Source organism: Gryllotalpicola reticulitermitis, assembly GCF_042651345.1.
GTDB classification, from domain to species: Bacteria; Actinomycetota; Actinomycetes; order Actinomycetales; family Microbacteriaceae; genus Gryllotalpicola; species Gryllotalpicola reticulitermitis.
Window position 1 is genome coordinate 1 of the sequence record NZ_JBHSCN010000002.1, and the last position, 112,293, is coordinate 112,293.

Annotated in this window: 112 protein-coding genes and 1 tRNA gene (1 of these 113 only partly in view); 64 read left to right on the forward strand and 49 right to left on the reverse strand. The window is 68.2% G+C overall.

Translation table 11 applies throughout. The annotated features are described in order from the left end of the window. Positions 1-184: 184 nt before the first annotated feature. Both mobF and ACFOYW_RS00460 read left to right on the forward strand, forming a co-directional pair. Positions 185-3,616 carry a MobF family relaxase gene (gene mobF / locus ACFOYW_RS00455; protein ID WP_390226576.1) on the forward strand — a complete coding sequence of 1,144 codons (3,432 nt, stop codon included), beginning with the start codon at positions 185-187 and terminating at the stop codon, positions 3,614-3,616. A gap of 18 nt (positions 3,617-3,634) precedes the next feature. Further along, a complete protein-coding gene (locus ACFOYW_RS00460; protein ID WP_390226577.1) occupies positions 3,635-4,186 on the forward strand; it encodes a PASTA domain-containing protein in 552 nt (183 codons plus the stop codon). Positions 4,187-4,201: 15 nt separating this feature from the next. Here ACFOYW_RS00460 and ACFOYW_RS00465 read toward each other — a convergent pair whose 3' ends face one another. Together ACFOYW_RS00465 and ACFOYW_RS00470 are read right to left on the reverse strand one after the other, a co-directional pair. Beyond that, positions 4,202-5,200, reverse strand: a complete 999-nt coding sequence (locus ACFOYW_RS00465; protein WP_390226578.1) for a hypothetical protein — start codon at positions 5,198-5,200, stop codon at positions 4,202-4,204. Beyond that, positions 5,197-5,547: a GntR family transcriptional regulator gene (locus tag ACFOYW_RS00470; protein WP_390226580.1), complete on the reverse strand. Its 351-nt coding sequence runs from the start codon at positions 5,545-5,547 to the stop codon at positions 5,197-5,199. Before ACFOYW_RS00470 ends, ACFOYW_RS00465 begins: the two co-directional genes overlap by 4 nt. 113 nt (positions 5,548-5,660) lie before the next feature. On the opposite strand from ACFOYW_RS00470, the gene ACFOYW_RS00475 reads away from it, so the two are divergent. From ACFOYW_RS00475 to ACFOYW_RS00485, 3 genes are all read left to right on the forward strand, one after another. Further along, a complete protein-coding gene (locus ACFOYW_RS00475; protein ID WP_390226581.1) occupies positions 5,661-6,134 on the forward strand; it encodes a hypothetical protein in 474 nt (157 codons plus the stop codon). Positions 6,135-6,374: 240 nt separating this feature from the next. Continuing rightward, the gene (locus ACFOYW_RS00480) at positions 6,375-6,866 is read left to right on the forward strand and encodes a hypothetical protein (protein WP_390226582.1); all 492 of its coding nucleotides are present in this window, start codon (positions 6,375-6,377) and stop codon (positions 6,864-6,866) included. Beyond that, entirely contained in the window at positions 6,863-7,534 is a 672-nt protein-coding gene (locus tag ACFOYW_RS00485) for a DUF6036 family nucleotidyltransferase (protein ID WP_390226584.1), read from the forward strand. The genes ACFOYW_RS00480 and ACFOYW_RS00485 overlap by 4 nt, the downstream gene beginning before the upstream one ends. A gap of 492 nt (positions 7,535-8,026) precedes the next feature. On the opposite strand, the gene ACFOYW_RS00490 is transcribed toward ACFOYW_RS00485, so the two are convergent. From ACFOYW_RS00490 to ACFOYW_RS00510, 5 genes are all read right to left on the reverse strand, one after another. After that, on the reverse strand, positions 8,027-9,076 hold the full coding sequence (locus ACFOYW_RS00490) for a hypothetical protein (RefSeq protein ID WP_390226585.1): 1,050 nt from the start codon (positions 9,074-9,076) through the stop codon (positions 8,027-8,029). A gap of 2 nt (positions 9,077-9,078) precedes the next feature. Next, positions 9,079-9,438, reverse strand: coding sequence for a PadR family transcriptional regulator (locus tag ACFOYW_RS00495; protein WP_390226587.1), 360 nt, complete (start codon positions 9,436-9,438; stop codon positions 9,079-9,081). A 140-nt stretch (positions 9,439-9,578) separates the two neighbouring features. Beyond that, entirely contained in the window at positions 9,579-9,791 is a 213-nt protein-coding gene (locus ACFOYW_RS00500) for a helix-turn-helix domain-containing protein (protein ID WP_390226588.1), read from the reverse strand. After that, positions 9,792-10,463 carry a hypothetical protein gene (locus ACFOYW_RS00505; RefSeq protein ID WP_390226589.1) on the reverse strand — a complete coding sequence of 224 codons (672 nt, stop codon included), beginning with the start codon at positions 10,461-10,463 and terminating at the stop codon, positions 9,792-9,794. Between the two features lie 287 nt (positions 10,464-10,750). Next, positions 10,751-10,972 (reverse strand): hypothetical protein, encoded by a 222-nt coding sequence (locus ACFOYW_RS00510; RefSeq protein WP_390226590.1) that lies wholly within the window; start codon positions 10,970-10,972, stop codon positions 10,751-10,753. 395 nt (positions 10,973-11,367) lie between these two features. On the opposite strand from ACFOYW_RS00510, the gene ACFOYW_RS00515 reads away from it, so the two are divergent. From ACFOYW_RS00515 to ACFOYW_RS00525, 3 genes are all read left to right on the forward strand, one after another. Further along, positions 11,368-11,880 carry an RNA polymerase sigma factor gene (locus ACFOYW_RS00515; protein ID WP_390226591.1) on the forward strand — a complete coding sequence of 171 codons (513 nt, stop codon included), beginning with the start codon at positions 11,368-11,370 and terminating at the stop codon, positions 11,878-11,880. An 18-nt stretch (positions 11,881-11,898) separates the two neighbouring features. After that, positions 11,899-12,645, forward strand: a complete 747-nt coding sequence (locus ACFOYW_RS00520; protein ID WP_390226592.1) for a hypothetical protein — start codon at positions 11,899-11,901, stop codon at positions 12,643-12,645. 67 nt (positions 12,646-12,712) lie between these two features. After that, positions 12,713-12,883, forward strand: coding sequence for a hypothetical protein (locus tag ACFOYW_RS00525; protein ID WP_390226593.1), 171 nt, complete (start codon positions 12,713-12,715; stop codon positions 12,881-12,883). A 65-nt stretch (positions 12,884-12,948) separates the two neighbouring features. On the opposite strand, the gene ACFOYW_RS00530 is transcribed toward ACFOYW_RS00525, so the two are convergent. The 5 genes from ACFOYW_RS00530 to ACFOYW_RS00550 all read right to left on the reverse strand — a co-directional run bounded on the left by ACFOYW_RS00530 (position 12,949) and on the right by ACFOYW_RS00550 (position 16,531). Then, positions 12,949-13,341: a hypothetical protein gene (locus ACFOYW_RS00530; RefSeq protein WP_390226594.1), complete on the reverse strand. Its 393-nt coding sequence runs from the start codon at positions 13,339-13,341 to the stop codon at positions 12,949-12,951. A gap of 390 nt (positions 13,342-13,731) precedes the next feature. After that, the gene (locus tag ACFOYW_RS00535) at positions 13,732-14,277 is read right to left on the reverse strand and encodes an RNA polymerase sigma factor (protein WP_390226595.1); all 546 of its coding nucleotides are present in this window, start codon (positions 14,275-14,277) and stop codon (positions 13,732-13,734) included. Beyond that, positions 14,274-14,936, reverse strand: coding sequence for a hypothetical protein (locus ACFOYW_RS00540; RefSeq protein ID WP_390226596.1), 663 nt, complete (start codon positions 14,934-14,936; stop codon positions 14,274-14,276). Before ACFOYW_RS00540 ends, ACFOYW_RS00535 begins: the two co-directional genes overlap by 4 nt. Positions 14,937-15,167: 231 nt before the next feature. After that, positions 15,168-16,184, reverse strand: coding sequence for a hypothetical protein (locus tag ACFOYW_RS00545; RefSeq protein ID WP_390226597.1), 1,017 nt, complete (start codon positions 16,182-16,184; stop codon positions 15,168-15,170). Then, positions 16,181-16,531: a PadR family transcriptional regulator gene (locus ACFOYW_RS00550; protein WP_390226598.1), complete on the reverse strand. Its 351-nt coding sequence runs from the start codon at positions 16,529-16,531 to the stop codon at positions 16,181-16,183. Before ACFOYW_RS00550 ends, ACFOYW_RS00545 begins: the two co-directional genes overlap by 4 nt. A 99-nt stretch (positions 16,532-16,630) precedes the next feature. Between ACFOYW_RS00550 and ACFOYW_RS00555 the strand changes: the two genes are divergently transcribed. The 9 genes from ACFOYW_RS00555 to ACFOYW_RS00595 all read left to right on the forward strand — a co-directional run bounded on the left by ACFOYW_RS00555 (position 16,631) and on the right by ACFOYW_RS00595 (position 22,723). Beyond that, on the forward strand, positions 16,631-16,933 hold the full coding sequence (locus ACFOYW_RS00555) for a hypothetical protein (protein ID WP_390226599.1): 303 nt from the start codon (positions 16,631-16,633) through the stop codon (positions 16,931-16,933). A gap of 1 nt (position 16,934) precedes the next feature. Beyond that, the gene (locus tag ACFOYW_RS00560) at positions 16,935-17,300 is read left to right on the forward strand and encodes a hypothetical protein (RefSeq protein ID WP_390226600.1); all 366 of its coding nucleotides are present in this window, start codon (positions 16,935-16,937) and stop codon (positions 17,298-17,300) included. Between the two features lie 46 nt (positions 17,301-17,346). Next, positions 17,347-17,955 (forward strand): RNA polymerase sigma factor, encoded by a 609-nt coding sequence (locus ACFOYW_RS00565; protein WP_390226601.1) that lies wholly within the window; start codon positions 17,347-17,349, stop codon positions 17,953-17,955. Then, the gene (locus ACFOYW_RS00570) at positions 17,918-19,093 is read left to right on the forward strand and encodes a hypothetical protein (RefSeq protein ID WP_390226602.1); all 1,176 of its coding nucleotides are present in this window, start codon (positions 17,918-17,920) and stop codon (positions 19,091-19,093) included. Before ACFOYW_RS00565 ends, ACFOYW_RS00570 begins: the two co-directional genes overlap by 38 nt. Beyond that, positions 19,090-19,278, forward strand: a complete 189-nt coding sequence (locus ACFOYW_RS00575) for a hypothetical protein (protein ID WP_390226603.1) — start codon at positions 19,090-19,092, stop codon at positions 19,276-19,278. Before ACFOYW_RS00570 ends, ACFOYW_RS00575 begins: the two co-directional genes overlap by 4 nt. 173 nt (positions 19,279-19,451) lie before the next feature. Next, the gene (locus ACFOYW_RS00580; RefSeq protein ID WP_390226605.1) at positions 19,452-20,093 is read left to right on the forward strand and encodes a DUF6226 family protein; all 642 of its coding nucleotides are present in this window, start codon (positions 19,452-19,454) and stop codon (positions 20,091-20,093) included. 314 nt (positions 20,094-20,407) lie between these two features. Next, positions 20,408-20,500: transfer RNA gene (locus ACFOYW_RS00585), tRNA-Ser, on the forward strand. A gap of 60 nt (positions 20,501-20,560) precedes the next feature. Beyond that, positions 20,561-21,748, forward strand: a complete 1,188-nt coding sequence (locus tag ACFOYW_RS00590; RefSeq protein WP_390226606.1) for a low temperature requirement protein A — start codon at positions 20,561-20,563, stop codon at positions 21,746-21,748. A gap of 9 nt (positions 21,749-21,757) precedes the next feature. Beyond that, positions 21,758-22,723: a squalene cyclase gene (locus ACFOYW_RS00595; RefSeq protein ID WP_390226607.1), complete on the forward strand. Its 966-nt coding sequence runs from the start codon at positions 21,758-21,760 to the stop codon at positions 22,721-22,723. A gap of 22 nt (positions 22,724-22,745) precedes the next feature. Here the strand turns inward: ACFOYW_RS00595 and ACFOYW_RS00600 are convergent, their stop codons facing one another. The 3 genes from ACFOYW_RS00600 to ACFOYW_RS00610 form a co-directional block, all read right to left on the reverse strand. Beyond that, positions 22,746-23,279, reverse strand: a complete 534-nt coding sequence (locus tag ACFOYW_RS00600; RefSeq protein WP_390226608.1) for an AAA family ATPase — start codon at positions 23,277-23,279, stop codon at positions 22,746-22,748. 82 nt (positions 23,280-23,361) lie between these two features. Beyond that, positions 23,362-23,928, reverse strand: coding sequence for an NADPH-dependent FMN reductase (locus ACFOYW_RS00605; protein WP_390226609.1), 567 nt, complete (start codon positions 23,926-23,928; stop codon positions 23,362-23,364). A gap of 75 nt (positions 23,929-24,003) precedes the next feature. Next, a complete protein-coding gene (locus ACFOYW_RS00610) occupies positions 24,004-24,819 on the reverse strand; it encodes an IclR family transcriptional regulator domain-containing protein (RefSeq protein WP_390226611.1) in 816 nt (271 codons plus the stop codon). Positions 24,820-24,910: 91 nt separating this feature from the next. Here ACFOYW_RS00610 and ACFOYW_RS00615 point away from each other — a divergent pair, with 91 nt between their 5' ends. The 6 genes from ACFOYW_RS00615 to ACFOYW_RS00640 are packed head-to-tail and all read left to right on the forward strand — an operon-like array spanning position 24,911 to position 29,993. Further along, the gene (locus ACFOYW_RS00615; protein ID WP_390226613.1) at positions 24,911-26,056 is read left to right on the forward strand and encodes a CaiB/BaiF CoA transferase family protein; all 1,146 of its coding nucleotides are present in this window, start codon (positions 24,911-24,913) and stop codon (positions 26,054-26,056) included. Then, entirely contained in the window at positions 26,053-26,874 is an 822-nt protein-coding gene (locus tag ACFOYW_RS00620; RefSeq protein WP_390226614.1) for a citryl-CoA lyase, read from the forward strand. The genes ACFOYW_RS00615 and ACFOYW_RS00620 overlap by 4 nt, the downstream gene beginning before the upstream one ends. Before the next feature lie 4 nt (positions 26,875-26,878). Further along, positions 26,879-27,745, forward strand: coding sequence for a DODA-type extradiol aromatic ring-opening family dioxygenase (locus ACFOYW_RS00625; RefSeq protein WP_390226615.1), 867 nt, complete (start codon positions 26,879-26,881; stop codon positions 27,743-27,745). Then, on the forward strand, positions 27,742-28,116 hold the full coding sequence (locus tag ACFOYW_RS00630; RefSeq protein ID WP_390226616.1) for a hypothetical protein: 375 nt from the start codon (positions 27,742-27,744) through the stop codon (positions 28,114-28,116). The genes ACFOYW_RS00625 and ACFOYW_RS00630 overlap by 4 nt, the downstream gene beginning before the upstream one ends. A 39-nt stretch (positions 28,117-28,155) precedes the next feature. Continuing rightward, on the forward strand, positions 28,156-29,628 hold the full coding sequence (locus ACFOYW_RS00635) for an amidohydrolase family protein (protein ID WP_390226617.1): 1,473 nt from the start codon (positions 28,156-28,158) through the stop codon (positions 29,626-29,628). Positions 29,629-29,672: 44 nt separating this feature from the next. Then, positions 29,673-29,993 (forward strand): hypothetical protein, encoded by a 321-nt coding sequence (locus ACFOYW_RS00640; RefSeq protein ID WP_390226619.1) that lies wholly within the window; start codon positions 29,673-29,675, stop codon positions 29,991-29,993. 23 nt (positions 29,994-30,016) lie between these two features. Here the strand turns inward: ACFOYW_RS00640 and ACFOYW_RS00645 are convergent, their stop codons facing one another. Together ACFOYW_RS00645 and ACFOYW_RS00650 are read right to left on the reverse strand one after the other, a co-directional pair. Then, a complete protein-coding gene (locus ACFOYW_RS00645; RefSeq protein ID WP_390226620.1) occupies positions 30,017-32,956 on the reverse strand; it encodes a UPF0182 family membrane protein in 2,940 nt (979 codons plus the stop codon). A gap of 9 nt (positions 32,957-32,965) precedes the next feature. Continuing rightward, positions 32,966-34,084, reverse strand: a complete 1,119-nt coding sequence (locus ACFOYW_RS00650; protein ID WP_390226621.1) for a YlbL family protein — start codon at positions 34,082-34,084, stop codon at positions 32,966-32,968. A gap of 72 nt (positions 34,085-34,156) precedes the next feature. On the opposite strand from ACFOYW_RS00650, the gene ACFOYW_RS00655 reads away from it, so the two are divergent. Beyond that, the gene (locus tag ACFOYW_RS00655) at positions 34,157-35,503 is read left to right on the forward strand and encodes a zinc-dependent metalloprotease (protein ID WP_390226622.1); all 1,347 of its coding nucleotides are present in this window, start codon (positions 34,157-34,159) and stop codon (positions 35,501-35,503) included. 863 nt (positions 35,504-36,366) lie between these two features. Here the strand turns inward: ACFOYW_RS00655 and ACFOYW_RS00660 are convergent. After that, positions 36,367-38,121, reverse strand: a complete 1,755-nt coding sequence (locus ACFOYW_RS00660) for an ATP-dependent helicase (RefSeq protein WP_390226623.1) — start codon at positions 38,119-38,121, stop codon at positions 36,367-36,369. Then, positions 38,118-39,074, reverse strand: a complete 957-nt coding sequence (gene nudC, locus ACFOYW_RS00665; protein WP_390226625.1) for an NAD(+) diphosphatase — start codon at positions 39,072-39,074, stop codon at positions 38,118-38,120. The genes ACFOYW_RS00660 and nudC overlap by 4 nt, the downstream gene beginning before the upstream one ends. 38 nt (positions 39,075-39,112) lie before the next feature. On the opposite strand from nudC, the gene ACFOYW_RS00670 reads away from it, so the two are divergent. After that, positions 39,113-40,189 (forward strand): phosphotransferase, encoded by a 1,077-nt coding sequence (locus tag ACFOYW_RS00670; RefSeq protein ID WP_390226626.1) that lies wholly within the window; start codon positions 39,113-39,115, stop codon positions 40,187-40,189. Here the strand turns inward: ACFOYW_RS00670 and ACFOYW_RS00675 are convergent. Together ACFOYW_RS00675 and ACFOYW_RS00680 are read right to left on the reverse strand one after the other, a co-directional pair. Further along, entirely contained in the window at positions 40,114-43,389 is a 3,276-nt protein-coding gene (locus ACFOYW_RS00675) for a UvrD-helicase domain-containing protein (RefSeq protein WP_390226627.1), read from the reverse strand. The two genes, ACFOYW_RS00670 and ACFOYW_RS00675, sit on opposite strands and share 76 nt — an antisense overlap. After that, positions 43,386-46,505: an ATP-dependent helicase gene (locus ACFOYW_RS00680; protein WP_390227349.1), complete on the reverse strand. Its 3,120-nt coding sequence runs from the start codon at positions 46,503-46,505 to the stop codon at positions 43,386-43,388. The genes ACFOYW_RS00675 and ACFOYW_RS00680 overlap by 4 nt, the downstream gene beginning before the upstream one ends. Before the next feature lie 128 nt (positions 46,506-46,633). Here ACFOYW_RS00680 and ACFOYW_RS00685 point away from each other — a divergent pair, with 128 nt between their 5' ends. After that, positions 46,634-46,858 (forward strand): DUF3107 domain-containing protein, encoded by a 225-nt coding sequence (locus tag ACFOYW_RS00685; RefSeq protein ID WP_390226628.1) that lies wholly within the window; start codon positions 46,634-46,636, stop codon positions 46,856-46,858. A 10-nt stretch (positions 46,859-46,868) separates the two neighbouring features. Further along, positions 46,869-47,171: a hypothetical protein gene (locus ACFOYW_RS00690; protein WP_390226629.1), complete on the forward strand. Its 303-nt coding sequence runs from the start codon at positions 46,869-46,871 to the stop codon at positions 47,169-47,171. 62 nt (positions 47,172-47,233) lie between these two features. Here ACFOYW_RS00690 and ACFOYW_RS00695 read toward each other — a convergent pair whose 3' ends face one another. Then, positions 47,234-47,956, reverse strand: coding sequence for a ferritin-like fold-containing protein (locus tag ACFOYW_RS00695; protein WP_390226630.1), 723 nt, complete (start codon positions 47,954-47,956; stop codon positions 47,234-47,236). An 89-nt stretch (positions 47,957-48,045) separates the two neighbouring features. Here ACFOYW_RS00695 and ACFOYW_RS00700 point away from each other — a divergent pair, with 89 nt between their 5' ends. Beyond that, positions 48,046-49,494, forward strand: coding sequence for a DEAD/DEAH box helicase (locus ACFOYW_RS00700; protein WP_390226631.1), 1,449 nt, complete (start codon positions 48,046-48,048; stop codon positions 49,492-49,494). A 28-nt stretch (positions 49,495-49,522) separates the two neighbouring features. Here ACFOYW_RS00700 and ACFOYW_RS00705 read toward each other — a convergent pair whose 3' ends face one another. Next, the gene (locus ACFOYW_RS00705) at positions 49,523-50,371 is read right to left on the reverse strand and encodes a cyclase family protein (protein ID WP_390226632.1); all 849 of its coding nucleotides are present in this window, start codon (positions 50,369-50,371) and stop codon (positions 49,523-49,525) included. A 374-nt stretch (positions 50,372-50,745) separates the two neighbouring features. On the opposite strand from ACFOYW_RS00705, the gene ACFOYW_RS00710 reads away from it, so the two are divergent. From ACFOYW_RS00710 to ACFOYW_RS00755, 10 genes are all read left to right on the forward strand, one after another. After that, complete coding sequence (locus ACFOYW_RS00710; protein WP_390226633.1) at positions 50,746-52,422, forward strand: extracellular solute-binding protein; 1,677 nt, start codon at positions 50,746-50,748, stop codon at positions 52,420-52,422. Positions 52,423-52,435: 13 nt separating this feature from the next. Continuing rightward, on the forward strand, positions 52,436-53,593 hold the full coding sequence (locus ACFOYW_RS00715; RefSeq protein WP_390226634.1) for a thiolase family protein: 1,158 nt from the start codon (positions 52,436-52,438) through the stop codon (positions 53,591-53,593). 15 nt (positions 53,594-53,608) lie between these two features. Beyond that, entirely contained in the window at positions 53,609-54,019 is a 411-nt protein-coding gene (locus ACFOYW_RS00720; RefSeq protein WP_390226635.1) for a Zn-ribbon domain-containing OB-fold protein, read from the forward strand. Next, on the forward strand, positions 54,016-54,867 hold the full coding sequence (locus tag ACFOYW_RS00725) for an enoyl-CoA hydratase/isomerase family protein (RefSeq protein ID WP_390226636.1): 852 nt from the start codon (positions 54,016-54,018) through the stop codon (positions 54,865-54,867). The genes ACFOYW_RS00720 and ACFOYW_RS00725 overlap by 4 nt, the downstream gene beginning before the upstream one ends. After that, positions 54,864-57,140, forward strand: a complete 2,277-nt coding sequence (locus tag ACFOYW_RS00730; protein WP_390226637.1) for a CaiB/BaiF CoA-transferase family protein — start codon at positions 54,864-54,866, stop codon at positions 57,138-57,140. Before ACFOYW_RS00725 ends, ACFOYW_RS00730 begins: the two co-directional genes overlap by 4 nt. Positions 57,141-57,174: 34 nt before the next feature. Further along, a complete protein-coding gene (locus tag ACFOYW_RS00735; protein ID WP_390226638.1) occupies positions 57,175-58,176 on the forward strand; it encodes an ABC transporter permease in 1,002 nt (333 codons plus the stop codon). After that, the gene (locus tag ACFOYW_RS00740) at positions 58,173-59,111 is read left to right on the forward strand and encodes a carbohydrate ABC transporter permease (protein WP_390226639.1); all 939 of its coding nucleotides are present in this window, start codon (positions 58,173-58,175) and stop codon (positions 59,109-59,111) included. Before ACFOYW_RS00735 ends, ACFOYW_RS00740 begins: the two co-directional genes overlap by 4 nt. A gap of 48 nt (positions 59,112-59,159) precedes the next feature. Beyond that, a complete protein-coding gene (locus ACFOYW_RS00745; RefSeq protein ID WP_390226640.1) occupies positions 59,160-60,074 on the forward strand; it encodes an LLM class flavin-dependent oxidoreductase in 915 nt (304 codons plus the stop codon). Positions 60,075-60,146: 72 nt separating this feature from the next. Continuing rightward, on the forward strand, positions 60,147-60,866 hold the full coding sequence (locus tag ACFOYW_RS00750; protein ID WP_390226641.1) for a GntR family transcriptional regulator: 720 nt from the start codon (positions 60,147-60,149) through the stop codon (positions 60,864-60,866). Positions 60,867-60,868: 2 nt separating this feature from the next. Further along, positions 60,869-61,699 carry an HpcH/HpaI aldolase/citrate lyase family protein gene (locus ACFOYW_RS00755; RefSeq protein ID WP_390226642.1) on the forward strand — a complete coding sequence of 277 codons (831 nt, stop codon included), beginning with the start codon at positions 60,869-60,871 and terminating at the stop codon, positions 61,697-61,699. Positions 61,700-61,726: 27 nt separating this feature from the next. On the opposite strand, the gene ACFOYW_RS00760 is transcribed toward ACFOYW_RS00755, so the two are convergent. Next, on the reverse strand, positions 61,727-62,584 hold the full coding sequence (locus tag ACFOYW_RS00760) for a PHP domain-containing protein (RefSeq protein WP_390226643.1): 858 nt from the start codon (positions 62,582-62,584) through the stop codon (positions 61,727-61,729). 69 nt (positions 62,585-62,653) lie between these two features. Between ACFOYW_RS00760 and ACFOYW_RS00765 the strand changes: the two genes are divergently transcribed. Further along, positions 62,654-64,162 (forward strand): aminopeptidase P family protein, encoded by a 1,509-nt coding sequence (locus ACFOYW_RS00765; RefSeq protein ID WP_390226645.1) that lies wholly within the window; start codon positions 62,654-62,656, stop codon positions 64,160-64,162. Between the two features lie 136 nt (positions 64,163-64,298). On the opposite strand, the gene ACFOYW_RS00770 is transcribed toward ACFOYW_RS00765, so the two are convergent. Continuing rightward, positions 64,299-64,811 carry a general stress protein gene (locus ACFOYW_RS00770; protein WP_390226646.1) on the reverse strand — a complete coding sequence of 171 codons (513 nt, stop codon included), beginning with the start codon at positions 64,809-64,811 and terminating at the stop codon, positions 64,299-64,301. 54 nt (positions 64,812-64,865) lie between these two features. Between ACFOYW_RS00770 and ACFOYW_RS00775 the strand changes: the two genes are divergently transcribed. From ACFOYW_RS00775 to ACFOYW_RS00785, 3 genes are read left to right on the forward strand one after another with little or no spacing between them, the layout of a single operon-like run. Next, a complete protein-coding gene (locus ACFOYW_RS00775; protein ID WP_390226647.1) occupies positions 64,866-66,203 on the forward strand; it encodes a magnesium transporter MgtE N-terminal domain-containing protein in 1,338 nt (445 codons plus the stop codon). Between the two features lie 3 nt (positions 66,204-66,206). Then, a complete protein-coding gene (locus tag ACFOYW_RS00780; RefSeq protein ID WP_390226648.1) occupies positions 66,207-66,743 on the forward strand; it encodes a DUF1003 domain-containing protein in 537 nt (178 codons plus the stop codon). Beyond that, positions 66,730-67,857 carry an Mrp/NBP35 family ATP-binding protein gene (locus ACFOYW_RS00785; protein WP_390226649.1) on the forward strand — a complete coding sequence of 376 codons (1,128 nt, stop codon included), beginning with the start codon at positions 66,730-66,732 and terminating at the stop codon, positions 67,855-67,857. Before ACFOYW_RS00780 ends, ACFOYW_RS00785 begins: the two co-directional genes overlap by 14 nt. Here the strand turns inward: ACFOYW_RS00785 and ACFOYW_RS00790 are convergent. Then, positions 67,854-68,216, reverse strand: coding sequence for a twin-arginine translocase TatA/TatE family subunit (locus tag ACFOYW_RS00790; RefSeq protein WP_390226650.1), 363 nt, complete (start codon positions 68,214-68,216; stop codon positions 67,854-67,856). The two genes, ACFOYW_RS00785 and ACFOYW_RS00790, sit on opposite strands and share 4 nt — an antisense overlap. An 87-nt stretch (positions 68,217-68,303) precedes the next feature. On the opposite strand from ACFOYW_RS00790, the gene ACFOYW_RS00795 reads away from it, so the two are divergent. Continuing rightward, positions 68,304-68,933, forward strand: coding sequence for an O-methyltransferase (locus ACFOYW_RS00795; RefSeq protein WP_390226651.1), 630 nt, complete (start codon positions 68,304-68,306; stop codon positions 68,931-68,933). 53 nt (positions 68,934-68,986) lie between these two features. On the opposite strand, the gene ACFOYW_RS00800 is transcribed toward ACFOYW_RS00795, so the two are convergent. From ACFOYW_RS00800 to dapE, 3 genes are all read right to left on the reverse strand, one after another. Further along, positions 68,987-69,160 (reverse strand): DUF3117 domain-containing protein, encoded by a 174-nt coding sequence (locus ACFOYW_RS00800; protein WP_390226652.1) that lies wholly within the window; start codon positions 69,158-69,160, stop codon positions 68,987-68,989. Positions 69,161-69,224: 64 nt separating this feature from the next. Next, positions 69,225-70,430 carry a hypothetical protein gene (locus ACFOYW_RS00805; RefSeq protein WP_390226653.1) on the reverse strand — a complete coding sequence of 402 codons (1,206 nt, stop codon included), beginning with the start codon at positions 70,428-70,430 and terminating at the stop codon, positions 69,225-69,227. Positions 70,431-70,443: 13 nt separating this feature from the next. Then, positions 70,444-71,514 carry a succinyl-diaminopimelate desuccinylase gene (gene dapE / locus ACFOYW_RS00810; RefSeq protein WP_390226654.1) on the reverse strand — a complete coding sequence of 357 codons (1,071 nt, stop codon included), beginning with the start codon at positions 71,512-71,514 and terminating at the stop codon, positions 70,444-70,446. Positions 71,515-71,586: 72 nt separating this feature from the next. On the opposite strand from dapE, the gene dapD reads away from it, so the two are divergent. Next, positions 71,587-72,534, forward strand: coding sequence for a 2,3,4,5-tetrahydropyridine-2,6-dicarboxylate N-succinyltransferase (gene dapD, locus ACFOYW_RS00815; RefSeq protein ID WP_390226655.1), 948 nt, complete (start codon positions 71,587-71,589; stop codon positions 72,532-72,534). A gap of 16 nt (positions 72,535-72,550) precedes the next feature. Here the strand turns inward: dapD and ACFOYW_RS00820 are convergent, their stop codons facing one another. Genes ACFOYW_RS00820 through ACFOYW_RS00835 form a run of 4 tightly spaced genes read right to left on the reverse strand, consistent with a single transcriptional unit; the run spans position 72,551 to position 75,742 of the window. Continuing rightward, positions 72,551-73,840: a citrate synthase gene (locus ACFOYW_RS00820; RefSeq protein ID WP_390226656.1), complete on the reverse strand. Its 1,290-nt coding sequence runs from the start codon at positions 73,838-73,840 to the stop codon at positions 72,551-72,553. A gap of 60 nt (positions 73,841-73,900) precedes the next feature. Continuing rightward, complete coding sequence (dapC, locus tag ACFOYW_RS00825) at positions 73,901-75,010, reverse strand: succinyldiaminopimelate transaminase (RefSeq protein ID WP_390226657.1); 1,110 nt, start codon at positions 75,008-75,010, stop codon at positions 73,901-73,903. A gap of 22 nt (positions 75,011-75,032) precedes the next feature. Further along, positions 75,033-75,353: a ferredoxin gene (gene fdxA / locus ACFOYW_RS00830; RefSeq protein WP_390226659.1), complete on the reverse strand. Its 321-nt coding sequence runs from the start codon at positions 75,351-75,353 to the stop codon at positions 75,033-75,035. Then, positions 75,350-75,742 (reverse strand): DUF6113 family protein, encoded by a 393-nt coding sequence (locus tag ACFOYW_RS00835; RefSeq protein ID WP_390226660.1) that lies wholly within the window; start codon positions 75,740-75,742, stop codon positions 75,350-75,352. The genes fdxA and ACFOYW_RS00835 overlap by 4 nt, the downstream gene beginning before the upstream one ends. A gap of 109 nt (positions 75,743-75,851) precedes the next feature. Between ACFOYW_RS00835 and efeU the strand changes: the two genes are divergently transcribed. The 4 genes from efeU (at position 75,852) to ACFOYW_RS00855 (ending at position 80,621) form a co-directional block, all read left to right on the forward strand. Further along, entirely contained in the window at positions 75,852-77,462 is a 1,611-nt protein-coding gene (gene efeU, locus ACFOYW_RS00840; protein WP_390226661.1) for an iron uptake transporter permease EfeU, read from the forward strand. Then, entirely contained in the window at positions 77,449-78,699 is a 1,251-nt protein-coding gene (efeO, locus tag ACFOYW_RS00845) for an iron uptake system protein EfeO (protein WP_390226662.1), read from the forward strand. The genes efeU and efeO overlap by 14 nt, the downstream gene beginning before the upstream one ends. Beyond that, positions 78,696-79,985 (forward strand): Dyp-type peroxidase, encoded by a 1,290-nt coding sequence (locus ACFOYW_RS00850; protein ID WP_390226664.1) that lies wholly within the window; start codon positions 78,696-78,698, stop codon positions 79,983-79,985. The genes efeO and ACFOYW_RS00850 overlap by 4 nt, the downstream gene beginning before the upstream one ends. A 141-nt stretch (positions 79,986-80,126) precedes the next feature. Further along, the gene (locus ACFOYW_RS00855; RefSeq protein WP_390226665.1) at positions 80,127-80,621 is read left to right on the forward strand and encodes a hypothetical protein; all 495 of its coding nucleotides are present in this window, start codon (positions 80,127-80,129) and stop codon (positions 80,619-80,621) included. A gap of 86 nt (positions 80,622-80,707) precedes the next feature. Here the strand turns inward: ACFOYW_RS00855 and typA are convergent, their stop codons facing one another. Together typA and ACFOYW_RS00865 are read right to left on the reverse strand one after the other, a co-directional pair. After that, the gene (gene typA / locus ACFOYW_RS00860) at positions 80,708-82,627 is read right to left on the reverse strand and encodes a translational GTPase TypA (RefSeq protein ID WP_390226666.1); all 1,920 of its coding nucleotides are present in this window, start codon (positions 82,625-82,627) and stop codon (positions 80,708-80,710) included. 295 nt (positions 82,628-82,922) lie between these two features. Then, positions 82,923-84,611, reverse strand: coding sequence for a dipeptide ABC transporter ATP-binding protein (locus ACFOYW_RS00865; RefSeq protein ID WP_390226667.1), 1,689 nt, complete (start codon positions 84,609-84,611; stop codon positions 82,923-82,925). 44 nt (positions 84,612-84,655) lie between these two features. Between ACFOYW_RS00865 and ACFOYW_RS00870 the strand changes: the two genes are divergently transcribed. Further along, positions 84,656-85,267, forward strand: coding sequence for a PH domain-containing protein (locus tag ACFOYW_RS00870; protein WP_390226668.1), 612 nt, complete (start codon positions 84,656-84,658; stop codon positions 85,265-85,267). Positions 85,268-85,302: 35 nt separating this feature from the next. Here ACFOYW_RS00870 and ACFOYW_RS00875 read toward each other — a convergent pair whose 3' ends face one another. The 3 genes from ACFOYW_RS00875 to ACFOYW_RS00885 all read right to left on the reverse strand — a co-directional run bounded on the left by ACFOYW_RS00875 (position 85,303) and on the right by ACFOYW_RS00885 (position 89,971). After that, positions 85,303-86,436 carry an ABC transporter permease gene (locus tag ACFOYW_RS00875; protein WP_390226670.1) on the reverse strand — a complete coding sequence of 378 codons (1,134 nt, stop codon included), beginning with the start codon at positions 86,434-86,436 and terminating at the stop codon, positions 85,303-85,305. Then, on the reverse strand, positions 86,436-87,965 hold the full coding sequence (locus ACFOYW_RS00880) for an ABC transporter permease (protein WP_390226672.1): 1,530 nt from the start codon (positions 87,963-87,965) through the stop codon (positions 86,436-86,438). Before ACFOYW_RS00880 ends, ACFOYW_RS00875 begins: the two co-directional genes overlap by 1 nt. A 203-nt stretch (positions 87,966-88,168) precedes the next feature. Beyond that, positions 88,169-89,971 (reverse strand): ABC transporter family substrate-binding protein, encoded by a 1,803-nt coding sequence (locus tag ACFOYW_RS00885; protein WP_390226673.1) that lies wholly within the window; start codon positions 89,969-89,971, stop codon positions 88,169-88,171. A gap of 169 nt (positions 89,972-90,140) precedes the next feature. On the opposite strand from ACFOYW_RS00885, the gene ACFOYW_RS00890 reads away from it, so the two are divergent. Further along, entirely contained in the window at positions 90,141-90,887 is a 747-nt protein-coding gene (locus ACFOYW_RS00890; protein WP_390226675.1) for a CPBP family intramembrane glutamic endopeptidase, read from the forward strand. Between the two features lie 6 nt (positions 90,888-90,893). Here ACFOYW_RS00890 and ACFOYW_RS00895 read toward each other — a convergent pair whose 3' ends face one another. Further along, positions 90,894-91,487 carry a DinB family protein gene (locus tag ACFOYW_RS00895; RefSeq protein WP_390226677.1) on the reverse strand — a complete coding sequence of 198 codons (594 nt, stop codon included), beginning with the start codon at positions 91,485-91,487 and terminating at the stop codon, positions 90,894-90,896. 38 nt (positions 91,488-91,525) lie between these two features. Then, positions 91,526-92,203, reverse strand: a complete 678-nt coding sequence (locus ACFOYW_RS00900) for a TetR/AcrR family transcriptional regulator (RefSeq protein ID WP_390226678.1) — start codon at positions 92,201-92,203, stop codon at positions 91,526-91,528. Positions 92,204-92,290: 87 nt separating this feature from the next. On the opposite strand from ACFOYW_RS00900, the gene ACFOYW_RS00905 reads away from it, so the two are divergent. Beyond that, entirely contained in the window at positions 92,291-93,208 is a 918-nt protein-coding gene (locus ACFOYW_RS00905; RefSeq protein ID WP_390226679.1) for an SDR family oxidoreductase, read from the forward strand. Here the strand turns inward: ACFOYW_RS00905 and ACFOYW_RS00910 are convergent. The 4 genes from ACFOYW_RS00910 to ACFOYW_RS00925 are packed head-to-tail and all read right to left on the reverse strand — an operon-like array spanning position 93,205 to position 95,914. Further along, the gene (locus ACFOYW_RS00910; RefSeq protein WP_390226680.1) at positions 93,205-93,945 is read right to left on the reverse strand and encodes a class I SAM-dependent methyltransferase; all 741 of its coding nucleotides are present in this window, start codon (positions 93,943-93,945) and stop codon (positions 93,205-93,207) included. The genes ACFOYW_RS00905 and ACFOYW_RS00910 overlap by 4 nt on opposite strands. Positions 93,946-93,994: 49 nt before the next feature. Next, entirely contained in the window at positions 93,995-94,849 is an 855-nt protein-coding gene (locus ACFOYW_RS00915; RefSeq protein ID WP_390226681.1) for a DUF929 family protein, read from the reverse strand. Between the two features lie 53 nt (positions 94,850-94,902). Further along, on the reverse strand, positions 94,903-95,580 hold the full coding sequence (locus ACFOYW_RS00920) for a CHAD domain-containing protein (RefSeq protein WP_390226682.1): 678 nt from the start codon (positions 95,578-95,580) through the stop codon (positions 94,903-94,905). Positions 95,581-95,626: 46 nt separating this feature from the next. After that, complete coding sequence (locus ACFOYW_RS00925) at positions 95,627-95,914, reverse strand: DUF1905 domain-containing protein (RefSeq protein WP_390226684.1); 288 nt, start codon at positions 95,912-95,914, stop codon at positions 95,627-95,629. Positions 95,915-96,009: 95 nt separating this feature from the next. Here ACFOYW_RS00925 and ACFOYW_RS00930 point away from each other — a divergent pair, with 95 nt between their 5' ends. The 5 genes from ACFOYW_RS00930 to ACFOYW_RS00950 all read left to right on the forward strand — a co-directional run bounded on the left by ACFOYW_RS00930 (position 96,010) and on the right by ACFOYW_RS00950 (position 101,741). Further along, positions 96,010-97,026, forward strand: coding sequence for a LacI family DNA-binding transcriptional regulator (locus tag ACFOYW_RS00930; protein WP_390226686.1), 1,017 nt, complete (start codon positions 96,010-96,012; stop codon positions 97,024-97,026). Between the two features lie 181 nt (positions 97,027-97,207). After that, positions 97,208-98,719 (forward strand): multiple monosaccharide ABC transporter ATP-binding protein, encoded by a 1,512-nt coding sequence (gene mmsA / locus ACFOYW_RS00935; RefSeq protein ID WP_390226688.1) that lies wholly within the window; start codon positions 97,208-97,210, stop codon positions 98,717-98,719. A 48-nt stretch (positions 98,720-98,767) separates the two neighbouring features. Then, entirely contained in the window at positions 98,768-100,069 is a 1,302-nt protein-coding gene (mmsB, locus tag ACFOYW_RS00940) for a multiple monosaccharide ABC transporter permease (RefSeq protein ID WP_390226689.1), read from the forward strand. A gap of 66 nt (positions 100,070-100,135) precedes the next feature. After that, positions 100,136-101,251 (forward strand): substrate-binding domain-containing protein, encoded by a 1,116-nt coding sequence (locus ACFOYW_RS00945; protein WP_390226690.1) that lies wholly within the window; start codon positions 100,136-100,138, stop codon positions 101,249-101,251. Between the two features lie 148 nt (positions 101,252-101,399). Then, positions 101,400-101,741 carry a YciI family protein gene (locus ACFOYW_RS00950; RefSeq protein ID WP_390226691.1) on the forward strand — a complete coding sequence of 114 codons (342 nt, stop codon included), beginning with the start codon at positions 101,400-101,402 and terminating at the stop codon, positions 101,739-101,741. Between the two features lie 157 nt (positions 101,742-101,898). Here the strand turns inward: ACFOYW_RS00950 and ychF are convergent, their stop codons facing one another. Both ychF and ACFOYW_RS00960 read right to left on the reverse strand, forming a co-directional pair. After that, complete coding sequence (gene ychF, locus ACFOYW_RS00955; protein WP_390226693.1) at positions 101,899-102,975, reverse strand: redox-regulated ATPase YchF; 1,077 nt, start codon at positions 102,973-102,975, stop codon at positions 101,899-101,901. Between the two features lie 54 nt (positions 102,976-103,029). After that, positions 103,030-103,782, reverse strand: coding sequence for a class I SAM-dependent methyltransferase (locus ACFOYW_RS00960; protein WP_390226694.1), 753 nt, complete (start codon positions 103,780-103,782; stop codon positions 103,030-103,032). 108 nt (positions 103,783-103,890) lie between these two features. On the opposite strand from ACFOYW_RS00960, the gene ACFOYW_RS00965 reads away from it, so the two are divergent. The 3 genes from ACFOYW_RS00965 (at position 103,891) to fbaA (ending at position 106,930) form a co-directional block, all read left to right on the forward strand. Further along, positions 103,891-104,475 carry an exonuclease domain-containing protein gene (locus ACFOYW_RS00965; protein ID WP_390226696.1) on the forward strand — a complete coding sequence of 195 codons (585 nt, stop codon included), beginning with the start codon at positions 103,891-103,893 and terminating at the stop codon, positions 104,473-104,475. Between the two features lie 56 nt (positions 104,476-104,531). Continuing rightward, positions 104,532-105,839, forward strand: coding sequence for a DNA recombination protein RmuC (gene rmuC / locus ACFOYW_RS00970; RefSeq protein ID WP_390226698.1), 1,308 nt, complete (start codon positions 104,532-104,534; stop codon positions 105,837-105,839). A 62-nt stretch (positions 105,840-105,901) separates the two neighbouring features. Beyond that, positions 105,902-106,930 carry a class II fructose-bisphosphate aldolase gene (fbaA, locus tag ACFOYW_RS00975; protein ID WP_390226699.1) on the forward strand — a complete coding sequence of 343 codons (1,029 nt, stop codon included), beginning with the start codon at positions 105,902-105,904 and terminating at the stop codon, positions 106,928-106,930. Positions 106,931-107,183: 253 nt separating this feature from the next. Here fbaA and ACFOYW_RS00980 read toward each other — a convergent pair whose 3' ends face one another. From ACFOYW_RS00980 to ACFOYW_RS00990, 3 genes are read right to left on the reverse strand one after another with little or no spacing between them, the layout of a single operon-like run. Then, positions 107,184-107,624: a GNAT family N-acetyltransferase gene (locus ACFOYW_RS00980; protein WP_390226701.1), complete on the reverse strand. Its 441-nt coding sequence runs from the start codon at positions 107,622-107,624 to the stop codon at positions 107,184-107,186. Positions 107,625-107,645: 21 nt separating this feature from the next. Then, positions 107,646-108,272, reverse strand: coding sequence for a DUF6264 family protein (locus ACFOYW_RS00985; protein ID WP_390226703.1), 627 nt, complete (start codon positions 108,270-108,272; stop codon positions 107,646-107,648). Beyond that, positions 108,269-109,300, reverse strand: coding sequence for a 4-hydroxy-3-methylbut-2-enyl diphosphate reductase (locus tag ACFOYW_RS00990; protein ID WP_390227350.1), 1,032 nt, complete (start codon positions 109,298-109,300; stop codon positions 108,269-108,271). The genes ACFOYW_RS00985 and ACFOYW_RS00990 overlap by 4 nt, the downstream gene beginning before the upstream one ends. 76 nt (positions 109,301-109,376) lie before the next feature. Here ACFOYW_RS00990 and xseA point away from each other — a divergent pair, with 76 nt between their 5' ends. The 5 genes from xseA to ACFOYW_RS01015 form a co-directional block, all read left to right on the forward strand. Further along, the gene (xseA, locus tag ACFOYW_RS00995; RefSeq protein WP_390226704.1) at positions 109,377-110,594 is read left to right on the forward strand and encodes an exodeoxyribonuclease VII large subunit; all 1,218 of its coding nucleotides are present in this window, start codon (positions 109,377-109,379) and stop codon (positions 110,592-110,594) included. A 22-nt stretch (positions 110,595-110,616) separates the two neighbouring features. After that, positions 110,617-110,868: an exodeoxyribonuclease VII small subunit gene (locus ACFOYW_RS01000; protein WP_390226705.1), complete on the forward strand. Its 252-nt coding sequence runs from the start codon at positions 110,617-110,619 to the stop codon at positions 110,866-110,868. Then, positions 110,865-111,518, forward strand: a complete 654-nt coding sequence (locus ACFOYW_RS01005) for a DUF4245 domain-containing protein (protein ID WP_390226706.1) — start codon at positions 110,865-110,867, stop codon at positions 111,516-111,518. The genes ACFOYW_RS01000 and ACFOYW_RS01005 overlap by 4 nt, the downstream gene beginning before the upstream one ends. After that, on the forward strand, positions 111,515-112,153 hold the full coding sequence (locus ACFOYW_RS01010) for a carbonic anhydrase (RefSeq protein WP_390226707.1): 639 nt from the start codon (positions 111,515-111,517) through the stop codon (positions 112,151-112,153). Before ACFOYW_RS01005 ends, ACFOYW_RS01010 begins: the two co-directional genes overlap by 4 nt. A 77-nt stretch (positions 112,154-112,230) precedes the next feature. Next, a protein-coding gene (locus ACFOYW_RS01015) for a class II fumarate hydratase (protein ID WP_390226709.1) crosses the window boundary here: on the forward strand, positions 112,231-112,293 show its 5' end (the start). The gene runs 1,338 nt beyond the window's last position; the window shows 63 of its 1,401 coding nt (coding positions 1-63); the start codon lies at positions 112,231-112,233; its stop codon lies beyond the right edge, outside the window.

Genomic DNA, 112,293 nt, shown 5'->3' on the forward strand with positions numbered 1-112,293 from the left:
CGACCTTCCAGACCAGCCCCACAGAACCGTCACCGATGTCCTGAGACATGAAGTGTTACCGATGTCCTGATGCAGAACTGTCACCTATCTGCTGAGACATCACACCCCGCTAGAGAATGGACGTATGCTACCTACGATAGTTGCAGTTATCTGATCTGCTTCGGAGGCGGCGATGCATGGCGGCGTGATCTTGTTCCGGGACTCCGGCGCGGACGCGCGCCGCTACCTGGAGTCGGATCGCTCGCGCGCCGATGACTACTACCTAGAGGGCGGGACTGCTTTAGCGGAGTTCACTGCGGTCGATGGCAGCGGCGTGGTGATCGGTGAGGGTGCGCTGACGGCTGATGAGTATGCGCAGTGGGTGGACTGGGTGAACCCGCTCACAAGCGAGTCGATGGGCACTCCCCGTCTGCCAGGGGACGGCCGCCGGGGTTCGCCGCGGTTCGCGGAGATGGTTGTGAACGTGCCGAAGTCGCTGTCGATCGCGGCAGCCGTGCACCCGGAGGTCTCGGAGGCGCTGGACGTCGCGCAGCGGGATGCGATGCGAGAGATCCGCTCGTGGCTGGGCCAGCACAGTGTGACGAGGGTCGGGCCGCGCGGGCGGCAGGAGGTGGTGCCGGTCGAGCAGCTGGAGACGGTCGCCGTCTCCCACAAGACTTCCCGCGCCGGTGACCCGCACCGACACATCCACTTCCAGATCGGCACCCGAGTCTGGGCGGCCGGCGCTTGGCGGGGACTCGACACCGGCGCTCTGTTCAAGCAGCAGGGCGCGATCCGGGCCCTGGGCACCGCGGTCATCACCGCGCACCCGCAGCTCGCCCAGGTGCTCGATGTCCACGGCCTGACACTCGACCCGGTGACCGGAGAAGTCGCGGAGTTGCAGCCGTTCAACGCGGTGATGTCGAAGCGTGCCGCGCAGGTGGAGCGCAACCTGGCGATGTTCGAGGCGCAATGGGAGCAGGCGCACCCGGGCGAGGAACCGGGCCCGGTGGTGCGGGCCCGGCTGCAAGCCAAGGCGTGGGATCACGAGCGACCGCACAAGAAGCCCTCCCGGCTGGGCAGTGAGGCCGGCTGGTGCGCCGAGCTCGAGGACGCCGGCTGGCGACCGGACCTGCCACGGGTTGCGGTGCGGCCCGCGGTGTCGCTCGACGACGTGAGCGTGCAACAGCTCGCGTCGCGCGCCCTCGATCGTTGCGCGGCCGGCGCCTCGGCCTGGACGGTGCACACCATCCAGGAGCACGCCACGCGCCTCCTCACCGAGGCCGCGGTGTGCGCCGCCCCGGCCGAGTTGCGTGACCTCGTGACGCTGGCGACCCGGCTTGCGGCGCAGGATTGCCTCTCGGTGCTGCCGCCCGGCGCACCGACGCCGGAGCATGTTGCGCATCTGACCTCGTTGCACGTCATCGCCATCGAGACGCAGCTGCGCGGCCGGTTCGCAACACGCGCAACCGCCGCCAGCGATGCAACCCCGGAACCGATGCGGCTGTTGCACGCCGGCGGCCTGGACGCCGAGCAGGCGCAGGCCGCCGCGGTGATCGCCGGCACCGACCCGCTCGTGGTGGTCGAAGGGGCGGCCGGGGCAGGCAAGACCACGATGCTCGGCGCCGCGATCGCCACCGCTGCACGTCACGGACGGGCGGTGCGGGTAGTGACGCCGACGAAGCAGGCCGCTGACGTCGCCGCGACCGAGCTCGGAGTGCCCACTGACTCGGTCGCGAAGCTTGTCCACGAGTACGGCTGGCGGTGGAACGCGGACGGTGTCTGGTCCCGGCTCGCCCCTGGCGACGCCGACCCCACCACGGGTGCGACTTATACCGGACCGTCCGCGGCCGCGCAGCTCGTCACGGGCGAGCGGGTCGTGGTCGACGAGGTCGGGATGCTCGACCAGGACACCGCCCTGGCCCTGCTGAGCGTCGCCGACGAGACCGGCGCGTCCCTGGCGCTGGTCGGGGACCGGGCGCAGCTGGCCGCAGTCGGCCGCGGCGGCGTCCTGGACATCGCCGCGCAGCTCGCGGGTCGCGTCTACGACATGACCACCGTCCACCGCTTCACCGACCCCGACTACGCCGCCCTCACCGTGCAGCTGCGCCGCGGCGAGCACCCGGCCGCCCTGTTCGACCGGCTCCAAGAGCTTGGGCTGATCGTCCTCCACGGCAGCGTCGAGGACGCCCAGGACGCCATCGCCGGCGATGCGCACGGCGGGGAGGCGATCACGGTGGGGACCAACGACGACGCCCGTGACCTCAACGAACGCATCCGCATCCGCCGAGTGAGCGCCGGCCTCGTCGACGATGAGCGCACGACGTTCGGCAGCGACGGCCTGCCGATCGGGGCCGGGGATGTGATCCAGACCCGCCGCAACGACGCCGACGTGCAGGTCGCCAACCGGCAGACCTGGACCGTGCAGGCCGTCGGACAGGACGGGACCGTGTGGGCCAGCGAGCAGGCAACGGGGCGGAAACGGCAGCGCACCGTGCGCCTGCCCGCCGAGTACGTCACCGAGCACACCCACCTCGCCTACGCATCCACCGCCTACGGCGTCCAGGGCACCACCGTCCCCGCCTCGCACGCGCTCCTGTCCGACGCGCTCGACGCCTCCGGCGTCTACGTCGGCCTCACCCGAGGCCGCGACACGAACCGACTCCACATCGTCGCCGCCGGCCTCGACGACGCCCGCGAGCAGTTCACTCTCGCGCTCGACCGCGACCGCGCCGACCGCGGCCTGACCGTCGCCACCCAGGCCGCCCACGACGCCATCGCGGGCCTGGCCGCTGACGGGCCGGTCCGATACGTGAACATCGAGCGCACCCGACTGGCCCAGCGCCTCGAGCGCGCCGACCACGAAGCCGACAAGTGGCAGCGCATCGTCACCGCGCTGGACGACCAGGCCCGGCGCCACCGCACCGAGTTCGACGAGCAGCACGCGATCACGACCACGGCGGAGGCAGCGGCGTCGCAGGTGCGTGCCGAGGTGATCGGACCACTGATCGGGCAGGCCACCGCCGACGGGACCGCCTACTTGACCGCACGGCAGCAGGTGTGGGCCGCCTCTGACGCCCAGCGGAGCGCGCGCGGGCTGCGCAAGCGCGCCGCGGCGCGCGCTCTCAGCGCCGCGACCGCCGAGCAGCACACCATCGAGACCGCCGCACGGCAGCGCTGGGACCGACTCCCCGAGACACCGGCCGGCGTGCCGGCATGGGCCGCCTTGGTCGCCGAGACCGAGGCCGGCACCGACCCGCGCGTGACCGAGGGACAAGGGCGCGCCGACGACGCCCTACAGGACGAGCGGCGCCTCGCCGCCCGGCACGCGTCGGAGCGCGCGGAGCTTCGCGGACGCCTGGACGGTGAGCCGACACCGCGCACCGCGCGCGCCCAGGCGACGAGTTGGCGGGATCGCGCCGAAGCGCTCCGCCGCGACCTGACCGCGATCCAGACCCTGCCGCCGGCCCAGGCCGCGACGCTGCTGCGCACCCGTGCTGCCCAGGAGCAGGCCCGGCGCGAAGCGGCCGAGCACGCCCTGGCCGAACGCACGGCCCGCGCCGCGCAGCTCCACGACGTCACCCAGCGTGAGCCGGACCGGGGGCCGCTGCCACCCGGCCGCGGCCTCGGCCGGTAACCGGCCTACCATCGGGGCATGGCCGATCGCAGCACGCGGCGCATCGTCACCGTTCCCGACGTGGTGGGACTGCCGTTCCACGTCGGCCGCGACGCCGCGCGCGATGCCGGAGTGACGCTGGCGAACCCGGACCCTGACGGGCCGCCGATCGGCGCGCTGGCATGGCCCGGCCTCTACTACATCGTCTCGCAGGAACCAGCACCCGGCGTGCAGTTACACGAACATGACTCGGTGCGCGTCCAGATCATCAAGCACGGCGATGACGGCGACCGGGAGCCTGCGGTCCCGCTGCCGGTGCTGCCGGTCGACGCCGCGCATGCGACGCCCGAGACCGAGCAGCACGTCGATCTGGCCGATGACGAGGCGGCGCGTGATGCGCGAGATCCGGCTCGCGAACGAGCACAGCATCGGCTTCCGATCTGGGTCGAGCACGGTCTCGTTGATGCTGCCGGCCACCCGGTAAGCGCGCAGCTCAGCACCCACCTGCGCGCATGGGCTTCGGCATTCAACGACCCTTCGACCCCTTCGACTAGAGCAGCAAGGTGTTGGCTCGGTTTGCCTGGATGGTGATCTCGCGGAGCCCACTCACCGGCGGGGAGCGGGAAGGGTGCTGATGAGGCCGTTGGCGGCGGCTGCGGGCTGCTCGGGGTGGTCGACGGTGATCGCGATGGCACCGCCGGTGCGGCGGGTGATCACGATGCCGGGGCCGCGACGTGCGACGTAGGCAATGCCGGCGGGTCCGACGCGGTACCCCCAGCCGCCCCAGCTGGCCGGGTTGATGGTGTCTGCGGTGACGGTGTCGATGTTCGCGAGCTTGACGCGGATCAGGGGCACGCGCAGCAGCACGGAGACGAGGCGGATGCCGCGCTGGTCGACGGTCAACCGCACCGGTGCGATCAGGAGTGCCGAGAGTGTGGCGAGGAACAGCACGATGACGGCGGTCCACGTCCCGCCCTGCCGGGTGACGAGCGCGAGGACAAGCGTTCCCAGGAAAATCGCGGCAAGCAGACCGATCGCGGACTCCAGGCTGCGGCTGATGATGACGCCGGACCAGGCCACGCGCTCCCCGTCGGCTACCGGGAGGTGTGGGCGCACCGCCTGCCGGGTGCTCGGAGCGGGAGCGGCCGGCAGCAGCAGATAGATGCCCGCGCCGACGACGACGGCACCGATCAGCAGCAGCAGCTTGAATCCCAGGACGGCGTCTTCCGGGCGGTCGGCGGCGGCGGTCGCCCAGGCCGGGCCCGCCCACGCGAATGCGGTGAGCCCGCCGACGACCGTGGCGATCGCCGCCCACACCCGAGACCAGGCGGCCCGGCGCACGAGGACGATCCCGATGACCGCGACGACGAACAGCACCACGGTGATCGATGTATAGACCCAGAACGATCCCCAGGTCGAGGCGAACCCGTCCGGCCGGGCCGAGCCGCCGGACCAGTGCGAGGCCATCTTCGACCCGAGATGCGGGGCAAGGGTGATCGCCGCGGCAGCGAGGCCCGCCGGCGGCAGGACCGCAAGGATCCCCGCGCCGACCTCACGAACCGCCCAGTAGCCACTCCGCACGCTTCCCCCACTCATCGTGTTCACGCCATCCCCCTGATCAACGACGACAGCTCCGCCGAGCTGAGGCCCGCGGATGCGGCCTCAGAGACCAACGCCGCCGCCGACTCCAGCACGGACCGCACCTCCGGCAGATTCCCGTCCACGACGACTGCCCCGCGCCCGCGGCGCAGATCGATCACCCCCGCCTCCCGCAACGCGTCATAGGCCCGCAGCACCGTATGCATGTTCACACCCAACGACGCCGCCAACTCCCGCGCGGCAGGAAGACGCTCACCACGCGTGATCTCCCCCCGGGCGACACCCATGCGAACCTGCGCGGCGATCTGCTCGGCGAACGTCGCCGGCGACGCCTCAGACAACCGGATCAGCATAGTTCGCACACTATGCGAATAACAGGTGCTGCTCAACCCTGACCCTCATGGGAAGAGCCGCGGGGGGCGCGGAGGAGGGTGTCTCCCGCAACGGTCGCGCATATCGTGGCAGGATGCACACCTTCGGCGGGGCCCTGATCGGGCTCGGCGTTGCGCTCGGTGTCCTGGGGCTCATCTGGTGGTTCGTCATCTCCGCCCGCCGTGCACGGTCCGAGGCGCCGGGAATCGCCGACGTCGCGATCAGGGACGGCGTGCTGGTCGTCACCCCCCGGGGCGCCTGGAAGGTCTTGGCCTTGGCAGGACACATCGAGATCCCGTTGCGCAACATTGTCGGCTGCCACCCGGACCCCGATCCCTGCTCCTCTCACCCGGTGAGCCTGCGGGTCGGCGGGACCGGAGTTTTAGGGAGAATCCGGGCCGGTTACATGCGCGGCAGCGGGGAACGATCATGGTGGCTGTACCGGTATGGAGACCACGCGGTGGTCATCGACGTGGCGGACAACCCGTTGAGCTACCTCGTCATCGAAGTCGACGACCCCGACGCGACTACCGAGATGGTGAGACGAGCCGCGGCCACGGTAGCCTGAGCGGTCCGGTGCTGCCCTGGGTGAGAGTCCGCGAGACCGGACCGAAGTCGAACTACCCGCTGAGGAACAAGCCCAGCCCGCTCCCAAAGCTGAAACTGTGCAGCTCGACACACGCGGAGCCAGAGCCTCGAACGCGGGCGCTGTGGCCCCTAGCGCGACGGGAAGCCGGGCGCGTGGCCCGCGGCTCGGGACTTTTCACGGTGGCTCTGGGAGAATGGGAATCGAGCGAGGGAGGCGGCCATGGTGTTTCAGGGCGAGGTGCTGCCGATCGCTGCGCTTCTGGAGCGTGCCCGAACGGCCTCCTCTGTGACGCCGGGTGCCGGCATCGGCGTGCGCCACACGGCCGCCGGCAATGCGGCCCGCTGCGCCGCGCTCCTGACTGCTGGCGACACTGTCGAGGCGGCTTGGCGCTTCGGCATCCTCCAGACCCTTGACGATTACACCTCGACTTTCCGCCGCGGCGGGGCTGCGCTCGCCAGCGGCGTCTTCGCCGACGAGCCTGCATATACCGGTTCTGTGCAGGTCGACGCGGCGTTCGCGGCGCTGGCCGACTACCTTGCAGAGCGCGATGGCTGGCAGGTGCCTACCTGGGCGCTGGACCCGACACGCCGAACGAGCCGATGGTTCCCAGCCGTGCCGGCCATCTTCAAGACCGAGGCCCAACAGGAAAGCCCGCGGGCCTTCCGGCAGCGCGGCATCTTCATTACCGGGCGGTCTCTGGCCAGGGCATGAGCGAACGCGGCGCAGAACTCGATGCCGCAGGCGTGCGCGCCCTGTTTCAGGAGCTCTCCGAGCGACTCGCCCTGACGGGGACGCACGCGCAGCTCTTCGTCGTCGGAGGGGCGGCCATGGCACTCGCCTACGAGCCGGGGCGCCTTACGCGCGATGTGGACGCTTTGTTCATCCCGGCACCCCAGGTCCGGCAGGCCGCCGAGGCGATCGGCGCCGAGCATGGGCTGGAACCAGACTGGCTCAACGACGCCGCGAAGGGATTCCTGCCCGGCCCGGACGAGCACCCGGTCACCGTGTTCGAGTCCGAGTCGCTGTTAGTGCAGGTCGCCTCACCCGAGTACCTGCTGGCGATGAAGCTGCACGCCTCCCGCGACGAACGTGATCTCGACGACGCCGCCACCCTGTTCCAGCGAGCCGGCTACACGACCGCAGAGGAAGGCGTCGAGCTGCTCATGCGCATCTACCCGCCCGGTCTCCTATTGCCAAGACATCGCTACATCGTGCAGGACGTTGCCGAGCGAGCCGCCGCACAAGAGCGCGGGCCGCAGGTAGATCCGCGCCTGATACAGGCGCTGGAAGCGCGCAGGTCCAAGCTCTCGCCACCCGAGTCGTTCGGTCTCGGCTCAGGCGGTCCGGACGGCTACGAGCCACCCGTGATCGGACGCTGAAGCGCTCACCCCAAGGACACGCCGAGACAGGCTCCTCACCACGGTGTCGCAGCTTCGGTGACTGTGGCGCTGTTGAATCGCGGTCGAGAATCGCGATCTCGTCTGGCCGGGGTCGTGGTTTTCAGACGGCCAGAGAGGCTCCCCAACGCCCCGGCCACGCATGCGAGCACTGCGCCATAGCTTGCCCTCGCGTTCTTCGGTCCCTGGTACGAGTTCTTGTGGCGGCTGGGTGACACGCTGATGCTGATCAGGGTCCGTCTCGTCAGGGCGTCAATCGTTGTTCGTCTGATTTGTGGACGTCGTGGATCTGGCGCCTCCGAGAGCCGAGTCGAGCAGCCTCACAGACTTACTTCATGACATCTGACGCGACGTCTAGTGTCTTCTTGGCGACGAGCCAGTCATTGAGTTCAGTGAGGTCCAGCGGCTGCGTCGGCGGCAGGCTAGTGTCCGCGGGCGAGATGTCCATAGCGTGATCGATGCTCCTCGCTCGGTCTACCGGCTCGTATCTGGCGAGGGCGTCGCGGAGCTATTCATGGATGCTGATGGCTCCGGGCTTGGTGTTGCTGCCGCGTCAGGTGAGGTCGGGAGCAGTGGCTGCACCTGAGTGAACGGTGCGGTCACACTCGAGCTGCCATCCGACTGCAGGGGGTAGACCTGCCAGGCGGTGACGCCGTCGGCGCGCTGGCTCGGCTCCAGGGTCAACGTCTGACCGTTCGCGGTGGTCCCATCGAATGTGGTGTTCGCGTCCGGATCGGGGTTGGTTTGCAGGGCGTGGCCGTCCTGATCGAAGAGTCGCACGTCTGAGAGGGGCTTTCCGTCGGCGCCGTAGGCGTAGATGTTGTAGACCTCGTTCCCGTTGTCATAGAGCCCCTGCGGGACGATGGATGAACTCGAGGCCGAGTTGACCTCTGCCGCCGTCTCCGTGCCATTGATCGCGGCGTAGCAGACCGGGATGAACGCGAGGACCGTGCCGATGCTCGAAGCGATCAAGAGAACACGCAGCCAACGCCACGGCAGCCACCTCCCGCGGCCCCACTGCACGCTGACCAGCACGCACGCGAGGAGGAGCACCCACCCGGCGAGCTTCGTCGAGCCGACCAGCTGCGGATCGATGGGAACGACGCCAGTACTGCGTCCGGTGGCGACGAGGATCACGACCTGGTAGACGGTCCAGCCGCGCAGCACCCACCACACCGGCCTGAGTGCCACGAGAAGATCCAGCAGCCACGCCCCGGCCGGGTTGGCACGCACCCCCTTCACGCCTGCTGCAAGGAGCCGCGCGATCTCCTCTCCAACGAAACGTCTTTCGGTGCTGGGCCCACCGCGGGGCGGCAGACCGGCGGCACTGCGCAGCTCCTCGGCGTAGGCGACCGGGTCCCCGAACGTGCTCGTCCCACCGGACTCTTCTGCCCGCTCGACGAGATCCGCCTCAAGCCCGTCGGTGAGCTCGTCGATCTCGTCTGTCGGAAGGTCTGAGAGCGCTTCCCGCACGGCGGCCGCGAACGCTCCTGCGGACTCTCGCGTGGCACCAGCGACGATCATGATCACTTCTCCCCCACCGCGCGAGCACGCACGGCCGCCGGCCGCGGCGCAGTGATCAACCGGGACACGGTCTGCGAGAAACGCCCCCAGGTCTCCACCTGCTGTGTCAGCAGAGCCCGACCTTCGGAGTTGATCCCGTAGTACTTGCGATGCGGGCCGTCATCCGACGGCACCACATACGTCGAGAGCGCACCAGCCGAGTAGAGCCGCCGCAGCGTGCCGTATACCGACGCGTCTCCGATGTCGTCGAACCCCGCATCCCGTAGGCGCCGCACGACGTCATACCCATACCCGTCTTCCTCCTGGATGACAGCGAGCACCGCCATGTCCAGCACCCCCTTCAACAGCTGCGTGGAATCCATCGGACCTCCCGTCCTCTCCACCACACACTACTACGCACACCGTATTACCGCGCAAGACGCAAACGATGTCGGTGTCCTCATGTAGACGCCAAGGCGAGAAGGACGACGCCGGCGAAGCCGGCAGGACCGCACCAGAGGATTCAGCGGCCGCGGCCGACCACCAGCACGTCGCCGACCTCGCAGTCGAGCACGTCGCAGATCGCTTCCAGGGTGCTGAACCGGATGGCCTTCGCGCGATCGTTCTTGAGCACGGACAGGTTGACCACGCTCACGCCTGCGCGGGCCGATAACTCGGCGAGCGTCATCCCGCGCTCGCTCAGCAGCTCGCCAAGCCTGCAGTGAACCGCGCTCATCTAAACGAGGCCGTCGCTGTCGGCCCGGTACGCCGCCCCCACTCGGAAGACGGCGGCGAGGCCGACCAGGGCCATTGCGACGTAGACCGGCCACAGAGTGAGAACGCTGACGTCCGAGGACGAGAAGAACGCGCCGTCCGGCGTCTTCGGTGCGCCCATCATCACCTCGGTGACCATCGCGGACGCGATCCCATGCAAGATGGTTCCCAACTCGAACCCGACAAGCACCACCCCGGCGAGCCACAGCAGCGCGACCTGCGAGGAGCGAGCAAAAGGAGCACCGGCGGCGACCCGGCTCATCAGCACAAGCAGGCATGCGGCTATTCCGGCGCCCGTGAGGGTCCCCACCACGTCTCCCGCGGTGCGGCTGATGATCGCGGCCGCCGGAATGTTCGCTACCGTCCCGGCCACCTGCGTGAACATCGCGGTGCTCCCCGGCACGAGATACGGCCCACCGGCGAAGTGGTTGCCCGAGGGCTGGACCACTGGGAACGCCGGGTCCCACGACCAGGCGATCCCCGCTACCCGGTGCCGAAGATCCGAGACCAGTCCCGCGACCGAACTCGACAGCTCGATGGCCGCGACAACCAGATACGCGGCAGACACCCAGAACACGAACCGCAGTGCGCCCGACTTGTGCAGCGGCTGAGCCGCATCTTCAACAGCATCCACACGAAGACCATATCGATATTCGATATGTCCGTCCAGACGCCTGCGCACCTTCTCGATGCTCGCCGACAGGTGCCACAACGCACTTGGATACCGCGCGCACCGACAGTGACCCCGAGGAAACCCGCAAGGACCGCTACTGCGTCGACAAACAGAACCGCGACCGCGGCCAGAGAGGGCGACCAACGCCACACGTGCCCCATTCCCACGGGTACTGAAGCATGCGCACTCCCCCCGGCAACGATGAGCACGGAGGCCACAAGGTTAGACGCCGTCGACCGGCGACCGACTCAGCTGGTGCATTCGGACAGCTTGCGCAGCTGCGTTCGGAGCACGTTGCGTTGCCGCAGCGCCCGCGCACACGGGACCGCGAGGATCAGAGTGGCCGGCAGCAGGATGTTCCGGGGCCCCCAGACGGTCTCGGCGAGCCACGCGCCAATCAGGTATGCCGCGACCACAGCCCCGAAAGTCGCAGCCACAAGAGCACCCCAGTCGAGTGCAGCCTCGTTCACAGCCGTCGACCGAGCGGGCGTCGCCGTGCGATACACGGCGCGCGCACGACGCCGATCGTGTGGAGAGCTCCTCCAATACCTCACGAGTGCCAGTGTGCCTTCGCCCGGCCGTTAGCGCCAGAAGCACACAGTCACCTGCCGCACGACCTGAGCGTGTCGCCGGGCGTGACGAACTGCGGCAGGGCCGGCATGGGGACACGCGAACACATCCCGCAGGCTGGTGTCCATCATGTCGTTGTGGAACACCACTCGCACGTCGCTGTTCACGGGGCGGTGTTCACTGGCCGTGCACGTCACACGGCTCGGCCCGCAGACCTGCGTGGGTGGGTTTTGGCACGAATGGCCCGGTCCTGACACTGCATCAGTAGAAGGGTGATGCAGTGGGTCTTGGAGACATGGATGATCCCGCGCTGGTCGCGGAGGCCCGATCGGGTGCGGTCGAGGCGTTCGAGGTCATCTACCGGCGGCACGCGCCGGTCGTGATGCGGTTCGCGTGGGCCAAGCTCGGCGATCGTCCGACCGCCGAGGACGTGCTGCAAGACACGTTCATCCTCGCGTGGCGCAAGCGGCGCGAGATGCCGCAAGTCGAGTCCTCGCTGCTGCCGTGGCTGCTGGCGATCGCCGCGAACCACGCGCGTAACGCCTCCCGCCACCGCACGCGCTGCGCCACCGTGCCCCTGGATGAGAACCACCCGGACGTGGCCAGCGGGCCGGTCGAAGTGGCCGCGATCGCCGAAGCCCTCGGTGCCCTGTCTCCGACTGAGCGGCGCATCTGCCACCTGTGTCTCATCGAGGGCTACAGCTACCGCGAGGCTGCAGCCCAGCTCGGCATCACAGAGGGCGCAGTGCGCAAGCGACTGCAGCGGGCCCGCGCGAGCCTGCGCGAGTCCCTGAACGACAACGACTGAAAGACAAGGAGAGCGAGCATGAACGAGTTTCTCGACGACGAGCTGATCACCGAGAGCGTCGCGCGCGTCCAGCCGCGCGTCTTCAACCGGCTCAGCCCGCACCCCACGCCGCGACGGCGCAGGCTGAGCTGGGCGGCACTGAGCGCGGCCGCTCTCATGGTGTTCGGCGGGGGTCTGGTCGCCGGCGCCGCCTACGCCAGCACCCGCCCGCAACCTCCGGCGATCCCGGCAGGGCTCCTGCGCGTGGACTGCACCGGCATTCTCAGCCAGACCGCTGGTGCTCACCAGTACTTCGACACGAGCACCAACACGCTGCCATCCGCGCCGGGCGTCACCCTGCAAGCAGACGTGAAAGCGGACCCCGATGTCGTGTGCACCGGCGGCGTACCCGGACTCCTCGCCGCGTTCGAGAAAGAACTGCCGACCCTTGCGAACACCGGGCGGTACTGCGGAACCATCCAGGTCCCCGGATACCCGAAAGCCTGGTACGTCTCCCCGAACCCCAAGCTCACCATGAACTCCACCAACGGGGGCGAGCACTACTCGGCGACCACCAGCTTCATCAGCAGCAGCTACCCCTGGCCCGCCGCAATCGCCGGCGCCACCTGCGACAACACCATCACGCTGCCGCCGCTACAACCGACGCCCGGGTCGCTGGTCACCTGCGAGGCCGCACCCAACCACGCCGTCGTCTACCTCGACACCACGAACATCGGCGCAGCCGCGCTGTGCGCCGCAAACAGCTACAGCCCCTGGAAGAGCTGACAGACCCCAGTCGACGTGCCCACTCCGTCACGTCCGTCATCCGCGAACAGCCGAAAGGAAGCCGCCCATGAACGTCTCACCCTCCGACGTTCACCTCCCGCCGACACAGCCGCTCGACCTGACCGAACTCAACGACCGGCTCATCCGAGACAGCACCGCGCCGCAACCACCAACCGCGCCGCCACGCGACCGCATCCACAGCACAGAAGACGGCGGCGAGGGCCCTGGCCCGGCATAGGCCGCCTGATCGGACGCCGGGATCAAACAACATCGAGGAAGCAGCAGCTTCATCAAGCAAGGGGCCTACCAGCCAGCAGCGCTCTCGGCCCGCAGTGCTCTGAGCCGCGGTCCGATCACCACGTCATGCCGAAGCCCGCGAAGCTCGTCTCCTGTGATCGCCGCGCCGCGCGACGCAGCTAACCGAGCGATGGTCGCCCAGTGACCGTCAGCGATCTGCTCCGCCGTCCAACCGTCATATGCGGCATCGGGTCCCACGACCATGCGCGCGGTGGCCTCGATTTCTGCGATCGGAACCCCAGCCCACCCGGCCGCCGGGAGCGATGACGACCAGCCTCGGTCGTCGAGGAGGAGCACGCGACGGCCATCATCAAGCTCGAGCTCGAGTCGCGCGGCCACCGAGACATGCGCCGGCGTCCAGCGTGGGTCGAGCTCAGCGAAGGTCACGAGACGCGACATGGAAGGAAGTCTTGCACCGGTGCACCCTTACCCGATCTCTCGCCATCCGTCCGGCAGCTTTGCGATTCCCCACGCCGGGTCCGGCAACCAGTCATCCCAGTCGGCATCGAACGGCCAGCCGCCATTTCGTGCGATCGTGCTCAGCTGCTCGCCGGCGCTGCGGGCACGTGCAGCGAACGCCTCGTCGACGGGACCGATGTCCAGGAGATCGAGCTCACCTTTGCCCTTTCGGCATCCGCCGGATCTCGTCGGCAGTCGCCCGCCGCCTTGCTTAACTCAACGCGGATCACCTCTGAGCGCCGTCCAGCGCGGCGAGAATCATGTCGGTTAGGTCGACCGACTGGGTGGGCGGGAGCTGCACGTCCGCGGGTGTGATGGTGGTCGTGGCGTTCATCGGCGGACCTCCGTGGCGCTGTCTACATGGGTGTGGATGGTGAGTGCGGCGGCGAGCAGTTCGCGTGCTCGTGCGTACCGGGACCTGGCGGTGGACGCAGGGATTCCCATGAGTTGCGCTGCCTCGCTGATGGTGAAGCCGTCGCCGACGATCAGCCGTACGAGCTCGGCGAGTTCATCCGGGAGCGTCGCTAGTGCGGCTCTCGTGTCCAGGTATGTGTTCGTCTGCTCGCTGTGGTCGCCTGCGGACTTGAGCTGCACCGACGCCTTCAACCTCTCGGTCGCAGCATCCCGAGCGTCGGTGCTTCTGCGGTGGTTTCGGAGCGTGTTCTTGACGACGCCGAACAGCCACATGCGCGCCTGCTCGGGGTCACCGGGGAGGGATCGCACCTTGCGCCAGGCGATGAGCATGGCGTCGCTGATCACGTCTGCGGCGTCTTCACGCGGGACGATGCGTCGCTCAGCGTACGCTAAGAGGTCGGCGGCGCTCGCCTCGAACGCTTCGCGCATCCGTGCTTCGGCGGCGGTGCGGTCGCGTCTCACTTGCGGCCCGGTTCGCAGTTGATGGCGCCGTCCTCGATCGTGACGAGTGCCGGATTGTCGTGCTTGCCGCGCAAGAAGTCGGCGAGCTCCTGCTCGGCATACTCCGCTGCGGCCCGGCTGCTGCTCGCGGAGCTGACGCCGGCTGCGGCCTGCGCCTGCGCGGCGCCGCTCAGCTCCTGCGACTGCGCGGCAGCCCGAGCCGAGCTCTGAGGTGCGGGAACGGCCGGCATCGGTGAGTGGGCAGGGATGACCGTGGCGAGTACGTCGTGAGCGTTCAGCCACGATTGCCCGTCAGCGAGCGCCCGTTGCGTGGCCGCACTGCTTGGAGAGACCCCCGGAGCTACGTCCAGTTGGGGCGCGCACGTGATGGCATTCGTGGGCTCTGCGGACGCCGCCGTCAGTGACGGAAACACCGGCGGGAGGATGCCCGCACCGCGCAGCATTCCTTGCCCGCCCGGGCTTGCCACTGCAGCGCCGGTGCCGCCGCAGAGCAGGACCGCGAGTGACGCGCCGGTGAGCCAGCGTGCCCGGCGCCGGCGGCGGGATCGGAGGGCCGCGGTGCGTGCGTGCTCGCTGATCTGTCGCAACAGCTCGAGTTCATCTGCTGCGAGCGGAGTCGCCCTCAACCCGTCTCGCAGCAGCGTGTCCAGATCGTCCATGGCCGCCCCTTCCGGTGTGCCCTCACCTCATACCTGTGCGCCCGGCTCGCCGATGACGACAGAGGCAAGAGATTTCTTCGCGAGAGCGCTCCCAGGCCCCTGTCCATCACGAATCCGCGGCAACGCGCTACTGCGCGGTCGGGGCGTCCTGGAGGTAGGTGAGGTCGAGCGGCTCTGCTGGCGGCAGACCCAAGTTTTCCCACTCGCTGGGCTCTTGCATGCGCACCGTGGTCACCCGCCGATGGGCAGGTCTGGGACGCGACGCGTGATTCTCCGCCGCGACACGCGCATGGCGACGATCGCAATCACGGCTGCGGCCAGATATCCCAGCGCGAGAGGCGCCCACATGAGCGGCGATTCGCTTCCCACCTCAGGGCCCGGGGCGTAGGCGGCCCATGGCAGGGTGCACAGCACGATGATCGCTGCGAGGCTCCGCCGCCGGGCGACGGCCAGGACGAGAGCCGCGACGAGACCGAGAACTGCGGCAATCCAGGCGACTGGCGGCCCGATGATCACCATGAAGAACAGGGAGTCCGTAGTCGTCGAGGTCCCATCGGCGAAGTCGTGCAGGGTCCACGCACCGGAGACGTGGGAGGCGAGGAACAGCGCTGCCTCCCACAGCACGCTGCCGAGCAGCACGTATCCCCGCCGCGGACGCGCGCCGGGCAACGCGAGGAGCGCGAGCAGCGCGGCGAACAGCGGCGGAGTTGCCCGTAGCTCCTGGAAGCCACCGACACCGAAGTGGGCCATCCACGTGACCACGAGGCCCGCAACGACCGTCGCTGCCAGGACGCTGCGGTATAGCCAGGCGGGTCCGAACATGCACGTGATCCACGCGAGGACGGCGAACGCCGCGACGATCACCATCGGGGTGAGGAACGGACCGAACGTGAACCGCACAGAGCCGCCGAAATCCGCTGAGACCCGTGCGAACCAGTGCGCCCGGGTCGACGCTGCCCAGGGCGCCCACTCGAACACGAGGCCGATCACGAGGCCGTAGATACCGAGGAGCGGGAGCATGACCGCGGCGACACCGTCGCGCACCCGCGACGGCACCACGAGGTCCATGCGCGACGCGATGCCGCCTGCGACAAGCGCCGCCTTGTCGCGCGAAGCAAGCCGGTCACGGCCCTCAGCATCCGCGACATCGAGATAGGTGCCGAGCATCGCCGCCCCGCTGTCCGCGCGCCAGCTCGACGGGTACCACCTCGACCAGCGCCGGAACTCGGCGCTCAGCTGCCGGCTCATGCCGCACCGCCCGCGATCGCCGCCGCCCGACGCAGGGCCAAGCGTTCCCGGGTGACCTTGGCCTGCGCTTCCATGCGCTCGGCCTCGCGGCGCAGCGCCTCCGCACCGGCGTCGGTCAGCGCGAAGAAGCGCCGCAGGCGCCCGTCGGCGATCTCATCTCCGGCGCGCTCGACCAGGCCGTCTTTCTCTAGCCGGTCCAGCGACGCGTAGAGCGAGCTCACCTTCAGAACGACGCGGCCGTCGCTGAGCTGCTCGGCCTCTTTGAGGATCGCGTAGCCGTGACGCCGACCACCAGCCAGCACTCCGAGAATCGAGAGCGCGGGATCGCGCAGTTCATTCGATGCCATGTGCCGAGAGTATTCTATTTCATAGAATATCACAATGTCTGACGACAGCGAGTCACGCCCAGCATCCTGAGCATCGACCGATACCGGTAACGTGAGCGCATGGAGCCGCTCCGTTCCCGAGTCGCCGCGTGGTTGCGGCGCTGGTGGGTCGCGGTGGCCGGCGCCATTCTCGTCGTCGCCGGGGTCGTGGTCTTCCAAACGGCGGGGTGGACGATTCCCCGCGGCACCGCGACGTATACGAGCGCTACACCCTTTGTGGCGGTCGCGTTCCTCAGCCCGAGATACGTGCTCCTTCAACACGTGGGCGAAACGCTGATGCTGCTCGGCGCAGCCGCGATCGCGACATCCGTCGTCGTTCGCGTAATCCGCGCGCGTCGTGGGCCGCGATCTTCAACGGGCTGAAGTGAGCATGAAGCTCGACATCGACGAGTCACAGAGGACAAACAAGCGGGCCCCGCGAACGTGGCGCGCGCCGGTCGCACGCCGGTCGAGTCTTGTCGCGGCTGCCGTCTGGGCGGTCGCTTCCGCCATTCTCACGTGCTACTGGATCAGGACCCCGGGCGTCATCTGGGGCCCAGTCGCCGCGATCAGCGCGGCCGCCATCACCCTGCCGGCCGGCGTTGTGGCTGCGATCACCACGTCGTTGTTGGCTCGCTACCCGACGCAGCCGATGAGGCTGATGATCATGGCCGCCGGGCTCGTGACGGCAGTCGCCGCGTGCTTCGCCGCCTACATCGGACTGTTCGCCGTGGCGGCCCTGGTCGGGTGACGGCGGGGCTCGTGAACTTAACCGGGCTGATCGCGGAAGTACAGGTGTGAGCACAGATCGAGACATCGTGATCGGTTCCCTGACGGAGCCGGCGATGTTCGGGCTGTTGTTCCACCGGCACTCGGATCGCATCTTCCGATATGCGGCCAAGCGCGTCGGGAGAGATGCCGCGGACGACATCATGTCGGAGACCTTCGTCGTCGCCTTCCACCGACGTGCCCGCTTCGATCGGGCACACGAGGACGCAGCGCCGTGGCTCTTCGGCGTCGCGACGATGCTCATCCGCCGGCACCGCGCCGCCGAAGCGCGCAGTCTGCGCCTTTTGGAAGCGTCGACGAGTGCGTTCGTCGCGAGCGACGACCCTGGGCCGGACGTTGGCGACCGGCTTGATGCCGCCCGTGAGCTGCGCGCCCTGGCCGATGCGATCGCTGCCCTGGCGACCCGCGATCGGGACACCCTGCTCCTCTACGCGTGGGCCGATCTCGACTACGAAGGCGTCGCCAGGGCACTCGGGATACCGATCGGAACAGTGCGATCGCGCCTGAACCGGGTGCGCCGAAAACTCGCGGTCGCCGCGCCAAGAGCAGAGATCAGCAACCGGGCGAGGGAGGGACGAGATGGACGTATTGGAGAAGGTGCGCACTCTGCGCTCTGACGTGGAGCCGCCGACCCCGACGCCGACCGCGGCCGCTCTCGCACGGTTGCAGCAGGCCATCGCCGGCGAGCAGCACCACCCGCAGATGAGACGGCGCCCGCGCCTCCGCACGAGGTGGACGGTCGCGCTCACCGCAGTCGCAGCCGTGGCAGCCGGCGTCCTGGTCGCCGCGTCCATCGTCGGCATCGACCCGGCCGCCACCCGAGCCCACCGCGGCGGACTCGGCGTCGCCATACCGCCAGCGAACGCGGCAGAAGTGCTCACCAGCGCAGCCAAGCTCGCCGACACATCCGTCCCGGCCGCACCCGCCCCGGGCCAATATCTTCGTGTCGAGACGGACACGGCGACACTGCGAACGGCAGGCCCCGGCACCGACGGCCAGTTCCGGCGCGGCTCCACCGCCTCCTGGATCAGCCACAGTACGCAGGTGGTCTACGTTCCCGCCAACCGATCGGACACCTGGATCGAGGACGACAACGCCACCCCAGTGACGACCTCCGACGAACACGGAACGGACATTCGCTCCGCGATCGCCGAAGCCAAGAAAACCGACCCAAAAGACGCTTACACGCAGTCCGTCCAGTACCTGCCGCGCGGGCTCTTTCCCGTTACCGGAGCGCCCGGCAACCGCACGTTCAGCCTCGGAACACCAGCCGGAGCGAACGTCGAGATCTCCACGATCCCGACCGACCCGGCCAAGCTCCTCGCCTTCTACCAGCACCAGCTCGCCCCAGCCGGCTACGGAAACACGACAGACCCGCAACTCCTCGCCTTCGACAACGAGATGGCATTCGACCAGATCGCCGCAGACCTCAACTCCGACCTCCTCCCAGCGCCGCTGCGCGCAGCAGCATTCAAAGCAATCGCCCTCATCCCCGGAGTGAAGCTCCTCACCACGACGAACACCACATCCACGGTGGAACTGGCGGGAACCCAGAACGAGTACCAGATCACCATCAACACCTCAACCGGCCTCGTCACCCGCCTCGACGCGTTCCTCGACGAGCCCGACGGCGCCACGCAGACCATCGGTGTCGTCCCAGCCGGCACACCGACGATCTCAACAACCGTGACGACATCGATCGTCAAACAGCTGCCGCCAGCCCTTCGGGCAGGCCTTGCGAAGGCCAGCAGATGAACGCCGAACCCGCAACGCCCGACAATCAGGACCAGCTGATCACGCCGAGCGCCATCACCCTGCCACCCACGCGCTCGCTCGACTTCACCCACATCATCGAAGCCGCAGGTGCTTCAAGGCGTCGCCGCGCGGTACACGGCGCGAGCGACGCCGACCCTCTGGCGAGCTCATTGACTACCGCATGAGCGCCAGTGTGGCCTCGGCCGACAGATGCCGCCAGCGCGTTGAGCCACGGGCTGCGCGACCCGAACGCGTTGGCCGGCCTGACGGCTCGCGTGAGCGCGGGCGCGGGGCTTCGCGGACCACTCCTCGCTGAAAGGTCCGGCCTCGTGTTGTTCCAGCACGTAGCGTTGCCTGCGTGAAAGAGCAGGCCCTCGCCGCGGTTGCCCGGGAGTACTTCGCGTTGCCGGCGTCTGACGTGTCGTGGCCGAATCCGCATCCTGATCGACGGTCGGTGCTGGATGAGGAGTATTCGCGGGTGACGAACCCGCCGCGATATCGGATCGTGGGTGCCCGGGCTATCGCGTGGGAACGGGCACTCGTCGGTCTTGGCCTGGCGACGGTCGAGCCGGCTGAGGTGCCGGGCAGATGGTTTGTGCCGCGCGCTGCGACGGCGTCGCGGCTCGTGCCGACGACGGTAGGCGCGCTGCCTCTGATCGTGGTGCGCGGCGAGGTCCAGGGGACGCCCGACGCCGTGATCACGGTCGGCGTCGGCGCACGGGAGCCGATCTACCTGGGCATGGAACCGGATTGCGGATGCGACGCGTGCGACAGCGGTTCCGCAGATCTCCTCGCGGCGATCGATGAGCGGTACCTGACCGTGGTCGCTGGGAATTTCGTGCACGCGACAGGACGCGGCTGGAGCGCGCACACGAACCACAACGGGTGGGAGGGCAATGGTCGCACTCCTGCCGGAATCGAGCTGACCTTCTCCAATGCCCTGGCGGGCCGCCCCGTGAAGGTGCCGGTCATCACGGGCACTGCATGGTGGCCGGTGTGAGACTCGTCAAACTCTAACGAACGACCGAACCCGCCGCGAGGCGCCAAGAATCCGAATCGCCGAGCAACGGTCGAGCACGCATCGCGATGCGGCACCTACCGCCGCGGGGAGGCCAGCACAAGACGCCGCCGCTTACGCCGCTTGGCGGTTTTCAGGAAACACCGCCAAGTGACCCCCAGGTGACCCCGAGCCTCCCGAGGGTGTAGTTTCGGGCCGATTCTGGCGTGTGAGGAGTGCAACACGTGCACCGAACATAGCGGTCGACTTCCCTGTCGACACAAGGGACTCCGCCGTCTACCAGACGGTGCAGCCCCGGAGTCACCGCATAGTCCGGTCGAGTGCACCACCCTGCTAAGGTGGAGTCCCCTTCTTGGGGACCAAGGGTTCAAATCCCTTCGTCTCCGCCACAATTCACGTGTGGCCCCAGCACGTGACGTCTGAGCTTCCGGTCGCGAGATGGGCGGCGAATGCGGGTCAAAGGTCTGTCCGGGCTCACGCGAGACACCTCGCAGCTCGACGTCACTCCGGTCGAGCTGTTCTTCGATCTCGTCTACGTCTTCGCGGTCAGCCAACTGTCTGCGCACCTGCTCGAGAATCCGAACTGGCCAGGCGTCGCGCAGACGGCGATCCTTTACCTCGCCGTGTTCACCGTGTGGTCGCACACGAGCTGGGCGATCACACTGACCGACGTGGGGCGTGCGCCGGTGTGGTGGATGCTGCTGATCACGATGTGGCTGGGCCTGCTCATGAACACCTCGATCAGTCGCGCATTCAGCACGGCCGGGTGGGCCTTCGCACTGGTCTTCGTGATCCTGCAGATCGGTCGCAACGTCTGGCTCATCGTGATCCCACTCGATCCAGTGGTGCGCGCGCACTTCCGCCGGTACCTCGTCTGGGTACTGGCGACCGCGCCGCTGTGGATCGTCGGCGGCTTCCTCTCAGGTCGCGTCCGCCTCGTCCTCTGGGCGATCGCGGCCCTCGTCGACCTCGCGGGATCGCTGGCTGCCCACCCGCTTCCGGGCAGACGATTCGTCTCGCGCGGCGTCGCGTTCGCCGGGGAGCATCTGCTGGAGCGCACCCGCCTGTTCTTTCTGATCGCGCTGGGCGAGACCGTCCTGACGACGGGGACAGCCGTCGTCAGCGCAGGATCGTCGCCGCTCAGCCTCCTCAGCGGAACCCTTGCGCTCGCCGGATCGGTCGCGTTGTGGTGGCTGTACTTCCATCGCGTGGAAGGCGAGGCCCAGCGAACATTACGCAGCTCACAGGATCCGCAGCTGCTCGGGCGGTACACGATCTATGCCCTCATGGTCGGCGTGTGGAGCCTCATCCTGATCGCCGTCGCCGACGAGCGTGTCATCGCTCATCCGCTGGGAGACGCCGGGCTCGTGACCAACCTGATGCTCTTCGGCGGACCGATCCTCTTCCTCGCCGCGCAGGGCTGCTATGTCTGGATCACGACCGGGAAGCTGTGGCGAACCAGGCCTGTCGGCGCGATCGCCCTCGCCGCGGTCGGCGCGCTCACCATCTTCGCCGACCAGCTGACAGCGCTGACCGCGGTGACCGTCGTGCTGATCCTGCTGGCGATCGTCGACGGCCACGCCGGTCGGGCCTCGGCCGACGACACGGAAGAGGCGCCGGCTGCGACACGGAGGTAGTTTGCCCGCATGGATCAGCGGCAACGCGACTGGCTCCTCGATTCCGATCCTGCGCTGCGCTGGCAGGTCGAGCGCGACCTCGTCGGCGCGGCCGACGACGTCTGGGAGGCGACCCGCGCGCGCGTGGCCGCTGAGGGCTTCGGCGCGAGACTGCTCGCTCTGCAGGACCCAGACGGCCAGTGGGCGGGCGGCGCGTTCTTCCCCGCCGACTTCGACTTCCACGGGCCCGAGACGGCGCCCGGCGCGGGACAGCCGTGGACTGCGACCACCTGGTCGCTGAACGCGCTGCGGGAATGGGGCGTTCCGGCATCCGTTCTCGGCGACACCGCCGCCCGCCTGGCGGAGAACAGCCATTGGGAGTACGACGGCGCGCCCTACTGGCAGGGCGAGGTCGACTGCTGCATCAACGCCTGGACGCTGATGAACGGCGCGTGGCTCGGCGTTGTCGTGCGTCACCTCGCCTCATGGTTCGTCGAGCACCAAATGCCTGATGGCGGGTGGAACTGCGAGTGGGTCGACGGGGCGACGCGCTCATCGGTGGCCTCGACGCTGAACACGCTCGAGGGCCTGCTCTTCTACGAGCGGGCCGGCCATGGGTCGGCCGAGATCACCGAGGCACGGCACGCCGGTGAGGAATACCTGCTCTCCCGGCGCCTGATGTACCGCCTCTCGGACGGATCGCTGATCGCACCGTGGGTCACGCGGCTCGCGTACCCGTTCCGCCACTTCTACAGCACGCTGCACGCGCTCGACTACTTTCGGGCTGCCGCTCTGTTTGACGGGACCGCGCCTGATGCCCAGCTGGACGACGCAATCGCGTCGGTGCGCAGCGCACCCTCGGAGGGCGCGCGATGGCTGCAGGGCCGGCGCCACCCGGGGCGCGTCTGGTTCGAGGTCGACGTCGATGCCGGCGAGCCGTCGAAGTGGCTGACGTTCTACGCCGAACGCGTCCTCACGTGGTGGGACGGCCGGTAGGTCACTGGTTCCGTCCGGGCGGTCACCCGACGAGTGCCGTCACGATCTGCTGGGCGATGGCCGTGGCGGGCTGATCAGTCGTGTCGATGACCAGTTCGCCGGCGAAGCCGGCCCGGTCCAGAACCCGCGCCAGTTCGGGGTGACGCCGCGCGTGCCACCGAAGTGCCGCCTCATCGTCGGTGTGTCGCCTGGTCAATCGCGACAGCACCGCGTCCGCGTCCGCCGTCAGTCGAACATGCAGCAGAGTCCTGGACCCTAGAGCGGCCTTACTGCGCTGCAGTTCCTCGACCGTCTCGACGACGGTGGCGACGACCAGCACGTGCGCGCCGGCACGCCGGAAGTTCGACGCGACGGACTGCAGGTTCTCCAGCCCCAGCGCCGTCCGGAACGGATCGTCCTGCGGCGCCGGCCACGATCGGCGCAGCCAGTCGACGTCGATGACCGCGCCGGGAATGCCGAGCTGCTCGAGGGCGACACCGACTCCCTCGGCGGCAGTCGTCTTTCCGGTGCCGACGCTGCCGTTGATCAGCACGGTGTCGAACATCGCAGTGGGCACCGCCCAACAGTAGCGGCCGCCGGCCGCGTGACCCGGCAGCCGGTTCGAGGTCGAACGCCCGAAGCTGCCGGTATGAGCCGCCCTAGCTCGCGGGGCGGTCGCCCAGACGCGTGAGCAGCTCCTCCAGCTCGTCGAGCTGCGCCTCCAGTGCGCGGTCGAGCCGCTCGTCGGACGTGAACGTCTCGTCCTCCGCGATGCGCTGCGCCACCCACGGAATCTCGACGTTCGACGTCACACCCAGCATCGCGAAGTTCGAGAGCACCACCTGCAGAGCGACGGTCGCCCGCGTGCCGCCCGACAGGCCGCCGTAGCTCACGATGCCGACGGGCTTGCCGTGCCACTCGTGGTACAGGTAGTCCAGCGCGTTCTTGAGCGCGCCCGAGATGCTGTGGTTGTACTCGGGCGTGACGATGACGAATCCGTCGGCCGCGCCCGCAGTCTCGCTCCACCGCTTCGTGTGCTCGAACTGGTAGTCATGCAGCCGCGGGTGGTTCGGCTCGTTCATGATCGGCAGGTCCAGCTCGCGCAGGTCCGCGACCTCGATCGTGAGGGACGCACGGGACCGTGCGTGACCGAGAACCCAATCGGCGACCGCTCCCCCGACGCGGGTCGGCCTGACGCTCGCGACGATGACAAGAAGTGTGCTCACGCGCTGTCCTTTCAGTTGCTCTGCATATATTCGATCGGATGCTTCGGCCAACGGCCGCAGGGGCGATCCGATTCCTCAGCCGCCCGACACCTGCGTCGGACGAACGTCCGCTGACCGGACAGGTCGCGACTCCCAGAGGGCCCAGTCCGAACTCAAATCCCCCGCGATGCGCAGCAGCGCCGGCAGGTACGACTCGGTCAGCGTCTCGACACCGGTCTCCGCCGCGTGCGCGTTCACGTTCAGCGCGGCGACGACGCGGCCGTCGCCGTTGCGCACCGGCGCCGCCACCGAGCGGATCCCGGGCGCGAGCTGCTGATCGGTCAGCGCCCACCCCTTCGCCCGCACAGATCGCAGCTCCGCATCGATCTCTGCCGGCGACGGCTGCCAGGAGGGCGTCAGTCCGGACCGCGACGGAGTCGCCAGCGCCGCCGCGAGCTCGGCCGGCGGCAGCGACGCCAGCAGCACCTTGCCGAGCGAGGTCGGCAAAGCCGGGAACCGCGTGCCGATCGTCACCGAGAGCGTGACCAGCTTGGGGACGGCAACCCGCGCCACATAGACGATGTCGGAGCCGTCCAGCTGCGCGATCGAGCACGACTCGCCCGTCGCGGCCACCAGCTCTTCGAGCCGTGGCCGCGTCACGGTCCACAGCTCGCTCGATGAGATGTACGACATGCCGAGCTCGAGCACGCGCGGCGTCAGCTCGAACTCGCCCCCGCTCCCCCGCACGTAGCCGAGCTCGGCGAGAGTCAGCAGGATGCGCCGCGCCGTCGGGCGGGCGAGGCCGGTGGCTGCGGCGACGTCGCTGAGCGACATCGTCCGGTACGCGGGACCGAACGCACGGATCACGTCGAGCCCGCGCGCGAGGGATTCGATGAAGTCCGGCCCCGGCATCCGCACCCCCTCTTGACCGCGTGGTGCTGCCAGCTTAGATTGCAAACCAGCGACGAGCGGACATTTGTCCGTAATGGCGAAGGCGGCGACAATGACGAGTCCGAGCGGACCCCTCGATGGGATCCTGGTAGCCGACCTCTCGCGCGTTCTCGCGGGGCCGTACGCGACGCAGCTGATGGGCGACCTCGGCGCCGACGTCGTCAAGGTCGAGGCGCCGGTGGGTGACGAGACACGCGGGTGGGCGCCGCCGGAACGCGACGGCGTGTCCACCTACTACCTCGGCGTCAATCGCAACAAGCGCGACGTCGTGCTCGACTTCCGCGACGCCGACGACCTCGACCTCGCCATCAGACTCGTCGCACGTGCCGACGTCGTCATCGAGAACTTCAAGCCGGGCGGCCTCGCCAAATTCGGTCTCGACTACGAGAGCGTGACGAGGATCAACCCGGGAGTCGTCTACACCTCGATCTCGGGCTTCGGCTCGGCCGGCGGTGCGGGGCTGCCCGGCTACGACCTCATCGTGCAGGCGATGAGCGGGCTGATGTCCCTCACCGGCGACCCCGACGGCCCCGCGTATCGCAGTGGCGTCTCCGTTTTCGACGTCATGAGCGGGATGAACGCGATCATCGGTACGCTCGCCGCGCTGCGTCACCGCGACCGGACCGGCGAGGGGCAGCACGTCGAGGTGAACCTCCTCTCGACCGCCCTCGCCGCAATGGCGAACCACAGCTCGACCTATGTCGCGGCCGGCACGGTCCCGTTCCGCATGGGCAACGCGCACCCGAGCCTGTTCCCCTACGAGCCGCTGCCCGCCGCCGATGGCGAGATCATCATCGTCGCCGCCAACAACGCCCAGTTCCGGCGCCTCGCCGACGCGATCGGGCGCCCAGAACTCGCCGACGACCCGCGCTTCGCCGAGACCGAGGCGCGCAACATCAATCGCGCGGAGCTGCGACCCGCGCTCGTCGAGGCGCTCAGCACGCGCACCATCGCCGAGTGGCACGAGCTGCTCACGAAGGCGGGCATCGCGTGCGGCCCCGTGAACACCATCGACAAGGGTGTCGAGCTCGCGAAGCGGCTCGGCCTCGACCCGGTCGTGCAGGTGGGTGACGGCGAGGCATCCGTGCCGATGATCCGCAACCCGATCACCTTCTCGCGCACCCGCCCCGCCTACCGCACGCCCCCGCCGGCGCTCGGCGCCGACACCGACCAGATCAAGGATTGGCTGCGCCGATGACCCCCGAGACCTCTGAGACGTCTACAACCTCCGGAACGCGCTACCCCACCGGCATCGGCACGAGCGATCTGCACACGATCCAGGTGCTCGGGCACGACCTCGCCGGCGAACTGATGGGCAAAATCGGCTTCGCCGAGCTCGCCTACTGGCTCGCGACGAAGCGGCGGCCGACGGCGGGCCAGCTGCGCGTGTTCGAGGCGGTGCTCGTCTCCCTCGCCGATCACGGGTTCACCCCGACGGCGATCGCGGCGCGGCTCACCCTGTACAGCGCGCCCGACTCGCTGCAGGGCGCGATCGCGGCCGGCCTGCTCGGCGGCGGGTCGCGCTTCCTCGGCGTCACCGAGGACACGGGGCGATACCTTCATGAGTCACTCGCGACGGTCGGCGACACGGATGCCTTCACAGACGCCGACTGGGACGACGCCGCCCGCGCGCTGCTCACCTCCGCGCGCGCCGAGAAGCGCAAAGTGCCGGGGCTCGGGCATCCGAATCACAAAGACGGCGACCCGCGCACACCCGTGATGTTCGCGATCGCGGAGGAGGAAAGGCTGCTCGGCCCGCACCTCAGGCTCTTCGCAGCCCTCGGCCGCGTCGCCCCGGAGGTGCTCGGGCGCGCGCTGCCGCTCAACGGCGCCGGCGTCGCGGGCGCGGCACTCGCCGACGCCGGCCTGCCCCTCACGATGCTGCGCGGCTTCGCGCTGCTCGCCCGCACCGCCGGCCTCATCGGCCAGCTGGCGGAAGAGCTCGACACGCCCATCGCACCGGCGGTCTACGACGAAGTGGATCGCCATGCCCTGTACTCGCCACCCGAGGAGTGACCCCATGGCAACCCTGAGCGCGGTGCTCGCATCGACGCACCACCCGTTCTATCTGAAGGCGACCGAGCTGACGCCCGAGGCCGAGCGCATTCCGCAGGCCGCCGAGTGGAAGGCGAAGGTCGAGGCGTACCGCGAGACGCTGACGGCTGCGCAGCCCGAGCTGCTGGTCATGGTCGGCAGCGACCACTTCCATCAGTTCTTCCTCGACAACTACCCGACCTTCCTGATCGGCAAGCAGCCCGTCTACGACGCGACGTTCTACAACGAGGAGCGTGAGTTCTCGATCCCGAAGTACACGCTCGCCGGCGACGAAGAACTGTCCGGGTACATGTTCCAGGGGCTGCTCGACCGGGGTTTCGACTTCTCGATCAGCCACGAACTGAAGCTCGATCACTCGATCATCTGCCCGATCATCACGACGCGACCCGACGCCGACCTGCCCGTCGTGCCGATCTACACGAACATCTTCGCGCCGCCCCTGCCGAGCGCGAAGCGCTTCTACGACCTCGGCCGCGCCATCCGCTCGATCATCGACGAGTACCCGCGGGACGTGCGGGTCGCCGCGATCGGCACCGGACATCTGTCGCTCGAGCTCGGCGGTCCACTTCAGTTCGGCGAACACGGCCCCGACCCCGAATGGGACCTCAAGGCGATCGAGTGGCTGGCGAACGGCGACGTCGACGCGGTGCTCGACGACGTCACGTTCGAGAAGCTGTCGCAGTCGGGCAATGCGACGCCCGGATTCCTCGACCTGGTGCTGATGCTCGGCGTCGCGGGCCCCATGAAAGCCTCCTACGTCGACCAGCTCGACCTGTTCCACACGCGCGAGATGTACGTGACCTGGTATCCGGACAGGGACCCGCGCTCATGAGCGTCTACTACGTCGACAAGTTCCTCTACGAGATCGACCGCGATCCGGCGCTGCTCGAGCGGTATCGCACGGATGCCTCGACCCTCGTCGCGGACTGGGAGAACGGTCAGGGCACCCTGCTCGGCATCGCGCACACCATCGAGCGCACGTCGTGGCTGAAGCTGACGGATGCGGAGCGCCAGGCTCTCGTCGAGCACGACTACGTCGCCCTGTTCGAGATGGGGGCGCACTTCTTCCTGAACCTCACGATCATGATCGCGCTGTATGACGAGGAATACGCGGGGCGCCTGGGGCCCCTCTCGTTCCAGCGCGAGATGGCCGCAAAGCTCTCGCACTGGATCGGGCGCGACTACCCGTCCGTCGAAGTCTGAACCCCGTCTGAAGCCCACCCGAGTCGCGAAGGAGCGCTCATGTCAGACCCCGCACCCACCCGCAGTCCCGCACCGGGCCAGCCGATCGTGTTCCGCGGCGGCACCGTGCTCACGATGGACGACCGCCACACCGTGCTCAAGGACGCCGACGTCCTCGTCATCGGAGATCGCATCGCCGGCGTAGGCCCTGAGCTGCCCGCACCGGAGGGCACCTTCGAGATGGACGCGAGCGACGGCATCGTGATGCCCGGCATGATCGACACGCACCGGCACATGTGGCAGACCGCGATGCGCGGGTACGGCGCCGACTGGACTCTCACGCAGTACTTCGTCTGGTACTACCTCGAGCACGGCATGAAGTTCCGCCCGGAGGACTACTACGCCGGCAACCTCGTGTCGGCCCTCGACGCGCTCGACGCCGGCGTCACGACCTCGGTCGACTGGTCGCACGGGCTCCGTACGGTCGACCACGCCGAGGCGGCGCTCGCGGCGCTGACCGAGACCACCGGCCGCTGGGTGCTCGCCTACGGCGACATCTTCGCCGGGCCGTGGGAGTGGGCGGTGCGCGACGATGTGCAGCGCTTCATCCGCGACCACAACACGGGCGGTGATCGTCTCGGCTTCCAGCTCGCCTTCGACGTCACGGGCGACCCCGAGTTCCCCGAGCGAGCCGCGTTCGAAGCCGCACGCGACCTCGGCCTGACCGTGACGACTCACGCAGGCGTGTGGGGAGCGACCAACGACGACGGCATCCGCCTCATGTACGACAACGGCTTCATGACGCCCGGCACGATTTATGTGCACGCGGCGACGCTGACGGATGACTCGTATCAGCGGATCGCCGCGACCGGCGGCTCGGTGTCGCTCTCGACCGAGAGCGAGGAGAGCTGCGGCCAGGGCTTCCCGCCGTCGTGGGCGCTCCGCAGCTTCGGCATCCCGATGTCGCTCTCCGTCGACACGAGCGTGTGGTTCTCGTCCGACCTGTTCGCCGCGATGCGCGCCACGCTCGGCGCCGACCGCGCGCACGAGCACATGATCGCCCACGCGGCAGGGCAGACCGTCACCAATCATGCGCTGCGCGCCGAGCAGGTCGTCGACATGGCGACGCGCGGCGGGGCGAAGGCTCTCGGTCTCGACTCCGTCGTCGGGTCGCTCGAGGCGGGCAAGAAGGCGGATGTCGTGCTGATCAAGAACGACGACTCCCCCACGATGTTCCCCATCGTGAATCCCTACGGGCACGTCGCTCTGCAGGCCGGTCGCGGCGACGTGGACACCGTGCTCGTCGACGGACAGGTCGTGAAGTTCGCGCACAAGCTCGTCGGCGCCGATCTGACCCGCGCGAAGCGGCTCGCCGAAGAGACGGTCGTCTATCTCGCTGACGCGCTCGGCGACGAGGTGTGGGTCAAGGGCATGAACCCTGAGATCCCCGTGTCGAAGGTGCTCGACAACCCCTACATGTACACCGACTACGCGTCGCAGACGACGCACGCGGCGCGGCCGCACGCGCGCTGAGCCCCGCGCGTTGATACCGGCGGCGATGCCGCGAGACTGGAGCCATGGCATCCGCTCGCGGCATCGCGCATCTCTCACGTGAACTGGTCAACAAGCTCGTCGGCATCGTCACGGACGAACGGATGCCTGCGCAGCGCAAGCTCGACCAGGCGACGGCGAGCCTCGACCGGGTGATCCGCGACGCCGAGTCACCGGCATCGGCCGATCGGCACACGATCGTCGGCGCGCTCGATGACGCGATCAGCACCGCCGCCGAGTTGAGCCGCGCGGGGCTGCCTCGCACCACCATCGAGGCGCGCGTGCACGCCAAGCTCGTCGACGGGCTGCGCGAACTCCCGGGCGTCTCGCTCGAGAGCCCGCGCTGACCGCTAGGGCCGCCCGCGGCTGATTACTTCTCGGCCGCGGCCGCCTGCTGCAACGCCTGCTGCAGCCGCTGCTGCGCCTGCCCGTACGCCGTCCAGTCGCCGGCCTTCATGGCGGACTGCGCGTCGGAGTACGCCTGCTGCGCATTGGAGATCGCCTGCTGCAGCGCCGCGTTGGTGCCCGGCGTCGCCGTCGGGGTCGGGGTCGCCGACGGCGCAGGGGTGCCGCCGCCGCTCGGCGGACTCGTTCCGGTCGTCGGCGGACTCGTCGGCTGCGTGCCCTGGTCGCCGGTCGGAGCCCCCGAGTTGCCGTTGAACAGCGCGTCGAGCGCGGCATCGAGCGTCGGTTCCATCTCGATCTTCGTGCCGAACGACACGATGACCTCTTGCAGCAGCGGGTAGCTCGTCGAACCCGTCGATTTCACATACACAGGCTCGACGTAGAGCATGCCGCCGCCCACCGGAATCGTGAGCAGATTGCCGTACTTCACCTGGGTCGAGCCGCCTATTCGAAGCTGATTGAGCTTCGTCGAGACGTTGGGATCGGACTCGACGGTCGCCTGCACCTGGCCGGGGCCCCAGACATTGTCAGAGGTGGGGATCGTCAGCAGAGTGAACTTGCCGTAGTTCGGCGATACCTTCCCCTTGGTATCGCCGGCATCCGAGTCGACGGCGAGATACCCCTTGAGGATGCTTCTGCTCGCGCTCTCGCTCGACGCGGGTATGTAACTCGTATAGAGCGTGTAGGCCGCGCTCTTCTGCCCCGGCAACTTCATCGTCAGGTAGTACGGCGGCTGGACGGAGGTGTTCTCCTTCGCGGGGTCCGGCGGGGTCTTCCACGCGTCTTCGTTGGAGAAGAAGGCGCCGGCGTCAGTGACGTGGTAGTTCGCGAGGACCGAGCGCTGCATCTTGAACAGATCTTCCGGGTAACGCACGTGGCTGATCAGCTGTGCGCTCATATCGGAGATCGGCTTGATGTTGAGCGGGAGGATCTTCTCCCACGTCTTGAGCACCGGATCGCTCGGGTCCCACGCATACAGCGTGACCTGGCCCGTGTATGCGTCGACGGTCGCCTTGACCGAGTTGCGGATGTAGTTGATGTTGTCGGTCGGGTACGGCGACGTCGGCGTCTGCGAGTCAGCAATGGCGCCCGACAGCGACTGCGTCATCGAATACGGGTACTCGTTGCTCGTGGTGAACCCGTCGATGATCCAGTCGATGTGGCCGTCGACGACCGAGGGGTAGGGGTTCGAGTCGAGCGTGAGGAACGGCGCGACCTTCTCGACGCGCTGCACGGGATCGCGGTCGTACAGAATCTGAGAATCGGGGTTCACCTGGTCGGACAGGACGATCTGCTCGTCCTGGAACTTGAGCGCGTACATCAGGCGCACGAACACGTTCGACAGCTTGGGGCCGCCGTTGCCGGAATAGGTGTTGTAGGTCGCCGGCCCGTTGCCATTGGCCGGGTAGTCGAGCTCGACAGGCTTGCCGCCCTTCGGCGCGCCCACGATCGAGTAGCTGGGCGAATCCTCGCCGAAGTACACGCGTGGCTGGTAGTTCCCAAGATTGGTGCTGGTCGGGATTCCGGATTCGACGAAGTTCGGCGCACCATCGCTCGCTCGGGTGTTGCCCGCCGCCGCCACGAGGCCATAGCCGTGCGTGTAGACGAAGGTGTTGTTGAACCAGTTCTGCGAACCGCTGCCGAGGCCGCTCTGGTTCAGCTCGCGGACAGCCATCACCGTGTCCTGAGTCGTGCCGTCGATGTCGTAGCGGTCGACGTCGAGCGGGTCGGAGAACGAGTAATACTGCCGGAACTGCTGCAGCTGGCTGAACGCGGGACTCACGATCGTCGGGTCCATGATGCGGATGTTCGCCGTGGTGTCGGCGTCTTCCCGCAGCGCACCGGCGGGGGTGTCGTTCGTCACGTTGTAGGTCGTGCCACTGACGTCGCTCACGCCGTACGCCTGCCGGGTCGCCTTGATCGCCTGGGCGACGTAGGGGGTCTCGCGCGGCTTCTCGCTCGGGTCGACCTCAAGCTTCTGCACGCCCCACGGGTAGAGCGTGCCGATGACGAGCGCGCTGACGATGAGCAGCCCCAGGCCGACCATCGGGTAGCGCCAGCGGCCGGTGGCCGCCGCGAACACGAACAGCAGACCGACGATGACAGCGATGCCCGACAGGATGGTGCGGGCCGGGATCGTGGCGTGCACATCGGTGTAGGCGGCACCGGTGATCGAGTCCTTGACGTTGGAGTCGGTCAGGGTGTCGTAGCGGTTCAGCCACACGCTGATGCCCTGGACGATGAGGTACACGGCGGCGATCACCGCGATCTGCACGCGCGCCGAGCGGGAGATGCGCAGCTCGCGCCCGCTCGCCCGGATCGACCCGTAGAGGTACGCGGTCGCGACGGTCGCGAGGAACGAGATGATCAGCACCGCGGAGGTGAACGAGACCAGCGCGTGGAAGAACGGCAGCTTGAACACATAGAACGAGATGTCGATGTGGAACTGCGGGTCCGTCGTGCCGAACGGTGTGGAGTGCAGCCACTCTGCGGCGAGCTGCCAGTGACTGGCCGCGGCGATGCCGGCGAAGAGACCGAACACGATCGGGATGCCCCACACCGCCAGCCGGCGCAGCGGCTCGACGACCTGCTGATAGCGGTCGAGCTGAGTATTGAGTTTCGCGTAGACGGGTCGCAGGCGATAGGCGAGTTGGATCGCCGTCCACAGCGGTGCAGCCATGCCGAGGAATCCGACGGCGAACATGCCGAGACCCCACCACCACTGCGTCGCGAAGACACCGAGGTAACCGAGCTGCTGGAACCACAGAACGTCGGTGAAGAGCCGCGCGAAGATGAAGAACGCGATGATCAGCACGATGATCGCACCGATCGTGATCCACACCGCAGCGCGCCTCCTGCGGTCGACTGGCGGCCGAGCGGGGCGGGAGGCTGCGGCGGAACTCACTTCGTCAGCCTATCGATGACAGGTCGGCAGGCTTGCGGTGTCACCGTGGTCAGAGATGGTTTTCAGCACGTTCAAGGAGTCGGACAGCGTTTTGACGGCATAGACGTGCAGGCCGGATGGTATGTCGCCGGTCACGTCACTGCAGTTCGACTGCGGCGCGAGGAAGACCGTCGCGCCGGCAGCGCGCGCACCGAACATCTTCTGTCGGATGCCGCCGATCGCCCCGACGTTGCCGTCGGCGTCGATGGTGCCCGTGCCCGCGACCTTCTGCCCGCCGTTCAGGTATCCGGGCGTCAGCTTGTCGATGATGCCGAGTGCGAACATCATGCCGGCGCTCGGGCCGCCGATGTCGGTCAGCTGGAAATCCACCTTGACAGGCAGTTCGCCGTACTGCTCGCCCGCGACGACCCCGAGCACCCACGAACCGTCGTTCTTCTCCGGGGTGATGGTGAGATGCTGCGTCGCGCCACCGCGCTCGACGGTGAGGGCGACGGCGCCGCCCTTCTTGGCGTTCACGGCGTCGCGCAGCGCACCGACCGTGCTGACCGCGGTGCCGTCGACGGCGGTTATGCGATCGTTGGCCTTGAGCTTGCCGTCGGCAGGCGTGCCCGGCTGGACCGCGCCGACGACGACGTGCCCCGGAATCGTGTAGCCGAGCTCCGCGAGAGCTGCCGCCGTCGCGTCCTGCTGGGACCCCGACATCTCCGCCGCGTTCTGCTGGTTCGCCTGGTCGGCGGTCTGCCCTTGCGGGAATTCGGCCTCGACGGGGACGACCGACTCTGACGGCCGGAACCACGCCGTCGCGACCTGGAACCAGTTGGGCAGCTGCTGCGGGTTGCCGACGACGTTCACCGTCAGCATGAACAGAGCGCCCTTCGTCGGGTAGGTCGTGCGCGCGGGGATCGAGATCACCGGCTTCGAATCGGGCGCCGTCGGCTGCCCCGCGACGGAATCGACGCCGAGGGTGTTGAACACGGGGCCGGGTCGCTCGATCACGTACGGGCTCGGCGCGAAGCCGAGGATCAGCAGGGCGACGACGGCCGCGACGAGCAGTGCCCACCCGACGCGCTTGCCGCGCGGCATCCGTTCGCGCACAGCGTTGTCGGGCTGCTCGTCGTACAAGGTCATGTGATTCTTTCCGGGTTAGCGTGGACAAACGCGCCTGAATAGTATCCGGGCGCCTTATTGGAAAGGCTCGTGATGTCGGACGAGGACGACAAGTCTCCCGAGGACGCCCTGCGCGACATGCTCCGAGACATGCTGTCAGGCAACGCCGAGCTCGACCCGCAGAAGCTCGCCGGGGCCGCGGGCCTGCCTAACGATCCCGCCAGCATCCAGCAGCTGATCGGTCAGCTGCAGGGCGCCCTGCGCGGCAACCCCGACGGTTCGATCAACTGGGATCTGGCGCTGCAGCAGGGGCGCCAGCTCGCGTCACAGGGCGCAATCCAGGCGACGTCAGCCGAGACCTCCGCCCTCGAGCAGGCGTTTCACGTCGCCGGTCTCTGGCTCGATGAGGCGACCGCCGTCGGCACGCTCGCCGCAGTCCCCGCCCTCCTCTCGCGCAGCGAGTGGGTGAAGCGCACGATGCCGCTGTGGACCCAGCTCGCCGAGCCCGTCGCCAACTCGATCGCCGACTCGCTCACGAAGGTGATGCAGGAGCAGGCGCCCGAAGAGCTGCAGAGCATGCTCCAGAACGCCGGCCAGATGGTGCGCGCGGTCGGGGGCACCCTGTTCGCGATGCAGCTCGGCCAGGTGGTCGGGCAGTTGTCGACCGAGGTCGTCTCGGGCGGCGACATCGGCATCCCACTGCTCGACGACGGTCAGGCGGCGCTCCTGCCTCAGAACGTCCGCGCGTTCGGCGAAGGGCTCGACATTCCCGACGATCAGGTCGCGCTGTACCTGGCGGTCCGCGAGCTCGCGCACGCGCGGCTGTTCCGCCACGCGAAGTGGCTCCGGCTGCAGGTCATCACGGCGATCACCGAGTTCGCGCGCGGCATCGACATCGACACCGAGCGCATGGAGGACCTGGCCGCGTCGTTCGACCCCGCGAACCCCGAGGAGCTGCGCGACGCGCTCGCGTCGGGCGCGCTGATCCCGCCGAAGACCGAGGCTCAGGAGGCCGCGCTCGCACGACTCGAGACGCAGCTCGCGCTCATCGAGGGCTGGGTCGATGTGGTCACGCTGTCGGCGACCTCGCGACTGCCGAAGGCCGACGCAGTCGCCGAGACCGTGCGCAGGCGGCGCGCGGCCGGTGGGCCCGCCGAGTCCGCGTTCGCTACCCTGGTCGGCCTCGAGCTGCGCCCGCGCCGGCTGCGCGAGGCTGCCGCGATGTGGCAGCGGGTGACGGATGCCGTGGGCGCCGGCGCCCGCGACGAGCTGTGGTCGCACCCCGACCTGCAGCCCGGCGCAGCCGACATCGACGACCCGCAGCGGCTGATCGACCGTCTCACCGGGTCTGCGCCGGCGGACCCGGAATCCGACGCGATCGACCAGGCGATCGAAGACCTGCTGAACGGCAACACGGGCGACCGGCCGACCGAGGACTGAGCGCGCCATCATCCGCGCCGTGCCTCCACCGCGCAACGTCGCCGGCTGTGGAGAACTTGCGCGCGCGTGACGGCCGGTAGCGGATGCTGAGGCGGTGATCCTTCGCCTCGACCCCGCGATCCCCGTCGTGTGGCGCTCGCCGACGGCCGTGCAGCTCGGGGTCGATCCCGTGATCTGCGTGTTCGATGGCGCGAGCGTTCCGACCGAGCGCCTGCTCGCGGCGCTGGCGGTCGGGGCGCCCGAGTCGGCGTTCGCGGTGATCGCCCAGACCGCGGGCGCCGGGGCACAGTTCGCGAGCGCACTGCTCGAGGCGGTCGGTCCGGCGTTGCTGCCCGATGGCGCCATCCCGACCCCGACGGTGATGTCCCCGCCATCGCCCAGTCGTCTGCGCATCGCCGTGAACGGCGGCGGGCCGGCCGCCCGCCAATTCGCTGCGGTGATCCACGGGCTCGGCGCGACACTGGTTGACGCGTTCCCCGACGACGGCGACGCGGTCGACGCAGCCGTGCTGTTCGGCTCCTACGCCATCGCGCCCACGCGCCACGGTGTGTGGCTGCGGCGCGACGTTCCTCATCTCGGGGTCACGTTCGGCGAGCGCAGCGCACAGATCGGGCCGTTCGTCGAGCCGGGCACCGGGCCGTGCATCGCGTGCGTCGACCTGGCGCGCCGTGACGCGGACCCGGCGTGGCCCGTCATCGCCACTCAGCTGACGGCGCGGCGGGCGGCCGCCGAGAGTGACGGGGGCTTCACGGCATCCGTCTGCCTGCGCATCGCGCGCATCCTGCTCGATCGGCTGATGCGCGACTCTCGCGACTTCGCGGCGCGCAGCCTCGTGCTGCGCACCGACGGCAGGGAGCAAGCAGTCAGCCACGCCCCGCACGATCGATGCGGTTGCCAAGCTCTGCAAGGAATCGCGACGGCCGACGTGCTGCCGCTCGACCGGTTCCGCGTTCACTCCAGCTCAGCCGTAGCCGCCGCCGCGCGCGAGTGATGCCGACATAGAGCAGGCGGCGTTCTTCATCCACCTGCTCGAAGGTGGTCGCGTACGAGATCGGAACGAGACCCTCTGAGAGGCCCGCGATGTGCACCTCGTCCCACTCGAGACCCTTTGCGCTGTGCAGAGTGGCGAGGGTCACTGCCCGCAGGGTCGGTTCGTGCTGCGCCGACTGCCGTTCGAGCAGCTCGTCGGTGAAGCGGCGGAAGCTCATGTCCGGCGCTGCCTGGTCGGCGAGGCCCATCAGCGCGTTGAGGCTCTCCCACCGGTCACGAACCGAGCCCGCGCGCTCGGGTGGGCTCTGGGTCCAGCCGAGACCGCGCAAGACGTCGGACACGGACTTGAACAGGGGCTCGCCACTGACGGTGACTGAGGCCGCGCGCAGCGCGAGGACCGCCTGTTTCACCTCGGGCTGGTCAAAGAAGCGCTTCGCGCCGTGAATCCGGTACGGCACGTCCGCCTCGGCGAGCGCGGCCTCGAGGGCGGCGGCCTGCACGTTGAGGCGGTAGAGGACGGCGATGGATTCGGGGGCGTTTCCCGCGTCGATCGAGGCGGCAATGGCGGACGCGACGCCCGCGGCCTCGGTGATGTCGCTCGAGTACCCGGTGGCCGTTGGTGCGGTCGGCAGGGTCGGCCTATGGCTTTGAGCGTGCGTCGGCGCGTGCGCGGAGGTAAGTGTCGAGGTGTGATCGGCCACCACCGCGCGCAGGGTCAGCGAGCCGGACCGGCCCCGCATCAATTCGTTCGCAGCCGCCATGACCGGCGCGGCTGAGCGGTAGTTCTGCTCGAGCCGGACGACCGTCGCGTCCTCGTAGCGATGCTCGAAGCCGAGCAGGAAACGGCTCGAGGCGCCGGCGAACGAGTAGATGGTCTGACTCGCGTCACCGACGACGCAGAGCTCGCGCCGGCCGCCGAGCCACAGTTCGAGCAGCTGCTGCTGCAGCGGCGAGACGTCTTGATATTCGTCGACGACGAAGAATCGGTACTGCTCCCGCACGTTCATCGCGACCGTCGGCTCGTTCTCGAGCATGCCGGCGAGCACGAGCAGCACGTCCTCGAAGTCGATCAAGCGGCGTTCGTCCTTGAGCCGCTCATAGGTGTCCATCAGGTCGGCGAGCTGGGCCGCGGTGAGAGAGCCTGGGACCGGACGTGCCGCCCGCTCGTACGCGTCGACCGACAGGCCGCTCACCTTGCGGAACTCGATCTCGGCCGCGACGTCGCGCAGTGACGCCGTATCGACCTTGAGCTTCAGAACCTGGGCGGCGTGGCCGAGGATCCGGGCCTTGCCGGGGGCGAGTTCAGGTGTGCGCCCCCCGACGACGGTCGGCCAGAAGTGGTTCAGCTGGGCGAGAGCAGCGGCGTGAAAGGTGCGCGCCTGCACGCCCGCGGCGCCCAGCGATCGCAGTCGTGTGCGCAGCTCGGCGGCCGCCCGGTTCGTGAAGGTGAGGGCCATCACCCGGTTGGGCGCATAGGCCCCCGTCGCGACGCCGTACGCGATCCTGTGCGTTATCGCGCGCGTCTTTCCGGTGCCGGCCCCGGCGAGAACACACACGGGCCCGAGCAGGGCTTCCGCCGCGACCCGCTGCTCAGCATCGAGGCCGGCGAGCAGCTCGTCAGGCGTCACCTCGCGTCAGACTCCACTCGCACGGCCTGCACAGGCGGCTCGTCTAGGGGGCCGCCGTACCACTCCGTGATGATCGCGTGTGCGATCGAGGCCGACATCGGGAGTTTGAGGTCATCGCGCTCGGCCCAGAGCTCGTCGCGGCTGAACCATCGCACCGCCAGGATCTCTTGCCCGTCGGGCGTGGTCGGCACGTCGCCCTGCGCGACAGCGCGCGCCTCGAAGCCGATCATGACGGACGCCGGGAACGGCCACGGCTGCGACCCGAGGTAGCGCGGCTCGGTGCACTCGACCCCGGACTCTTCCTGCACCTCGCGGATCACGGCGGCCTCGAACGGCTCGCCCGGCTCGACGAACCCGGCGAGGATCGACCACCTGTTGTTCTCCCACATGGCATTGCTGCCGAGCAGGATGCGGCCCGCGTCGTCGACCACGCGCACGATGATCGCCGGATCGGTGCGCGGGAAGACCTCTTTGCCGTCGACGAAGCAGCGCCGCACCCAGCCGCCCTGCTCCACGACCGTCGGTGTGCCGCAGCGGGGGCAGTGCGTGTGCGACTCGTGCCAGTTGACGATCGCCACCGCTTCGACGAACAGTGCGTAATCGACCTCGCCGAGCGTGTCGCCGCCCGCACGGAGCGTCGCCCAACGGGACTCGTCGGGCTCGAGCTGCGCGGCGGCCGCATCGGTCAACGCCACGGCGATCACCGGCACATCGCCCGCGATCGTGCGACCGAGGTACACACGCACGAGTGCCGCCGTCTGACGATCGGGAGTGATCAGGTCAAGGGCGGTGGCCGACGAATCCGTCATCAACGCGCGGCCGCCCCACAGCGGCAGTAAGCGTGTCGCGGGGTCTGCGAGCAGCTCGTCGAACAGCTCCGGCCTGCTGCGACGCGCACCGTCACGATCGACAACGAGACCGATGAACGGCTCGAGCGCCGTGCGACGTGTCATCCGTGCCTCTCTCACACCGCGGCTCTACCCTGAGGGGCATGGCCAGAACCCCACTCACTCTAGCCGCGCTCTCGACGGCGGCGGTTTCCGGCCTCGACGTCATCAGAACGCGGGAGCACACCACGGGGCAGCACGGCGACTACGACGCAGCGGTGCTCAGCGCACGCGACGGGCGCGAGCTCATCGTGCGCGTGCCGCGCACGCAGGCGGCAGAGACCGAGCAGGCCGCCGATCTGATCGCCCTCGCTGCGCTGTCGAGCGGGGTCCGCTCGCGGCTGCCATTCGACGTTCCCATGGTCGAGGGGCAGGCACCCTTCGAAGGCACGCGAGCCGTGGTCTACGACTTCCTCGCAGGGGCCCCGCTCGAGCTCGGGCGCGTCTATGGCGACGTCGCCGTCGCCGCGGGGAACGCGGTGGCCGCGATCCACTCGTTGCCGACCGGTTTCGTGCTCGACGCGGGGCTGCCTCAGCAGAGCGCGGAGGAGGCGCAGCGGGCGATCATGGCGATCGTCGACCGTGCACAGGCCACAGGTTCGCTGCCCGCCGCGCTGCGGAACAGGTGGTACACGGCGGCGACCGATCAGTCGCTGTGGCGATTCGCGCCGACGGTGATCAACGGAGCGCTGTCGTCCGACTCGCTGCTGGTCGACGGGCCGTCGGTGCGCGCGATCATCGGGTGGTCGGCGCTGTCTATCGGCGACCCGGCGCGTGACCTCGCCTGGGTGATGGGGGCGCAGCCCGACGCGGCTGAAGCGGTCTTCGCCGCCTACGGCGCGGCGCGTCAGGCACCCGCCGACCCGCGCCTGCAGCAACGAGCGCTGCTGCACGCCGAACTCGACCTCGCCCGCTGGCTGCTGCACGGACACGACCTGCACGACCAGGCGATCATCGCCGACGCCGAAGCGATGCTCGATCAGCTCGTCGAACGGGTGCACCAGGGCGGCGTCGATCGGCTCGATCAAGCGACCGGGCAGGTTCTGGACGCCGCGCAAGTCGAGCAGCTGCTCGCGCAGACCCCGGGCGGCGCGCCCGCGGGCGATCACTCGGCTGGTCTCGCTCCCGTCGAGGACGAGAACGTGGACGACCAGCGCTCGGCCAGCTCGGACGACGAGTAGATCCGCTCGGGACGGATGACGAGGTCGTCTGCCACGAAATAGAACACCGCGTCGATCGACTCAGGCGGAATCCCCTTCCAGGTCGCGTACGCGTGTCGGTAGAGCGCCAGTTGGAACTGCTTGCGCTCGAGATCGTCAGGGTCAGCCGGCGCCTTGCCTGTCTTCCAGTCGACGATCTCGACCCGGCCGTCAGGCAGCGGGTAGACGGCGTCGAGCTTGCAGACGAACACCCGACCGGCGAGCGGGGCGTGGATTTCGAGCTCGACCTCGAGCGGTCGCTGCCCGGCCCAGCGGCTGCGCTCGAACGTCGCCTTGAGCTCGGCGAGTCGGCTCACATCGGCCTCGTTCTCGGGGGTGAGCTCGTCGAGTTCGAACTCGGCGCTGTCGATCACTTCGCTCTGCCCCAGCACGCCTGCCCGCCGCTCGACCCAGCCGTGGAACAGGGTGCCGATGCGGGTCGCCTTGTAGGGGCGCTCAGGCATCGGGCGCTGCAGCGCGGCCAGCGTGCCGACCGGGTCGCTGACGAAGTCCTTATAGCGCGAGGCGGGGACGCGCACCGGCGGCCGCTCGAGCTCGGCAGCACCTCGACGGCGTTCGGCGGCCTCGCGCAGCAGCAGCTCGAGTTCGCCGCGCCACGGCCCCACGTCGCGCGCGGGGTCGGCCGGGCCGAGCTCGAGGCGATGGCGTACGGCTTCCGCGGCGGCACGCACCTGCCCCTCTCGGCCGCGCAGCGGATGCTTCGGCCACAGCACCGGGTCGGCGAGCGCACTGTCGATCGGATTCTCGTCCGACGCGAGCTCGGGCACCGCATCGGCTGCGATGAGCCCCGCCTCCCTCAGTTCGGTGAGGTAGGCACTCGGCTGCCGCGGCCTGCTCTGCGCGCTCCAGTACGACCCCGCGAGCAGCACCCGGTCGCGGGCGCGCGTCACCGCGACATACGCGAGTCTGCGCTCCTCATCGAGATGCCGGTCGCGGAGCGCCGCCTTGAACGCGTCGACGTTCCCGAGGAACTGCTTCTGCGTTTCGGCCGCGCGCCAGGCGAGAACGGGAAGCGCCGCACGGTCGCCGCGGAAGTCGAAGGGCAGCTGCCCGAATCGCACCCACCCCGCGCCGTCGCGATACGCGTTCGGCAGCTCGTCGGTGACGAGCCGCGGGACTGCCACGAGGTCCCATTCGAGCCCCTTTGAGCCGTGGATGGTGAGGATCTGCACCGATCCCGGCTCAGGCGGGTCGGTGCGCGGGCTGAACCGCTCGCGCCCTTCGGCTTCGTAGAGCCAGTCGAGGAAGGCGCGAACCCCTGCGCCTGCGTCGTCACTCGCTGTGAAGCCTCGCGCGAGGTCGATGAAGGCGTCGAGACCGGCCTGCCCGCCGCTCGCCGACTCGTTCGCCCGCACTTCGATGTCGAGGTCGAGCTCTTGGACGACGAGCGTGACCAGGTCGAGCAGCTCGAGTCCCAGCCGCCCGCGCAGCTCGTCGAACTGCGCCGCCGCGGCGCGAAGCCGCTCAAGGCCGACCTCGGAAAAGTCTGCCAGGGCGCCGTGCGACGGACGTGCCGTTCCGATGAACGCCAGCGCTTCGACGATCGACGCGCCTTCGTCGTCGGCAACGGATCCGCGCAGCTGCTGACGCACCTCGCCGTCGAGCAGCTGCTGGCGGAAGTCGCGTTTCTCAAGCCAGCTCGCGAGGCCGCGCAGCGCCGCGAGATCGCGCACGCCGATGCGCCAGCGCGCTCCCGCGAGGAGCCGCAGCAGCTCGCTTCCGGCGTCGGGGTCGACGAGCACCTTGAGGGCGCACACGAGGTCGACGACGACGGGCTGCTCGAGCAAGCCGCCGAGGCCGAGCACGTGATAGCGGATGCCTGCTTCCCGCAGCGCCCTGGTGAAAACCTCCGTTCGGCTCCATGAGCGCATGAGCAGCGCAGCCGTGGGCGGTGCGCCTGCCACGGCCCGGAAACGGCCGGCGAACCAGGCGGCGACCGCAGCCGCCTCGTCGAGGATCGTCTGCTCGAAGCTCACCTCGATCGCGCCCGTCGGCGCGTCGGCACGCGGATCGAGCGGCTCGACGTCGACCTTCGCCTTGGCGTTCAACGGTGCCGCGATCAGGTTCGCCGCGTCGAGCACGGCAATCGGATTCCGCCAGCTGATGGTGAGCGGGTAGGTCGGAGCGATGCCCGGCGCGCCTGAAAACGCTCGCGAGAAGTCGTCGAGGTTGTCGGCGCTCGCGCCGCGCCACCCGTAGATCGACTGGTTGGGGTCGCCGACCGCCATCACGGGATGCCCCGCAAAAAGCCCGGAGAGGAGGTCGGTCTGAAGAAACGAGGTGTCCTGGTATTCGTCGAGCAGCACCACCTTGTAGCGGGTGCGGTACTCCGCGCTGAGATCGTCAACGCGACGCCTGACAGCCTGCAACGCGAACGCGACCTGGTCGCTGTACTCGATCAATCCGCGGCGCCGCTTCTCAGCGGCGTATTCGACGGCGAGGTCGACGAGCAGCGGCAGGTCTTCCACCGAACTGACGAGCTTGACCGCGTCGGCCATCGACGCGTTACGGCCGCCGGAGGGCAGGGCGAGCAGGTCCTGGAACTCTGCCGCGAGCCGTAGCACCGCGCCCGGATCGCCCACGTCGTTGTCGCTGAGCGCGTGCGCGAGGTCGAGTACCGCTGTGGCCAGCTTGTCGAGGCTGTGCTCGGTCTCAAGCAGCCGCGGGTCGTCGCTACGCCCGATGACGGCGCGCGCCAGCCGCCACGCCGCCGCGTCGCCGAGCAGGACCCCGTCCGATTCGCGGCCGATCGACAGTGCGTTCTCGCGGAACAACGCGTTTGCGAACGAGTTGTAAGTCGAGACGCTCGGCGCCTCGAGCGGGTCGTGACCACCGGGAACGGCACCAGCGAGGCGTAGCTTCTCGATATGGCCGCGGATGCGGGCGGCGAGCTCACCGGCGGCTTTGCGCGTGAACGTCAGGCCCAGCACCTCGCCGGGCGCGACGAACCCGTTGGCGATCAGCCAAACCACCCTGGCGGCCATTGTCTCGGTCTTGCCGCTGCCCGCACCTGCGACGACGAGCGCGGGAGCGGCACCGGCTTCGATGACGGCGCGCTGCTGGGGCGTCGGCGAATAGGCCTGCCCGAGCAGGCGCGCCACGTCGTCTGCACTGTAGGCGCCCCCGCCGAAACCGCGTGTCACGGTGGAGCCGCCCGTCATTCCCCGACCTCCGTGACTTCCGGCACAAGGTGAATCCGGTAGTCGTACTTGTCGCGCCCGTCGTCGGAGCGCACACCGACGAACTCGGCCCCGGCCATGCCGTGGCCCACTTCCTGCACGCGCACCCGGAACTCCTCGAATTCGGCGTCGCTCTTCGCTTCCTGCGGGACCTCGCGATAGTTCTTCCTCGTCGTCGTCGTCTCGGGCGCGATGAAGACGAGCTTCGCGCCGCCGAGTGCGGCGGGGTCGGACACGGCGCCCGCCGATTCGAGCAACTCGCCCAGTGCGCCGTCGCGGTAGGCGAGTTGGTAGGCACCGAGCTGCGGGTGGCCCGGCGCCTCTTTTCCGCTCGGGTACTGCTTGCCGGTCTTGAGGTCGACGATGACAAGAGTTCCGTCGCGGCGCCGCTCGACCCGGTCGATCGCACCGTTGATGACGGTACGGCCGAGATGCAGGGTGAACTTGCCCTCAGCGCTGAGCAGCGTGGCCCCTGAGCTCTCGAAGTCGCTGAGATAGTCGTGCAGGCCCTGCGCCATCTTCTGGACGCGACGCTTCTCGCGCTGCTCGACCCACCCGGGCTCGAGGCCCAGTTCAGCCCAGCGCCGCTCGACGTCGCCCCAGATGCGTTCGACACTGATGTCGCCCTCCGGCTCAGCCGCCACTGCTTCCATGATGGAGTGCAGGATCGTGCCGACGCCGGCAGCGAGACCGCCGGACGATCCCGACATGACGTCGACGAACCACTTGAGCGGCGACTCTTCGAAGGTTGCGACCTGCGACGGCGAAACGGCGACCGTGGCCTCCGCGTCGCCGTCGAGGTCGGCCAGCGGCCCTTCGGTCGACGGCTCGAGCACCCCGTGCCAGCTGGCGGGATCGGCCCCGGGCGCACCTGCCTCAGCGAGCGTCGCGAGGGACGCCGCCGCAGCAGCATCCGCCGGCACACTCGTCAATCGACGCCGCAGTTGGCCGACCAGCCCGCGCAGAGTGAACGGATGCCCGGCCACCGGGAGAGGCTCCCCGTCGGCGAGCCGCAGAAACGGCGACGCCTGCTGGTCTTCGCCCTCGCTCGCGGCGACGATGAGCAGTCGGCGAGCGCGCGAGACGGCGAGCGCGAACATGCGCAGCTCGTCGTGCAGCACGACCGTGCGCTCATCAACGAGCGCATCGCCCGCGGCGAGCCGGCCGACGGGTATCGCATCGGTTCCAGCCCCCGCCAACGCCCCGACGAGCGCCTGGGGACGCAGGAGCGAGCCGCGCAGCCGGACGTTCGGCCAGGTGCCCTCCTGAAGGTTCGCGACGACGACGACGTCGAACTCGAGGCCGACGGCGGCGGCGGGCGTGCACACCAGTACGGCGTCCGCGAGCGAGCGCGGCGCCAGCGTGTCTTCCGGAACCGCCGCTTCGACGAGCTCCGTCACGAAATCGGCCGCAGGCTTGCCAGGCGAACGCTCGACGAAGCGCTTCGCCGCCGCGAACAGCGCGACAACGCCGTCAAGGTGCCGGTTCGCCTCGTCGCCGAGCACGCCCCCGCGCGCTGCCTGCTTCGACCAGGTCGCGGCGAGCCCGCTGCGTTCCCACAGGGTCCACAGGAGCTCTTCGATCGTGGCGCTACGAGCGAGCTGCCCCCGCGCCGTCTGCAGCGTCGATGCGAGGCGCCGCGCAGCGCGCCCGGGCGCCATGTCTTCGACGGTGACCAGTTCCGCAGGATCGCCGAGCGCCTCGGCCAGCAGCACGTCGCCGGACCGGGTGCGGTCGCCTGCAAGCTCCTCGTGGCGCAGGGCGAGTCTGAGCTTGCGCAGCTGAACGACGTCGAGACCCCCGAGCGGGCCGAGCAGCAGTTCGGCCGCCACGGTGCCGTCGAGGTCGGTGAGGCCCAGCACGACGGACGCGGCGGTGAGCAGGTGCTTCGCCGCATAGTCGTCGCGCAGCGCTCCGGCCGCAGCGGTGGTGCGCGTCGGCACCTCGGCCACCGCGAGTGCCCGAGCGAGCTCGGGCACCTGACGACCTGAGCGCACGATCACCGCCATACGACTCCACGAGGTCTGCTCTTCGAGCAGGTGGAGCTCGCGCAGCCTGCGGGCGACGGTCGCATACTGCGCGGCCTCACTCGGGGCGAGGATGCTCTGCACCGAGCCGGTGCCTTCAGCCGCTCCGCTCGCACGCCGCTGGGAACCCGCGAGTGCCGTACCGATGCGCTCGGTCACTCGCTGCGTCACGGCACGCAAGACGGGCGGTTGTCGATGGACCACCGTCAATGTCAGCGTTTCCGTCTTCCCGCCGGAGCGCGCTCCGAACCTCGCGACCGCGGCAGGGTCGGCCCCGCGGAACGTCGTCGTCGCGACATCGGGATCGCCGAACGCGACGATCGGCACGCCGTGTCGCCCCAGCGCGGCGAGGAAGTCGAGCCCAGCCCGGGTGAACTCCTGCAGATCGTCGACCACGAGCAGGCGGATGCCGGGGTCGATGTCGCCCGAGCCCACCAGGCGGGCCGCATCGGCGAGGAGCTCGGCAGCAGTGACGAAGCCCGGGCGCAGCAGATCGACCGTGTCTTGGTATCGGCGGATGAACTCGCCCGCGGCGACCCACTCGGGCACGCCGCGGCCGCGGCCGAGTTCGATCAGACGCGTCGCCGATACGCGGTTCTCGACCATGCGCTCCATCAGCTCGCGCAACTCGGCACGAAAGCCTGCGAGACGACGGACTTCGGGGGCGAGGTGCTCAGGCCAGACCACCGCCCCGTCTTCGATGTCGCCCGCGAGCTGCTCGCCGAGCAGCTGGTCTTGCTCAGAACCGGTCAGCAGCCGCGGCTCTGGAAGACCGGCGGCAGCCCTCGCCGCACCGACCACGCTGAAGGCCAGCGAGTTCGCGGTGCGTGCCCGGGGCCCCTGCGTCGAGACGCCCAACCGAAGCGAGAGCCGGTCGCGAAGTGCTGTTGCCGCGGCACGGCTGGAGCACAGCGCGAGCACGTCGTCGGCGCCGACGAGCCCGGCCCCGACACGCGCCGCCACCACCTCGATGAGGACCGAAGTCTTGCCCGTTCCCGGTGCACCCAGCACCACCGCGGAGCTCTCGAACGGAAGGTCGAGAACAGCCTGCTGAGACGGGTCGAGTATCACGTCCGCCAAGCTAGCCGCATCCACCGACACGCGCTGGCAGACGCCGCTTCCCCCGTGGGCGAACACACACGATCGGGTGTGCACGCAGTCGATAGGCTCATCAGCAGTCAACGACGAAAGGCACCACGGTGGAGATCCGCATCGGCATCCTGAACGCCCCCCGCGAGCTCAGCTTCGAGACCGACCAGCCCGCCCCCGAGGTGAGTGAGACGGTCAACAGCGCGATCTCGAACGCGAACCCGGTGCTGGAGCTGATCGACAACCACGGCGCGAAGTACCTCGTCCCGGTCGCGAGCATCGCCTATGTGCAGCTCGGCGCCGAAGAGACCCGACGCGTCGGCTTCGTCGCCTGAGGCTCCTCTCATGGAGCTGATGTTCATCGCTCTCGCCGGCATCCTCATCGGCTTTGCCGGCCGGTACCTGCTGCCCTGGCGCAGCACCCACGGCGCGGCCCTGATGCCGGCGCTCGGCGGGATCGCTGCGATGGTCCTCTGGGTGGGGCTCACCTGGGCGGGTCTCAAGTGGGACGCGGGCGTGATCTGGTGGATCACCCTGTTCGGCACGGGCGTAGTCGTGGCCGCCGTCGACATCCTGGTCGGCCAGGTGCGCACGGTGTCAGACGCGGCCTTGCTCGAGCACGTGACCCAGCACGGCGTCGCCGCCTGAGCGCAGCCGCGCGCCGCTCGCGCACACGCTCGACCCGCGCCGGGCGGTGAGCCGCATGCGACTCAGGCCGTGAGCCCCAGCGCGTCCATGCGCCGAGTGTGGGCCGCGACGATCTCGGCGTACAGGGCCGCGGTGTGCGCATCATCCGCATCGATGTCGCCCGTCAGCCGCAGGCCCGAGCGCGTCAAGAGCAGCGCGTCGCCGACCAGCCGCCGGCCCCACATGGCCAGGCGTGCGGCGAGCCGGTGATCCCCGTCGATGTGCTCTTTCAAGATGGACTGCAGAGCGTGCCGGTCGGCTGGGTCGACCGCGAAGATCGCAGGCAGGTCCTTGATGCCGCCGGCGTCGACCCCCTGGGCGAGCTCGGCGAAGAAGTCCTCGAGCAGCGCCCCGCAGAGGTGCGCGGAGAGCACTCGCTCAACCCAGTCGTGACCCGCGCTCACCGCGTCGAGCTCGGCGACGCGCGGCAAGTGCTCGCGCAGTTCGACCTCTGGGTCGCCGTCGAAGCGGCGCAGTTCGGCAACGAGGCGCCGGTGGCGGCCGAGCGCATTGGCGGCGGCCTGACCGATGGATTCCTTCGCGCTGTAGCTCGGAGCATCCGCCACCAGCCCAGACAGCTGCTCGAACGCGCTCAGCTCAACACTCGCCGAGAGCCCAAGGAAGGGCCTGAGGTCCGGCGCGATCGCGGCGAGATCCGCGGCGACACCGGGTTTGCGCTCGCGGCGCGGCCGCAGCCGAGGAGCGTCGAGCACGAGCCGGCGTCGGCGGAACCACGAGAAGGGCACGCAGGGAAGTCTAAAAGCAACCCTAGGTAAGATATGAGAAGGCTTGAGGATTCTCCCTCGCCGTCCGACACCTGACAGGTATCTTTTTCGTGACTTTCGCAGATCTCAACATCGACAACGACATCGTCGACGCGCTAGCCGGCAAGGGCATTGCCGAGCCGTTCCCCATTCAGCAGCAGACGATCCCCCTGGCGCTCGCCGGGCAGGACATCATCGGCCAGGCCAAGACCGGCACCGGAAAGACCTTCGGCTTCGGCCTGCCCGTCATCCAGCGGCTCGGCTTCGATCCGGCGCCGGGCGTCAAGGCGCTCATCGTCGCGCCGACCCGCGAGCTCGCCGTGCAGGTGTCCGAAGACATGGAGCTCGGCGCGTCGAACCGCCCGACCAAGGTCGTCGCGATCTACGGCGGGAAGGCGTACGAGGGCCAGGTCGCCGCGATCAAGGACGGCGCACAGATCGCCGTCGGCACGCCGGGGCGCCTCCTCGACCTGGCCGGCCAGCGCCTGCTCGACCTGTCACAGGTGACCGAGGTCGTGCTCGACGAGGCCGACAAGATGCTCGACCTGGGCTTCTTGCCCGACATCGAGAAGATCTTCCAGCAGCTTCCCGCCGTGCGGCACACCATGCTCTTCTCGGCGACGATGCCGGGGCCGATCGTCGCGCTCGCACGCCGTTTCATGAACAAGCCCATCCACATCCGCGCGAACGACCCCGACGAGGGCATCGTCCAGGCCAACATCAAGCACGTCATCTACCGCGCGCACTCGCTCGACAAAGATGAGGTGATCGCCCGCATCCTGCAGGCGGAGGGGCGCGGCAAGACGGTCATCTTCACTCGCACGAAGCGCGCGGCCGCAAAGCTGCAGGACGAGCTCGCCGACCGCGGCTTCCCTGCGGTCAGCGTCCACGGCGACCTGAACCAGGAGCAGCGCGAGCGCAACATGGCCGCGTTCAAGGCGGGCAAGAAAGAGATCCTGATCGCGACGGATGTCGCAGCGCGCGGCATCGACGTCGACGACGTCACGCACATCATCAACCACACGATCCCCGACGACGAGAAGACCTACCTGCACCGCGCGGGCCGCACCGGCCGCGCGGGCAAGACCGGCATCGCCGTGACCTTCGTCGACTGGGAGGACCTGCACAAGTGGGCCCTCATCAACCGCGCGCTCGAGTTCGGCCAGCCCGAGCCGACCGAGACCTACTCCTCGTCGCCGCACCTCTACACCGACCTCAACATCCCCGAAGGCACCAAGGGGCGCCTCAAGACGACCCCGAAGCCCAACGTCGAGTCCGAGGTCGCGAAGCAGGGGCGCCCCGAGAGCGCACGATCGGCTGGAACGCGAAGCCGTCGCCGTACCCGCTCGGGCGGAGGGCAGACGGATGCCCCGGCCGAGGCATCCGCTGTCAAAGAGCCCGCCGCCGGCACCCACGACGGGCAGGGTGCAGAGCACCACGACGGCAACGCGGCCCCGCGCCGTCGCCGCCGCCGTCGCTCTGGCAGTGCCGGCCCCGCGAACTCGGGCCCGACGGCATAGTCCACGGGGCGCTCCGGGGTGGCGTGGCTTACTTCAGCGCGAGCGCGTTCGGAGGTGACCCGATAGCCCCCGGAAAATTCCAGGGCGCGCTGGTGAGGAACACGTCGTAACGGCCGTCGGCCCGGCAGTCTCGCGCGAGCTCGTCAAGCTGCCACAGCTCGCCGATCGCGAGACCGTAGAGGCCGATCAGGATCCGGTGGAGCGACCCGAACGGCCCCGGATCCTCCTCGCCGGGCCACACTTCGAGGCCGACGGTGTCGCTCGCGACACCGACGACGTGCGCATTCCACAGGTACTCGGCCATCGACTCGCTTCGCTCAAGTCCTGGCGCTGCAGTCGACTCCCGCCGAGACATCCGCACCCGTGACTCGCGGCTCTGGTCGCCATACCAGCTCAGGAACCCCGTCCGGACGAGCATCACATCACCGGGCTCGAATTCGACCCCGGCACGATCGCGCGCTTCGTCCAGATCGGCGGCGGTGACGGCCACGCTCTCCCCAGGGCCGCCCCGCTCGGACACCCGCTCGGACACGTCGAGCAGGATTCCCCGCGTGGCGATGCCCCGACGGGCCCAGTGGTCGATCGTGTTGCGCTCGCCTGCGCGGATCTGAGCGCGCGTGGCTCCGTTGTAAAACTGCTCCGGCCGCGCTGCGACGTGGGCCAGCGAATCCCATTGGCTGGACGCCTGCGGGAACAGGTTGTCATATGCGTCGTCGAAGGTACGCCCCGGCCGGCGCTCGATAAGCGTGTGCCGAGGCAGACCGCGATCGAAGAACGGCGGGTCCACGAAGCCCAGCTGGACATCTAGCGGGAACATCGCGCCTCGCCGTACGAGTCGCGCGGCGTCGCGGGTTTTCTCGGGCGTGATCAGGTTCATCAACCCGATGCCATCGTCGGGGCCGAACAAGCCCCACGCCGATCTTGCCCCGCCCTCCTCGTGAGGAAGATCCCGAAACTGCGGCAGTCGGCCCGGGCCGTCATTCATATCGTCTTCTTCCGAAGTGTCCGTCGTCGTTGACGCGAGGGCAGAAGCGCGACTTTCGCATGTCGACCTTGACACGTGACATCGGGCCCGCCATCATCATCGATTGTAGTACAAATTCTGTATTTCGTAGTATCACCACTCAGCAGGTGGACATTGCGGTCCACGCGCGCTACCGGCCACTTCGCTCGCTAGACGAGTGCGGTTCCCGTCAACGATGACGCGGCACGATGCCCTCCCCACGCGATCTCTGCCATAGGAGGATCAGAATGTACGGAGACAAACTCCTCGATCGACGCCAGGTGCTCCGCGCTGGCATCGCCGGCGCGGGCGCGCTCGGGGTCGCCGGGCTGCTCGCGGCTTGCGGGGCATCACCATCGAGCATCAGCTCGGGCTCCGCCGCCCAGAGCGGCGCGATTCTGCCGAAATACGTGCCGTACCCCACTCAGGTGCCCACGCAATTCCCCGGCAACTCGTTCGGCCTCGTGCCGTTCTACAAGACCTACCCGGCCAACCCGAAGTCGGTGACGAAGGGGACGCCTGGCGACGGCAGCGCTGTCTCGGCACTCACCATCACGTACTCACCGATCGTCGCAGGACTCGGCGGCAACAAGTTCTGGCAGGCGGTCAACAAGCGCCTCAACATCAAGCTCGACATGCAGCAGGTCGGCTCGGCCGACTACCTCACCAAGGTGCCGACCGTACTCGCGGGCAACGATCTGCCGGACTTCCTCCAGTTCCAGACCCTGCAGCCCTCGTTCCCCGATCTGCTCAAGGCGAAGTTCCAGGACCTCACGCCATTCCTCGCCGGCGACAAGATCAATGACTACCCGTTCCTCGCCAACATCGCACAGGACTTCTGGAGCAGCGAGGTCGTGTACAACGACGGCCTGTATGGGATTCCGATCCCCGCGTACAAGTTGGTGAACCACTTCTTCTCACGCGACGACCTGATCGAAGCCGCGGGGCAGAACCCCAAATACACGAACTGGACGGAATTCGTCGCGCTGTGCAAGGCGATGACCGACACCCGCCACAACCGCTGGGCGCTCGATCACGTCGTCGAGAACGCGGCCGCCCCGGCCGGCACATTCGGCTTCGCGCTGCAGTGCCTCGGCGTCGGGAACGTCTTCGAGCAGAAGGGCGGCAAGTTCACGAGCTACCACACTGACGACCGCACCAAGGAAGCGATCAGCGCCTGCGCGAGCCTCGTCAAAAAGGGCTACGTGCATCCGGATGCGTTCAGCGGCTCGACCGTCACGTGGTACACGGCGATGGCCAATGGGCAGGCCGTGCTCGGCATGCCGGGCGGCCTGACCACGCTGCCGCGCTTCTTCAACGTGAACAAAGACCCCAACATGAAGATCGGCGGCAGCGGGCCCGTGCCGTGGGATTCGTCCACGACGCCGCACGGCTGGCAGCGCACGCCGTCCTTCAGCATGACGGCCTTCAAGAAGGCATCCGATGACCGAATCAAGATGCTCCTCGAGGTCTGCAACTACCTCGCCGCGCCGTTCGGCAGCGAGGAATACCGCTTCCTGAACTACGGCGTCGAGGGCGTCGACTGGACGCCGACCGCGAGCGGCGACCCCAACGTGACGCAGACCGGGACGGCGGAGACCCTCGGGTTCGGCCTGCCCTACATCGCGGCGCCGCCCCGCGTGCTCTACTACGTCGGCCTCGGCGGCCCCGCCGAGACGCAATACGAAATCGAGAAGGCGACGATGCCGACCTCGATCGCAAACCCCACCCTCGGGCTCTACTCCGAGACTTACGGCCGCAAATGGGCACAGCTCGAACTGAAGATGTACGACACCCAAGCCCAGATCATGAAGGGCGACGCGCCCATCAGCGCGTGGGATGACGCGGTTTCGTCGTGGAAGTCGAATGGCGGAAACCAGCTGCTCTCCGAGTTCAACGACGCTTACGCCAAGTCGCACAAGTGAACGGGGCCCGCGAATGAGCCTCAAGATCACCGACCCCTCCGACATCGCCATCGTCGGTGTCGGTCAGACCAACTACCGCGCGCTCTACGAGGAGCGCGGCGTGAAGCGGGACGCTCAGTCGTTGGCCGCGGCCGCGCTGAAAGAGGCGATCGAAGACGCTGGCATCGCCAAGGAAGACATCGACGGGCTCTTCGTCTCACGGGTGGGATACAACCGCACAGCGAATGTACTCGGCATCCACCACCCGCACTTCGTCCAGGAGCTCGAGGGCTCGGGCCGCATGAGCGGCGTCGCGCTGCAGAACGCGGTGTCACTGATCGCCAGCGGTGCCGCAGAGACTGTCGCGTGCGTCTACGGGAACAATGGCCGCTCCGTGCAGATGAAGTACGGCGGCGAGGGCACCGGTGAGGGTGGAGTCGAGACGGCGGGATACGACGCCATGTACGGAATGACATCGCCGGGCGCATACGTCTCCTTGATGTATCAGCGCTACCGGCACCTCTACGGCGCGCCGGAAGACGCTCTCTACCCGCTGGCTGCCAATAACCGCCGCAATGCTACGAAGAACCCATACGCGGTGTTTCAGAAGGAGCTCAGTCGAGACGACTACCTGGGCTCGCGGTACATCGCCGAGCCATTGCGCCTCTTCGACTACTGCTTGATCAACGACGGCGGCGTCGCCTTCATCGTCACCACGATGGAGAAGGCGCGCACGCTGCCGTCGAAGCCGGTGCGCATCGCCGCCACCGCGGGCATCGCCGAACTGACCAACTTCTACACCAGCCAGGACTTCTTCTATGAGGCGAGCCGCGAGGTCGCGAGGCGCGTGTACGAGAAGAGCGGCTACGGACCGGCGGACATGGATGCGCTAGAGGTCTATGACAACTTCCTTCCGACGATTCTGTTCACGCTCGAGGGCTTCGGCCACGCCGACCGCGGCACTGCATGGGAATGGGTGAGGGAGAACACGATCGGCTATGACGGGGCGCACCCGTTGAACACGTCGGGAAGCCACACGGCCGAGAGCTATATGCAGGGCTGGGCCCTGCACGTGGAGGCAGTGAAGCAGCTCCGCGGCGAGGCAGGCGAGCGCCAGGTCGCCGATTGCAACGTCGTGCAGTACATGTGCGCATCACCGATCGTCACCTCTCACGTCCTCACTGCCGAGTAAAGGAGCAGCGACAAGATGGATCTCGACGCGTTCGCACGACTGCTGCCGCCCGTGACCGAGGGCAACAGAGCGTATTGGGAGGGCCTCGACGCCGGCGAGCTGCGACTGCAGTTCTGCAATCACGACGGCACAGCCCGCTTTCCCGAGAGCCCGGTCTGCCCGCAGTGCCTGTCGCCTGACTTCTCGTGGCGGCCGGCGAAAGGCGAGGCGACCCTCTGGTCGTGGGTCATCATGCATCAGAAGTACCTCGACGCCTTCGACGAACTGCGACCGTACCCTGTTGCGTTCGTGAAACTGGCGGAAGGCCCCTTCATGGTCTCGACCGTCATCGGGGACGTGGACAAGCTCACGGTCGATGCTCCGCTCGAGCTCGTGTTCACCGAAGTCGGGGCGCGCAGCGTTCCCGCATTTCAGGTGACCTCGTGAGTGACGTCCCCGCGCTCGTCAACGACCATGGCGAACCGCTGATGCTCGTGGATCGGCCTGCCGACGGTGTGGTACGAATCACCTTCAACCGACCGCGGCAACGCAATGCGATGAGCGTAGCGGCGCGGACGGCGCTCCTCTCCGCCCTCGACGACGTTCGCGAGACCGCTCGGGTGATCGTCTTGACGGGCGCCGGGCCGGCCTTCTGCGCAGGAATCGACCTCAAAGAGGCCAATGCCGAGGGGCCTGCACGCGATTCGCTCGGCGGCAAGGCCCCATGGATCGCTGTGCAGGAGGCGATCCGCCGGCACCCGGCAATCGTCATCTCAGCCGTGAACGGGTTCGCGCTTGGTGGCGGCGTCACGCTCATCAATACCTCCGATCTGGCGATCGCCGCGGAGGGCGCTCAGATCGGAATGCCGGAGATCGGCTTCGGGCTCTACCCCGGGCTCGCCGGCCCGTCGACCCAGCTGCGAATCAACCAGAAGCGCGCGGCATGGATGGTGCTCACGGGCGAGCGGATCAGCGGGACGACCGCGGCCGAGTGGGGACTCGTCAACGCGGCCGTGCGGCCGGACGAGCTGCAGCACGAGGTCATTGGCCTCGCGACGCGAGTTGCCGAGCACGATCCCGTCACGCTCAGCTGGTGCAAGAAAGCGCTGTGGGAGATCCCCATGCACCTCTCCGACTGGACCTCGGCTCTCGAGTTCGGGGAGGGGGTCGGCGTTCAGATCCGGGCACGGACCGACGTTGTGGCCGCGGGCCTCTCCGAGTTCTCGGCGGGTCGCAGGAACTCGACTCAAGGCATCCCGCCGACCGAAGCCACGACCCCGAAGGGAATCTCATGAGCGCGCAGCCGCGGATCGGGCGGACTCTGCGCGTCGTCGAGTTCGCCCAAGGCGTGGCCGGACCGGTCTGCGGGCGCATGTTCAGCGGCCTCGGTCATGAGGTGATCAAGTGCGAACCGCCCCGAGGCGACTATCTGCGCGGCGACGGAGGCGCAGACGGCGGACTGATGGCGAGCGGATTCCGCGTGCTCAACGCCGGCAAGCGCAGCCTGGTCGTAGATCTGGACTCCGTCGCAGGGGTGGAGCGTGCGCGCCGGTTGATCGCAGCTGCGGATGTCGTGATCACCGACCATCCGCCCGAGAAGATCGCCGAGCTCGGACTCAGAGGCGACGACCGGCGACCGGGTCTGGTCGTCGTGTCCTTCTCTAGCTTCGGGCTTGGCCCGGGCGACCCGTTCGTCCGACCCGACAGTCTGCTCGCCGAGTCCTTCGGTGGTCTCGCTGCGATGATCGGCGAGCCCGATCGATCGCCGCTCAGCCTCGGCGGCGAGCAGACCGCATACTCCGCGGGCTTCACCGGGTTCCTCGGGGCGATGGTCGCACTGTCTGAAGCCGTGGGCGACTTCGTCGACGTCGCACTCGCCGACGTCGCGGCCTATATCGACTGGAAGAGCGACGTGAGCTTCGACGCGAGCGGTGTCGCCCCCCGGCGCACCGGCGTGCGATTTGGCCGGTGGCGCATGCTCCCGGTCGTCGACGGCTGGGTGGGCATCATCTACCAGCCCGACCAGTGGGCGGCGATGGTCGAGCTCATCGATGATCCGCGACTGCGGCGCCCCGAGTTGGAGTCGGAGGCGGGACGCGATCGGCTCGCCGGGGAATGGTGGGCCGCGGTCGAGGAGTGGGCACGCCCCCTTACCCGACGTGAAGTGTTCGAGCGAGCCCAGCAAGCAGGACTCGCGTTCGGCATGGACCTCGACGTCTCCGACCTCGTCGCGGTGGAGCAGTACCTCTCGCGCGGTTTCATTCCCACCGACCCCGTCGCTCCCCTCGGCCCGTTCTTCAAATCGGTCGAGCTCGGGTGGCTCACCGGGCCGGTGCCGGAGCTAGACGAGTATGCCGCCGAGGACACCGATGAGTCGCCTGTGCCAGCCGTCACTTCGCCGGCGTCCGCCCCGCGGCCGCTCGAGGACATGGTCGTGCTCGATCTCGGCACCATCACCGCTGGTGCGGCTGCGGGCCGGCTGCTCGCCGATTACGGGGCCACGGTCATCAAGATCGAGGCGCCAGAGCATCCTGACCCGTTCCGGAACTGGATCGTCGCGGGCGTCGACCCCGCGGATCTGCCGGAGACATCGCCGGCGTTCGAGTCCAACAACGCCGGGAAGCTGGGCGTGGCGCTGGATCTCAAGACCGCGACCGGCCTGGCGACATTTGAGGCCCTCGTCGTTCGTGCCGACGTCGTGCTGGAGAACTTCCGAGTGGGCGTGACCGAGCGGCTCGGCATCGACTACGCGCATCTCCGGCTCCTCAAACCGGACCTCGTGTATCTCTCGCTCTCGAGCCAGGGGCAGAACGGGCCTGAGTCGCGCTATCGCTCGTACGGCTCGACACTGGACATGCTCTCGGGGCTCGCTTCCGTCACCGGGTACGGCGACGGCATTCCGGTGTGGTCCTCGTTCGACGTCAACTATCCGGACCAGATCGTCTCACTGCTCGGCGCCGGTCTCGTGGTCCACTCCTGGCTACGCGGCATTGGAACCCACATCGATCTCTCTCAGCGCGAAACCATCTCGTGGACGCTTGCCGACCGGATCGAACTGTTCCGGTCCACGGGATTGCTCAAGCCGGCGACAGGCAATCACCGGCCGGGAGCGGACCCGCACGACGTCTACCCCGTTCAGGAACCCGATGAGTGGATCGCAGTGGCTTGCTTCAGCAACGAGCAGCGGAGGGCGCTCGCCGACCTCATCGGGGTCGGCGTCTCCGAAGGACCGGCACTCGACCTCGCCGTGCGCGCGTGGGCGCGGACGCTCCCCCGCGCGCACGCTCTCGGGCACCTCTCCGCCGCAGGGATTCCGAGCGCCCCCGTGCTACGCGCCAACGAGAGGGCCGATGATCCGCACTTCGCCGGCCGTCGCGTGTTCCTCGATTCCGAAGCGCGGCGTAAGGGCTTCCCCATGGTGCTCGACGGCTACACGCCGCCGGAGCCGAGCCTCGCTCCGGCGCTCGGTCAGGACACCGAGGCAGTGCTCGCAGCATTCGCCACGTCTCGGGCTCCCGGCGATTCAGACGCGGCTCTCGCCGCCGATGTCGCCACCGCCGCACCGTGAAACCCGCCTGGACGCACGTAACAAAGGAGTCAACGTGACAGCCACCAGTCATTCGACCCAGAAGGTCGGGCGCGCCGCATCCATGCGCGTCGATGAACCAGCGCGACGAGGAACTGCTCGCCAACGCCTTGCCCAGCGCTTCAGGCGGGACCGAGTCCTGCTCGTGCTGGCGATACCGGGAATCCTGCTCCTGCTCCTGTTCCGCTACGTGCCGCTGCTCGGCAACGTCATCGCGTTCCAGGACTTCCAGCCGTTCCTCGGCATCTTCCACAGCAGCTGGTCGGGTCTGCAGAACTTCCAGATCCTCGCCGACCCCGATTTCTTGAACGCCCTTAAGAACACCGTGATCATCACACTGATCCAGGTCGTCCTGGTGTTCCCGCTGCCGATCATCGTGGCGATCATGCTCAATGGGATGCTGTCGGAGCGGATCAAACGGATCGTGCAATCGATCCTCTACATGCCTCACTTCCTCTCCTGGGTCATGGTCGTGGCAATCACGCAGCAGTTCCTCGGCGGAACGGGCATCGTCAACCTCGGCCTTCGGAGTGCGGGGATGCAGGCGATCAACGTCGTCGGAAATCAGCACTGGTTCCTCACGCTGATCACCTCACAGGTGGTGTGGAAGGACACGGGATGGGCCACGATCCTCTTTCTGGCGGCCCTGAGCCGCATCGACGTCGGCCTCTACGAGGCAGCAAGCGTCGACGGCGCGAGTCGCTGGGGACAGACCTGGCACATCACCCTGCCCGGGCTGCGGTCGATCATCATCCTGCTGCTCATCCTGCGCCTCGGCGACGCGCTGAACGTGGGCTTCGAGCAGATCCTGCTGCAGCAGCCCGCGGTCGGGTTGCATGCCAGCGAGGTTCTGGACACCTACGTCTACAACAGCGGCATCATCGGCGGCAACTGGGGGCCTGCGGCGGTCGTCGGCCTGCTGAAGGGCGTGGTCGGCGTCATTCTCGTCGTCGGCGCGAACTCCGTCGCCCACGCGTTCGGCGAACCTGGCCTATATGAAGGGAAGAGTGCACGATGAGCACGCTCGTACGCACGGCGCCAGCACCCGCGGCGAGGACACGGAAGTCCCACCGCCCACTGCTTCAAGCGGGCATGCCGCCCGAGTCGGTCGCGATGCGGATCGTCAAGGCCATCGTCCTCGTCCTGCTCTGCGCCATCGTCATCGTTCCCTTTGTGAGCGTGGTAGCGACGAGCCTCGCGGACCAGCAGCAGATCACGAACGCGGGCGGCTTTGTGCTGTGGCCGACGCATCCGAGTTTGTTGGCATACAAGTCACTGTTCGCAGGCGGGGTCGTCACCAGGGCGCTCGTGATCAGCCTCCTGATCACGGCCGTGGGAACCGCTATCAGCCTCGCCGCGACGGGAACTCTCGCGTATGCGTTGAGCCGGCCGGACAGTCTCGGCCACCGGCCGCTGCTGCTCATCGTCCTTACGACGCTGCTGTTCGCTCCCGGCATCATTCCGAACTACCTGATCGTCCAGCAACTCGGACTGCTCAATAACTACTGGTCACTGATCCTGCCGGTCGCGGTCAACGGCTTCAACGTCATCGTCATGCGCGCGTTCTTCATGGACATTCCCCGCGAACTGACCGAGGCCGCCCGAATCGACGGCGCGGGCGAATGGCACGTACTTCGCCACGTGGTTCTGCCGCTGTCCAAGGCTGTGATCGCCGTGGTCGGGCTGTTCTACGCAGTTGCCTACTGGAACGCGTTCTTCAACGCCCTGCTCTACCTCAACGACAACTCGAAGTGGCCGCTGCAGCTGGTCGTGCGGAGCTACGTGATCCAAAGCGTGACGCTGAGCGACCCGCTGAACTCCGGGCCGGTACCCCCGACGGATGCTGTGCAGACCGCCATCCTCGTCATCTCCATCGTGCCCATCCTGCTCGTCTATCCCTTCCTGCAACGGCATTTCGCGAAGGGCGTCCTGACCGGCGCTGTGAAGAACTGACGCACGCCCCTCCGCCATCACCACCAGCACCACTTGAGAGGAATCATTATGAGAATCGGCGTAGATGTCCCACCCTTGCGCGAAGACGGCACACTGCTCGACGCGAAAGAACTGATGGCAAAAGCCAGGATGATCGAAGATGCAGGGCTCGACGGCATCTGGACCGGCGACGCCTCCTACTATCGCGGGCAGTACACGGAAGTGGACCCCCTGCAGTGGAGCGTCATCGCCGCCGCCGGCACGGAGCACATCGAGGTCGGGCTGACGGTGCTCCAGGTGCCGCTCCGCGAGCCCGTCGACCTGGCCCAGCGACTGCTGACCATTCATGCCCTCGCGAACGGCCGCTTCACCGCCGGTGTCGGTGCCGGCTCCACCCTGCGTGGCGCGTTCGAGGCCGTACACGTCGACTACGAGAACCGCTTCAAGATCTTTCACTCGCATATGGACAAGATCCGCAGGTTGCTGAACGGCGAGGAGGTTGACGAGGCCGTGATTCCGCCGTTCCCGGGTACCGAGGGCGGCCCGCGCTTCGTGCTCGGCGCCTGGAGCAGTCCAGTATCGCTGCGCCGAGCGGTTCGCGACTACGACGGCTGGATGAGCTCGTCGGGCCTCACCAACATCAAGGTGATGGCCGACGGCATCAAGAGCTACCGCGATCTCGGAGGCACCCGCGCGATGACGACAACCTGCCGTATCGACCTGAGCGCGCCCGATGAGAAGCTCGACGAGGACGGCCCGTTCACACTCATCTGCGGACCCCAGGAGGCCGCAGAGCGCCTCAATCGGCTCGTGGAGCTCGGATTCGACGACGTCTGCCTGCGGTTCGTCGACCGGAACGAGGCCGCGTCGCATCGCCGGCGCAACTTCACGGCGGAGGATCTTGAACAGATTCGCTCCTTGCTGCCGAAGGACCCGACGAGCGCGGTGCGGCCGCTCACGACTGCCGAGGCGAGCGCTGCATGACCAAGCCCCACACTCGAGCTCGGTTTGTATGATGTATTCCAACACGCGCGATTGCACTTGAGGAGCAGGCCCATGGCTGAAATGAACCTGATGGTGGCGCAGGTTGAGGAATCGATCCCCGCCCGGGTGGTGCGGGTCGTCAGGCAGGCGATCCTCGACGGCGTCCTGGCGCCCGGGCGCCGGCTCACCGAGCGCGAGTTGTGCGAGCTGACCGGCGTCTCGCGCACCTCGATCCGCGAAGCGATCCTGCACCTGCAGAATCTCGGGCTCGTCGAGCCGAGCGACAGTCGGGGCATCCGTGTCGTCGTCCTCGGACGCGACGATGTGCAGCACATCTACGAGTTGCGCGAGGCGCTCGAAGCTCTGGCAGCCGAGCTGTTCGTCCGCCACGCGACGGACGACGAGGCGGAGGAGCTGCAGCGGTACGTCCCGCCGGCCGACGCGGCGAGCGAGCAGCGCATGGAGCTGATCTTCAAGTTCGACGAGCTGCTTATCGCGGGCTCCCACAATCCGCTTCTTCGCGACGCGCTTGAGACGCTTCACACCAGGGTGCACGCCCTGCGTCGCCTATCGACTTCCGTCGAAGGGCGCCAGGAGGCATCAAGCAGAGAGTTCCTCGAGATCGCAGAGGCCATCCGCGCACGCGACCCGGAGCGAGCCTCCAGCGCCGTGCACCAGCATGTACGCGCGGCGGCCGAGGCGGCGCTCATCGCCGTCGACCGCCTCGACGACAGCGCGGCCGGTGCGGAGGAGAAGCGACGCCTGCAGGTTCGCCCGGTGACATCGGCGTGAGCGTGCACGCCGATGACTGGGGCGGACTCGGGCCCGCGCTGCTGTTCTGCCCCGGCAACCGCCCCGAGCGGTTCGTCAAGGCGGCGGAGCGCTCGGACGGCGTGATCGTCGATCTCGAGGACGCCGTCCCCGTCGACCAGAAAGAGGACGCGCGCCGCGCTGTCGGGCGCTCAGACCTGGACCCTGACCGGACTCTCGTCCGCGTCAATAGCGGCTCGCCGCGTGAACTCGACCGTGACCTTGCCGCGCTCGCCGGCACGGGTTTCCGACGGATCGTTGCCGGCAAGTGCGAGTCTGTCGACGAGCTCGACGTGCTCACTGGCTTTGACGTCGTGCCGCAGATCGAGACCCCGTTGGGCCTGCTCCGAATCGAGGCGATCGCAGCCCACTCTGCTGTTGTCGCGGTGTTCTGGGGTACAGAGGATTTCGTCCAACTGCTCGGAGGCGTCTCCGGCCGCGAGCCCGACGGCGACCTCATTGACCCGCTGCGCCACGCCCGCTCGCGCGTGCTCATCGCGGCGGCGGCGTTCGGCAAGCCGGCGATCGACGCGCCGTTCACGGACTATTCCGACAGCGACGGGCTCGCGCACCGGGCCGCGGCAGCCGCCCGCTCGGGATTCACCGCAAGCGCCTGCGTGCACCCGAACCAGGTGCGGACGGTGCGCGACGCATACCGTCCCGACGCCGAAGCCGTCGCCCGCGCTCAGGAGCTGGTGGCGCGCGCAGCGCAGGCCGACGGCGCATTCGCGTCCGGCGGTGCAATGATCGACGCTCCGATCGTTCTTCAGGCGCAGCGCGTACTCGCCCGAGCGGCGGCTCTGCCGCCACTCTGATGCGGCGCCCGACGCACCCCCGGCTTGTCAGGCGCTACGACGCGCGAGGTACGCCGATTCGGCGACGATGCGGTCGAGCGCCGCGGGCGCCGTCGTGTTCTCTCCGAGCAGATTCGGCTTGCCCGCGCCGTGGTAGTCGCTCGAGCCGGTGACGAGCAGGTCGTGCGCCGCCGCGAACTCGAGCAGGAATGCCTGCCCGTCCGTGGTGTTCTCGCGATGATCGACTTCGAAACCTGCGAGTCCCGCGTCGACGAGTGACGCCAGGTAGTCGGTATCGAGCACATTGTCGCGGCCGCGAGTCGCGGGGTGAGCGAGCACCGGCACTCCCCCGGCGCCGCGAATCAGGCGAACGCCCTCGAGCGGCGACGGCGCGTACAGCGGCTCGAAGTAGCCGCCGCGCGGGTGCAGCAGCGTCGCGAACGCCTCGTTGCGATCGAGGACATGACCGCGCGTCACGAGCGCGTCGGCGATGTGCGGTCGGCCGACGGATGCTCCAGGCGTGGTGTGGGCGAGCACGTCGTCCCAGGTGAGCTCGTAGTCCTCGGCGAGGCGGCTCACGATCGCCTCCGCCCGCGTGCGGCGCGCATCGCGAATCCGTGCGCACTCGGCCACGAGCGCCGCGTCCGCCTCGTCGAAGAAGTACGCGAGCATGTGCACGCTCTTCCAGCCGTAGCGCGTCGAGAGCTCCATACCCGGAACGAAGTCGACGTCGACACGAAGCGCGGCGGCGGATGCCTCGGCCCAGCCGGCCGTCGAGTCGTGGTCGGTGAGAGCGACGGTGCCGAGGCCGGCGGTCGCAGCCGCCTCGATCAGCTCCGCGGGCGTCTGCGTGCCATCGGACACGCTCGAGTGCGTGTGGAGGTCGATGGGCGTGCGGAATGCCACTCGTCAATGGTAGTTGCGGCTGGGCGACCGACCGGCGCGGTTTCGGACCCGCGGTGCAGAATAGAGGCCATGGCATCGAGCGACGCGCAGACCACCACCACAGCCCCCCGAGCCACGTCGAACCGCTCCACCCTTCCGGCCGCTTCGGCTTTCCAGGAGTACATCGGCGCGAACTGGGCCGAGCGAACGGATGCCGTGCCGCCGGCTCGCGAACAGGCCGCCTACGCGGCCGCTCGCCGCGCAAAGCTCTCCGCCCTTTACGCCGGAAAGCGTCTCATCGTTCCCGCCGGCAACGCGAAGGTGCGCAGCAACGACACCGACTTCCCCTTCCGCGCGCATTCTGCGTTCTCGTGGCTGACCGGCTGGGGCGGCGACGCCGAGCCCGACTCGGTGCTGGTGTTCGAGCCGGCGAGCGACGCCGCCGAGGGCCACCTCGTCACGCTGTACTTCCGGGAGCGCGCCGGGCGCGACTCGAATGAGTTCTACTCGAACCCGCAGATCGGCGAGTTCTGGATCGGTGCACGCCCGTCGGCCGCTCAGGTGTCAGGCGACCTCGGGCTTACCACCGCCGGCATCGCCGGGGTCGCCGATGTGATCGCCGCGGCGGGCGCCGACACGATCGTCGTGCGTGACGCCGATGCGGGTCTGACCCAGGCAGTCGACGCGGCCCGGGACGGCGCGACCGATGTTACGGCCGCCGATCTCGCGTCGGCCGACGCCGAGTTCGCGCGCACCCTCTCCGAGCTGCGGCTCGTGAAAGACGACTTCGAGTTGGCCGAGCTGCGCGCCGCGGTCGCCGCGACACAGCGCGGCTTCGAGGACGTCATCCGTGCACTGCCCGAGATCACGGCGCACGTTCGAGGCGAGCGCCTCGTCGAGGGCGTGTTCTACACGCGGGCCCGAGGCGACGGCAACGCGGTCGGCTACGACACGATCGCCGCCGCCGGCCCGCACGCCTGCATCCTGCACTGGACCCGCAACGACGGGCCGGTGCTGCCCGGCGAGCTGATCCTGATCGACGCGGGCGTCGAGGTCGAGAGCCTCTACACGGCCGACATCACCCGCACGCTGCCCGCGAGCGGAACCTTCAGCGACGCTCAGCGCCTCGTCTATGAGACCGTACGCGAGGCTGCCGACGCAGCGTTCGCGATCGCGCGGCCCGGCATCCGCTTCCGTGAGGTTCACGCCGCTGCGATGGCGGTCATCGCACGCCGCACCGCCGAGTGGGGCCTGCTGCCGGTCACCGCCGAAGAAGCGCTCGAGGCCGATCAGCAGCAGCACCGGCGATACATGGTGCACGGCACGAGCCACCACCTCGGGCTCGACGTCCACGACTGCGCCGCCGCGAGGCGCGAGATGTATCACGACGGGCTGCTTGAGCCCGGCATGGTGTTCACGATCGAGCCGGGGCTGTACTTCCAGCCCGACGACCTCACCGCGCCCGAGCACCTGCGCGGCATCGGCGTGCGCATCGAGGACGACGTCGTCGTCACGGAAGGCGGCGTCGAGAGCCTCTCTGCGGGCATCCCCCGCACGGCCGACGAGGTCGAGGCGTGGATCGCGGCGCTGCGCTCCTAGCAGTGCCCAAACGCCCGCGCGCTGTGCCCGAACGCCCGCGCGCTGTGCCCGGATGGCGCAATTGTTGCCGATACAGCGGGCACAGTTGCGCCGTTCGGGCACACCTACCGCGCAAAGTCGGCCGGCCGGCAGCGCGTCAGAGAATGGTCCCCGTGCCTCGACCCGCGTTCGACAGCACGTTGCGCGCCCGATTCGCGATCTCCGGGTCGACGACGACCGCGTAACTCGTCGCAAGCACGGCGGTCTGCGACGTGTAGTCGCGGCGGCTGCGAGTCAGCGCGTACGAGACGAGCCCGAAGAGCATTCCGAAGCCCGCGCCGAGCAGCACGGCCGCGAACTCGAGGCTCAGATCGGCGCGGCCGGTGTTGAAGATGAACAGCACGATCGCGAGGAAGATGCCGAACCAGGCGCCGCTCGCGGCCCCGGCGAGCGCGACGCGCCCCCAGCTGAGGCGCCCCGTGATGTGCTCGACGGTCTTCAGGTCGTTGCCCACGATCGAGACGCCGTTCACGGGGAAATCTGCGCGAGCCAGGACATCGACGGTCTGCTGCGCCTCGAGGTAGCTCTCGTATGACGCGATGACGTCGCCTTTCGGCACGGTAGGCAGGGGCATTCCGCGACGACCCCCAAGGGGGTTTGTGCTGGTCATGCAGACATACTCGCACGCAGCTTCTCGAATGGACCCGCGGGCTAGGCTTATTTCGTGAGTGCACAGCGGGTCTTCGTTGCGCGCCTCGCCGGATGCCTCGTCTTCGACCCTGTCGGCGACCGGGTCGGCAAGGTGCGCGATGTCGTCGTGGTGTATCGCGAGGGCGGTTCTCCGCGCGTGGTCGGCCTCGTCGTCGAGATCCCCGGGAAGCGCCGCGTCTTCGTCTCGATCACCCGCATCACCTCGATCGGTGCCGGCCAGGTGATCACGACAGGGCTCATCAACGTGCGCCGCTTCGAGCCGCGCGCAGGTGAGGTGCGGGTCATCGCCGAGATCCTCGGCAGGCAGGTGCGGTTCCGCGACGGCAGCGGCACGGCGACGATCGAAGACATCGCGATCACCCAGGCGCCGAGTGGCCTGTGGAACGTGACGCAGCTGTTCGTGCGGCGCCCCAAGACCTCCGCGTCGCCGTTTGCGAAGGGCGCGACCCAGTTCACGACGTGGGCCGAGGTGCAAGAAGCGGATGCATCGGCCGGTGACCCGCAGTCGGCCGAGCAGCTGATCGCCACCTACGCCGATCTGAAGCCGGCCGACCTGGCAATCAGCCTGCTCGAGCTGCCGGAGGAGCGTCGCGTCGAGGTCGCCGCCGAGCTGCCCGACGAGCGCCTGGCCGACGCGCTCGAAGAGATGCAGGAGCAGGACCAGGTCGAGCTCCTGCGCGCCCTCGACGACGAGCGCGTCGCCGACGTGCTCGACCAGATGCAGCCCGATGACGCGGCCGACCTGATCGCCCAACTGCCGGAAGACGATCGTGAGCACCTCCTCCAGCTGATGCAGCCGGAAGAAGCGGAGGACGTGCGCATGCTGCTCAACTACGCACCGAACTCGGCCGGCGGCCTGATGACGACCGAGCCGGTGATCATGTCGGCCGACGCCACGGTCGCCGAGGCGCTCGCGCTGATCCGCCGCGAAGAGCTCGCCCCGGCGCTTGCCGCGGCGGTGTTCCTCACGCTGCCGCCGTACGAGCCGCCGACGGGCCGGTTCCTCGGGGTCGTGCACTATCAGCGCATGCTGCGCCATCCGCCTCACGAGAGGCTCGGCGCCCTCGTCGACCAGGGGCTGGAGGCGGTCCATGTCGACGCGTCGATCGCCGAGGTCTCACGCACGCTGGCCAGTTACAACCTCGTCTCGGTGCCCGTCGTCGACGACGGCGACCGGCTCGTCGGCGTCGTCACGATCGACGACATCCTCGACCATCTGCTGCCGGACGACTGGCGAAGTCGCGACGAAGAGGACGCCGCGCTGAAACGTTCGGCCGCAGCTCATACGGGAAGCATCAACATCGTCGGAAACCAGGCAGCACGCAGCGGGAGCGCTGGAATAAGGAGGTGAGTCATGGCACGTGTCGAGGGCCGGGTCAGAGGGCTGGACGCCCCGAAGGGCCTCTCAGGCCGCGCGCGCAGAGGGCGGGACACCGACCGCTTCGGTCGCTTCACCGAATGGCTCGCCCGGGCGATGGGCACACCGTGGTTCATCGCCGGTCTGACGATCTTCTGCCTCGTCTGGCTGGCGTGGAACACCTTCCTGCCGGCTGCGGTGCACTTCGATTCGCAGAAGAACGGCTACACGGTGCTCACCCTCGTGCTGTCGCTGCAGGCGTCGTACGCCGCGCCCCTGATCCTGCTCGCGCAGAACCGGCAGGATGATCGCGACCGGGTCCAGTTCGAGCAGGACCGCCAGCAGGCCACCCGCAACCTCGCCGATACCGAGTACCTGGCTCGCGAGGTCGTCGCTCTGAGGCTCGCGCTGCGCGAGGCGCCCACGAAGGACTTCATTCGGCAGGAGCTGCGCGCGCTCTTCGACGAGCTCGAGGCCGCACGCGAGGCGCCGGCCGACGCTGAGCCTGAACCCGTGACGGATGCCGTTGACTGACCTCGTGCCGCTGGTCGAGGCGGCGCTGGCGCACGTCATCGACCCCGAGATCCGGCTGCCCATCACGGAGCTCGGCATGGTCGACTCCGTGAGCGTGGATGCGGCGGGCACAGCATCCGTCGCGATCAAGCTGACCATCGTCGGGTGCCCGGCCGCCGACCGCATCGAGCGCGACGTGCGTGACGCGGTCGAGGGCGTGCCCGGCGTTGCCGGCGCCCGCCTCGACGTGTCGGTGATGACGGCGGCCGAGCGCGCCGCGCTCACCGAGCGGCTGCGCGGCGGCCGCGAGCGCACGATGCCGTTCGGGCCCGGGTCGCTCACCCGCGTCTACGCGGTCACGTCCGGGAAGGGCGGCGTCGGCAAGTCGACGCTCACCGCGAATCTCGCGGTTGCGCTCGCGGCGCGCGGCCTCCGGGTCGGCTTGGTCGATGCGGATGTGCACGGATTCTCCATCCCCGGCCTCCTCGGCCTCGGCGGCGCGCGCCCGACCCGCGTGGACGACATGATCCTTCCCCCGGTTGCGTTTGGGGTGAAGGCGGTGTCCATCGGCATGTTCCTCGACCCCGACCGCGGCCAGGGCCGGTCCTCAGCGGTCGCGTGGCGTGGCCCGATGCTGCACCGCACGATCCAGCAGTTCCTCACGGACGTGTACTTCGGCGACCTCGACGCCCTGCTGCTCGACCTGCCGCCCGGCACGGGCGATATCGCGATTTCAGTCGGGCAGCTGCTGCCGAACGCCGAGGTCATCGTCGTCACGACGCCGCAGCAGGCTGCGGCCGAGGTCGCCGTGCGCTCCGGCGCGCTGGCCGCGCAGACCGGGCAACGGGTCTACGGGGTGGTCGAGAACATGTCGGGGCTCCCCCAGTCCGACGGCTCGATGCTCGAGCTCTTCGGCTCGGGCGGAGGTGCGCTCGTCGCGGCCGAACTCGATGCGCCCCTGCTCGGGCAGGTGCCCCTGTCGATTGCGCTGCGCGAGGGCGGCGACGCGGGCACGCCGATCGTGCTCGAGAACCCGGCGGATCCCGCATCCGTCGTCATCGCGGTCATCGCGGACGCGATGTCGACTCGCCCCCGCAACCTCGCCGGCCGCAGCCTGCCCGTCTCGCCGGTCTAAGTGGCTTCCGCGTCGAACGGGGGCAGCGCACCGACCGCGAGCTGCTCGTCGGAGCGCGTCGCGACCGACGAGAGGCCGACCACCTGAGCGGGCTCTTCGGCGTCTTCGCTGAACAGCGCGTCGCGGATGATTCGGCGTGGGTCGTACTGACGCGGGTCGAGCTTCTGCCAGTCGATGTCGTCGAAGACCTCGGCCCCGACCTCCTCGCGAACGCGCTCGCGCGCGCTGTCGGCGTACTTGCGGATGTTGCGGACGAACTCGCCGAGTTTCTGAGCGTACAGCGGCAGGCGCTGGGGCCCGACGAGCATGACGGCGATCGCCGCGATCACCAGCAGCTTGTCGAATGAGAACCCGAGCACTAGCACATCGTAATCGCTTGTCGCCGTGCGTCAGACCCGAGTGCAGAGGACCGGAAGATATCCTGACCTCTGGAAGTTCGGAGGCCCATGTCGGACAACGACATCAACTGGAAGTTCGCGAGCGATGTGGTCGTCGAGAGCGAGGTGATCGCCCGCGCCCGCCAGCACTCACTCGAGCTCGGCGTGACCCCGATCGCACCCGCGGTGGGCGCTCAAGCAGCGGTCGTCGTGGCGGCCAGCGGCGCGACGAAGATCATCGAGATCGGCACGGGCGTCGGCGTCTCGGGTCTCTGGCTGCTGCGCGGTGCCGCCGATGCCGAGCTCACCAGCATCGACTCGGAGGTGGACCACCAGCAGTACGCGAGGCAGTCATTCCTCGAGGTGGGGGCGCTGCCGGCGAAGATCCGGCTGATCGCGGGCCGCGCACTCGACGTGCTGCCGCGCATGAACGAGAACGCCTACGACGTCGTGCTGGTCGACGCCGATCCGGCGCACGTCATCGAGTACGTCGAGCACGGGCTGCGCCTCGCGCGGCCCGGCGGCACGGTGCTCGTGCCGCACGCGCTGTGGCAGGGCAAGGTCGGCAACCCCGCCAACCGCGACGACACTCCGACCGCCTTCCGCACTCTGATCAGCGAGATCTCCCAGTCCACCGCGGTCGTGAGCGCGCTGTCGATCGTCGGCGACGGTCTGCTGCAGATCACGAAACTGGACTAGCGGCTTAACCACGAGAGCCGCCCCGAAGGGCGGCTCTCGTGAGACACAGCCTGTCAGTTGCCGCCGATGGCACTCGCAAGGGCGTTGTGAAGCTCCTTGGCCTCGTCGTCGTTGACCGAAACGACCAAGCGGCCCCCGCCTTCAAGAGGAACGCGCACGATGATGAGCCGCCCCTCTTTCACAGCCTCCATGGGTCCGTCTCCGGTTCTCGGCTTCATGGCCGCCATGTAGCTCCCCTTTCGTGGTTTGACTCCATTATCTCGTACGCCCCACCCAGTACCGAAACCGGGGTCACGGCGGCGACCAGTCGTAGTCGCCGATCGTCCACGCGAGCAGCAGCCAGCCCACCTGCGCGGCGACGAAGACAACCACCATGCCGATGCGATACCAGCGGGCGCGCGGAGCGGCGATCACCCCGAGTGCTGGGAACATCGGCAGCAGGATCCGGAAAGTGCTCGACTGCGGGAAGAACACCGCGAGCACGTACAGGCCGTAGGCGGCGAGCCACAGCCGCAGTTCCATGCCGAGGCGCCGCGCAGGCGGGATGAGCAAGAACGCGGCGAACAGCAGTATTAACACGACAAGTGTCAGATACCCGACCCATGCCGGAGTGTGCAGCCACAGGGTGAACCACCATTTCGCCGCCTCGAACCACGGCGTGAACGGCACGAGGGGGCCCCACCCTGTGTACGACGCGCGCCAGGACAGCTCCGTCTGCGTGTATGCACTCGGGTAGCCGGTCACGTGGCCGGCGATCACAGGCCAGGCGAGGCCCGCGACGAAGGCGACGAGCGTGGCGATGACGGATGCCGTGAGCTCCGGCATCCGCATCGGCTCGCGCCCCCGCCACGCCCGCCAGAGCCGCCACACGATCCACAGCCCGAGGGCCAGGGCGAGCGCGACCTCGCCCGGACGCGTGAACGCGGCGACCACGATGAACGGCAGCATCAGCCAGAAACGTCGCTTCACCCAGAGGTACAGGATCACGACCAGCAGCAGCTCGAACATCGACTCCGCATAGGCCACCTGGTAGAGAGCCGCGACCGGTGCGATCGAGAACAGCACGGTGGCGTACATGGCCGTCGACGGCCTGAGCCGCGTGCGCATGAGCTTGTAGAACATCATCGTCGCGCCCCACGCGCACACGACGGAGACGATCACCGCGGCGAGCTCCCACGACATCGTGGTCACGAATATGAGGCCCTTGACGATGTACGGGTACACCGGCAGGAACGCCCACTGGTTCTGCAGCACATGGCCCGTCGGATCGAACTGCAGCTCGCGCGGGTACCCGAACTGCTCGACCGTCTGATACCAGCGGCCGTCCCAGATGTTGGCGAAGTCGAGATAGCGCGGGTGCGCACCCGTCCACGCGTTGGCCCCCTCGATCGCGGCCTGCCAGAGCAGCAGCAGCGTGTCGAGCACACGCCCGGCCAGGAACATCGCCGTCACCCGGGCCCACCACGGCAGGGCGCACCAGCGCGCGGTCAGCGGCATCCGCTCGCAGCCCCTACGCCAGCCACTCGCGCAGCGCCCGCTCGCAGGCCGTGATCTGCTCGACCGCCACGCGCTCGTCGTCAGCGTGCGCGAGGCTCGGATCGCCAGGACCGTAGTTGACGGCGGGGATGCCGAGCGCACTGAATCGCGCAACATCCGTCCACCCGTACTTCGGCGCGGCCTCAGCCCCGACCGCCGCGAGGAACTGCTTCGCCAGCGGGTCGTCGAGGCCTGGGCGCGCGCCCTCGGCCAGGTCGCGCAGCACGAACTCACCGAGCGGCTCGAACATCGCGCGCATCTTCACCTCGGCCTCCTTCCCGCTGCGCGACGGTGCGAACCGGTAGTTGACATGCACCACGCACTCGTCGGGGATCACGTTGCCCGCGACGCCACCGGCGATCAGCACGGCGTTGAGGCTCTCGCGGTACACGAGCCCCTCGACCTCGATCGACTCGGGTTCGAAGGCGGCGAGGGCGTTCAGAATCGGCGCGGCCCGGTGGATCGCGTTCTCGCCCATCCACGCGCGAGCGCTGTGGGCACGGATGCCTCGCGTCACGACGTCGAAGCGCATCGTCCCGTTGCAGCCGCCCTCGACCGCTCCGTTGCTCGGCTCGCCGAGGATCGCGAAGTCGGCATCGAGCAGCTCGGGACGTGTGCGGGCGAGCCGGGCGAGCCCGTTGAGGTCGCTCGTGACCTCCTCGTGGTCGTACCAGAGCCAGGTCACGTCCACGTTCGGCTCGGCGAGCTCGGCGGCGAGTTTGAGCGCAACGGCAGCGCCCGGCTTCATGTCGACGGTGCCGCGCCCCCAGAGATAGGTGACATCGCCGTCGGTCTCGAAGCGCGTCGGAAGGTTGCCGTTGATGGGCACGGTGTCGATGTGCCCCGCGATGACCACGCGGCGGTCGCGCCCGAGCCGGGTGCGGGCGACGATCAGGTCGCCCTCGCGCAGCACCTCGAGGTGCGGCAGGCCCGTGAGTGCAGCCTCGATCTCGTCGGCGATCTCGCGCTCGTCGCCGCTCACGGATTCGATGTCGCACAGCTGCCGGGTCAGCTCGATGGACGAGGCCGAGAGATCGAGAGGCACGCCTCTAACCTATTGGACTGCCTCGGAACGCTCGGTTCCCGTTGCGTTATGAAGGGGCTCTAGATTTATCAGGTGACTGACGCGCAGCGCCTCGCCTGGGGCTATGGACTGGCCACCGTGACCGCCGACGACCGGGTGCTCGACACCTGGTTCCCCGAGCCGCAGCTCGGCGCGCTGCCCGATGACGCCGAGATCCCGGCTGAGCTCGTCGCACTCGCCGGGCCCGATGAGCGGCGCGACGTGCGCCTCGAGGCGGTCATCGTGGCGATCGACCTCGACCAGCCCGTCGGCGGGACATCCGATGCCTACCTGCGCCTGCACGTGCTCTCGCATCTTCTCGTCGCGCCCAACGACCTCAACCTCGACGGCATCTTCGCCCACCTGCCGAATGTCGTGTTCACGAGCGCAGGCCCTGTCGCCGCCGACGAATACCCGGCGCTGCTGCCCACGCTGAAGCGCGCCGGCATTCAGGCCTACGCGGTCGACAAGTTCCCTCGGCTGCTCGACTACGTCGTGCCCGATCGGGTGCGGATCGCGGATGCCTCACGCGTGCGCCTCGGCGCCCACCTCGCACCCGGCACGGTCGTCATGCACGAGGGCTTCGTGAACTTCAACGCCGGCACCCTCGGCGCCTCCATGGTCGAGGGGCGCATCTCGCAGGGGGTCGTCGTCGGTGACGGTGCCGACATCGGCGGCGGCGCGTCGATCATGGGCACCCTCTCGGGCGGCGGCACCGAGCGCGTCGCGATCGGCTCGCGCGCGCTGCTCGGCGCGAACGCCGGCATCGGCATCTCGCTGGGCGACGACTCGGTCGTCGAAGCGGGGCTCTACGTGACCGCAGGTACGAAGGTGACGCTCGTCGGCGAGCGCGACGAGAACGGGCAGCCCTTCACGGTGAAGGCCGTGTCGCTGTCCGGCGTGCCGAGTCTGCTCTTCCGGCGAAACTCGATCACCGGCGCGGTCGAGGCCGTGCAGCGCGAGGGCCATGGCATCGAGCTGAACCAGACCCTGCACGCCTGAGCGGCGCGGGCCGGCCTCAGCGCTGCGGGAACTGGCGCTCGGGCGAGCCGATATAGAGCTGCTGCGGGCGGCCGATCTTGGTCGCCGGGTCGGTGTTGACCTCGCGCCACTGCGCGATCCACCCCGGCAGCCGCCCGATCGCGAACAGCACTGTGAACATGCGCGGCGGGAACCCCATCGCCTTGTACATGACCCCGGTGTAGAAGTCGACGTTGGGGTACAGCTTGCGTGAGACGAAGTAGTCGTCTTCGAGCGCGGCCTGCTCGAGCTCCTTCGCGATGTCGAGCAGCGGGTCGTGCACGCCGAGCTCCTCGAGCACAGCATCGGCGCTCTCTTTGACGAGCTTCGCGCGCGGGTCGTAGTTCTTGTAGACGCGGTGCCCGAAGCCCATCAGCTTCACACCGTCTTCCTTGTTCTTGACCCGCTCGACGAAGGTCTTCACGCTCTCGCCCGAGTCGCGGATTCCCGCGAGCATCTCGAGCACCGCCTCATTCGCGCCACCGTGCAGCGGCCCGTACAGGGCGCTGATGCCGGCGGAGATCGACGAGAAGATGTTCGCCTTGGTCGAGCCGACGAGACGCACGGTCGACGTCGACGCGTTCTGCTCGTGGTCGGCGTGCAGGATGAGCAGGCGGTCGAGCGCCTTCGCCACGACCGGGTTCACCTCGTACGGCTCGGCCATCGTGCCGAAGTTCAGCCGCAGGAAGTTCTCGACGTACGAGAGCGAGTTGTCGGGGTAGAGGAACGCCTGCCCCAGGCTCTTCTTGTGCGCGTAGGCGGCGACGACGGGCATCTTCGCGAGCAGGCGGATCGTCGCGAGCTCGACCGCCTCTTTGTCGTCGACGGCGGCCGAGTCCTCGTAGTACGTGCCGAGAGCGGCGACGGCGCTCGACAGCATCGACATCGGGTGGGCGTGGTACGGGAGCGCCTCGAACAGGTGCTTCAGGTCCTCGTGCACGAGCGTGTGGCGACGAATCCGCTTCTCCCACGCGTCGAGCTCGTCGGCGCTCGGCAGCTCACCGTAGAGCAGCAGCCACGCGACCTCGAGGAAGGTCGAGTTCGCCGCGATCTGCTCGATCGGGTAGCCGCGGTACCGCAGAATGCCGGCGTCGCCATCGATATACGTGATGGCGGATGCCGTCGATGCGGTGTTCACGAAGCCGTAGTCGAGCGTCGTGAGGCCGGTCTGCCGGGTCAGCGAGGCGATGTCGATGCTCGAATGGCCGTCTACGGCGGGCCGGATGGGGAACTGCGCCTGCCCACCCGGGTAGCTCAGCGTCGCGAACTGCTCTTCCGATTCCGGCACGTAGAACTCCTTCGTCTGCTGCGGGGCTCGTAGCCCCCAGCAATCCACCTTATACGGCCCTCAGCGGGCCAGTCGCAGAGCCGCTTGTTCGATGCGATCGTCGGTCGCGGTGATCGAGAAGCGCACATGGTCGGGGTAGAAATCGCCGTAGAACGAGCCGGGGCCGGCGACGATGCCGAGGTCGGCGAGGCGCGCGATGCTGCGCCACCCATCCGTTCCCTCGCTCGCCCACAGGTACAGCCCGGCCTCACTGTGATCGACGGTGAAGCCGGCCGTTTCGAGCGCCGGCTTCAGCACGGCACGGCGCTTGCGGTACCGCTCCTTCTGCTCCTCCACGTGCGTCTCGTCGCCGAGCGCGACGATCATTGCAGCCTGCAACGGCGCGGGCAGCATGAGGCCCGCGTGCTTGCGGCGGGTCAGGATGTCGTCGAGCAGAGCCGGGTCGCCCGCGACGAACGCCGCGCGGTAGCCCGCGAGATTCGACTGCTTCGACAGCGAGTAGACGGAGAGCACGCCGGTGAGATCACCGCTGCCGCCGATCACCCGCGGGTCGAGGATGCTCGGCACGCGCTCAGCGGCCCAGCGGCCCTCCCAACCGAGCTCGGCGTAGCACTCGTCGTTCACGACGATGGCGCCGAGCTCGCGCCCGCGCTGTACGGCGTCGCGCAGGAAATCGGTGTCGAGCACGCGCCCGTCGGGATTTCCGGGCGAGTTGAGCCAGATCAGCTTGGTGCCGTCCGGCCATTCGGCCGGGTCGTCGGACGCGAACGGCGTGGCGTCGGCGATCGCGGCACCGACGGCGTACGTCGGGTAGGCAACGCGCGGGTGCACGACGATGTCACCGGCACGGATGCCCGCGAGCAACGGCAGCAGCGCGACCAGCTCCTTCGAGCCGATGGACGGCAGCACGCCCTGAACCGAGAGCCCCGTCACGCCTCGACGTCTGGCGTACCACTCGACGATCGCCTCGCGCAGCGCCGGCGTGCCGGCCGTCGTCGGGTATGCGTGCGCGTCGGTCGCGGCGGCGAGGGCGTCGCGGATCAGCGCGGGCGTCGGATCGACCGGCGATCCGATCGAGAGGTCGACGACGCCGTCTGGATGTTGCCTCGCGCGCTCGACGTAGGGGGCCATGCGGTCCCACGGGTAGTCGGGCAGCGCAGTGATAGCCACTCGGTCAGCTCCTCGCGGGTTGTCAGTGGCTCTGCGGCGGCAGCACCGCGATGACCGGGTGGTCCTTCGGCAGCGGACCCACCTTGGCGGCGCCGCCGGGCGACCCGATCTCGTCGAAGAACTCGACGTTGGCCTTGTAGTAGTCAGCCCACTCGCTGGGCAGATCGTCCTCGTAGTAGATCGCCTCAACCGGGCACACGGGCTCGCAGGCGCCGCAGTCGACGCACTCGTCGGGGTGAATGTACAGAGACCGCTCGCCCTCGTAGATGCAATCGACGGGGCACTCGTCGACGCAGGCACGGTCCTTGACGTCGACGCACGGGAGAGCGATCACGTAGGTCATGGTTGAAGTCTATTTCGTGATTCCGGGGTGGTCCGCGCCGGCAGCTTCGGCCACGCGAGCACCAGCACGGCCATGATTCCGGGGACGAGGTCCCAGATCCGGCCCCGCGTGTCCTGCGCGATCACGACCGAACCGCCGGGACCTTCGATCGAGAACAGGAAGATCGGAATGAGGAGCCCCACGGCGCCGGCGAGGGTGAGCAGCCGGCTGTCGGTGTAGAGCCTCAGACCGACGAGGAAGCAGGCTGCGCCGATCAGCGCCACGACGATGCCCCACGGCAGGTTCACCGATCGAACGCCGATGACCCCACGGTGGCCGAACGTGCCCACCGTGCCGAGCAACACTCCGACGACGAACGCGAGGGCGGCCTGGGCGGCGCGATTCTGCATGAGTCCATGCTAGGGACCGACGCCACTGGACAACCCCCGGAGCAGGCACTTAGGGTGGCCTAAGTAAGCGAAGCCTTACCGACATCCACTGCTCTCCCGAAAGCATCCCGTGCTCCCCACCCTCATCATCGGCCTGCGCGAAGGCCTCGAAGCCGCGCTCATCGTCGGCATCATCGCCGCCTTCCTGCGCAGCAACGGCAAGAAGCTGCTGCCGATGTGGGTGGGCGTGGGCCTTGCCGTCGCACTGAGCATCGCCGTCGGCATCGTGCTGCGCGTGATCGAGGAAGACCTGCCCCAGGCCGGCCAGGAGGGCATGGAATCCGTCATCGGCGCCATCGCCGTCGTCTTCGTGACCGGCATGATCGTCTGGATGAACTCGCACTCGCGCGAGATGAAGCGCGAGCTCGAGGCTGAGGCCGGCGCGGCCCTGCGTGAGGGCCATGCGTACGCTCTGGCCGGCATGGCCTTCCTTGCGGTCCTCAAAGAGGGCTTCGAGACGAGCGTGTTCCTGCTCGCCACCTTCAGCGCGTCGACGAACGCGACGCTCGCGGTGACAGGTGCCGTCATCGGTGTGCTCGCCGCCGTCGGCATCGGCATCGGCATCTACGCCGGCAGCGTCAGGCTCAACCTGTCGACCTTCTTCCGCTGGACCGGGGCCTTCCTCATCCTTGTGGCGGCAGGACTCGTGCTCACCACCCTGCGCACCGCGCACGAGGCAGGCTGGCTGATCGCCGGCCAGCAGCAAGTGCTGAACCTGAACTGGCTCGTGGCACCCGGCTCGATTCAGGCCGCGCTCATCACCGGAGTGCTCGGCATTCCGGCGGACCCGCGGCTCATCGAAGTCGTCGGCTGGCTCAGCTATCTCATCCCGGTCGCCCTGTTCGTATACTGGCCGCGCGCACGCCGGGCCCGCGGCATGCAGGTCGCCCGCTTGCAGTTCTGGCTCGCCGGCGCCGTTGCCGCAGCCGCCATCGTGCTCGCCGTCGCGGCCCCGCGACCAGTCGCGCCTGCGGCGCACCCTGTCACGATCGACGCAAGCACCACCGGGGTGACCGATGGCGGAACAGCCGAACTCCACGGCAACGAGTTCAGCTACACCTTCGCCGGGCGGCACACGACAGTGCGACTCGACCGTGCCCATTCCATCCCCGACGACCGCAACGGCATCAGCGCCACCAAGCGCACCGTTCCGGTCGAGGTCGCCACGTCCGGGCTCGCCTTCCCGAAGACGGTGACACTCGATCAGCTCATCTCCTTCAGCGGCGGTCGGGTTCCCGTCGGCATCAACGCGAGCCAGAACCCCGGGCCTTACACCGCGACGTGGACCATGGCCGGCTCGCTCACCGTCTGGACGAGCGACGGAGTCCTGCTCGACGCTCAGCAGACGGCCGTCACCGCCGTGACCGTCGCGGGCGGCGGCCTCACCACACCGCGCACCATCGCCGTCAGCGACGTGAACTTCGCCCTGCCGAGCTGGCAGGTCGCCAGCGCATCCGCCCAGAAGGCGGCCGACACGGTGGGCTCCATCGACCAGGCACGGACCGAGCACGCCCTCTGGGGCATCCAGGTGCCCATCGCCCTGCTGGTGATCGCCGCCGCCCTCGCCGTCGCCGGCCTGCGCACGCGCCGCCGGCAGCTGCGTGCCGAGACTTCCCCCCGCAACCCCCCGACGTCGCCACAGGCGACACCCCAAAGGAGCCACAGCTATGCAGCGCAGTAGCACCGCGCGACGACTCGTCGCCGCTGCTGGACTCGCCGGAGCCCTCGCCATCGCCCTCACCGCGTGCGGTGCGAGCGGAAGCGGCGGCACGTCGCCCACCAGTGCGTCGAGCGGCTCGGCCGCCCCCGTCAGCAAGGGCGCGAGCCAGGTCAAAGTGACACTCACCGGCGACAACGGTGACAAGTGCTCCCTCAGCGACACGAGCGCCAAGGCAGGCCCCGTCACATTCACCGTCGAGAACCAGAGCTCGACGGCGATCACCGAGGTCGAGCTGCAGAGCCAGAACCGCATCCTCGGCGAGAAGGAGAACCTCGCGCCGGGCCTCGCCCCCGTCTCCTTCACTCTGACGCTCGGCGGCGGCAGCTACCAGGTGTACTGCCCGGGCGCCGACAAAGAGATCCAGAACTTCACCGTCACCGGCAAGGCGGCGGCCCAGCCCGCCGGCGACGTGCAGTCAGTGCTCAGTCAGGGCACGACTGGCTACGCGAGCTATGTCGACGGCGTCGTCGTCGACATGGTGACCGCGACGAAGAATCTGCAGGCCGCCGTCGACTCGGGCAGCCTGCAGACGGCCCAGGCGAAGTACGCACTCGCGCGCCCCTTCTACGAGAAGATCGAGTCCGACGTCGACGGCTTCGTGAAGCCCGGCTTCAAGGCCACCGACAACGCGGGCAACCTCGACTATCTGATCGACATGCGCGCCTCGAACCTCGACCCGAGCGTCGGCTGGCACGGGTTCCACGCCATCGAGCGCGACCTGTTCCAGGCGAAGGCGATCACGCCGAGCACGAAGTCGCTCGCGGCCGAGCTCACCTCGAACGTCGAAGAGCTCGCGACCCTCTCGAAGTCACTCACGTACAAGCCCGAGGACCTCGCGAACGGCGCCGCCGGCCTCCTCGAAGAGGTCCAGACCGAGAAGGTCACCGGCGAGGAAGAGGCGTTCAGCCACTACGACCTCATCGACTTCGCGGCGAACGTCGAAGGCGCGCAGCAGGCCTTCGCCTTCCTCGAGCCCGGCATGAAGAAGATCGACCCGGCGCTCACCACGACGATCAACACCCAGTTCACCAACGTGAACAACCTGCTGAACACCTTCCGCGACCCGAGCCAGCCCGGCGGCTTCAAGATCTACACCCCGCAGCTGCGCGAGCAGAACGCGGCGACGCTGAGCCACGCCGTCCAGGCCCTGCAGGTGCCGCTGTCGACCATCGCCGAGAAGGTGGCGACAGCCGGTTGAGCGACGACCCGAAGAAGGCCGAGAACCACGCCCTCACCCGCCGCGGCCTGCTCTACGGAGCGGCCGCGGCCGGCGGCCTCGTCGTCGGCGCGGCAGGAGGTGTCGGCGGCGCGTTCGCTGCCGGTATGGGCACGGGCTCCACGGCGCCCGCGACCGACGATGGCGACGTCGTCGACCTGTCGGTGGCGCACCCGTTCTACGGCACCGCCGAGCAGGCAGGCATCCGTACCGAGCCGCAGCGCTACTGCGTCTACATGACGTTCGATCTGTCGTCGCCGCTCGCGAGCGACCTCCAGGTGCTGCTCGCCCGCTGGTCGGGCGCAATCGCCCAGGTCATGCAGGGCAAGACGATCGGCCAGGTCGAGCCGAACCGAACGGATGCGGTGGGCGTCGACACCGGCGAGGCCCTCGGGCTCGCCCCCGCCGGCCTCACCGTGACGGTGGGCCTCGGGCCGCGATTGTTCACCGACGCCTCGTACGGCCTCGCGAAGCAGAAGCCGACTCTCATGCGTGCGCTCGCCACCCTGCCGTCCGACGCGATGACGCCGGCACTCACTGGCGGCGACCTGTCTCTGCAGGCCTGCGCCGACGACCCGCAGGTGGCCTATCACGCCATCCGCGACCTAGCGCGCATGGCCAAGGGCACCGCGGCCACCCGATGGACCGTGATGGGCTTCGGTCGCGCGTCCGCCGGAAAGGACCAGGCGACGCCGCGCAACCTCATGGGGTACAAGGACGGCACCCGCAACATCAAGGAAGAGACGGACTTCGACAAGTTCGTCTGGGTAAAGGACTCGGGCCCCGCCTGGACTCAGGGCGGCAGCTACCAGGTCGTGCGAAAGATCCAGATGAACATCGAGAACTGGGACGCGGACCGCATCAGCGACCAGAACACGGTGTTCGGCCGCGACAAGCAGGCCGGGGCTCCCCTCTCGGGCGGGACCGAGTTCACGACGCCGAACTTCCACGCGACGGCGTCCGACGGCAGCACCAAGATCTCGCCGACCGCGCACATCGCGCTCGCCGCGCACGAGAACAACGGCGGGGTCAAGATCCTGCGACGGAGTTACAACTACACCGACGGACTCAATCAGTACGGCCTGCTCGACGCGGGACTGCTGTTCATCTCGTACCAGAACGATCCGGCTCACTTCGAGGCGCTGCAGACCAAGCTCGGCTCGTCAGACCGGCTGAATGAGTACATCTCGCACATCGGCTCGGGAATCTTCTTCGTGCCGCCCGCGCCCGCCGCCGGGCATTACATCGCCGAGGCGATGTTCGCGTAGCGAGCTGTGTCGCGGGTGCGCTGCCCGGATCCGGCACCCGCTGCCCGCGTCTGAGCAGCGCGTCGCGGGTCCGAGCAGCGCAATCGCGTCGCCCGGTTTGGGGCGTGTGCGAGCGGATGCCTGGCGCGTACGCTCACTGGCGTGACTGAGCCGGAGTATGCCGTCGATGACAGCGGGCTGCTGGTGCCACCGCGCTTCGACGCGGGCACGGCCGGTGACGGCCGGGCGCCCGCGGTTGCCGCCGCGCAGCCGCCCCGAACGGCTGCGGTCCGGGCATCCGCTGTCGGCTACTCCCCCACCGCGCTCACGCGGCCCGGCGTGCCGACGCACCGCCCTGCCAGCGCGACCGCGCCGCTGCCCACGGCGGGCAAGCTCAACTGGATCTTCGGTGTGCTCGGCATCGCGACGGGCCTCGCGAGCTTCGTGTGGCCACTCCTCTGCCTCACCGTTCTCGTGAGCCTTGCGCTCAGCGCCATCGGCATCAGCCGCGCGAACCGGTTGCGGCGCCGCGGCGCCAACGGGCGCGCTGTCGCGATCGTCGGGCTGGTGATCGGGTTGGCCTCGGCTGCGAACCTCGTCTTCGGGATCAGCCAGATGCTTCAGCTCGGCTCGTTCGTGACCCACCTGCTGCCCTGACGACAGCGAGCAGACCTACCGGAACCGGCCGGGGCCGCCCACGGCGGACCCGCCAGAGTCGGTCGGGCTGGTGAGGCGCCGCGCTGTTACGCGTCCTGACGCTTCATGCGGGCCGCCGCACGGCCGCGGGCCGTCGCGTCGAGCTCGACCTTGCGGATGCGCACCTTCTCGGGCGTGACCTCGACGCACTCGTCCTCGCGGGCGAACTCGAGGCACTCCTCGAGCGTCAGCTGGCGCGACGGCGTCATGGCCTCGAAGTTGTCGGCCGTCGACGTGCGCATGTTGGTGAGCTTCTTCTCACGCGTGATGTTCACATCCATGTCATCGGCACGCGAATTCTCGCCGACGACCATGCCCTCGTAGACCTCTTCGGTCGGGTTCACGAAGAAGCTCATGCGCTCCTGCAGGCCGATGATCGCGTACGCCGTGACGACGCCCTGGCGGTCGGCCACGATCGAGCCGTTGTTGCGGGTGACGATGGAGCCCGCCCACTCGTCGTAGCCGTGCGAGATCGCATTCGAGATGCCGGTGCCGCGGGTGGTGGTGAGGAACTCGGTGCGGAAGCCGATCAGTCCGCGCGACGGCACGATGAACTCCATGCGCACCCAGCCGGTGCCGTGGTTCGACATGCCCTCCATGCGGCCCTTGCGTGCGGCGAGCAGCTGGGTGATCGCGCCGAGGTACTCCTCAGGAATGTCGATCGTGACGTGCTCGTACGGCTCGTGCACCTTGCCGTCGACCGTGCGCGTGACCACCTGCGGCTTGCCGACGGTGAGCTCGAAGCCCTCGCGGCGCATCTGCTCGACGAGGATCGCCAGCGCGAGCTCGCCGCGCCCCTGCACCTCCCACGCGTCGGGCTTGCCGATGTCGAGAACGCGCAGCGACACGTTGCCGACGAGCTCGCGGTCGAGACGGTCCTTCACCATGCGGGCGGTCAGCTTGTGACCCTTGACCTTGCCCATGAGCGGCGAGGTGTTGATGCCGACGGTCATCGAGATGGCCGGCTCGTCGACGTGGATCGCGGGCAGCGGGCGCACGTCGTCGGGGTCGGCGAGCGTCTCACCGATCATGATGTCCTCGATGCCGGCGACGGCGACGATGTCGCCCGCACTCGCCGACTGCGCCGGAAATCGATCGAGCGCCTTGGTCAGCAGCAGCTCGGTGATGCGGGCGTTCGACGTCGTGCCGTCGTGGTGCACGCGGGTGACCTGCTGGCCCTTGGAGATCTCACCCGAGAAAACGCGCAGCAGCGCGAGGCGGCCGAGGAACGGCGACGCGTCGAGGTTCGTCACCCAGGCCTGCAGCGGCGCCTCGTCGTCATACGTGGGAGCGGGCACGTGCTGCAGAATCGCCTCGAACAGCGGCTCGAGGTTCTCGCTGTCGGGCAGCTCGCCGTCGCCCGGCTGGTTGCGCGACGCGCGGCCGGCCTTGCCGCTCGCGTAGACGACCGGCACGTCGAGCAGCGCGTCGACATCGAGATCGGGGACGGTGTCGGTGAGATCGGATGCGAGGCCGAGCAGCAGGTCCTGTGCCTCGGCGACCACCTCGTCGATGCGCGCGTCGGGGCGGTCGGTCTTGTTCACCGCGAGGATCACCGGCAGCTTCGCCTCGAGCGCCTTGCGCAGCACGAAGCGGGTCTGCGGCAGGGGCCCCTCGGACGCGTCGACCAGCAGCACGACGCCGTCGACCATCGAAAGCCCGCGCTCGACCTCGCCGCCGAAGTCGGCGTGACCCGGAGTGTCGATCACGTTGATCGTGATCGGGCCGGCGGGGTTGTGGTCGACGGCGTGCTCGCCGTTGTACACGATCGCCGTGTTCTTCGCGAGGATCGTGATGCCCTTTTCGCGCTCCAGCTCGTTCGAGTCCATCGCACGTTCCTCGACGTGCGCGTGCTCACCGAAGGAGTTGGTCTGCTTCAGCATCGCGTCGACGAGGGTGGTCTTGCCGTGGTCGACGTGAGCCACGATCGCGACGTTGCGCAAGTCGGTGCGGAGGGCAGTGGCCATGGGTGTACGAAGTCCTTCGAAGGTATGAATTGGCGCGGCGTCCGTGTGCGCGAAAGAGGGCGGCACCGGGGCCGCCCTCTTAGTCTACGTGCAGTTACTCAGCAGCGCCCTCGCGAGCACAGCCCGCTCGGCGGCTGGCGCGCGAGAGCCCACCGGGCTCTCGCTATTGAGCGCCCTCGCGAGCACAGCCCGCTCGGCGGCTGGCGCGCGAGAGCCCACCGGGCTCTCGCTATTGAGCGCCCTCGCGAGCACAGCCCGCTCGGCGGCTGGCGCGCGAGAGCCCACCGGGCTCTCGCTATTGAGCGCCAGCCGCTAACACCTCCGCGCGAGCCTCGCGCCGCTCGCGCTGCAGCAGCGGGTCAGGCAGCGGCACGGCCGAGATGAGGCGCTTCGTGTACGGGTCCTGCGGGTTGCGCAGCACCTGCTCCTTGGCGCCCTGCTCGACCAGCTTGCCGCGGTGCATCACGAGAATGCGGTGAGCGAGCACGTCGACGACGGCGAGGTCGTGCGTGATGAAGAGGCACGCGAACTTGAGCTCCTGCTGCAGCTCCTGCAGCAGGTCGAGGAAGCGCGCCTGCACCGACACATCGAGCGCCGAGGTCGGCTCGTCCGCGATCAGCAGCGGCGGGCGCAGAGCGAGCGCACGCGCGATGCCGACGCGCTGACGCTGGCCACCGGACAGCTCGTGCGGGAAGCGGTTGCGGAACGAGCGCGGCAGCTCGACCTCATCGAGCAGGCCCTCGACGCGACGGTCGAGATCCCGGCCCTTCGCGAGCCCGGCGAGCTTGATCGGCTCACCGATCGACTCGCCGATCGGCAGACGCGGGTTGAGCGAGGAGCCCGGATCCTGGAACACGATGCCCGTGGTCCGGCGGATCTTGCGCAGTTCGCGCTCAGGCATCGTCGCGATGTCGGACCCGTTGATCTTGAGCGCACCGGAGTGGACGCCCAGCAGGCCGATCGACGCCCGGCCGATCGTGCTCTTGCCCGACCCCGACTCACCGACGAGTCCAACGACCTCGCCGGCCTTGATGTCGAAGCTCACCCCGTCGACCGCCCGGAATGCGGGAATCCGCCCGCGCTTCGGGTATTCGATCACGACGTCGTCGAAGCTGAGCACCGTTGCGGCACTGCTCGGCTCGACCGCGACCTCGGTCGCGGGCTCGAGGCTGAGCTTGGGCACCGCGGCGAGCAGCTGCTGGGTGTACGGATGCTTGGGAGCCCGGAAGACCTCGACGATCTCACCGGCCTCGACGATCCGGCCGTCCTTCATGACGATGATCTTGTCGGCGAGGTCGGCGACGACACCCATGTCGTGGGTGATCAGCACGATGGCGCTCGACAGCTTGTCACGCAGATTGCGCAGAAGATCAAGGATCTCGGCCTGCACGGTGACGTCGAGCGCCGTGGTGGGCTCGTCGGCGATGAGAAGCTTCGGGTCGCACGAGATCGCCATGGCGATCATGGCGCGCTGACGCTGGCCACCCGAGAGCTGGTGCGGGTACTTGTCGACCGTGATCTCGGGCGTGGGCATCTCGACGAGCTCGAGCAGCTCGATGGCCCGGGCGCGCGCCTCGGTCGGGGTGAGCCCGCGGTGCACGCGGAGCGACTCGATGATCTGCGCACCGATGGTGAACACGGGGTTCAGCGCCGTCATCGGCTCCTGGAAGATGACGGCCATGTCCTCGCCACGCATCCGTCGCAGCTGGGCGCCCGAGATGTTGCTGATGTCGCGGCCGTCGAAGCGGATGGTGCCGTTCACCCGGCCGTTCGGTGGCAGGAGACCGAGCAGTGCCATCGAACTCGAGCTCTTGCCGGAGCCGGACTCACCCACAATGGCGAGCACCTCACCCGGCGCCACCTCGTAGTTCATGTCGATGGCGGCGGGGTACCAGGTTCCGTCCACCCAGAAATCCACGCCCAGGTTCTCGATCTTGAGCACCGGCGTCTGCGCCGCGTGCGCGGTCGTCGCGGGGATCGTCACTGGAGTCGTCCTTTCAACTGAATGCCGTGTGTCACGATGGAGCGGTGAACGAGTCGGTCGTCCTGCGTCCCCGGTTCGGCATCGTCATCACGTGCCTCGTGTGGGCCGTGGTGGTGGTCTGTTGCATCGCGCTGTTCGTGCAGGGCGACGGGTTCGGCGCGCTGCGCTACCTGCCGCTCTTCCTGCTCGCCGGCTACCTCTGCTGGATGCTGTTCTGGTCGCCGGCCGTGCGCATCGGCACGGCCGGCGTCGTGCTGCGGAACATCGCCCGCAGCCGTGACGTGTCGTGGGCCGCGATCCGCGACGTCGACACGAAGTACACGCTCACGCTCGACACTCCGGCCGGGCGTCTGAGCGCCTGGGCGGCGCCCGCTCCGAGCCGATTCGCCGGCATGCGCGCGGCGAAGGCCGAGCTCGGCCACCTGCCCGAGAGCACGTACGGCCCCGGCAACAGCGTGCGTCTCGGCGATATACCCAGTTCCGACTCGGGCCTCGCGGCGCTGCACGTGCGGCGCCAGTGGGAGCGCCTGCGCGACGCGGGCGCGCTCACCGCCGCTCCGCTGGAGGGTACCGGCGTCACCACGCATTGGCATCGTGTCGAGCTGATCGTGCTCGGGGCGCTGGTGCTCGCGAGCGTCGCCGCGCAGTCGTTCTGAGACGACGGAGCGCGCCTGACCGCGGGCCGCGCTCATCACGCGGCCTCACCTGCAGGCTCGGCCGGCTTCTCGCGAGCAGCCGCCCGCGCATCCTTGGCCTTGCGGCTGAGCATGCGCCGCTGACGCGGGTCGAAGGCGTCGCGCAGGCCGTCGCCGATGAAGTTGATGGTGAGCGCGATGATGACGATGAAGATACCGGTCCACCAGAACAGCCAGGGGCGCGTCTGGAACGCGTTCTGGTAGAGGTTCATGAGGCTACCGAGCGAGACGTCGGGCTCCTGCACGCCGAGGCCGAGGTAACTGAGCGCAGCCTCGAGCAGGATCGCCGCGGACATCGTCAGGGTGCCCGAGACGATGATGACGCCCGCTGCGTTCGGAACGATGTGCTTGAACATGATGCGGAAGCTGGATGCGCCTGCAACGCGTGCCGCGTCGACGAACTCGCGCTCGCGCAGGGCCAGCACCTCGCCGCGCACAAGTCGGGCGAGCGTCGTCCACAGCAGCACGCCGAGCAGCAGGGCGAGCACGAACGAACCCGAGTTGGATGCCTTGTGCCCCACGATGGCGGCCAGCAGGATGATCGGCACCACGAGGAACAGGTCGGTGAAGCGCATGACGAGCGAGTCGACCCAGCCGCCGAAGTAACCGGCGACCGCACCGAGCAGAGACCCGATCACGGTCGACACGAGGCCGATCACGAGGATGATCATGATCGACTGCTGGATGCCGCGCATCACCTCGGCGAACACGTCGCGGCCGACCTCGTCCTGACCGAAGGGGTGGTCGCCCCATCGGAACGGCCACAGGCGCAGCGACGGATGCGTGTTCCGCTCGATCGGGTTGATCTCGGTCCAGTTGTACTTCCACCAGCCGTGGATGTGGATGCCGAGCGCGTCGATGCCGACGGAGGTGTACGAGAGCAGCACCACGAAGATGAGCACGCACAGCGCGATCATGGCGCCCTTGTGTCGCACGAAGCGCTTGAAGACGATGCGGGTCTGGCTGAGGCCCTCGACCTCTTTGAGCTCGATGGCGTTCTCGACGCGCTCTGCTCCCGAGTGTTCGGCTCGGTCGGTCTCGACCTCGGTGTAGATCTCTTCGGCGAGGCGGTCGCCGCCGAGAGGGAGGTCGGGGTTGGGCGTGCGTTCTGGACGATTCGGATCTGACATTACGAAACTCGGATTCGGGGGTCGAGGGCGGAGTAGATCACGTCGGCGAGCGCGTTGAAGATGATGATCGCGATACCCGACACGAGCACGACGCCCATCACGGTGTTGACGTCGACGATGTTCAGCGCGTTCTGGAACAGCTGTCCCATGCCCTGGTAGCTGAACACCTGTTCGGTGACGACCGCGCCGCTGATCAGGGCGCCGAAGTCGAGCGTGATGATGGTGACGACGGGGATCAGCGCGTTGCGGAACGCGTGACGCATGACCACCGAGCGCTCGGTGATGCCCTTGGCGCGAGCGGTGCGGATGTAGTCCTGGTTCATCACCTCGAGCATGCTCGCGCGGGAATACCGGCTGTAGCTGGCCAGCGAGGCGAGCATCAGCGCGAGCGTCGGCAGCAGCAGGTGGCTGAAGTGGTCGAGCCCGGTCACCCAGAAGTCGCCCTGCAGGTCGGGAGTGACCGAACCGATCGTGGCGATCGGGCGGCCGTTCACGTAATCGCTCGTCGCGTAGACGTTCCAGGTCTGCATGAAGCGGTCGAGCACGATGATCGCCGCGGTGATGAACGCGGTGATGGCCGTGCCTCGCGCCGATACCGCGCGGTCGTGGCCGCCCCACAGGTAGCCGATGACGACGCCGACGGCGATCGTGACGATCGCGAGCACGGCGATCAGCCAGAGGCTCATGTAGGGGAAGAGGTACTGCAGCGGGTAATAGAGGATGCCGCCGAGCACTGCCGCGGAGAGCGAGGAGTACAGCGCGCGCCGGTTGTCGAGCCCGGCGGTCAGCATGGTGACGAGCACGGCCGTTCCGAGGGAAAGCACGAGCACGATGCCGATTCCGAGGCCCGGGTCGTTGAACCACTTGGTCAAGGACATGTACAGCAGGATGCCTGCGGTGACGACGGCGGCCACGACGAACACCGTGAGGCGACGCCGCCGGTTGCCGCCGATGATGCCGAGCCAGACGATGCCGGAGACCAGCGCGAGGATCACGATGACGATCGGACTGATCACCGGGTCGGCGAGGAAGTTGTTGAAGCCGATGCCGACGTACTGCTTGAGCATCACGGCGAGCCAGAAGATGGGCAGCGAGAAGAAGAGGAACGACAGGAACGTCGTCGTGTAGTCGAACGCCGAGTACTGGCGCAGTGCCGTGGCGATACCGATCGTCACGCCGATGATGATCGCGACCACGGTCGCGGTGAGCACGAGCTGCAGCGTCGCACCCATTGCGCTGCCGAGCTCGGTCGTGACCTTCTGGCCCTGGTTCGAGTAACCGAGGGTGAAGTGCCCGACGAAGCCGTCGAGGATGCCGCGGAACCAGATGAAGTACCGCAGGAACGGATTCACGTCGAGGTTCAGCAGGTGCACGCGCTGCGCGATCAGCGCAGCCTTGTTGCGTGCGGTGCTCTGCTCAAGATCTGCGAGGGGGTTGCCCGAGAAGCAGGTCAGCACGTAGACGATGTACGACGCGATGAGCAGAACGATGACAGAGGCGATGAATCTCCTGGTGAGGAACGCCAGCATACGAATTTAGGCCTTTCTGGGGTGGCGCACCGGGCTCGCAGCGGTGACGCGCAGCCATGCAGGCCAAATCTACACGGACCGTTTATTAGCGATCGCTGGGGCGGCCTTGTACCACCAGCACGTAGGGCGCCGCCGCGACTGATCGCGCCGGCGCCCTACGCCGTGATGCTTATCTCAGCTCGGAAGCCGAGGGTGATGGCTGGTTAGGACTTCTTTCCGACCTTCCAGTTGAAGTAGTTCCAGAACACGTTCGGGGTCAGGGGGTTGTCCGAGACGCCGCTGATGTTCGACGACCACGCGGTGACGTCGGGGAACTGGAACAGGGTGGCGCCGTATGCGTCGCTCCACACCTGCTTGTCGATCGCTGCGAGCAGCGCGTTGTTGTCAGCGGCCGAGCCGGTGCTGGTCTCGAGCTTCTGCCAGTCGGCGTCAACCGACTTGTTCGAGTAGCCGTTGTAGTTCGACGCGCCACCCGTCTGGAACGCAGCCTGGTTGCCGGTCAGCGCGAGGCTGGTGTACTGCCACGCGAAGATCGAGGTGTCGTACCAGTTGGTGGTCGGCAGGTCGTTGAAGAAGTCCGTGGTGGACTTCGGCGCACCGACGACCTTGAACCCGGCCTGGGCCTCCGACGCCTGGATGAGCTGGAACTCGGAGACGCGGCGGGGGTTGTCGCTCGGGTAGGCGAAGCGCACCGTCGGGGCGCTCACGCCGGCCTGCTGCAGCAGCTGCTTGGCGGCCGAGATGTCGACCTTCGAGTAGGCGGACGAGCCGTTGTTGGCGACCGACTGGTTGTAGCCGGCAGAGCCCGGCAGGAACATCTGCGAGTCGTCGAGCGTCGCGCTCGGGTTGAGCGGCTTGATCAGCTTGTCGACGATCTCCTGACGGGGCAGTGCCTTCAGGTAGGCCTCGCGCACGAGCTGGGCCTTCTGGGTGCCAGCCGTGCCGCCGCCGTAGGTGGCCGGCGAGAACGGGCCCTTGTTGTTGACGACGAGGTCGACGTGCTCGTAGCTCGCCTCAGGCGAGTTGGAGATCTTGACGTTCTTGACCTGCTTGAGGGCCGAGAGCGTGTCAGTCGTGGCCTGGCCCGAGATGATGTTGACCTCGCCGTTCTGCAGCGCCTGAACCTGAGCGGTCGGGTCGCTGATGAAGCGGATGGTGATCTTGTCGACGCTGGGGTTTCCAGGGCCGGCCTTGTAACCGCTGCGCAGCGCCAGGGTCACGTACTGGTTCTTGACGAAGTCCGTGATCTGGTACGCGCCGTCGACGACGAGCAGCTTCTTGTCGCTCGGCATGCTGGCGACGTTCCACTTGGTCGACCAGGCGCCGGCGAGACCCGCAAGCGTCGTCTGGTCGTCGCCCTGGATCGCCTTGATGACAGCGGCGTCAGCGTCGGAGTTCGAGGTGTTCTTGGTCGGGAACGCCTCCTGGTAGACGACGTGAGCGGGCAGCGCCGGGCTGAGCAGAGCCTGCTTCCAGTCGACGTACGGCTTCGAGAAGACCGCGGTCACCGTCTGGCCGTTGTCGGAGACGGTCGGCACCGCGGTGATGTTGTCAAGCCCGCTGCCGGCGTTGACGGAGCCGAAGTTGACCTTGCCCTTGGGGTCGTTGTACTTCGAGATGCTCGAGGCCCACTGCAGGAGGATGTCGGCCGCGTTCACCGGGTCGCCATCGCTCCAGTCAACGCCCTTGTTGATGTGGTACTGGATCGTCAGCGGGTTGGTCGAGACCTCCTTGTACGTCCCGAACTTGGTGTTGTCCACCAGCTGCTGCTGGTTGTTGAAGTACGTGAACGACGCGTTGAACAGCGCGGCCGGGTTGCCGTTGTAGGTGCTGTACTGGTTGGCAACCAGCTGGTTCAACGAGCTGACGGGGCCGTTCTGGGCGATGGTGACACTGGTGCTCTCTTTGATCTCGCTCTTCGGTGAGGTCGAAGTGCAGCCAGTGAGCGCCAGCGCGGTCGCCGCAGCTGCGGCCGCAGCCACAACTCCGATCCGCTTGATCTTCAATTTTCCTCCTGTAGGAATGGTGCAGGCGCATGGGTATGTCTAGTGGACTCCAGCGCTCTTGATAGAAAGCAAGATAGGCACGCGCAGTTGCGCGGTCCAAACTGAGATCGAAACCGTTACATGCGTGTAACGAGCCAAGAGTTCGCCTGATGAGACGAGGGTTCCCCACGTGAAGCGTCGGCTGTGGTGGGAAATCGGCATCGTTCTGGGCCTCTCGCTCGGAGCATCCGCGATCTACGCAATCGTGGACCTGATCGCGGATTTTGCCTCGGGAAAGCCGCTCGCCGAGCAGTCCGCGGCGCTCAACAGCTCCCAGTCAGCAGTGCCGTGGCTCGACCTGATCTACCAGCTCCTCGGGGTGTTCTTCGACCTCTTCCCCGTCGCACTTGCGCTGTATCTGCTCTGGCAGCCGGCTGTGAGCGCTTTCGACCGGATCGGGCTGACCTGGCGCAGGCCGTTACGCGATGCCGGTGGTGGCCTGGTGCTCGCCGCGTGCATCGGTGTGCCGGGGCTCGCGTTCTACGCGCTCGGCCGGGTACTGGGCATCACCCTGCAGGTGCAGGCGTCGCCCCTCGACACCTATTGGTGGACAGTGCCCGTGCTCGTGCTCTCGGCGGTCCGCGCCGCACTGCAGGAAGAAGTGATCGTCGTCGGGTATCTCTTCGACCGGCTCGAGCGGATCGGGTGGGGTCGGTGGCCCATCATCATCGCGTCAGCGCTGCTGCGCGGCTCCTACCACCTGTACCAAGGCATCGGCCCGTTCTTCGGCAACGCCGTCATGGGTGTCGTGTTCGGCTGGGTGTACTCGAAGTGGGGGCGCACCGCGCCACTCGTGGTGGCACACACCCTGCTCGACGTGGTCTCGTTCGTCGGCTACCCCCTCGCGGTCGCCCTCTGGCCCAGCATCTTCAAGTGATCGCTCTCACCCGCGTTCCGGAAACGATTCGGCGATGCCCTGCAGCTTCGCGCGGTAGTCGGCCCATGACGACGAGTCGAACTCGGCCATGTTCGACAGCGTCGGCCCAACGCCTACTCGCCCGTCGGTGAGCTCGCGGATGATGTCGGCGTGGCCGGCGTGGCGAGCGAGCTCCTGAATGTGGTGCACGAGCACCGTATGCAGCGACGGATGCCTGCGCGCCTCGGGCCACCACGGCACCGTGCCCGTGTCGGCGAGCGAAAGCGCATCGATCGTCGCGTCGGCGTGCACCCACGCGCGCCCATAGAAGGCCACCACGTCGTCGAGGGACTCGTCGGCGCGTGCCCAGAAGTCATCGTTGTCGGAGAGGCTGTCGATGTCGGCCAGCATCGGGTCTTCCGCTGGGCGCCCGAAGACCTCGCCGAAGTAGCCGTACTCGATACCCGCCACGTGCTTCACGAGCCCTAGCAGATTCGTTCCGGTCGGCGTGACCGGCCACCGCACCTGCCGCTCGCTGAGCCCCTCGACCTTCCACATCAACGCGTCGCGCTGACGCTGCAGGTAGCGCTTCAACGTCTGCTTCTCGCCCGCCTCGCCCATGCCGACACGCTAGGGCAGGCATCCGACATTCGACAGCGTCAGGCGCGGTCCGATGCCGGGCGCACCAGCAGGCCGGTGAGCACCGCCGCGGTCAGCTCCCGGACGGAGACGCGGTAGTCGAGGCGCATGGCGCTGAGCTCGGGGTACTTCTCATACGCCTCGGCCATGCCCGGTGACGGGCGGCACATGCTCCATGCTCCGCCAACCACGAGGTTCACCGTCGCGGCCAGTGCGATCCTGCTCGGGTGGGGCAGCTCGCCGACGTGATCCTCGATCAGCTGGACGAGCCGGATCGACTGCGCGTACGCACTGCGCTTGTAGTCGGCGGCGACTTCGGCGGAGACGTTGTGCTCGAGCACCGTCGCGGAGTTCGCGACTAGCTCGGCGAGCACCGGCCGCTGCGCCGCCGTACGCGCGACGGCATCAGCGACCACCTCCACCGCCGGCGCGGCGTCTGCGCCGGCGAGTGCCATCTCGAGAGCATCGAGCCACTCGCCGTACTCGCGGTCGAGCAGGGCGAGCAGCACGGCCTCGCGGGTCTCGAAATACCGCAGCACGTTCGACTTGGCGAGGCCCACGTGCCGCGCGAGCCCGTTGAGACTCAGTGCGCCGACGCGAGTTCCGGCACGAAGCAGCTCGTCAGCCGCGCTGAGGATCGCGGCTCGCCGCGCATCTCGCTGTTCCTCGCTGCGCGCCCGCGCGAATGCCGTTGTCATCGCCCCTCCATTGCCTAACAGACCATCGGTCTGTTACGGTGAAGCAAAACAGACCACCGGTCTTATTATCTCCCTGAGGAGCTCTCCATGTACTACGACGTTCCACCCCAGCGGGGCAAACGCTTCATCGTCACCGGATCCAACAGCGGCACCGGGCGCGAGGCCGCGAGACGCCTCGCCCATGCCGGCGCCGACGTGATCATCGCGGTCCGCACACCCGCAAAGGGCGAAGAGGCCAAGGCGGCGATCCTCGCCGAAGCGCCGAAGGCCACGATCGAGGTGAGGCGGCTCGACCTCGCCGACCTCTCGTCGGTGCGCGAGTTCGCCGCATCCGTCACCTCCGACGGCAAGCCGCTGCACACCCTCATCAACAACGCGGGCGTCATGGTGCCGCCCGAGCGCTACGCGACGGCCGACGGGTTCGAACTGCAGTTCGGCACGAACTTCCTCGGCCCGTTCGCCCTCACCACCCTGCTTCTTCCCGCGCTGCTCACGACCCCGGGGGCGCGCGTGGCGACCATGTCGAGCGGCACCGCCAACTTCGGAAAGATCGCGTTCGACGACCTCAACTGGACCCGGCGTCGCTTCTCGCCCCAGCGCGCCTACGCCCAATCGAAACTCGCCGACCTGCTGCTCGGGCGCCAACTCGCGGCCCTCGCGGTCTCACACGGCTGGGACCTGCTCAGCACGATCGCGCACCCGGGGTACACCCGCACGAACCTGCAGACCGCGGGGCGCAACCTCGGCCGAGGCGATGACGCTCAGCTGCAGCCCATCCGCCGCACCCTGCTGCCATCGCAGGGCGTCGAGAGCGGCACCGAGCCGCTGCTGTTCGCAGCCACCTCGCCGTCCGCCGAGCAAGGCGCCTACTACGGCCCGAGCCGCTACGGGCTCGTCGGTCCGACGCACCGTGCCGGCATGCCGCGCTCGGCGCGATCGATGGCGGTCGCCGATCACCTCTGGACGGTGGCCGAGGAACTCACCGGTACGCGGGTCCCGGCCTAGTAGTCCGCCTCCTCCGCAAGGCGTGCGATGAAGACGAACTCGCGCCCTGGCCTGTCGGGGGCGTCGCGAACATCGATCGTCTCGAAACCGGCGATCGCGAGCGAGACGCGCAGCTCCTCCTCCGTACGCCAGCGCAGCGTCGTATCGACGCCGACGAGCGTGTCCTCGAACTGATACGAGGTGCGGAAGGCGACGAGCCGGCCGGTGACGTCGAGCACCTCCTGCCAGATCTCGACGTGACCGATATCGTCGATGTCGCCCTCGACGGCAGTGTTCTCGGGCGTCCACTCATCCCAGGCGCGCGCTTCGGGCCGGCGCGACTCGAACACCAGGTAGCCGCCGGGAAGCAGTGCATTCCGGATTCCGTCGAGTGCGGCGGCCCACTCCTCGTCGGTCACGAAGCACTGGGCGACGTTCGCCGTCATGGTCACCATCGCGGCGCCCGTGGGAGGCAGCCCGGCCGCGTCGCTGACGATCCACTCGACGGCATCGGCGTCGGGCTTGTGCCGCGCGACGCCGATCGCGTCTTCGTCGGGATCGACGCCGGTGACGCGGATGCCTTTGTTCACGAGCATCAGCGCGAAGGTTCCCGTGCCGCAACCGACGTCGAGCACCCGTCGCGCCCCGAACTCGTGCACGATGTCGACGTAGACCTCAAGGTCAGTGCGCTCACCTTCGAGCGGGTCATACAGCGCGGCGATTCGGGCTCTGTGATAGCCGTCTATGTCGTCAGGCACGGCAACGACGTTACTGGACACGACGCACGCTCACCACGTGGACTCCGCGTCATTTCACGCCCATCGCGGCCGCCGCCGCCTTCACTCCCGCGGACTGGCACACCGTCGCCGGCTTCCCCGCCGTCTGCTGGCAGAGGCCGACTGTGAGCACATTCGCGGTCCCGATCACGCTCTTCGCGACGGCGGAACCGGGGTCGGCCAGGTCGGCGGCGATCTGCGCCTGACTCAGGCCCTTGAGCACACCAGGGTCGTATTGCGCACCGGAGAGCACCCACGCGCCGCCGATGTCGACGAAGGGAATCGACCCCGTGCTCTGCGTATACGGCGGAGCGTCGTACTTCGTGAGCAGGGCGTTCTCGGACGTCGTCAGCTTGTCGAGCGGATTGTGCTGCTCGTCGAAGATCTCCTTCGCGTCGAGCGCGAGGTAGTCGCTCGTCAGCGTGGCCCCGTGGAAGCTGAGCGTCGACGTCGACGGGTAGACCTCGGGTGACGGCGCCGATGTCGCCTCGCCGAGGCCGCTCAAGGTGCCGAAGCGCGACAGTGCGACAGCGAGAGGCCAGCGTTCCGCGGCGCAATACGGGCAGAATTCACCGCCGATATAGGTGATGAGCGGCTTGCCGTTCTGGGTCAGCGCGGGTGCGTCGATCTTGCTCGGCGCGGCCTGTGCAGTGCCGGGACCGACCGCATCGAAGACGGATGCCGGCACACCTGTCACCTTGCCGATCACGTCGCTCGCGGCCGTGGTCGGAGCCGCCGGGGTCGCCGAGTGCGCCGAATTCGTCGTCGACCGCGTGCCGAGACTCACTCCGATCGCGACCGCGACGGCCACGACGAGCACGACCACGCCCACGATGATCTGCAGAAGAATGCGCCGACGGGAGGACACACGTGCGGTTCGAGCCACTCGAACAGTATGCCGGGGGTCCGGACCCGGGCGGTGCCGGGACGCCGCTCGGCTCAGTGACCGCCTGGCATGGCGCGGCCGCGCTCCCCTGCGACCTCGCGAATCCGCGCGACCGACGCGTCGTCGTCGCCCTCGAGCGAGCGTGCGAGAAGCGTGTAGTCGCGCTGCTCGCCGAACGCGTCCTGCAGACCGGCTCCGATCACTGCCGTCTGCTCGTCACCGAGGGCCTCCGCGAGGTAGCGCATCGCCCGCGCATGCTTGCGTGCCTCGTGCTGCACCGCGAGCTCATCGAGCCCCGCGGTGCCCGAGCGCACCTCTTCGAGGCGCTCGATCAATCCCTGATAGTGCGGGCCGTCGAGGTACTCCATGACCGTCGCATGGGCCGCGGCGTATTCGCCGCGGACACCCTCGATGAGGCGACGGTGCGCGGCATCCGTCTCATCGCTGTCCCCGACCGCGTCGAGCAGCCCCTGGGCGAGCTCGGCGCGCACCTCGAAGTCGCGCGCCGTGCCGAGCAGCCGGCCGTATCGCTTCAGCTCCGTTCGCGCGTGGCTCGCCGCCTCGCCCGGCACCAGATCGAGCACGACGCGCAGCCGCCTGGTCGCCGTACGCGCCTTGTGCACGGCATCCGCCTCATTGCGCCGCACCGCCGTGCCCAGGCCGATCAGCGTGTCGATCGTGTCGCGCAACCAGCTCTCGACCGACGATCCTTCGGAGGAGTCTTCGCCCATAGGTCGAGTCTCGTCGCACCGCCCCTCCCGCGATAGGGCCGCAACGCTAGCGCCCGAGGGTCAGCTCGACGTCGACCTCGTCGCCCAGCTCAATGGACTCGGCGCGACGCACCGCAACCCGCACGGGCAGCAGGTAGACGCCGTCTTTCGGGAAGAGCGCCGTGTAGAAATCCGTCGCTCCGATGCGCGCGTTGACCGGGATGGCGCCCCAGCCGTACGTGACCATCGCGGCGACCTCAGCGATGTCATCACTCTCCGCCCGCGGAATGCGCACGAACGTGAACGGCGCGGGACCACGCCAGTAGATCAACTCACCGCGGAAGCGGAGCTCCATGCGGTTAGGGTATGCGCTCCAAAGCTTCGCCTATTGCCTCACGTGCATAATGATCGGCGGTGATGTGAACGACCACATCCCAGTGAGGCAACACGATGAGCTCCCCCGAGTCCCCCCGCACGCGGGCCCCGAACATGCGGGACGTGGCGCGGCTGGCGGGAGTCTCGTACCAGACGGTGTCGCGCGTGATCAACAACTCGGACGCGCTGCGGCCCGAGACCCGCGATCGCGTGGTCGCCGCAATGGAGCAGCTGCACTACCGGCCGAACCGGGCGGCCCGGGCGCTCAAGACGAGTCGTTCGCGGACCATCGGCGTGCTGGCATCGATCCGCGCGACCTACGGGCCCGCGCTCACGATTCAAGCCATCGAGGCGGCGGCGGTCAAAGAAGGCTTCTACGTCAACACCGCGCACGTGGCCGAGACGGACGAGCAGTCGATCGTCTCAGCGGTCGACTGGCTCACCGATCAGGACATCGAGGGGCTCGTCATCATCGCCCCGCAGCAGCGCGTGTTCGACACGCTCGCGCGTATCGATCAGCTGCCGCCGATGGTGACGCTGCGTTCCGGACTCGACGGCGACCCCCACGCCCTCTGGGTCGATCAGGCAGCGGGCGCCCGCGCGGCGACGGGGCACCTCGCGGACCTCGGACATCAGTACATCCGGCACCTGGCCGGGCCGCGGGACTGGATCGAAGCGGATGCTCGCATGCAGGGGTACCTGCTCGAGCTCTCCGACCGCGACCTCCCCACGCTCCCGCCGATCCAGGGCGACTGGACAGCCGAGTTCGGCTACTGGGCCGGTCGCCAGCTCATGATGGGAAACGACGCCACGGCGTTCTTCTGCTCGAACGACGAGATGGCGCTCGGAGTCCTGCACGCCGCCCACTCGCTGCACCTGCGGGTGCCCCAGGACATCAGCGTCGTGGGCTTCGACGACATCCCCGCGGCCCAGCATTTCTGGCCTCCGCTGACGACGGTGCGGCTGGACTTCGCCGAGCTCGGCCGGCGATGCGTGCAGATGCTGCTCTACGGGCGCGACGACACGACGGTCGATGTCGAACCGCGTCTCATCGCCCGCGACTCGAGCGGTCCCGCCCACTCAGCTCGGTGACACACGGCGCGTCCGGTTTGACAAGACCCGGATACATCGGCGTAACATCTGCTCCGGCCCGCAATGTGATCGTTCACATGCGGCCGCCCCTTCCCTGACGACGGAGTCGCACAGCACCCCCTCGTCTTGGATGCACCGACGAGGAGTGAAGCAAAAGGTGAGCAATCACACCATCTTGGAGATGCGCTCCATCACCAAGGAGTTCCCAGGCGTCAAGGCACTGTCCGACGTCAGCATCACCGTTCGGGCCGGCGAGATCCACGCGATCTGCGGCGAGAACGGAGCGGGCAAGTCGACGCTGATGAAGGTTCTGTCGGGCGTGTACCCGTTCGGCTCCTACACCGGCGACATCGTCTACCAGGGCGAGGTTGTGCAGTTCTCGAACATCAAGCAGTCCGAGGAAGCCGGCATCGTCATCATCCACCAGGAGCTCGCGCTCATCCCCGAGCTCTCGATCACCGAGAACCTGTTCCTCGGCAGCGAGATCAGCAAGCGCGGCGTCATCGACTGGACCGACGCTCAGCTCCGCGCCCGCGAGCTGCTCGCCCGTGTCGGCCTCGACGACGACCCCGACACACAGATCAAGAACATCGGCGTCGGCAAGCAGCAGCTCGTCGAGATCGCGAAGGCGCTGCACAAGAACGTCAAGCTGCTCATCCTCGACGAGCCCACGGCGGCCCTCAACGAGAACGACTCGCAGCACCTGCTCAGCCTGATCGTCGGCCTCAAGGAGCGCGGCGTCACGTCGATCATGATCAGCCACAAGCTCAACGAGATCGAGCAGGTGGCCGACGACATCACGATCATCCGCGACGGCCGCACGATCGAGACCCTCGACGTGCACACCGGCGTCGACGAGGACCGCATCATCCGCGGCATGGTGGGCCGCTCGCTCGAGAGCCGCTTCCCCGACCGCACGCCCCACATCGGCGAGGTGTTCTTCGAGGTGCGGGACTGGACGGTTCAGCATCCGCTCGACTCGTCCCGCCTCGTGTGCAAGGGCGAGAACTTCACCGTGCGCCGCGGCGAGATCGTCGGCTTCGCCGGCCTCATGGGCGCCGGCCGCACCGAGCTCGCCATGAGCCTCTTCGGCCGCAGCTACGGGACCTGGCTCGGCGGCCAGATCTTCAAGGACGGCCGCGAGATCAAGGTCACCAACGTGCGCCAGGCGATCGCCAACGGTATCGGGTACGTGAGCGAGGACCGGAAGGCGCTCGGGCTCAACCTGCTCGACTCCGTCAAGCGCTCGACCGTCTCGGCCGACCTGCAGAAGATCTCCAGGGGCGGCGTCGTCGACGCGATCCAGGAGCATGACGTCGCGGAGGAATACCGCAAGATGCTGCGCACCAAGGTGCCGACCGTCGAAGAGGGCGTCTCGAAGCTCTCGGGCGGCAACCAGCAGAAGGTCGTCCTCTCCAAGTGGATGTTCACCGACCCCGACCTGCTGATCCTCGACGAGCCGACCCGCGGCATCGACGTCGGAGCCAAGTTCGAGATCTACCGGATCATCCAGCAGCTCGCCGATCAGGGCAAGGGCGTCATCCTGATCTCCTCGGAACTGCCCGAACTGCTCGGCATCTCGGATCGCATCTACACGATCTTCGAGGGGGCCATCACCGATGAGTTCCCCGTGGCCGAGACCACCCCAGAGACCCTCATGCGCAGCATGACCAGCGTCAAGCACGCCGCCTGAACCGTCATGCGCGACATGGCCCGTATCAACAAGGATGCACTGATCTAAATGAACCCCCTCCGTCAGCTATTCGGCGGCCGCGGCGCCAACGCCGGCCAGTACGGGATGATCATCGCGTTGATCGCGATCGTGGTCATCTTCGAGATCTGGACGCACGCGCTCACCCTGAACCCGACCAACGTCATCAACGTCTTCCAGCAGTACTCGTACATCCTGATCATGGCGCTCGGCATGGTCATGGTGATCATCGCGGGCCACATCGACCTGTCCGTCGGATCGGTCGCCGCCTTCGTCGGCATCATCGTCGCGCAGGCCATGTCAGTCTGGCACTGGTCGTGGTGGGAGGCGATCATCCTCGGCCTCGTCGTCGGCGCCCTCGTCGGTGCGTGGCAGGGCTTCTGGGTCGCCTTCGTGCGGGTTCCGGCCTTCATCGTGACCCTCGCCGGGCAGCTCATCTTCCGTGGCGCGAACCAGCTCATCGGCAACTCGACCTCGGTCGCCGTGCCCTCGAGCTACCAGCAGATCGGCGGCGGCTTCATCCCCGACTTCGGTCCGAACACGGGCTTCAGCAACGGCACGCTGATCCTCGGCCTCGTGACCATCGCCGCCCTGATCTGGATGGAGACGCGTGGGCGCAGCCGTCGTCGCAAGATGGGCGCCGAGGTCATCCCCCTCTGGGTGAGCATCGTGCGCACCGGCATCCTTGTCGCCGTCACTCTGTTCGGCACCTACCTGTTCGCCGCGGGCTCGGCCGGCACCAGCTTCCCGATCGTCGCGATCATCGCGGGCGTGCTCACCATCGTCTACGGCTTCGTCACGAAGAACACCATCTTCGGCCGCCAGGTCTACGCGGTCGGCGGAAACGCCAATGCCGCGGCGCTCTCCGGCGTGAACATCCGCAAGGTCAACTTCTTCGTGATGGCCAACATGTCGCTGCTCGCGGCCGTCGCCGGCATGGTCTACGTCGGCTACGCCGGCGCCTCGGGCCCCGCCGACGGCACCGGCTGGGAGCTCGACGCCATCGCGGCCGTCTTCGTCGGTGGCGCCGCCGTCTCCGGTGGCATCGGAACGGTCGCGGGCTCGATCGTCGGCGCCCTCGTCATGGCGCTCCTCGCGAACGGCTTGCAGCTCGTCGGCGTCGAGTCGAACCTGCAGCAGGTCATCCGCGGACTCGTGCTGCTCGCCGCCGTCGCCTTCGACGTCTACTCGAAGACCCAGGGCCGCCCGTCGCTCATCGGCAGCATGATGCGCGGCGCCGGCATCGGTCGCGGAAAGACCGAGAGCGATGCGGCCCCCGTCGCCCCGCAGCCGAAGACCATCGACGACCAGTCCACAGTCTCCCTGCCGTAAAGCGCGCAGGAGAACACCGGCGGACCACACCATCCGCTCCCTCGAAGAAGAGAAAAGGCAATTCACATGCGCAAGAAGTACATCGTCGGCATCGCCGCCGTTGCAGCAGCCACGGCACTGGCGCTGAGCGGGTGCTCGACCGGCCGCACCACCAGCGGCTCGGGCAGCAGCAGCTCGACGTCCATTCCGAAGGGCTCGCTCATCGGTGTCGCCCTGCCGGCCAAGACCTCCCAGAACTGGGTGCTGGCCGGTCAGGACTTCCAGAGCTCGATCACCAAGGCCGGCTTCAAGGCCGACATTCAGTACGCCGACAACAACACGCCGGTCCCGAGCCAGCAGGCCGAGATCAACTCGATGATCACCAAGGGCGCGAAGGCGATCATCATCGGCGCGGCCGACGGCTCGCAGCTCGGCACCCAGGTCGCCCAGGCCAAGAAGCAGGGCATCACCGTCATCGCGTGGGACCGCAACATCCTCAACACTAAGAACGTCGACTACTACGTCGCGTTCAACAACTTCCACGTCGGTGAGCTGCAGGCCCAGGCCCTGCTCGACGGCCTGAAGAAGGAGAAGGGCTCGGGCCCGTACAACGTCGAGCTGTTCGCCGGCTCGCCCGACGACGCCAACGCCACGGTCTTCTTCAACGGCGCGATGAGCGTGCTCAAGCCGAAGATCGCAGACGGCACCCTCAAGGTCGTCTCGGGTCAGACCACCTTCCAGAAGGTCAACACGCAGGGCTGGCTCGCCCAGAACGCGCAGAAGCGCATGACCGACCTGATCACCGCGAACTACGCCAAGGGCACCAAGCTCGACGGCGTCCTCTCCCCCAACGACACCCTGGCCCGCGCCATCCTGCAGGCCACGAAGTCCGCTGGTCTGGCCAACCCGGTCGTGACCGGTCAGGACTCGGAGACCGACTCGATCCCGCTGATCATGAACGGCACCCAGTACTCGACGATCTACAAGGACACCACGCTCGAGGCGAACGCCGCGGTGGACCTCGTGTCGACGCTGAGCAAGGGTGGCAAGCCCAAGACCGTCAACGACAAGACGAACAACTACAACGGCACCATCACCGTCCCGGCCGTCGAGCTGACCCCGGTCCTCGTCACCAAGGACAACGCTGTCGCGGCGTACAAGAACGACCCGACCCTCGAGAAGCTGGCGACCGCCGGCCAGTAGGCTCATCGCTCTTCGCGTCATCGAACGGCCCCGGCGTGCTTCGGCACCCGGGGCCGTTCCCGTGGGCGCGGGGCGCGCGGTGCGATGCACCGGTCGCGCCTTCTCGACGCGGTTGACGCCGCCGCTGCGCACTGATGTGCTCACCCGTATGACGAAGTACCTGATCTCGTTCCCGGGACCGGCGATGGACGTCGCCCCGGAAGAGCTGCCCGCCGTCGCGGATGCCGCGCACGCCGTCCTCGCGGAGATCAAGGCGGCCGGGGTGTACGTCTTCGGTGGCGGAATCGATGAGGAGGTGGCGCCCGTCATGGTCGCCGGCGACGGCACGCTGACCGACGACACCTACCCGCAGACGAAGGAATTCACGGGCGGCATGACCGTCGTGGACGTCCCGTCGCGCGATGACGCCCTGCGCTGGGCCGCGAAGATCGCGACCGCGTGCCGCTGCGCACAAGAAGTACGAGCGTTCCAATACGACCCGCTGGCGTGACGGATGCCTGGCGCGCCGGCGCCGTTTCGGTGCCGGCCGCCAAGAACAGGACGTCGCGGCGCATCGGGCACAAAAAGTGCCGAACGGCACACATTTTCGGCGAAACCGTGTGCCCCCCGCGCAAATGTGTGCCGCTCAGGCATCCGATCTCACGGGCCTACACGTTGAAGCGGAACTCGACCACGTCGCCGTCGGCCATGACGTAGTCCTTGCCCTCGAGGCGGGCCCTGCCGTGGGCGCGGGCCTCGGCGACGGACCCGAGCGACACGAGGTCGTCGAACGAGATGACCTCGGCCTTGATGAAGCCCTTCTCGAAGTCGGTGTGGATCACGCCCGCGGCCTGGGGGGCCTTCGCTCCCTTGTGGATCGTCCACGCACGGGATTCCTTCGGGCCGGCCGTGAGATATGTCTGCAGGCCGAGTGTGTCGAAGCCGACTCGAGCGAGCTGATCGAGGCCGGACTCGTCCTGCCCGGTCGACTGCAGCAGCTCGAGCGCCTCGTCGGCGGGCAAGTCGACGAGCTCCGACTCGATCTTCGCGTCGAGGAACACCGCAGTGGCGGGAGCGACCAGCTCGGCGAGAGCCGCCTTGCGCGAGGCATCCGTCAACACGGATTCGTCGACATTAAATACGTAGATGACCGGCTTGGCGGTCAGCAGCCCGAATTCGCGCAGGGCGGCGAGGTCGAGTCCGGGCACATGCGACAGCACCTCGCCCTCGGACAGCGCGGCGATCGCCTCGTTCACCGCCGCGAGCACCGACGGGTCGGTCTTCTTGCCGCGTACCTCTTTCTCGATCCGGGGCTGCGCCTTCTCGAGGGTCTGCAGGTCGGCAAGGATCAGCTCAGTGTTGATCGTGTCGAGGTCGCCGCGCGGGTCGACTGCGCCCGCCACATGCACGACGTCGTCGTCGGTGAAGCCGCGCACGACCTGCGCGATCGCGTCGGCCTCGCGGATGTTGGCGAGGAACTGGTTGCCGAGGCCCTCGCCCTCAGATGCACCCTTCACGATGCCTGCGATGTCGACGAACGAGACCGTCGCCGGCACGACGCGCTCGGAATGGAACAGCTCGGCGAGCTGGTCGAGCCGCGGATCGGGGAGATTGACGACACCCACGTTCGGCTCGATGGTCGCGAACGGGTAGTTCGCCGCGAGCACGTCGTTCTTGGTCAGCGCGTTGAACAGGGTCGACTTGCCGACGTTGGGGAGACCGACGATTCCGATAGTGAGAGCCACGTGGACCGATTTTACGGGCAGGCTGCTGGGCGCACGCGCGCCGCCGCCACCTCGTCAGCCGCGCCGGAAGCGGAAGCCCTGCGTGACGTAGGGCAGTTCGATCACCCCATCGTGCTCGATCTCGGGGTGTCGGTCGAGCACCGCCTCGACGTCGCGAAGCGTCGCGGCCTGCTCGTCGGCGCTCCTCACGAGGAAGTAGCTGCGCGACCGCACCAGCGTCAACACACCCTCCCGGCTCAGCTTCTGGGACCACGGGACCTCGATCGTCTCGCCATCGTCGAACGGCGCGCCGATCGGATAGTCCTCGACCGCGGCCGGGCTATAGCTATCATTCGTGCCCATCGCGATGCCGAGTTCGGCGACCCACGCCACACGCTCGTCACGACTGTTCCAGACGAGACCGAGGGTACCGCCCGGCTTCAGCACGCGGCCGACTTCGGGTATGCCGCGGTCATGATCGACCCAGTGCCAGGCCTGAGCCACGGTTACCGCATCGACACTCTCATCGGGTAGGGGAATGCGCTCGGCCGTGCCGACCAGCGTCTCGATGCCGGAGGCGTGCGCCCGCAGCACGTCGAGCATCTCGGCACTCGGGTCAACGGCGACGACCTCACGGTCTTCGCGGCGCAGCAGTCTGGTGAATTTACCTGTTCCCGCGCCGATGTCGAGAACTCGGCGGGCGTCTGCGGGCACGAGCCAGTCAACGATCTCGGGCGGGTAGCCGGGGCGGGATTCCTCATAGACGTGGGCTGCCTGGCCGAAGCTGTTGGCGTGATCGTGACGGCTGCTGCGGTTCTCGTGGGCCACCAGATCATCATGACCGAGGTGGCCCGCGTTGACGAGCTGGGTTCGTCTGCGTGACGAAACGCGCGCCGCACTGATGGCCTCGTCACGCGGTCATGCGAACATGGGAGCGTGCCACTGGACTTCACCGCGATCGACTTTGAGACGGCGAACTCCTCCAGCGCCTCGGCGTGCAGCGTCGGCCTCGTGAAGGTGCGCGGCGGCCGTGTCGTCGACCGTGCGTACTGGCTGATCAAGCCGCCGGCTGGGCACGACGAATTCCTTGAGTGGAACATCCGGATCCACGGCATCCGCGCGACGGATGTCGTCGACGCGCTCGAGTGGGCCGAGCAGCTGCCCGACCTCGTGGCCTTCGCCGAGGAGGACGCGTTCGTCGCGCACAACGCCGGCTTCGACATGGGTGTCATCAGGCGTGCGTGCGAGGCGACCGGGCTTGAGGTGCCGATCGCCGAATATGTCTGCAGTCTGCAGGTGGCCCGGAAGACCTATCACCTCGACTCCTATCGTCTGCCGTCCGCAGCGATGGCCGCCGGCTTCGAGGATTTCGAGCATCACAACGCCGCTGCCGACGCCGAAGCCTGCGCGGCCATCATGGTGCACGCCGCGACGCGGCACGGAGTCGACGACGTGGTCGCGCTGGCGCGTGCGTGCGCGATCAAGGTGGGCCGGCTCGGAACCGCACGAGCGGCCGCCTGACGCGAGTCGCGAGCGTCGGTCCCCGCAATGTCGGTGGTCTCGGCAAGAGTGTGCCCATGGAACTCGTACTGCCCCTCCTCATCGGCCTCGTGGTCGGCGCTGCACTCGGCGTGCTCGGCGTACTCCTTGTGCGGGCGCGATCGGGTGCCCGCGGCGGCCGGTCGGCTGACGCGCTCGACAACCCGGCGGTCATGAGGGCTCAGCATGAGGCCGCGCTCGCGCAGCAGCGCTCCGAATCCGAGCGCGCTGTCGGCGAAGTGCGCGAGCAACTCGCCTCGGCGCTCGCGACCGCAGACGGGTTGCGCGACCAGGTGAGGGCGCTCGTCGAGCGGCAGCGCGAGCTCGCCGAGCAGCAGAAGGCCGAGCAGCGCGAGCGCGAGCAGCAGGCGCAGTCCGAGCACAGGGTGCTCGAGGCGCTCGCGCCGGTGAGCCGCAGCCTCGGCGAGATGCGCGAGAAGGTGGCGGTGCTCGAGCAGCAGCGGCAACTGCAGCACGGCCAGTTGAGCGAGCAGCTCAAGACCGCGGTCGAGTCGGAAGAGCGATTGCGCGCCACGGCTGAATCGCTCGCATCGGCTCTGCGCTCGAACAGCACGCGCGGGGTCTGGGGCGAGTCTCAGCTGCGCAGCGTTGTCGAGGCGGCCGGCCTGCTCGAGCGGGTCGACTTCGACACCCAGGCGAACATCACCGCGGATTCCGGGGCCCGGCGCCCCGACATGGTGGTGCATCTGCCCGGCGGCAAGAACATCGCCGTCGATGCCAAGGTGCCGTTCAACGCCTACCTCGAGGCGAGCGCCATTCCCTCGACCGCGGCCGGCGCCGACGGCGCGCGCCGCACGGAGCTGCTGAAGCTGCACGTCAAGGCCGTGCGCGAGCACATCACGACTCTGGCGACCAAGGGCTACTGGAGCGGTCTCGACAACGCGCCTGAGATGACGATCGCGTTCATCCCGAGTGAGTCACTGATCTCTTCCGCCCTTGAGACTGACCCAGGCCTGCTCGAATTCGCATTCGCCAAGCGCGTGGCGCTCGCGTCGCCCGTCACCCTGTGGTCGGTCCTCAAGACCGTTGCCTTCAGCTGGCAGCAAGACGTGCTGACGAACGAGGCGAAGACCCTGTTCGACCTGAGTCGTGAGCTCTACGCGCGCCTCACGAAGACCGCGGAGCACATCGACAAGCTCGGCCGCGCCATTACGACCACCGTGAACAGCTACAACGGCTTCATCGGCAGCCTCGAACGCCAGGTGCTGCCGACCGCACGCAAGATCGGCGCGCTGAACGAAGAGAAACTGCTCGCCGCGCCCGAGCCGATCGAACAGCCGACGCGTGGGCTCGCTGCACCAGAACTGGTCGCGGCGCTCGACTGACGCGGCTTTAGACTGACGAGCGTCAGGCCCGCTCACCAGACCCGATTCGCTCAGGAGACTCGATGCCCATCGCCACGCCCGACCAGTACGCCGAGATGCTCGACAAGGCCAAGAAGGGCGGCTTCGCCTACCCCGCCTTCAACGTCTCCTCCTCGCAGACGATCAATGCAGTGCTGCAGGGCCTTGCCGAGGCCGAATCCGACGGCATCATCCAGGTCACCACAGGCGGCGCCGACTACTTCGCCGGCCAGTCGGTCACGGCGCGCGCCACCGGAGCGCTCGCGATGGCCCGCTTCGCGACGGAGGTGGCCAAGTCGTACGGCATCACGGTCGCGTTGCACACCGACCACTGCCCGAAGCCCGCTCTTGAGAACTTCGTCCTCCCGCTCATCGCGGCGAGCGAAGAGCAGGTGCGCGCCGGCGGCGAGCCGATCTTCCAGTCGCACATGTGGGACGGGTCGGCGGTGCCACTCGACGAGAACCTCGAGATCGCCCAAGACATGTTGAGGCGCACCAAGGCGATCAACGCGATCCTCGAGGTCGAGATCGGCGTCGTCGGCGGCGAGGAAGACGGCGTCAAGCACGAGGGCACGAACGAGGCGCTCTATACGACCGTCGGTGACGTGACCAAGGCGGTCGAGGCCCTCGGTCTCGGCGAGAACGGCCGCTACATCGCGGCGCTCACGTTCGGCAACGTGCACGGCGTCTACAAGCCCGGCAACGTCAAGCTTCGCCCCGAGCTGCTCGGTGAGATCCAGGCGGGCATCGCCGAGAAGTTCGGCCACGGCCCCAAGCCTCTCGACCTCGTCTTCCACGGCGGCTCGGGCTCCTCCGCCGAAGAGATCGCCGAGGCCGTCAGCAACGGTGTCATCAAGATGAACATCGACACCGACACCCAGTACGCGTTCACCCGGTCGATCGCGGGCTACATGCTCTCCAATTACGACGGCGTGCTGAAAGTCGACGGCGAAGTCGGCGACAAGAAGCGCTACGACCCGCGGGCCTGGGGCAAGGTCGCGGAGTCCGACATGGCCAAGCGCGTCATCGAGGCGACGCAGCAGCTCGGGTCAGCGGGCAAGGCTCACCAGTAGCCGAACGGCACAGCACGGTCCGAGCGGCACAACACAGCCCGAACGGCACGCTGCATACAGTCCCGGGCGGCATATACGGTCCGGGCGGCAGGCACTGTCCGAAGGGCACAGAACAGCCCGAGGGGCACATCGTTTCCCGGAAACGGTGTGCCCCTCGGCGTAAGCGGTGCCCCTCGACGCGCTCGTGCGTTTCGACGTCGGCGCCGGAGCAGGTGGCGCCGGACCAGGCGGCGCCGGAGCAGGTGGCGCCGGATCAGGCGGTCGGCTGCCAGCGATAGACGTTCGTGTTGCGCTGCACGAAGCCGCTCGTGCGATAGAGGTGATTGGCCGCCTCGCGGTCCGGTCGCGAGGTGAGGTCAATGGTCCGCACATGGAAGCGCTCGTTCGCCTCGGTGATCAGATGGTTCAGCAGCAGGCGCGACAGGCCGTGCCCACGAGCACTCTCGTCGACGACGACGTCGTCGATGTGCGCACGGATTCCGGTCGGAATCGGGTACACGACGAGGCTCGCAACGGCGACGATGCGCCCGTCGAGCCTGGCGCCATAGAGGTGCGTCGCGTCGCTTGCGACGATCGCCTCAACGATGTCGCGGCTGTACACCGCGGTCGCGGACAGACCGGGCAGCAGCCGTTCGATGGTGTCGGCCAGTTCGTCACTGAACTCGATGATTTCGTCGATCGTGATGTCGGCCATGTGCTGAGGCTACCGAACGAGTCAGCTGGGGTTGCCGGTGCCGCCCGGTGTCGGCACGTTGTTGAGCAGCCCCGGGTTCTCGCCGACGGCGATCACCATCAGCGCGAGCACGAGCATCGTGGCGATGATGCCGGCGAGCAGCGGAATCCAGAACGCGATTCGGCCGCTGCGCATCGCGCGAAGCGACGCTGACAGCGCGATGAGCCACACGACCGAGTAGGCGACCGCGGTCGCGACCCAGATCCAGTTGGGGAACCCATTCAGCAGCTGCTCGTCGCTCGCGCTCAGCGTGGCAGCCGAGCGACGCACCAGCGCGCCGTCACCCACCGCGTTGGCGATCATGCTGATCACGTTGTACAGGCCGAAGCCGAGCAGGACGAGGGTCGCGAGCCGGTCCCACGGATTCACTCGGCGGGCAGGCGCACCCGCGATCGGCCGCTGCTCGTGGTAGGCGCGGAACTGAGGTGCGGGCGGCTGACCGATGCCGGGCCGGTACGCCCCCTGCTCGGGTTCCTGCGGCGAGGCATCCGTCTGCTCCGGCTCGAGCTGCCACTCGGCCGGCTGCTTGATCGCGGCACGCTGCTCTTCGGGGCTCGCGTACTCGCCATACTCCGGGCGAGGACGTCGCTCAGCGCCGTGATCGCTCATCGGGCCCTTCCGCCGAGCGCCCGCTCGTCGCGGTTGCCGGCCTGATCGGTGCGCAGCTCGCGCGGCAGTGAGAACATCAGGTCCTCTTCGGCGGTCTGCACGGTCTCGACATCGGAGTAACCGGCGCCCGCGAGATCTTCGAGCAGCTCCTGCACGAGAACTTCGGGCACGGATGCTCCGCTCGTCACCCCGACGGTGGCGGCGCCATCGAGCCACTCCTGGCGCACCTCGCTCGCGTAGTCGACGCGGTAGGCGGCCGCTGCTCCGTGCTCGAGGGCGACCTCGACGAGGCGCACCGAGTTCGACGAGTTCGCAGAGCCCACGACGATCACGACGTCGGCCTCCTGGGCGACCTTCTTGATGGCGACCTGGCGATTCTGGGTGGCGTAGCAGATGTCGTCACTGGGCGGGTCCTGCAGCGCTGGGAAACGCTCGCGCAAGCGCCGCACCGTCTCCATCGTCTCGTCGACCGACAGCGTCGTCTGCGAGAGCCACACGACCTTCTCGGGGTCGCGCACCACCACCGCATCGGCCTCATCGGGACCGTTCACGATGGTCACGTTGTCGGGAGCCTCACCAGCGGTGCCCTCGACCTCTTCGTGGCCGGTGTGGCCGATCAGCAGAATCTCGAAGTCGTCGCGGGCGAAGCGCACCGCCTCGCGGTGCACCTTGGTCACCAGCGGGCACGTGGCGTCGATGGCGCGCAGACCGCGGTCGGCGGCCGCCTGCACGACGGCCGGCGCGACTCCGTGCGCACTGAAAACGACGTGGGCACCCTCGGGGACCTCGTCGACCTCGTCGACGAACACGGCGCCCTGCTGCTCGAGAGTGGCGACGACGTGCTTGTTGTGCACGATCTGCTTGCGCACGTACACCGGTGAGCCGTAACGCTCGAGAGCTTTTTCCACAGCAACGACGGCACGGTCGACTCCTGCACAGTAGCCCCGCGGAGAGGCCAGCAGAACCCGCTTCGGCGAAGCCACCGGGATATCCTTGAGCCGCCCACCGGACCCCGCGATGCGGGGCATGCCGAGGCTGATGGAAGAGTCGCTCACGTGCCTCAGTCTAGGTCGGTGGTCGCACGCTAACTGGGAAGAGGACTTCATGGCAGACGCTCCCCCGACGCTCGAGGCGCCGTGGCCGGTCGGTCTGCTCGCGGCCAAGGTCAAGGAATACATCGACCGCCTCGGCACGGCGTGGGTCGAGGGCGAACTCACGCAGTGGAACGTCCGCAACGGGAACGTCTACGGCAAGCTCAAGGACCTGAACCAAGACGTCACGATCAGCATCAACATCTGGTCGTCAGTCGCCTCGCGCCTCACGCAGGAGTTCAAACAGGGTGACCGCGTCGTGGCCGCCGTGAAACCCGACTACTGGGTCAAGGGCGGCAGCCTGTCGATGGTCGTCTACGACCTGAGGCATGTCGGGCTCGGCGATCTGCTCGAGAGGCTCGAGAGGCTGCGGCGACAGCTCGCCGCCGAAGGGCTTTTCGACCCGAGTCGGAAGCAGCCGCTGCCGTTCCTCCCGCACCTCATCGGGCTCGTCACCGGTAAGGACTCGGATGCTGAGAAAGACGTCAAGCGCAACGCGCAACTGCGGTGGCCGGCCGTTCAGTTCCGTACCGTCTATGCGGCGGTGCAGGGCGATCGCTCTGCCTCCGAGGTCACCGCGGCCATTCAGCGACTCGACGCGGACCCTGAGGTCGACGTCATCATCGTGGCGCGCGGCGGGGGCGACTTCCAGAATCTGCTGCCGTTCAGCGACGAGACGCTGGTGCGCACCGCGGCGGCCACGCGCACGCCTCTCGTCTCCGCGATCGGCCATGAGAACGACCGGCCCCTGCTCGACGACGTCGCCGACCTGCGGGCGTCGACGCCGACAGACGCGGCCAAGCGAGTCGTTCCCGATGTCGCGGAAGAACTCGTCCGGGTGCAGCAGGCGCGAACACGCATGCAGGGCCGCGTCACTGCCCTCATCTCGCATGAGATCGATCGGATCGCCCAACTCCGCAGCCGACCCGCACTGCTGACCACGAGCTGGATCGTCGAGACCCGCTCCGAAGAGATCACCCGCTACGTCGCGCGAGGCGAAGAGCTGGCGGCGCGCGCTGTCGAGCGGGCCGAGACATCCGTTCGCGAACTCGCCGCGCGGCTGCGGGCGCTCTCGCCGCAGTCGACCCTCGACCGCGGCTATGCGATCGTGCAGGCCTCCGGCCACGTCCTGAAGCAGGCGGATGCTGCGCCCGAGGGCACTCCGCTCATCATCACCCTGGCCGACGGCACCCTCGATGCCCTCTCGGCCGGCACCCACGATCAGCACTGAGGAGCCGCTTAGAATGAACGCCGTGCCCACCCCGTCAGTGCCCGCGTCCGCGGGCCCCGCCGACGTCGCCGAGCTCAGCTATGAGCAGGCTCGCGACGAGCTCGTGAAGGTCGTCGCAGACCTCGAGCAGGGCAACGCCAGCCTCGAGCAGTCACTGCAGCTGTGGGAACGCGGCGAAGCGCTCGCGCGTCGCTGCGAGGAATGGCTCATCGGCGCGAAGGCGCGACTCGACGCCGCGCGACTCGGGCAGACAGGTGGCGACGAGGCCCAGTGAGCAACATCAAGCCGACCGGGCGCGTCGTCGCAGAGCTCGGTCGCCCCGAGACGGCGCACGAGACGGCCGCGCGCAAGGCCGAGTCGAGCCGCCTGCACCGCCAGCGTCAGACGGTGAACAACCTCGTCTACTCGCTGCTCGCGACGCTCGGCGTCGTCCTGATCATCGTGCTGATGGTGCCGCGCAGCAATCCCGGAACGGTCGGCAAGCCCGTCGACTGGAATTCGGTCGCGGCGCAGGGCGCGGGCGCCGAGCCCGCTCCCCTGCTGTCGCCCGAGCTGCCCAAGGGGTGGACCGCCAACGCGGCGGAGTTGCGTTCCGGCGCCTCCGACGGCATCGACGACTGGCATATCGGATTCATCTCTCCCTCACAGCAGTACGTGGGGCTCGACCAGGGCTTCAAGGCCAACGGCACGTGGGCCACCGATCAGCTCGACGACATCCGCGCGACGGGCTCGACCACGATCGACGGCGTGCACTGGGTCGTCTACGACAACCGCAACGGGCAATCGCAGAGCAGCGATGTGACCTACGGGCTCGTCGCTACCCACGGGGTGAGCACCGTCGTGCTGTCCGGCACGGCGAAAGTCGCCGAGTTCGACACCGTGGCGCGAGCACTTGCGCCGCAGCTGGGGGGAACCAAGCAATGACGTCAGCGACGCCGGATGAGGCGTGGCAGTCCCTGATCGCCGGCAACGCCCGCTTCATCGCCGGGGAGCCTGCGCACCCGCATCAAGACGTGCGACTGCGCGAGCAGCTCGTCGACGGCCAGTACCCGTCCGTCGCGATCTTCGGCTGCAGCGACTCGCGCCTCGCCGCCGAGATCATCTTCGATCTCGGCCTCGGCGACGCCTTCGTGATCCGCAACGCCGGCCAGGTGGCGTCGCCATCGGTTCTCGGCTCGCTGGAGTACGCCGTGGGCGTTCTTGAGGTGCCTCTGATCCTGGTACTTGGGCACGACTCGTGCGGCGCGGTCCGCGCGGCGATCGATTCGCAGGCGGCGGATGCCGCGGCGCTCACGCCCAACGTCGCGGGGCTCATCGCGCCTATCGTGCCCGCCGTCCGTCGCGTCGCGCGCGCACGACGTGACGAGCCACTCGACATCTCGCGGATCGACGCGGGCGAGGTCGGCCGGGAGCACCTGCGCGACACGATCACCGATCTGCTCACGGGCAGCGAGCTGATCAGCCGGAAGGTCGTCGACGGCTCGCTCGGAATCGTCGGCGCCAACTACCGGCTCCACGAGGGCAGGGCGGTGCCCGACGTGCTCCTCGGCCTGTCGTAGCCCACAACAGCCCGGGCCACCGAGCTGATCCACCACGCAATTCGAGACAGTAACTATTCAAGAGAGTGCACATCGAAGTGACCATCGAGACCGACGCCGACTACCGCATCGAACACGACACCATGGGCGAGGTGAGGGTC

Excerpts from the sequence above, each read along its gene's own strand:
- ACFOYW_RS00460 (WP_390226577.1), top strand. The coding sequence starts at position 3,635 with ATGGCCGATCGCAGCACGCGGCGCATCGTCACCGTTCCCGACGTGGTG.
- ACFOYW_RS00470 (WP_390226580.1), bottom strand. The coding sequence starts at position 5,547 with ATGCTGATCCGGTTGTCTGAGGCGTCGCCGGCGACGTTCGCCGAGCAG.
- ACFOYW_RS00475 (WP_390226581.1), top strand. The coding sequence starts at position 5,661 with ATGCACACCTTCGGCGGGGCCCTGATCGGGCTCGGCGTTGCGCTCGGT.
- ACFOYW_RS00480 (WP_390226582.1), top strand. The coding sequence starts at position 6,375 with ATGGTGTTTCAGGGCGAGGTGCTGCCGATCGCTGCGCTTCTGGAGCGT.
- ACFOYW_RS00485 (WP_390226584.1), top strand. The coding sequence starts at position 6,863 with ATGAGCGAACGCGGCGCAGAACTCGATGCCGCAGGCGTGCGCGCCCTG.
- ACFOYW_RS00490 (WP_390226585.1), bottom strand. The coding sequence starts at position 9,076 with ATGATCGTCGCTGGTGCCACGCGAGAGTCCGCAGGAGCGTTCGCGGCC.
- ACFOYW_RS00495 (WP_390226587.1), bottom strand. The coding sequence starts at position 9,438 with ATGGATTCCACGCAGCTGTTGAAGGGGGTGCTGGACATGGCGGTGCTC.
- ACFOYW_RS00500 (WP_390226588.1), bottom strand. The coding sequence starts at position 9,791 with ATGAGCGCGGTTCACTGCAGGCTTGGCGAGCTGCTGAGCGAGCGCGGG.
- ACFOYW_RS00515 (WP_390226591.1), top strand. The coding sequence starts at position 11,368 with ATGGATGATCCCGCGCTGGTCGCGGAGGCCCGATCGGGTGCGGTCGAG.
- ACFOYW_RS00520 (WP_390226592.1), top strand. The coding sequence starts at position 11,899 with ATGAACGAGTTTCTCGACGACGAGCTGATCACCGAGAGCGTCGCGCGC.
- ACFOYW_RS00525 (WP_390226593.1), top strand. The coding sequence starts at position 12,713 with ATGAACGTCTCACCCTCCGACGTTCACCTCCCGCCGACACAGCCGCTC.
- ACFOYW_RS00530 (WP_390226594.1), bottom strand. The coding sequence starts at position 13,341 with ATGTCGCGTCTCGTGACCTTCGCTGAGCTCGACCCACGCTGGACGCCG.
- ACFOYW_RS00540 (WP_390226596.1), bottom strand. The coding sequence starts at position 14,936 with ATGGACGATCTGGACACGCTGCTGCGAGACGGGTTGAGGGCGACTCCG.
- ACFOYW_RS00545 (WP_390226597.1), bottom strand. The coding sequence starts at position 16,184 with ATGAGCCGGCAGCTGAGCGCCGAGTTCCGGCGCTGGTCGAGGTGGTAC.
- ACFOYW_RS00550 (WP_390226598.1), bottom strand. The coding sequence starts at position 16,531 with ATGGCATCGAATGAACTGCGCGATCCCGCGCTCTCGATTCTCGGAGTG.
- ACFOYW_RS00555 (WP_390226599.1), top strand. The coding sequence starts at position 16,631 with ATGGAGCCGCTCCGTTCCCGAGTCGCCGCGTGGTTGCGGCGCTGGTGG.
- ACFOYW_RS00570 (WP_390226602.1), top strand. The coding sequence starts at position 17,918 with ATGGACGTATTGGAGAAGGTGCGCACTCTGCGCTCTGACGTGGAGCCG.
- ACFOYW_RS00575 (WP_390226603.1), top strand. The coding sequence starts at position 19,090 with ATGAACGCCGAACCCGCAACGCCCGACAATCAGGACCAGCTGATCACG.
- ACFOYW_RS00590 (WP_390226606.1), top strand. The coding sequence starts at position 20,561 with ATGCGGGTCAAAGGTCTGTCCGGGCTCACGCGAGACACCTCGCAGCTC.
- ACFOYW_RS00595 (WP_390226607.1), top strand. The coding sequence starts at position 21,758 with ATGGATCAGCGGCAACGCGACTGGCTCCTCGATTCCGATCCTGCGCTG.
- ACFOYW_RS00610 (WP_390226611.1), bottom strand. The coding sequence starts at position 24,819 with ATGCCGGGGCCGGACTTCATCGAATCCCTCGCGCGCGGGCTCGACGTG.
- ACFOYW_RS00615 (WP_390226613.1), top strand. The coding sequence starts at position 24,911 with ATGACGAGTCCGAGCGGACCCCTCGATGGGATCCTGGTAGCCGACCTC.
- ACFOYW_RS00620 (WP_390226614.1), top strand. The coding sequence starts at position 26,053 with ATGACCCCCGAGACCTCTGAGACGTCTACAACCTCCGGAACGCGCTAC.
- ACFOYW_RS00625 (WP_390226615.1), top strand. The coding sequence starts at position 26,879 with ATGGCAACCCTGAGCGCGGTGCTCGCATCGACGCACCACCCGTTCTAT.
- ACFOYW_RS00630 (WP_390226616.1), top strand. The coding sequence starts at position 27,742 with ATGAGCGTCTACTACGTCGACAAGTTCCTCTACGAGATCGACCGCGAT.
- ACFOYW_RS00635 (WP_390226617.1), top strand. The coding sequence starts at position 28,156 with ATGTCAGACCCCGCACCCACCCGCAGTCCCGCACCGGGCCAGCCGATC.
- ACFOYW_RS00640 (WP_390226619.1), top strand. The coding sequence starts at position 29,673 with ATGGCATCCGCTCGCGGCATCGCGCATCTCTCACGTGAACTGGTCAAC.
- ACFOYW_RS00650 (WP_390226621.1), bottom strand. The coding sequence starts at position 34,084 with ATGACCTTGTACGACGAGCAGCCCGACAACGCTGTGCGCGAACGGATG.
- ACFOYW_RS00655 (WP_390226622.1), top strand. The coding sequence starts at position 34,157 with ATGTCGGACGAGGACGACAAGTCTCCCGAGGACGCCCTGCGCGACATG.
- nudC (WP_390226625.1), bottom strand. The coding sequence starts at position 39,074 with ATGACACGTCGCACGGCGCTCGAGCCGTTCATCGGTCTCGTTGTCGAT.
- ACFOYW_RS00670 (WP_390226626.1), top strand. The coding sequence starts at position 39,113 with ATGGCCAGAACCCCACTCACTCTAGCCGCGCTCTCGACGGCGGCGGTT.
- ACFOYW_RS00675 (WP_390226627.1), bottom strand. The coding sequence starts at position 43,389 with ATGACGGGCGGCTCCACCGTGACACGCGGTTTCGGCGGGGGCGCCTAC.
- ACFOYW_RS00690 (WP_390226629.1), top strand. The coding sequence starts at position 46,869 with ATGGAGCTGATGTTCATCGCTCTCGCCGGCATCCTCATCGGCTTTGCC.
- ACFOYW_RS00705 (WP_390226632.1), bottom strand. The coding sequence starts at position 50,371 with ATGAACCTGATCACGCCCGAGAAAACCCGCGACGCCGCGCGACTCGTA.
- ACFOYW_RS00710 (WP_390226633.1), top strand. The coding sequence starts at position 50,746 with ATGTACGGAGACAAACTCCTCGATCGACGCCAGGTGCTCCGCGCTGGC.
- ACFOYW_RS00715 (WP_390226634.1), top strand. The coding sequence starts at position 52,436 with ATGAGCCTCAAGATCACCGACCCCTCCGACATCGCCATCGTCGGTGTC.
- ACFOYW_RS00720 (WP_390226635.1), top strand. The coding sequence starts at position 53,609 with ATGGATCTCGACGCGTTCGCACGACTGCTGCCGCCCGTGACCGAGGGC.
- ACFOYW_RS00730 (WP_390226637.1), top strand. The coding sequence starts at position 54,864 with ATGAGCGCGCAGCCGCGGATCGGGCGGACTCTGCGCGTCGTCGAGTTC.
- ACFOYW_RS00740 (WP_390226639.1), top strand. The coding sequence starts at position 58,173 with ATGAGCACGCTCGTACGCACGGCGCCAGCACCCGCGGCGAGGACACGG.
- ACFOYW_RS00745 (WP_390226640.1), top strand. The coding sequence starts at position 59,160 with ATGAGAATCGGCGTAGATGTCCCACCCTTGCGCGAAGACGGCACACTG.
- ACFOYW_RS00750 (WP_390226641.1), top strand. The coding sequence starts at position 60,147 with ATGGCTGAAATGAACCTGATGGTGGCGCAGGTTGAGGAATCGATCCCC.
- ACFOYW_RS00765 (WP_390226645.1), top strand. The coding sequence starts at position 62,654 with ATGGCATCGAGCGACGCGCAGACCACCACCACAGCCCCCCGAGCCACG.
- ACFOYW_RS00770 (WP_390226646.1), bottom strand. The coding sequence starts at position 64,811 with ATGACCAGCACAAACCCCCTTGGGGGTCGTCGCGGAATGCCCCTGCCT.
- ACFOYW_RS00780 (WP_390226648.1), top strand. The coding sequence starts at position 66,207 with ATGGCACGTGTCGAGGGCCGGGTCAGAGGGCTGGACGCCCCGAAGGGC.
- ACFOYW_RS00785 (WP_390226649.1), top strand. The coding sequence starts at position 66,730 with ATGCCGTTGACTGACCTCGTGCCGCTGGTCGAGGCGGCGCTGGCGCAC.
- ACFOYW_RS00795 (WP_390226651.1), top strand. The coding sequence starts at position 68,304 with ATGTCGGACAACGACATCAACTGGAAGTTCGCGAGCGATGTGGTCGTC.
- ACFOYW_RS00800 (WP_390226652.1), bottom strand. The coding sequence starts at position 69,160 with ATGGCGGCCATGAAGCCGAGAACCGGAGACGGACCCATGGAGGCTGTG.
- ACFOYW_RS00805 (WP_390226653.1), bottom strand. The coding sequence starts at position 70,430 with ATGCCGCTGACCGCGCGCTGGTGCGCCCTGCCGTGGTGGGCCCGGGTG.
- fdxA (WP_390226659.1), bottom strand. The coding sequence starts at position 75,353 with ATGACCTACGTGATCGCTCTCCCGTGCGTCGACGTCAAGGACCGTGCC.
- ACFOYW_RS00835 (WP_390226660.1), bottom strand. The coding sequence starts at position 75,742 with ATGCAGAATCGCGCCGCCCAGGCCGCCCTCGCGTTCGTCGTCGGAGTG.
- efeO (WP_390226662.1), top strand. The coding sequence starts at position 77,449 with ATGCAGCGCAGTAGCACCGCGCGACGACTCGTCGCCGCTGCTGGACTC.
- typA (WP_390226666.1), bottom strand. The coding sequence starts at position 82,627 with ATGGCCACTGCCCTCCGCACCGACTTGCGCAACGTCGCGATCGTGGCT.
- ACFOYW_RS00875 (WP_390226670.1), bottom strand. The coding sequence starts at position 86,436 with ATGTCAGATCCGAATCGTCCAGAACGCACGCCCAACCCCGACCTCCCT.
- ACFOYW_RS00880 (WP_390226672.1), bottom strand. The coding sequence starts at position 87,965 with ATGCTGGCGTTCCTCACCAGGAGATTCATCGCCTCTGTCATCGTTCTG.
- ACFOYW_RS00895 (WP_390226677.1), bottom strand. The coding sequence starts at position 91,487 with ATGGGCGAGGCGGGCGAGAAGCAGACGTTGAAGCGCTACCTGCAGCGT.
- ACFOYW_RS00900 (WP_390226678.1), bottom strand. The coding sequence starts at position 92,203 with ATGACAACGGCATTCGCGCGGGCGCGCAGCGAGGAACAGCGAGATGCG.
- ACFOYW_RS00905 (WP_390226679.1), top strand. The coding sequence starts at position 92,291 with ATGTACTACGACGTTCCACCCCAGCGGGGCAAACGCTTCATCGTCACC.
- ACFOYW_RS00920 (WP_390226682.1), bottom strand. The coding sequence starts at position 95,580 with ATGGGCGAAGACTCCTCCGAAGGATCGTCGGTCGAGAGCTGGTTGCGC.
- ACFOYW_RS00925 (WP_390226684.1), bottom strand. The coding sequence starts at position 95,914 with ATGGAGCTCCGCTTCCGCGGTGAGTTGATCTACTGGCGTGGTCCCGCG.
- ACFOYW_RS00930 (WP_390226686.1), top strand. The coding sequence starts at position 96,010 with ATGAGCTCCCCCGAGTCCCCCCGCACGCGGGCCCCGAACATGCGGGAC.
- mmsA (WP_390226688.1), top strand. The coding sequence starts at position 97,208 with ATGCGCTCCATCACCAAGGAGTTCCCAGGCGTCAAGGCACTGTCCGAC.
- mmsB (WP_390226689.1), top strand. The coding sequence starts at position 98,768 with ATGAACCCCCTCCGTCAGCTATTCGGCGGCCGCGGCGCCAACGCCGGC.
- ACFOYW_RS00945 (WP_390226690.1), top strand. The coding sequence starts at position 100,136 with ATGCGCAAGAAGTACATCGTCGGCATCGCCGCCGTTGCAGCAGCCACG.
- ACFOYW_RS00950 (WP_390226691.1), top strand. The coding sequence starts at position 101,400 with ATGACGAAGTACCTGATCTCGTTCCCGGGACCGGCGATGGACGTCGCC.
- rmuC (WP_390226698.1), top strand. The coding sequence starts at position 104,532 with ATGGAACTCGTACTGCCCCTCCTCATCGGCCTCGTGGTCGGCGCTGCA.
- fbaA (WP_390226699.1), top strand. The coding sequence starts at position 105,902 with ATGCCCATCGCCACGCCCGACCAGTACGCCGAGATGCTCGACAAGGCC.
- ACFOYW_RS00980 (WP_390226701.1), bottom strand. The coding sequence starts at position 107,624 with ATGGCCGACATCACGATCGACGAAATCATCGAGTTCAGTGACGAACTG.
- ACFOYW_RS00985 (WP_390226703.1), bottom strand. The coding sequence starts at position 108,272 with ATGAGCGATCACGGCGCTGAGCGACGTCCTCGCCCGGAGTATGGCGAG.
- ACFOYW_RS00990 (WP_390227350.1), bottom strand. The coding sequence starts at position 109,300 with ATGCCCCGCATCGCGGGGTCCGGTGGGCGGCTCAAGGATATCCCGGTG.
- xseA (WP_390226704.1), top strand. The coding sequence starts at position 109,377 with ATGGCAGACGCTCCCCCGACGCTCGAGGCGCCGTGGCCGGTCGGTCTG.
- ACFOYW_RS01010 (WP_390226707.1), top strand. The coding sequence starts at position 111,515 with ATGACGTCAGCGACGCCGGATGAGGCGTGGCAGTCCCTGATCGCCGGC.